Genomic DNA, 115,343 nt, shown 5'->3' with positions numbered 1-115,343 from the left:
AGGTTCACGATTCCGGAAACATCCAAGGCCTCGAATGGGCTGGCGCTACGGGTTTGGCGCTTGCTGCTGCGCTGTCCTTGATGCTCGGCGGCTACCTTCATTTCACTGAGCGTCGCATCGACATCCTCCCCGAAGACTGGGAAGAGGCGGAGGTCGAAGATGGTGCTGGCATGCTCGGCTTCTTCAGCCCCGGCTCAATCTGGCCCTTCGTCATGACCGTCGGTGTTGCGATCATGGGGTACGGCATCGCCTTCATGGCCTACTGGTTGCTTCTTCTGGGCGCCGTCGTCCTCATCTTCGGTGGCATCTCCTTGAACCTGCAGTACGGTCTGCCTAAGGAAAAGCACTAAAAATCTACCCTTAACCGCCCTTCCCCAGCTGCCTTCGGGAAGGGCGGTTTTGTGATTTCTTACCTACTAGAGGTTCCTGTTGCATGCGGCAACAGACAAGAATGTGATCCTCGATTGGGTAGCTGTTAGTGCAGGTCGGGGCCAAACACGGGGGGAGGCAGTGGGGGGTGAATCGAAAGTTTGATTCCTGGGTTTTTGCCTCAACCGCCGAATGTTAAATACGTCACTGTCGGGAACTGATTCTAAAGTGCGCGCCGCAGGCTGTCATCCGCCGCAACATCTATTTACGCACACGGTGTTGCGGCGTCATTGCGCGTTGATCTCCGCCTAACCTGCGTAAACCCAGCCCAGCGCTGTCGTCGTAAAAGAATTAAAAAAGTTCCCGGGCGCCCAAACAAAATTTTTGATCCCGTTTTTCTTGCATTCTGCTGACAATAAGCTGCACGAAGCCTGCGGAACAAAGGGGGCGTTTACATGACGAACACTGGCAAGCCCGTCATACTGGAACACGTGACGAGCGCAGTTGGAAACACAGGATCGGCAGCAACGCGACGTGTTGCGGCACTGAACCGACCGAATATGGTCAGTGTCGGAACCATTGTGTTCCTGTCGCAGGAATTAATGTTCTTCGCTGGTCTTTTCGCGATGTACTTCGTATCTCGTGCAAATGGCCAGGATTCGACGTGGCATGAAGATGCAGCGCATCTCAACGTCCCCTACGCAATGGTGATCACGACCATCTTGGTCGCGTCCTCATTCACCGCGCAGGCGGGCGTCTTTGCCGCAGAAAGGGGCGATGTATTCAAGCTTCGTCGCTGGTACGCACTGTCCGCACTGATGGGAACCATCTTCCTCATCGGCCAGGGCTATGAGTACTTCCACTTGGTTGAACACGGCTTGACGATTCAGAACAGCATTTACGGCTCGGTCTTCTATATCACGACCGGCTTCCACGCTGCTCACGTTCTCGCAGGTGTTCTCGCTTTCGTGGTTGTGCTTCTGCGTGTCGCGAAGTCGAAGTTCACGCCGGCTCAAGCAACGGCAGCGATGGTGGTGTCCTACTACTGGCACTTCGTCGACGTCGTCTGGATCGGCCTGTTCATCACCATTTACTTCATTAAGTAGGCCGTAGGACGCCGGAACATGGCTCCGGCTTACTGCCCTTCACTTTGACCAACACGAGTTAAAAGGGAAACGATGGAAACAACTCCCCAGACCACCGAGACGGTTGCCCCCGCAACCAGCTCGGCTAAAAAGGTCAAGAGCCGCCGCAAGGTGCGCCGCACCTTCGCAGGTGCGCTTGCCTTGACGCTCGGCCTGACCGGTGCGGGACTTCTTGCAAGTGCCCTCACCCCTACAGCACAGGTCGCAACCGCAGATGTTGATGAGCAGGCACTGATCACCCAGGGTAAGGACATCTACGACATGGCATGCATCACCTGCCATGGCGCAAACCTTCAGGGTATTAAAGATCGCGGCCCGTCTCTGATCGGCGTCGGCGAGGGTGCCGTGTACTTCCAGGTCCACTCCGGCCGCATGCCGATGGCCCGCAACGAAGCTCAGGCAACCCGCAAGGTTCCGAAGTTCAACGAAAACCAGATCCTTGCATTGGCTGCTTACGTCAACGCCAACGGTGGCGGCCCCGGCATCGTCCGCAACGACGATGGCAGCATCGCTATGGAATCCCTCCGCGGCGTCCACTACGACGGCAACATTGCCCCCGAGGACATCGCACGCGGTGGCGAGCTATTCCGCTTGAACTGCGCATCCTGCCACAACTTCACCGGTCGTGGCGGCGCACTGTCGGGCGGTAAGTTTGCGCCCAACCTGGATCACGCAAATGAGCAAGAGATCTACCAGGCTATGCTCACCGGCCCGCAGAACATGCCTAAGTTCTCTGATCGTCAGCTCAACGCTGACGAAAAGAAAGACATCATCGCCTTCATCAAGGCTGCCAAAGAGACTCCCAGCCAGGGTGGCTACGGACTCGGCGGCATCGGCCCCGTTACTGAGGGCATGATGATGTGGCTCGTCGGAATTGTAGTCTGCGTGGCTGCAGCTCTGTGGATTGGATCGCGCTCATGAGTAAAGAACAGAAAAAATACACCTCTCAAGAACTGAACGCGATGAGCAACGATGAGCTCGCGCGTCTCGGTACCGAACTCGACGAAGTTACTGTTGCATACCGCAAGCAGCGCTTCCCGATTCCCAACGACCCAGCTGAAAAGCGTGCCGTAAACCTGGTCGGCCTCTGGTTCCTTCTCGGACTCGTCATGGCCGTTGCCTTCTTCGGCATCTACATCTTCTGGCCTTGGCAGTACAAGGGCCTCGGCGAGCAGGGCCTCTGGCTCTACACGTTCTACACCCCGCTCATCGGTATCACGATGGGTCTGTCCATCCTCTTCATGGGCTTCGGTGCCGTCGAATACGTTAAGCGCTTCATCCCGGAAGAGATTTCCGTACAGCGCCGCCACGATGGTCCCTCGGAAGAAGTCGACCAGCGCACCATCGTTGCACTGCTTAACGATGCTTGGGAGACCTCCACTCTGGGCCGCCGCAAGGTCCTGATGGGTCTCATGGGTAGCGGTGCTGTCCTTGGCGGCCTCGCCGTGTTCGGCCCGCTGATGGGTATGATCAAGAACCCTTGGAAGCCCGCCCACCCGCTGAACGTTCAGGGCGACGGTACCCTGTGGACCTCTGGCTGGACCTTGGTCGACGAAGGTGTCAAGGTTTACCTCGGTCGTGACACTGGTGCAATCGCCCAGACCCACGGCGAAGGTTACGAGGAGCACTACACCACCCAGGGAATTTCCCGTCTTGTCCGTCTACGTCCCGAGGATCTAGCAGCCGCTGGTATGGAAACTGTCTTCCCCCTCCCCGAGGGCTTCGTCAACGATGGCGACAACTACGACGCCACCCGCGACGTCTACGAAGAGCAGATGCACTCCATCCATGGCACCCGCAACGCAGTGATGCTTATCCGCCTGCGTTCCGCAGATGCGGATCGTGCGATCCAGCGCGAAGGCCAGGAAGACTTCCACTACGGCGATTACTACGCCTACTCCAAGATCTGTACTCACATCGGTTGCCCCACCTCGCTCTACGAGGCACAGACCAACCGTATCCTCTGCCCCTGCCACCAGTCGCAGTTCGATGCGCTGCAGTACGGCAAGCCGGTCTTCGGACCTGCAGCCCGCGCTCTGCCTCAGCTGCCGATCACCGTGGACGAAGAGGGTTACCTCGTCGCCAAGGGCAACTTTATTGAGCCTGTTGGCCCGGCCTTCTGGGAGCGTAAATCATGAGCAATAATAAACTAGCCCAGATGGGCACCAACATGGATTCCCGCTACACCATGTCTGCGGGCATCCGACGCCAGATCAACAAGGTCTTCCCGACCCACTGGTCGTTCATGCTCGGTGAGATCGCCCTCTACAGCTTCATCGTCTTGTTGCTGTCGGGTATCTACCTCACCCTCTTCTTCGATCCTTCCATCGTGAAGGTCATCTACGACGGTGCGTACGAACCGCTTCGCGGCGTCGAAATGTCGCACGCATACGCCACCGCACTCAACATTTCCTTCGAGGTGCGCGGCGGCCTGTTTATTCGCCAGCTGCACCACTGGGCAGCGCTCATGTTCGCCGTGTCCATCATGGTGCACATGTTCCGCATCTTCTTCACCGGTGCATTCCGTCGCCCGCGTGAAGCCAACTGGATCATCGGTTGCGTGCTGCTTCTTCTGAGCGTCGCCGAAGGCTTCATGGGTTACTCCCTGCCTGACGACCTGCTGTCCGGCGTTGGTCTGCGCATTATGTCAGCCATCGTGCTTTCGCTTCCGATCATCGGTACCTGGCTGCACTGGCTGATCTTCGGTGGGGACTTCCCCTCCGAGCTGATGCTGGACCGTTTCTACATCGCACACGTGCTGCTCATCCCCGGCATCCTGCTGGCACTGATCGCCGCACACCTCGCTCTGGTTTGGTACCAGAAGCACACGCAGTTCCCCGGACCTGGTCGCACCGAGACCAACGTCGTCGGCGTCCGCATCCTGCCGGTCTTCGCCGTGAAGTCCATCGCTTTCGGTCTGATCACCTTCGGTGTGCTCGCCTTCATGGCCGGCGCATTCCAGATCAACGCAATCTGGAACTTGGGCCCCTACAACCCGGCACAGGTGTCCGCAGGCTCCCAGCCTGACATCTACATGCTGTGGACTGACGGTGCTGCTCGTGTTATGCCTGCGTGGGAGCTGTACCCCTTCGGCCACACGATCCCCGCTGTGTTCTGGGTAGCCATCCTGCTCGGTGTGCTCGTTGTTCTGCTGTTCACCTACCCGTTCATCGAGCGGAAGATGACCGGCGACGACGCCCACCACAACCTGCTCCAGCGTCCGCGCGACGTTCCCGTCCGCACCTCGCTCGGCATGATGGCTCTGGTGTTCTACGGAATCCTGACCCTGTCCGGTGGTAACGACCTGTTCGCTATGCACTTCCAGGTTTCGCTGAACGCAATGACCTGGTTCGGTCGTATCGGACTGATCGTTCTGCCCCCGATCGCGTACTTCATCACCTACCGCATCTGCCTTGGTTTGCAGCGGTCCGACCGTGAGGTCTTGGAGCACGGTATCGAAACCGGCGTGATCAACCAGATGCCGAACGGTGCCTTCATCGAGGTTCACCAGCCGCTCACCGACGAGGTTGACGAGCACGGCCACCCGAAGGCCCTCGACTACGCCGGCGCCCCGGTTCCGAAGCAGATGAACCAGCTTGGCTTCGCTGGCCACCCCGGCCGCGGCTCCTACTTCACCCCGGACCCGGAGAACATCGCCGACAAGGCCGCAGAAATCGAGCACGCTAACCACGCTGAAGAGGTTGAGATGTTCGAGAACCTACAATTGGCCAACCGCGCAGCTGACGAAGAAAACGGCAAGCACTAAAGCCACTAGCGTCACTACGCACAACTAGCGCTCACACGAAAGGGCGGGAGTCTTTCAAAGACCCCGCCCTTTCGTCTGTCTATACATAAGGCCCTTATATACAGCGCTACCGCTTAGGTACTCTAGAACCATGATTCTGAGTACCGAACGCCTCAGTTTGATCCCAGTCAACGAATTTCGCGACGTAAATGCACTTACAGACGCCTTGTGGGAGATCCACTCGGATACTCGGACTTACAGCCACCGCCCCGACTTAGTCATGAAACAACGCAGCGAGGCCATCCAGCTGCGTGATCAATGGACGGAGGATTGGCAACAAAAGGGGAGGGGATACTACGCGGTGAGCTACCAGGGGGAGATCGTTGGGTTCGCGGGGGTCCGCCATTACATTCTTGCAGGCGACGCGGTCTTAAATACCTATTATCGTTTTCGTCCAGGGGCCCAGGGGAAGGGGTTAGCGTATGAAGCCGTAAAAGCCGCTTTGGATGCGAGCGCACAACTGGGTAAGGAATGTATCGCGATCATTAGCCCCGACAATCTCCCATCCATCACCTTGGCTCGGCGGCTGGGTTTTCGTCGGAGTCCCGACCGAGATGTATCGCCTGAAGATCAGGTTTATGTGCTGCAAAACCCTCGAAATGTGGCCACCGCAAACCAATTGTGACGAAAGTTACAATATAGCTTTCTTAAAGTTTAACTTGAGGGTCTTTCGGGGTAGGTGTTCAGGGTTATCCCCTAGGTGTCTGCGCAGGTCAGACGTTAAAAAATTTGCGCTATTCATGCCGTTAGTGCGAGTTGTAAACCTTAAGAAACGCTGATAAACCGTTCATCACGGGAGTGTAACGGGACGGTAACGGGGCTGGGTTGGGCGTTTCGTTAGACACGGGCCGTTGCAATTTCGTAACCTAATTGAGACCTTCACGGGCTGGCACCCGCCGGCCCAGGGTTAACCCCCAAGACAGAAACATAAAACATAACCGAAAAACGTGGGGCTCAACCGTTGGGCCTCTTTAAGAAGTTTTCGAGAAGTTGGAGATTCATTCGTGGGAAAGCATAGCCGTCGCAATGACAACGTGGTGCGTCGTACCGCTGTCGCATCCGCCGTCACCCTCGGTGCTGCCGCAGCGTTGACCCAGCCCGCACAGGCCGCAGAGGTCGTTGTTCCTAACACCGACATCCGCTTCGAGGTCGCAGGCCTCGAAAACGTCCCGAACCTCGCCGCCATCCCCGGCGTTGCTCAGTACGTCCCCGGCCTCCAGGGTCAGGCCGCTGCCGCTCCCTACGTTGCGCCCGGCTCCTCCGATCTCGGTTCCGGCCAGTCCATCGTGAATGCCGCAGCCTCCAAGATCGGTGCTCCCTACGTGTGGGGCGCAACCGGCCCCAACGCCTTCGACTGCTCCGGCCTCACCTCCTGGGCATACGCTCAGGTTGGCAAGCACATCCCGCGTACCTCCTACGCGCAGGCTGCGCAGGGTACCCCGGTGTCCCGCGACGCTCTTCGCCCCGGTGACATCGTCGCCTTCTACTCCGGTGCATCCCACGTCGGCATCTACACCGGCCACGGCACCGTTATCCACGCGATCAACGAGGGCACCCCGTTGTCCGAGTCTTCCCTGGACTACATGCCCTTCCACTCCGCAGTGCGCTTCTAAAAGCCTGCATAGTTAAAGATCCTTTCAACCGGGACATTCGCTTTGGCGGACGTCCCGGTTTTCACACTTGTCACAGCCGTTTCATCCCTGCTGGGTTTTTAAAACCCTTGGCGTAAACGGGTCTATAGTTAAACGGTTAAAAAGTTCTTCCGCAGAAAGGCCAGTAGCAACGTGAATACTGGAAACGCCACGCATGACGCCAAGCGCAGGATCCGCCGCTGCGCTGTCGCCACAGTTTCAGTTTTGGCACTGGCCTTCAGCTCAAGCCCCTTCGCTTTGGCGGACCCGGATCCGGTAGACGAGCTCATCTCCAAAATGGAAGAGATCTCCCGAGACGCTGAGGCTAAAACCGAAGAGGTCAAGCAACTCGAAGTCGACCTCGAAGCTAAGGAAAAAGACATCGAGGGGCTCAATGCCAACGTCGACGAGGCTCGCGCTCGCGCCGAACAGTCCCGGGACGCGGTCGTGATGCATCAAGGCGACGTCAACAAGATCGCGCAATCGAAATACCGCGGCGCAACCATCGACCCCATCACTAATGTGATCTCTGCGCAAAACCCCCAGAACGCTATTGACCGCGCCGCTTACATCAGCGCATTGGAGCGTCGAACCGAAAACACCGTTGCGCAGCTCCACGATGCTGCACGCGCAAACGCCGATGCTCTCAATGACGCCGCGTCGGCCGTTGCCGAAGCCGAATACCAGGCCGCAGAACTGCGTAAGCGTCGTGAAGATCTGGAAAAGCATCAAGAAAAGCTCAAGGCCCGCACCGAAGAGATCAAGCAGGCCGTCGATGCGTTGTCGCCCCAGGACCGTCAGCGCTGGGTCGAAAAGAACGGCCCCGCCGACTACACACTGGCTGGGCTAGTTGGGGCGAACCCCCAAGGCATGTCCGCGTTGGAAGCGGGCATGACCAAGATCGGCTCGCCCTACGGGTGGGGCGCTACCGGACCGAACGTATTCGACTGCTCCGGTTTGGTCGTGTGGTCCTACGCCCAGCAGGGTATTTCTGTTCCGCGCACCTCTCAAGCACAAATGTCTGGTGGCATCCCCGTCAGTAGAGACCAGCTGCAACCCGGTGACGTCGTCGGCTTCTACCCGGGTGCAACACACGTCGGTATCTACGCGGGCAACGGCATGATCCTGCATGCCAGCGACTACGGCATCCCCGTGCAGGTTGTTCCCATGGACTCCATGCCGTTCTATGGGGCGCGGCGCTACTAAACCATGCGGCTGCTTGTCGTCACCAACGACTACCCGCCCACCATTGGCGGGATCCAGTCCTACGTTCGTGATTTCCTAGCAACCCTCGATGGCAGTGGGGTAGAGGTCTATGTTCTGGCCTCAACCCAAAACGCCGAAGAAGCTGCAGAATACGATCGGCAGCTAGCAGCAAACATCACCGCTATCCGCTACCCAGTGCGGGTCATGTTGCCGACCTTACGGCTGCGCAAGCGCATGCAGTCGATTATCACCGAGTACGACATCGACACCGTGTGGTTTCCTGCGGCAGCACCTCTGGCTGTCCTCGCGCCCGCGGCACGGGCAGCAGGGGCAAGCAGAGTTGTCGCCTCCACACATGGGCACGAAGTCGGTTGGTCTATGCTGCCAGGCGCACGTCAGGTTCTTAGACGCATCGGCCGCAGCGTCGATACCTTGAGCTACATTTCCAACTACACCCGCGGGCGCCTTGACACCGCGTTCGGCGGCCCCGAATGGTGTGCTTTGCCTTCAGGCGTGGACCTCCACACTTTCCGGCCACTTGATAAACAGGACGTCCTAAGAGTACGCGCGCAGCACGGACTCCCGCCCGACGCTCCATTGGTGACCTGCGTGTCACGTTTGGTGAAACGCAAAGGTCAAGACATCCTCATAGACGTGTGGCCAGAGATTGTGCGAACCCACCCGGATGCTCAGTTGCTCATCATCGGCGAAGGCCCTTACGGATCAAACCTGTCACGACGCCGCGAGGCCAGCAGCGCCAAAAGCAACATCCGGTTGCTGGGCCGGCGGCCTTTTAGCGACATGGTTGAGATACTCGCGGCCTCAACCGTCGCCGCCATGCCATGCAGAACGCGTGGCAAAGGTCTTGATGTTGAAGGCTTGGGTATCGTATACCTCGAAGCACAGGCCTGCGGCATCCCCGCAATCGCAGGTAAATCAGGCGGCGCACCGGAAACAGTGGATCACGAGCGCACCGGATTCGTGGTTGACGGCCGAGACCCACGCGACGTCATTAATAGGCTGAGGCAACTGCTGGACGACCCGGAGCTACGCACACAGTATGGACGTGCGGGCCGCGAAGCAATGGAAGACCAATGGTCATGGGAGCAACGGGCAGTCACCTTTCGCCAATTCCTCCACATGCCCAGCGACCCCAGGAGCAGCACAAAATGAACACAGGCAGCGTCACTATTGGCTTCGACATTGGGGGCACCAACCTGCGCGGCGGGGTGGTAGACGCCCACGGGCACATTATCGATATGCACGCCATCCCGACTCCGCGCACAGCCGAGGGGCTTGAGCAAGGAATCATCAGCATCACCCAAAAGCTACAGCGCGAGCACAATGTGCAAGCCATTGGTGTCGCCGTGGCGGGATTCCTCGATGCAGAATGCAGCACGGTGCGCTTTGCCCCCCATTTGCCGTGGCGCGATCGCAATGTCAAGCAGGTGCTCGAAGCGGCACTCGATATGCCAGTGACCTTGGAACACGACGCCAATTCGGCAGCGTGGGGCGAATACATCTTTGGTGCGGCGCGTGGGGCCCGCATATGGTCGCTGTTCTCGCTCGGCACGGGCATCGGTGGTGCGATCATGATCGACGGCATCCTGTTTCGCGGCGCGTACGGCACCGCGCCAGAATATGGGCACCTGCAAGTGGTGCCCAACGGTAGGCCCTGTGCGTGCGGAAAGACCGGCTGCTTGGAGCGTTATTGTTCCGGCACCGCACTGGTGACCACGGCGATGGAAAATGCCTCCAACTTCGACAGTCCGCTGGCTCAAACATGTATGCGTGCCCCCGGCCAAGTCACCGGGCACACCATTTTTGACGCCGCGGAGGCCGGCGACCCGTTGGGTGTTCACGCTGTCGGCGAGTTTGCGGACTGGTTGGGCCTTGGTTTGGGCATTGTCGGGGATGTCATCGACCCTGAGTTGATCGTGCTCAGTGGTGGTGTGAGTACCCGATCGGAGCTCTACCTTTCCCGGGCGTACGAGCGCTACCTACGCACACCCGTGGGTAGTGCACACCGTCCGCACGCTAGTGTTAAAACGGCAAAATTAGGCGCCGAGGCAGGTATGATCGGGGTCGCACATTTGGCGGCCGACACGAGGGTTCACGAGGGTTAAAGGAACAGGGTTGAAGGAACAGGGTTGAAGGAATAATGACTATGCATAACAAGTGGTACTGGGTTTTCAAGAACGTCCTTTTCGGCCCCGCTCTTCGGGTATACAACCGTCCGTACTCTCGGGGGTTGGACAATATCCCAGACCACGGTGGTGCAATTCTTGCTTCGAATCATCAATCGGTGATGGACTCTTTCTTCCTGCCGTTGTTGTGCAAGCGCCAGATTACTTTCTTGGCTAAGCAGGAATATTTCACGGGGACCGGCCTGGTTGGTAAGGCCCAGCGTTGGTTTTTCACCTCTGTTGGTCAGGTCCCGATTGATCGTTCCAGTGGTGACGCCGCGCGTGCCGCGATGGAATCCGGCAAGCGCGTGGTGCTCAAGGGGGATCTGTTGGGTATTTATCCCGAGGGCACTCGTTCCCCGGATGGTCGTTTGTACCGTGGCAAGACGGGCATGGCCCATATTGCGTTGGACACCGGAGTGCCGATTGTTCCCATTGCGATGATTGGTACCCGGAAGGCTAATCCGATTGGCAGTTGGATTCCCCGCCCGGTTCGCGTTGGTGTGATTGCGGGGGAACCTATCGATCCGCGCGCTTATGTGGAGTCCAAGGGGCTGGATCCGGAGTCCCATGAGGCCGCGCGTGTGCTCACTGATTATGTGATGCAACGTCTGGTGGAACTCACCGGAGGGACTTACGTTGATATGTATGCGGCAGATGTGAAGGAAAGCCTTGCGGCCGGCACGGGTTACCCTGAGGGAGCCAAGCTCTAACTTTATGCCCACCCCCGCACGACAACGTCTTGTTTGGCCGGACGTTGCTAGGGGAGTGGCCATCCTTGGCTTGGTGATTTTGCACGTCAGCATTGACGTGCCTGGAGGCAAGGACACTTTTCTAGCAGCGCTGAATTATTATCTTGGCCCCATTCGTCTTCCTCTGTTTTTTGTCATCAGTGGCTACTTTGGTGCGAAGCTTCTACGGTTTAATCTGCGTGACCTGATCTTCCGCAGGCTGTGGTTTTTCGCTGTGCCGTACGCATTTTTCTCGCTTTTTGAGGCGCGGTTGAAGCGCAACGAGATTTTGATGAAGTATCCGGGCCTGGACCCTAATGATCTGGACACACTACCTCACATGGCTATCGCCGGCGACAGTATGTATTGGTTTTTGTACTGTTTGGTGATCTGCACCTGTATCTTGTGGATCACTCGCAGGCTGCCCGCGTGGTTGGCGATGGTTGCTTCTTTCGCCCCGCTGGGGTTGTTGATGGTGCATGAGCAGTCAACCCCGATCGGGTACAACACCATGTTGTTTGCGCCGGTGTTTGTGGCTGGTGCGCGGATCAAACCAGCAATTACGTGGTTGTCGGAGCATACGTTCCGGTGGACGGCTATTGTTCCGACGGTTGGCTCGGGGGGCCTGGGGTTTTGGATGCTTACCCATGGCGTATGGCATACCGACAGTGGTTTGCCGTACCACGATTGGGCTGTATGGAACTATGCGGCGGATCCTCTGGCTAGCGGTCTCATTGGGCGCTTGTTTAGCCAGTTGTTGATTATCCCTTTGGCCATTGCAGTAGCCCGTATATTGTCGTTGGTTCCGGCGGTGGCGCGACCTTTGCAGTTTGTTGGCAGTCACACTTTGGTGATTTATTTGGGGCACCCGTTGGCGATGACGTTTGTGTTTAACACGCTGTTTTATCGCTATGACATTTATGTGTTGAACCGGGATAATCCTGATAACCCGCTGTTGTGGTCGTGCATTTGTTTTGTTCTGTGCGCGGCGGGCTCGTATTTTGTGTGGCTGTGGTCCAAGGTTCCGGTGCTGGGCTGGGTTGTGGTGCCGCCGCAACTATTGGATGTGGTCGCTGGGTTGCGCGAGCGCCTCGGTGGTCGCGGGAGTGGTGGACGCTTCGACAAGGAAGCGCACGAGCATCAGTACGCCGACGATAGCCAGCGGAGCCCACAGGGTTAGTAGCGCAGGCCAGGCCGCGAAGCCACCGAACAGGGCCATGGGAAGCCCCAGCAGAACTAGGGGGCGTAGTGTTGCGTTGTTACGAAGGAGCACAGCAAGCAGTACGAATGCCACCATTGCGCCGGCACCGATGAGTGTATTGGCGTTATCCATGGGTAGTGCCAGTGCACGGATCCAGTCGCGGGTGAGTTGGGGGTCGATTGCCAACGCAATGATGGTGGCGAAACCAGCTACCATCGCGGCGCGCATTTTCGACGCCCACGTGGGCAGCACGATGATCAACACCGCTGGCCACGCCGCCATCGCAGCCACCACACCGGTAGCGATTCCACCAAAACGACTGGTGCGCAGCAGGTAGATGTCCGATATCGTGGCTGCCAGTACCAGCAGCACGATGTGCCCGTCATTGACTGCGTTGAGGACGGGGATCAGCGTGAGCATCATCGCCGTGATAAAGCCGACGCTTGTGTTAATCACCGGTTCGGAGGAATTAATGACGCCGCGTTGCAGGGCGTAGGCGGCCAGGACCAGGGAAGCAACGCTGACGGCTGTCCACACAACTGTGGCTGCGGTTTCTCCCAGAAGAGCAAGCACACCAAGCATGAAAGTGCCGGCCGGGGTGACGGTGTAGACGTAGTGCACAAAATCGTGCTCAATATATCCGCCGTAGACCGGCAGACCAGCGAACACCCGTTGCGAGGCACCCAGGAATTGCTGGAACCAGGTCTGGTAGGCCACGGTGAAACTATTGTCGGGGCCATCGGATTCGATCAACACCAGAAGCAGCAGGCACACAACCAACAGCCACGTGCACACAGCAAACGCGCGTGAGGCAACGCGCGATGCGACGTCATTGGTGGTGAAGAACAACTCGGGACGGGCGGGCACATCAGCACCACGGCCAAACACCGCAGGGCACGTGCAAGCCGTGATCAGCAAAGCGATCGCGATGAATACGTAGGCGCTGCCGATAACCTGGCTGCTCAAGGGCCAATCGATTTCGCGGTCATTGGCGTGGGGGAGGACGAAAAACGGAACGACGATCATCGTCGAGAAAATGATCACCGCGAAACCGCCCGCAATCCCACGGACACGGCCGCTACCAGGCTGAAAAGCCGACACCACAAGCAGCAACACAAAAGGAATCAACCAGGTCCAGTGGTGCGTCCACGACACGGGTGAACACAATGCCGCGACAAACGAATTGACCAGCAGCGCACCAACAGCATTACCCGCGCGCAGCAAACGCACCATCCCGAAAGACGCCGCGCCAATAGTGACGACAACCGCGACCTTCCACAAGGTCTGCTGCAGGTCCTCATCCCCCGGGAACAAACGCGCAAACAAACCACGGAAAGACTGGTTAGTTGAATAAGCCAACCCGCCAATACGGGACGGATCCCGCAAGGTATTAAACCAGTATTCCTTCGACACATCCGGGCGAATAAGCCACGCCAGCGCCGTAAAACCTACACCAAACACGGCTGTCTGAATTGCCGAACGCCAGTCGCGCTTGAGCAAGAAAAATAGCCCGAACACCGCAGGCGTCAGCTTGATCGCCGCAGCCAAACCGATAAACAAACCCCGAGGAACACGGCTGCGAGGACGCAAAGTATCCGCAATAACCAAGGCCATAAGAAGCACATTGACCTGGGCGAAACCCAAAGTCTCACGCACCGGATCGCACACAATAGCCACAGGAAGCACCATGAGGGCAAGAAGGCGGCGATCAGACAAAGGCAACCGGGTAGCCGCACCCAACACGATAACCATGCACCACCACAAAGCCAACAGTGTCAACCCGTTAAGAATTACCGCGTCGATGTAGACCGGGAGCAACACCAGCGGAGTGAACAGCATCGCCGCCAACGGGGGATAGGTAAACGGCAGCATAATGCCACCAACCTGGAAATCCCGTGTGTAAATGTTTTCCCCAGCCAGCAAAGAGCGTGCGCCCTCGCGGTAGACGTCAATATCGATGTGATACTTCAACAACTGCTCCGACATGTCGGCCGTCAGATTCAACGTGAAGGGCAACATGAACAACAGCACCAAAGCCAAAGAAACAACCATGGCACCGCGGCGATACGACGCTTGGGGAATAAACCTCATGAACATTGAGTCTACTGGGTAGCCGAACATGCCCCTTCAACTACAGTGTTGGTGTGCGCTACTTCTACGACACCGAATTTATCGAAGACGGCAAAACCATCGACCTTGTGTCCATTGGGGTCGTCGCCGAAGACGGACGCGAGTTCTACGCGGTGTCAACGGATTTCGACGCAAGCAGGGCGAACTCCTGGGTGAAAACCCACGTCCTCAACCAGCTGCCCAACCCCAGTGAATCCTGCTGGATGAACAACAACACCATTCGCGAGCGCCTGCTGGAGTTCCTCCTCGCAGCCGACGACGGCAAACACGTCGAACTCTGGGCGTGGGTAGGCGCCTACGACCACGTGCTGCTAGCGCAACTCTGGGGCGACATGCGTGGCCTGCCCAAGGAACTGCCGAGGTACACCCGAGAGCTCAAGCAGCTATGGGAGATGGCAGGCAAACCCGAGCTGCCGCCCATCCCCGACGGCAACCATGACGCACTCATCGATGCCCGACACAATCTGGCGAAGTTCCAAGCTTGCAACAAAGCCATGCCCCTTGACTCCCGTAACCGAGTGAAGTCCAAGTGGGTTTAGCCCCAGCGCACAACCTGCCCTAACAGCAGCAGATTATCTGCCCTGTGGTAAAAAGTAACCTGTGAGTTGGACAGTAGATATCCCCGTTGAAGAGCTTCCCGACCTTCCCCCACTACCCAGTGGTATTCAGGAACGTTTCGAAGATGTCTTGGCACGTGACGCCAAGCAGCAGCCCAGCTGGGACCGCAAGCAGGCAGACACTGTCCGCAAGATTCTAGAGTCGGTTCCGCCGATCGTCGTCGCGCCGGAAATCCTCGAGCTGAAAAAGCAGCTTAAAGAGGTAGCCCTCGGCCGAGCATTCTTGCTGCAAGGCGGCGACTGCGCCGAAACCTTCGAATCAAACACCGAGCCCCATATTCGCGCGAACATCAAAACCCTGCTGCAAATGGCAGTTGTTTTGACCTACGGCGCATCAACCCCGGTGGTCAAGATGGCTCGTATCGCCGGCCAGTACGCCAAGCCGCGTTCCTCTGACCTGGACGAAAACGGTCTGCCGAATTACCGTGGCGACATCGTCAACGGTGTAGAACCCGACGCGGAGTCGCGGCGTCATGATCCGGCACGCATGGTTCGTGCTTACGCGAACTCTTCCGCAGCGATGAACCTCGTCCGGGCGCTGACGGGTTCTGGCACCGCAGACCTCCACCGCCTCAACGAGTGGAACCGCGAGTTCGTCGCAAACTCCCCTGCAGGTGCTCGCTACGAAAGCCTCGCCGAGGAAATCGAAGCAGGCCTGAAGTTCATGGAGGCATGCGGGGTTGCAGACCACAACCTGCGTCGTGCTGATATTTTCTGCTCCCACGAGGCACTCCTGGTCGACTACGAACGTGCAATGCTGCGTCTTGCACAGAACGAAGTCGGCGAAACCGAGCTGTTTAACCTTTCCGCCCACCAGGTGTGGGTGGGGGAGCGCACCCGCGGCATCGATGACTTCCACGTCAACCTAGCCGCGCTGATCTCCAACCCGGTCGGCATCAAGATCGGCCCGACCTGTACACCGGAAGAGGCCGTCGCCTACGCCGACAAGCTCGACCCGAACTTCGAGCCCGGCTGCCTGACGATGGTCGCCCGCATGGGCCACGACAAAGTTCGTGACGTTTTGCCTGCGATCGTTGAAGCTGTGGAGGCTTCCGGCCACAAGGTGATCTGGCAGTCCGATCCCATGCACGGCAATACCCACACGTCCTCGAATGGGTACAAGACCCGTCACTTCGACAAGGTCATCGACGAGGTTCAGGGCTTCTTCGAGGTGCACCGTGCGTTGGGTACCCACCCTGGTGGCATCCACATCGAGTTCACTGGCGAAGACGTCACCGAGTGCTTGGGTGGTGCAGAAGACATCACTGACATTGACCTGCCGGGACGCTACGAGTCGGCGTGTGATCCGCGTCTGAACACGCAGCAGTCGCTGGAGTTGTCCTTCTTAGTAGCGGAGATGCTCCGCAACCGCTAGGGTTTTTCCCTCAAAGCACATCGCCCCACCTGAAATTGAACAGGTGGGGCGATGTGCTTTCTAACGTGCTCTGGCGCTAACCGATGGATTTGATGGTCACCGTGGTCCCGACCTCGACCTTCGAGCCGGCCTTCGGGCTTTGGCTGTAGACGACGGCGCTGCCCTTGCCATCGATATCTACGTTCAACCCCATGTCCAGCAGAGTGCTTTCAGCTTCGCTGACCTTCTTGCCCATGAGCGAGGGCACAATGACTTTGCCACTCATCACTAGGTCAACGGTGTTGAACTCCGGGTCAACCAACTTGCCTGCAGCAGGCGCGGTTTTGACGACCGCCTGACCGTTGCGGCTGGTTGCATCTTCATCTGTGGTGACGGTGCCGACGGTCAAACCAGCATCGCCAAGGATGCGCCGGGCCTCATCGAGGGTCTTATCTTTGAGGTCTGGAACCTCCAGGGCTGTCGACACGTAAAGGTCCACTTCGTCACCGCGCCGCAGCTCCGCATTGGAATCGGGGCTGGTTCGGATGACGTGATCCTTCTTGATTTTCTGGTCGAATTCGGGGATGACCTCGCGAACTTTGAGCCCCGCTTTTTCCAGCGCGTCACGTGCTTTGTCTTGGCTAAGCCCAGCGAGCTTAGGTACTTTCACCGGTGCGGGCCCTTTGCTGAGGTGCACGGTGACGGTGCTGTGTGTGGCGACAACCGCCCCTGGGCTTGGCTGGGTGCTCGAAATCTGCCCGGCGGGTACGGAATCGGAGTATTCCTCTTCCCCAACCCGGAGTCCCAGTGTGCGCTCTGATGCTAGGGTCCGAAAGTCGTCAACGCTGCCGCTGGCGGGGATTCCCGGGACGGCGGGTTGGCCTAGAGATTGACGAATGGCGACGTCGCTTCCTTTCGGGATGCGTTCGCCGCCGGGGGGTTGAGTGCCGATGATCTGCCCGGCGGGTATGTCGTCGCTATATTCCTGGCTGCTTGTGGCGGTAAATCCAGCCTGTTCGATGGTTGTCACGGCTTGGGCTTGGTCCATGCCGATGATCTGCGGGACTTCCCCGTAGCGGCCGGAGCCAAACCACCAACCGCCGAGTGCTACTGCCGCAATTAGCGCGGTGATTAGTCCCGACCACAGTGCGATTTTCCAGCCAGAGCGGTTGGACACGGGTTTGCCGGGAGCATAATCTTGCGGTTCGTACTGTTCGTGGTAGGTGTCGACGGGTGCGTCTTGGTAGTCCTGTTCGTAGTGTGCAGGCGGCGGTGGCGCAACAAGGGGCCCCTCCCAGACTTGCGTGTCGGTGGGGTTGGGCGCGTGGACGGTTTCTGCAGGAACGGCCGGTAGAACCCCGGTGTTGTTGAGCACTCCGGTCAGAAGATCTGTGTTTTCTGCTTGCTCGAATGAGCGATGCGCTGCGGCGTGTTCCGGAATGGGAACGTTGAACGCGGGCAGTTGCAGTTCCTCCGCGACGTCATCAATGGCGGCGAGGAATTCCCCAGCGTCGGAGAATCGATTGCTGACGTCGCGTGCGGTTGCGGTCGCCACGAGCGCATCGATCAGCGTGGGAACACCGGCGATCTGGCCAGAGGGTGCGGGAACGTCCTCGCTGAGGCGGGCGAATGCGCGGTCGGTGGGGTCGCCTTCATCGAAGGGTATTCCGCCGGTGAGAAGTTCGTAGAGGACAATGCCGGCGGAGTAGACGTCGCTGGCGGGGCCGATGTCTGTGCCTTCTACCTGCTCGGGGGAGAGGTAGGAGGCGGTGCCGATGATTTCCGTAGCGGCGTGGTCGGCGGCGCGCACGAGGCCGAAGTCTGCGAGTTTGACGGTGTGGTCGCCGTTGATGAGGATGTTGTCGGGTTTGATGTCGCGGTGCACCATGCCTGCCTCGTGGGCGACTGCCAGTCCGGTAAGGACACTGCGCATGACCGACATGGCGGCATGTGGCGGCATGGGGCCGCGTTCGTCGAGGAGTTCGCGTAGGGTGCCGCCGGTGATGAGTTCCATGACCAGGAAGACGGGCTCGCCGCTGTCTTGTTCACCCATGACGCTGTCGTAGACGTTGACCAGGTTGGGGTGGGATAGTCGTGCCATGGAGCGGGCTTCGCGGCGGAAGCGGCTGCGGAAAACGGGATTGTCTGCATAGTCAGAGTGCATCACTTTGGCGGCGACGTGTCGGCCCAGGCGCAGGTCAACGCACCTGTAGACGGTGGACATTCCTCCGGCGGCAATGGGTGCTTCGATGCGGTAGCGGTCGTCGAGGATGTCACCTGGGTACAGTTGTTCTCGCGTGGACATGCGCTCAAGTATATGCGGCGGGTGGACTGGGTAGGATGTGCGTTGTGACTTCTACACCTGATGTTTCTGTTCTTCCCGTTGATGAGCCCGTGATTACCGTCCCTGATGCAGCTGAGCGGATGGGGGTTGTGGTGACTCGAGTGATGGCGCATTTGGGTGACCGCGACATGATTGCTGTGCGTAAGGATGGGGTTCGTTACCTGCCCGAGCGCTATTTCAATGAGGACGGTCAGCTGAATCGTTTTGTCCCCGGCGTGATCAAGCTTCTCCTAGATGGTTCGTACACAGAGGAGGAAATCCTGGAGTTCTTGTTCACGGAGGATGATTCTTTGCCGGGTCGCCCGATTGATGCGGTGCATGGGCATTTGGCCCGGGAGGTTATGCGGCGGGCGCAGGCGATGGCTTTCTAGTCCCGCTGTAGATTACCTTGACGGCGGCGATCGATAGCGCGATGGCTAGTGCGACCCAGGGGAGGTCGTAGAGCTTGTGGTTGCCGCTGCCGGCGAATTCCCATGCGACAAACAATGACGTCGCGATCATGATGCGTTGCAGTTTTTCTCCGGGTTTCACGACGCCGTAGAGGGAGATGAGGCTGGCGTAGTACCAGGGGAGGGTGACGGCGTTGAAGAGGACCGCCACGGTGTAGGCTGCGGCGGTGCCTCGGATGGCGCCGAGCTCTGTTTTTCTAGCTAGCCACCAGACGATGACGAGTCCGAGAAGCATGGTGATCATGCCGATGGTGCGGGTGGTGGCCAGGATCGTGTTGTAGGGGATGTTTTCGTTGAGGTACTTGCCGTTGGCGGTGATGACGTCGGCGGCGAGCGTGGGCATGGCTAGGGGGTTGATGACTTTTGAGTTGCCGGATAGTTGGCTGACCCATCCCCATGAGGAGCCGGATAGGCGGGTGATGATGGTGATGGTGGCAAGGGTGCTGGCTGTCATCCAGGTGCCGCTGATGAAAAACGCGATGATGGGGTGGATGCCGCGTTTGTTGGACAGCCGGTGGGTTTCGATCCAGACGAGGAAGGGCAGTGCGATGATTGCGGTTGCTTTGAGTGCGATGGCTGCGCCGAGCAGGACGAAGGGTGTGTGCCGTCGCAGAGCAAAGTAGATGGTGAGGCTGACGAGCCCGACCATCACGGATTCGTTGTGCATACCGCCGACTAAGTGGAAGATCATCACGGGGTTGGCCACGCCGATCCACTGCGCCCATGTGGGGTTAGCGCCCAGGTGTTGGGCGATTTTGGGGATGGACCAGGCTATAGCGATGAAGCCTGCGAGGGACACAATTTTGTATAGGATGACGCCGAGGGTGACGTTGTCGCCGCTGATGCTGGTGATCCCTTCGCCCAGCCACAGGTGGAGGGGGCCGTAGGGGGTGGTGGTGTTGCGCCAGTCGTGGCTAACCTCGAGCAACAGTGGCCCGGGGTTAACAGCTGCGCCTTCGGTGTACGGGTCGAAGCCGTCGCGCAGCATGGCCCCTTGCATGAGATACGAGTAGACGTCGCGGCTGAACATGGGGGCGGCGAGAGCTAGGGGTGCTACCCACGCGGTGAGGGTGCGGTTGATCTCGCCGAGGGACACACTGGTGGTACGTATGCGGTAGCCGAGAATGATCCACGCGGTGATCAGCGCAGCAGTGCCGATGAAGAACAATACGTTGGAGAATCCTGCACCGTGGCCGTAGCTGAAAAAGCGCAGGCCGAGTGCGTCGAGGACTCCGCCGCGGTACCGGATGGCTCCACCGCCGAAGCTACCGAGAGTCATACTTATGGCACCGATGAGCCCCAGTGTGCAGGGATTTATGCGATCGCGTAGGCGCGCGAGAGAATCCCAGGGAGTGTCAGTGGCGGAGGTCATGGGGGACTACATCTTCCTCACGAGTGCTTGGTTAGCTAGCGCACGCAGGGTGGTGCGCAGTTCTTCGGGGATGCTTGGGTGCTCGAGAGCGTCCAAACCGTTGCGTGTCAGCTCAGAGATCCGCTGCTCGACTTGTTCCACGGCATCGGTGGAGGCGATCAGGTCGGACAAATGGGCGATGTCTTCCGGCGTGGAGGCGGTGCCGAGCCCTGCACGCAGTTGCGACGCGGCGTCAGGATTGTGTTTGTCTGCCCACGACAGTGCTTTGGCGAACAACACGGTGCGTTTGCCTTCGCGTAGGTCGTCGCCAGCGGGTTTGCCGGTGACAGAAGGATCGCCAAAAACGCCGAGCATGTCGTCGCGTAGCTGGTAAGCGATACCGATATCACGACCGTAGGTCAGCAGTCTGCTGGTGGCTTCCTCAGAAGCACCGGCCAGTGCGGCCCCTAAATGCAGGGGACGTTCGATGGTGTAGGCGGCTGTCTTGTAGCGGTTGACTTTTTCCGATTCCCGTTCGTCTTCCCCCCGGGTGGCTTCGAGGCAGATGTCTAGGAGTTGCCCGGCGATGACCTCTGAGCGCATGTCTTGCCAGGGCTGGTACATACGCGACAGGCCTTCGGCGCTGACACCAGAGTCGCGGAGCATGTCGTCGGCCCAGGCGAGGGCGAGGTCACCTACCAGAATGGCGACGGCTTCGCCGAAGGCACGGCTGGATCCGTGTAGTTGTGTGTCCTGGTGGTTGGTTTCGACGGTTTTGTGGACGGTTGGGTTGCCGCGCCGGGTGTCGGAGGAGTCGATAATGTCGTCGTGGATGAGGGCGCAGGCTTGGATGAGTTCGAGTGCGGTGAAGGCGCGCAGGGCTGCGGCGTCGTCTTCTTTCGCGACGTCAGTGGTGTTTTTGAGGCCACTGTAGGCTGCCCAGGCGAATTGCGGGCGGATGCGTTTGCCGCCGTTGGTGGCGAATTGCGTGAGCAGGTTGATGGAGTCGGCGACGTGGGGTGAGATGCTGCCGAGCTGTTGGTTTTTGGAGTCGAGGTAGGCCCGTAGCTCGTTGTTGATGGCGTCGACTACGGTGGCTGTGTCGTCGCTATGGGTTGTGCGCATGTGTTGTCCTTTAAGTTTGGCCTCGTGGACGTACTCGGCGTGACTGCACGTGTGGTGTGTGGAATCTGTGGGCGCTCACGAAGCAGCAGACCAAGGGGGCTAGTTTTTATAGACAGCTTGGTCGGTGTGGCTCACGTACATCGCTTCTTTCCCTCCTACCATACTTGCTATGTCCGAAAACCTCGCTCAGCAGTCCTCCGGTCCATCCCGAACCCAGCTGCAGCTGCCCATCTTGCAGGCCATTAACTTGCCTGCTCCGGGTAGGGTGCCTTTTTCTGTAGAGTTTATGCCTCCGCGTGATGACGCCGCGGAAAACAGGCTGTGGCGAGCTGCCGAAACCTTCCACGACTTGGGCGCCGCCTTCGTGTCCGTCACTTATGGCGCGGGTGGTTCCACGCGGCAACGCACCGCTCGCATCGCACACAGGCTGACCCAGCAGCCCCTGACGACCTTGGTGCATTTGACGCTCGTGGACCACACCACCGACGAATTAGTGGAGATTCTCAAGGGCTATGCCGAGCAGGGGCTAACGAATCTGCTGGCTTTGCGCGGCGATCCGCCCGGGGATCCGCTGGGGGATTGGCAGGCGTGCGACGGAGGCCTGAGCTACGCCAGTGAGCTCATTGATCTTGTCGGCCAGATACCTGAATGTTCCCGCTTCGAGGTGGGTATTGCTAGTTTCCCAGAGGGGCATTACCGGGCGAAAACCCTGGAGGAGGACACTTTCTACACGCTTGCGAAACTGCGCGCCGGGGCCCAGTACTCGATTACGCAAATGTTTTTTGACGTCGAGCACTACCTGCGCCTGCGTGACCGTTTGGCAGCAGCTGATCCTGAGCATGGATCGAAGCCGGTGATCCCGGGGTTGATGCCCATTACTAGTCTGCGCTCAGTGCGGCGACAAGTGGAGCTGTCCGGAGCGAAGCTTCCGGCAGATTTAGAAGCCCGCCTGGAGCGAGCAGCTGCCGGTGATCCTGACAAGGCGGCGGAAGAGGTCCGCAAGGTCGGCATCGAGGTAAGCACTCAGATGGCGGAAAGGCTTATTTCTGAAGGTGCTCCGGACCTGCACTTCATGACACTTAACTTCGCCCGGGCCACGCAGGAAGTCCTCCACAATTTGGGCATGGCGCCTGCGTGGGGGCCGGATCAGGGTCATGACGCCGTGCGTTAGCAGCTATCCTGTTCTCTACCTGCGAGCGGCAGTTGTGCTCGCAGGATAGCGAAGGTGCGGGGGTCTCCGGGAAAGTGGAAATCCCGGAGTACATCATAAAAACCGAGGCGTCGGTAGAGCCCGAAGGCATTGTTATTTTCCCCCTCGACCTCTGGGGTGGACAGCATGATTGCCTCGGCATGAGTCCGCTGGGATAAACCAACCAGCATTGCGCGCCCAACCCCGTGGCCTTGGTAATCGGGGTGCACGTGGATTTCACTTAACTCGAAATAATGGGATAGCTGAGGGAAGCGCAGTTGGGTGTCCAACCGCTCACCAGATTGCTCCACCAATCCGTAGTGAACCCGCCTGTACCAGTTGTCTGTCGGGGTCCCAAGGTATCCGAACGCTACCCCGATGGTGTGGTGCTCGGAGAATGCCGCGACAGCCAAAAAGCCTGGATGCGTGGTGCAGCGCTGCCAGAAAGCGCGCCGGGATTCCTCGGCGGGCAGTCCCATTGCTTGGCTATAGATGTTGATGAGTGCGTCGCAGTGGGCAGCGAATTCCGAGGGGTGGAGGAAACGCCAGTAGTAATCTGTTCCAATGATCGGGTGGCGTTGGGGTGTGGGCATGGGCGCTCCGTGGGCTGTGGGGGTGTCATGTCCGAGGGTACTAACTTGTAGTGGCTGCCGTGGCAAAAACCGCGGAATAGAACTTGTGTTCTAAGTCGACGATAGACATAGGGGCTGGATAAATCGCTATTTCTCTATTTTACGAGTCGAATGTTCGAATGTTCTAAAATTTTTCCCCATGCACTGTCTGGCGGGTTTTATACATTCACCACATAGTTAAACAACCAGCCAAAAGGGGATAGATACATGAATGCACCACTAACAAACACCAACAGCACTAGCGTAGCGACCAATGGCACGCGCGCAACATCCACAAGGGCAACGTTGGCAGCCGTTGCGCCCAATTCGCGGTGCCGGGGGCAAAGCTCCAGCAGCGTCGCATCTGCGAGTCTGCGGGGAAGCGGGCGTATGAGCGACGCGGAACTCTTCGCGTGGAAGGCCCACACTCTGCTGAACCAAGCAAGCAAAGAACACGCTTTGGGTAACTATGAGATGTCTGTGGAACTGGCTTACCAGGCTGCCTTGCGATGCGTTGGAGCTTTGGTTGCTGCCAGTTCTTTGTCGCGCAAGAAGCGGTTGCCGACTAATGCGTGGGATCAGCTTCGGCTGCTCGGGGAACAACAAGTTCAGCGGGCGGATGAATTCCTGCGTTTTAATGCGCTGCGTAAGCGCGCCACCCTAGGGGTAGGGCCTGAGCTTACGGAAGAGGCCGTGGTAGAGATGCTGGCAGCTGTAGATACCTTCGTGGACGAGGTTGACTGCACTGTGGGGTGGACGATGGCTGCGTAAGCTGTGCGGACGCGGCACCAGGTTGACTCCGGGAACTTGACCCGTCTGTCGGACGTTAAACAGGCGTATAAAAGGGTGTGATGGCCTGTCGAGCTGTCAAGGCTATCCGTCCGTCCCAGAAAAGATTTAGTTCCTGGATTCACTTGGAGGAATCGTGTCGCTTTCCGACCGCGAGCAGCAGGCGCTTCGTGAAATAGAAATGTCGCTGATGGCAGACGATCCCAACTTCGGCCATATCGACGAAGGACCGGCGCTGCCGGGGGTTGCCTTGCGATCGATAGCTCTGTTTGCTCTTGGTTTATGCATGCTCGTTGGCGGAATCGCGTTCGTGAAAACCAGTCAACTTTTCCTCATCTTGAGCGCGTTCGGATTTCTTGTCATGTTTGCCGCAGGGATCTGGTTTGTTCGCGGATCATCATCGACTAATCGGGCAAGCGCGGCCTCCACATCCAAGCGTCGTTCGGGCTCCGCCGTCAAGCCTGCGAAAACCAAGAAGGCCTCCTCGTTGGAGGAAGATTTCTACAAGCGTTTCAACCGCGACTAGCCACGCCCAACTAGAGTTCTCCCACTTTGCTCCACTTGTGGGCGTTAGTGAGCTAAAGAGGCAAACAGCACCATGCTGTTTGCCTCTTTTTTAATGCATTATTCGTGCGAAAACCGGGGGCTCGGTGCTTTACGGGGGTAGCTTCGGGGATTTTCACCCACCGTGTGAAAAATGCCCCACTACGCCCCACCGCGCCCTCTTATCTTGTTAAAAGCGCTGTTCAAAAGGGGTGTGTCTGGAGTATCTCTGGGCTCTGGAGTAGCTTTTTCTTGCTGAAAGTTGCCTGTAAACCTGCAAAATCGATGCTCTGGGGTTGAAAGTGGGGGAAAGTGGGGTATTGTGGGGAGCAGTGGTTGGGACTGGTGTCTTTTCCACCCTGATTGACAACTACATAACCGTCCACAGTGCAGCCCGTGTGTCTGACGTCAGCCGAGAAGAAAGGTGGGTGCGCAATGTTCTTGGGCACCTATACCCCGAAGCTCGACGACAAGGGGCGACTGACCCTTCCGGCTAAGTTTCGTGAGGAACTGGCCGGCGGCCTGATGGTGACAAAAGGCCAGGATCACTCTCTTGCGGTATACCCGCGGGAGGAGTTTGCTGCTCGGGCGAGAAAAGCTGCGGCTATTTCTCGGTCGAACCCGGAAGCGCGTGCGTTCATTCGTAACTTGGCAGCAAGTGCGGATGAGCAGCGGCCTGACGGTCACGGCAGGATCACCATTTCCCCCGGGCATCGCGAGTATGCGGGCCTGAGCAAGGAGTGCGTGGTTATCGGCTCTGTTGATTTCTTGGAAATCTGGGATGCCGAGGCGTGGAAGCAGTACCAAGAGACCACGGAGGATGCTTTCTCTGCTGGCCAGGATGTTGCTTTGGACGGTCTGTTGTAAGTCGTTGATCGGCGTGCGATGGAACTCTGCTCGAGCGTGAGCGGCTGATGTACTTCCCCAACATCAGCAAAGCCGCTCGAGCAGGGCTCCACGTGCACTGGTCGCTCACCGGCCGTCTGACGTGCCACGCAACATCCTCACCTTGAACGCTCGAAAGGGGGCGCGCCGACATGGAAGGCGAATACGGCCACATTCCGGTCTTACGCGATCGCATGGCACAGCTCATAGCCCCTGGCGTTAGCGCTTTAGGAAGCAATGCCGTCATCGTTGACGGAACGTTGGGTGCGGGCGGACACTCCGAGCACTTTTTGGAAACCTTCGAGAAAGCATGCGTGTTGGGGGTTGACCGTGACCCTCACGCTCTGGCGGGGGCCCGTGAACGCCTGTCGCGTTTCGGTGATCGTTTCGTCGCTATCCAAGCTAGGTTCGATGACTTTGCTGATGTAGCGGAGCAATCCGAGGGGCCGATTTTTGATACTTTGCGCGAGTGCGGCGTAGCCGGCGCCTTGTTTGACCTCGGTGTGTCCTCGATGCAGCTTGATCAAGCAGAGCGCGGATTCGCCTACCGGATGGACGCACCGTTGGATATGCGCATGGATCCCAGCCAGCCCAAGACCGCCGCCGACATCTTGAACACCTATTCGCATGGGGAAATCGCGCGGATTCTTAGCACCTATGGTGATGAGCGTTTCGCGGGCAAAATCGCGTCTGCCATTGTGCGGGAGCGTGAAAAGCAGCCTTTCACCACATCCGCGCGGTTGGTGGAGTTGCTCTATGACACGATTCCGGCAGCCACACGCAAGACCGGTGGACACCCTGCTAAGCGCACATTCCAGGCTCTGCGCGTCGAAGTGAACGCAGAGCTCGATTCCCTGGCTGCAGTGATCCCGGTGATTGCCGAGCGTCTAGCGGTGGGTGGGCGTGCAGTGTTCATGAGCTACCAGTCCCTTGAGGACAAGATCGTCAAAAAGGCCCTGGTGGATATGAGCACCTCGAAGACACCACCTGGGTTGCCCATGGACCTGCCTGGTACCGCTCCTCAATTCCGTTTGATTACTCGTGGGGCCGAGAAGGCTTCCGAGGAGGAGATCGCGGAGAACCCGCGGTCAGCACCGGTTCGTGTCCGCGCGGTGGAGCGTATCGCCCTGCCAGATAGCAGTAGTTTTTCCAGTTCTAGCCGAGGAGTTTTGTGATGGCACAGCAGCGCCGAACCACCGTTAGTGAGCGTCGCCAGCAGGGCACCACTGTGCTAGAACGGGGTGCTGTGCGTCGTGCGCACCGTCGCGAGTTGGATGAGGCATTGCTGCAGCGTCGTGCCGATGCTTTGCGGGAGGTTGGCTATACCGAGCCTCATCCTGGTCGGGCGTTGCGGCCGCAGCCGAAGAAGCGTGGCCGTCGCCTTCAGAAAGAGCTGGGCTCTAAGCAGGTTATTGTCGAGCGCGGCCGCCGCGTTGCGCAGGTTAAGACCGATCCGCATTTTGTCCGCTTCGTGGTATTCGTTATTGCGTTGCTCTCGGCTTCGGTGGGCGCGGTTATGTTCCTGTCGGCGCACGCGACGTCACAGACATTTAGTCTCCAGGATCTGAAGTCGCAGGAAACTCAGCTGGATAACGAGCTTGAGTCCTTGCACCGCGACTTGGAGAGCGTGCGTTCCTCTGCAGAGATCGCTCGTCGCGCTTCCGAGATGGGGTTTGTTGTCCCCGATCAGCCGGGTGTGCTGGAGGTTTCCCATGGTGCGGAAGCTCCGGTTGCGGAGGTCTTGGCGTCGGATGCAGCGAAGACTCGCCCGTTGGTTGACGTCAACGGCAATAAGGTTCGCGCCAGCTCGGCAACGTCCAACCCTGCAGAAACTCGCGCTGTGACGGATTCTTTGGATCAGTTGCCGCGTGTCGAACAGGTGCCTGGTGTTGCTCCGTATTCTTCTCCGCGTGCTGACGTCGCGTCGGTTCCGGCTGTAGGCCAGCCCTCGCCGGATGCGGCTGCGCCCGCTCAGCCTGCATCCGAGCAGTCTGCCCCCGCACAACCTGCGCCTGCACAGTCGGTACCGGTTGATGAGGGTGCATCCACTGTTGCGCCTGTCGGCGGAGAGTAAGTGTCGCTATGGCTTCGGTGCATCGGGGCGAGCCGGATCGGGGCCGGCCCGGTCGATCGGTAGTGTCGGATGATGTGAAGTCTTCTGATGTGCGAGTCCGACAGCGTGTAGATGTGGATTTGAGCCGTCGCCGGATGTTTTTGGTCCGGACGTTGGCCGTCGTCTTAGCAGCTGTATTGGTAGGACGCCTGGCCTGGGTCCAGGGAGTGTGGGGTCCTAGCCTTTCTGCCTTGGCGCAGGAACAACGCGAGCGCGTGTATGTCACCCCTGCCAAGCGCGGTCAGATTGTTGACCGCAATGGTGCAGAGTTGGCATTCACCATGCAGGCACGTTCGTTGACGGTCAGCCCGATTCGTCTGAGGGACGAGATTAAGACTCGTCACGAGCAGATGCCGGACCGCTACGATGATGTGCCCACGACGCTCAAGACCATGTCGGAGGAAATCCCGAAGATGGTCAAAAACAGTGGAGCGCCGGGAGCTCATGCGACGCGCGTTGACTCCAAGGAAATTTTGGACGCGTTGAAGTCCGATTCCTACTACACCGTGTTGGTGCGCAACGTTGATCCAGATATTGCCGCGGAGGTCGCAGCTCGATTCCCTGGGGTTGCGGCAGACCGGCAGGATATTCGCCAGTACCCCAATGGTGCGATTGCTGAAAACATTGTGGGCAAGACCTCTATCGATGGTGTCGGCCAGTTTGGTTTGGAGGCCTCCTCCGATGCACAGCTAGCAGGTATTGACGGCCGCCGGGTTGAGGAAGTTTCCACCAACGATCAAGCCATTCCGGGCACGTTGAGGGATCAGAATCCTGCCGTCGATGGCGCGCAGATTGAGCTCACTATCGACCTGGATCTCCAGACCTATGTGCAGCAGCAGGTGCAGCAGGCCAAGGTCAATTCTGGTGCAGAGCAGGCGTCGGCGGTGGTGCTTGATGCGAAAACCGGCGCGGTGTTGGCGATGGCCAACAGTGACACCGTGGATCCGATGGGCGATATTCAACGCCAGCTGGAGCGCGGCAAGAGATTCGATAATTCGGCGATTACCTCGCCTTTTGAGCCGGGTTCTGTAGCGAAGATCATCACGGCGTCGGCTGCGATTGAAAATAAATTGACCACGCCCGACGAGGTGCTGCAGGTTCCCGGTTCTATTGACATGGCGGGTGTGACTGTCCGCGATGCGTGGGAGCACGGGGTTATGCCGTACACGACCACCGGTGTGTTTGGTAAGTCGTCGAATGTCGGCACCTTGATGTTGGCCCAGCGGGTGGGAGAGGACCGCTTCGCTGACATGCTAAATAAGTTTGGCATTGGTCAGCTGACGGGCGTGGAGTTGCCTAGCGAATCTGCTGGTTTGTTGCCGGATCGCGAGCAGTGGTCTGGTGGCACGTTTGCAAACTTGCCGATCGGTCAGGGTATGTCGTTGACCCTGCTGCAGATGGCGGGTGTGTATCAGGCGATCGCTAACGATGGCGAGCGCGTGACGCCGCGCATCATCAAGAAGGTGACCAGAGCGGATGGCACGGTTGATCGTTTGCCGCAGCCGGAACGCACGCGTGTAGTCAGTGAGGATACGGCGCGTACCGTGCGCAACATGTTCCGTTCGGTGGCTCAGAGTGACCCGACGGGCGTGCAGCAGGGTACGGGCCCGCAGGCTGCTGTGGAGGGCTATCAGATTAGTGGTAAGACGGGTACTGCTCAGCAGGTGGATCCGGCGTGCCAGTGCTATTCGAACAGTAAGTATTGGATTACGTTTGCTGGTATTGCCCCGGCGGATGATCCTCGTTATGTGGTGGCTATTATGCTCGATGCGCCTCAGCGTGGTGTGCATGGCGAGGGTGGCCAGTCGGCTGCTCCATTGTTCCATGACATTGCGTCGTGGTTGCTGACTCGTGACAATGTGCCGTTGTCGCGTTCCAATGAACAAAATCTTGTTTTGCAGGCCCAGTAGCGTCGCCGAAGGAGTATCAAAGATGTCTGTTGTGGAGTGTCCGACGCTAGCCCAGTTGGCTGATATTGCTGGTGGGCGTATTGATTCAATTTTTGACGTCGCGGGGGTTACGGTTCAGGCGATTGGGATCAATGCTCAGGAGTTGCCGCAGGGTGGTGTGTTTGCGGCTGTGCCGGGGTCGAATGCGCATGGCGCGCGCTTTGCCGGCCAGGCGGATGCTTCGGCGGTGCTCACTGATGCTCAGGGTTTGTCGATTGTGCGCGATGAACTTGGTTTGAATGTGCCTGTCATTGTTGTTGATCAGGTTCGTGAAGTATTGGGCGCTGTGAGTTCTGCGGTGTATGGCTACCCTTCGCAGTCGCTGCGCATCATCGGTATTACGGGTACGTCGGGTAAGACTACGACGAGTTATCTGATGGAAAAGGCCCTGATGGCTCAGGGTAAGAAGGTGGGGTTGATTGGCACGACGGGTACGCGTATTGATGGTCGTGCTGTGCCGACAAAGTTGACCACGCCGGAGGCTCCTAAATTGCAGGAGTTGTTCGCGTCAATGCGAGATCAGGGGGTGACGGATGTGGTGATGGAGGTGTCCTCGCATGCGATTAGTTTGGGGCGTGTTGCTGGTACGCGTTTTGTTGTGAAGGCTTTTAATAATCTGAGCCAGGATCATTTGGATTTCCATCATTCGATGGAGGAGTACTTTGAGGCGAAGGCCGCGTGGTTTGTGCCGGATGATCAGTGCACTTTTATCGTCAATGTGGATGATCCGTGGGGTCGCATGCTTGCGGATCGCACGGGTGCGTTGACGCTGTCGCTTCATGACGCCGCGGGGGTTGAGGTCTCGCAGCGGGTGACGGCTGGGGACAATAGCCAGTCGTTTGTGTGGCGCCGCGAGGGCGGCGAACCTGTGAAAGTCAGCATTCCATTGCCGGGGGAGTTTAATGTGGCTAATGCTGCGATGGCGTTGGCCTGTGTATCTGTGGTGGATCCGGATGGGGTGGCTGTCGCTGCGGAGGCTTTGGGACAGGTGGCTGTGCCGGGACGCATGCAACGTGTGGATGTCGGCCAAGATTTCTTGGCTGTTGTCGATTACGCCCATAAACCTGCGGCTATTGCGGCGATCCTGAAGGAATTGTCTAGCCAGGTGAAAGGCCGCATTGGGGTGGTTGTTGGCGCGGGCGGGGATCGTGACCAGGCGAAGCGTCCGTTGATGGGGCGTGAGGCCGCGCGTTGCGCAGACTTGGTGGTTGTTACCGATGACAATCCTCGGTCGGAGGATCCGGCGCTGATTCGCGATGCTGTGCTTGAGGGCACGCAGGGGACTAACGCCGAGGTAGTAGAGATTGGTGATCGCGCCCAGGCTATCGCCCAGGCCGTTGCGTGGGCACAGCCGGGTGACGCCATTGTTGTGGCTGGTAAAGGGCATGAAACTGGCCAGATTATTGGTGGAGTGACGCACCATTTCGATGACCGCGAGCAGTTGGAAGCTGCGATTGTGGCGCGGCTGGACGAGGAAGGGCAGCGGTAGTCATGCTGGATTTTAGTGTTGCGGAGATCGCACAGATTGTTGGTGGCCGCTTGAATGAGCAGGCCGAGGCTATCGCGGAGGCGCGGGTGACTGCCCCTGCGGAGTTTGATTCGCGCAAACTACAGCCGGGTTCGTTGTTTATTGCGCTGCCGGGCGAAAACGTTGACGGCCATGATTTCGCGGCGTCAGCAATTGAGGCTGGCGCGGTGTGCGTGCTAGCCGCACATGATGTGGACGCCCCGGCGGTGCTGTGTCCGCCGGCGACGGGCGAAACCACTGGTTTGGGTTTGGAACACCCCGATGCGCAGGCGGTGATTCAGGGGTTGTCGCGGCTGGCGCGTGGCCTGGTGGATCGCTGTGAGCAGCTGACCGTGGTGGGGGTGACGGGCTCGGCAGGTAAGACGTCGACGAAGGACATCATCGCTAGTGTGCTTGAGCAGGCCGGCCCCACTGTGGCCCCACCGGGAAGCTTCAACAATGAGCTCGGTATGCCGTACACGGTGCTGCGCTGCGATGCGCAGACGCAGTTTTTGGTGGCGGAGATGTCCGCGCGCGGCATCGGTCATATCGCAAAGCTGACGCAGATCGCGCCGCCACGGATCTCGGTCGTGCTCAACGTTGGCAGCGCTCACCTGGGTGAGTTTGGTTCGCGGGAAAACATCGCCATCGCCAAGGGCGAGTTGGTGGAAGCCCTGCCGGATGATGGCGTCGCCGTGTTGAATTTTGATGATGACGCCGTGCGCGCCATGGCTGAACGTACAAACGCGCGGTGCGTGTTTTATTCCACGCAGAGCTCGCAGGCTGATGTGTACGCCACCGAGATCGTGTTGGACGAGGTAGCCCGGCCGTCGTTCGTGCTGCATGCCGGCGGGGTAGAAGTACCGGTGCGTCTGCAGGTCTTCGGCGAGCACCAGGTGTCCAACGCTTTGGCCGCTGCTGCTGCGGGCCTGCACGCCGGTTTGACGCTGGAACAGGTTGCGGCCGGGTTGAATGCCCACGTGGCGCGCTCTGGTCGCCGCATGGAGGTCACCACCCGCCCCGATGGCGTGACCATCATCAACGATTCCTACAACTCCAACCCCCACAGTGCTCGGGCGGGGCTCGCCGCGCTGGCCTACACTGCCTCGGCGCGGGAGGACGCGTGCAGTTGGGCCGTGCTGGGACAGATGGGCGAGCTCGGCGACAACGCCGAAGCAGAGCACGCCGACATTGTGGCCACACTGCAGCAATTGCACATCGACCGCCTGGTTGCAGTGGGGGATAACCCCAACATGCGTGCGCTTGTTGACGCCGCGACGGCTGCGGGTATGTGGGTACGCGCAGTGCCCGACGCCCAGGCTGCCGCCCAGACGGTGTCTGCGGACATTGAGCCCCGCGACGTCATACTTGTGAAAGCCTCCCGGTCGGAAGCACTGTGGTCGGTCGCTGAGGTTGTGGCCGCTGGTTGAGCCTCCCCGGTTGCGGGCAGGCACCCGGCTAGACTTCTTACTCGTTCGATCGCACCGTTTTTAAGCAGGAGATTTAATAGTGACTCAGATAATTATCAGTGGGGCATTGAGCTTCCTGGTGGCGATCTTCTTTACCCCGGTGCTGATCCGTCGATTCAGCGCGGAAGGCCTGGGTCAAGAGATCCGCGAGGAGGGCCCCAAGTCGCACCTGCGCAAGCGTGGTACCCCCACCATGGGTGGCATCGCGATTCTGACGGGCATCGTGTTCGCCTATGTGGTCACCAACCTCTACTCGATGATTCGCGGCACCGGTGGATTCACCGCATCCGGGCTGCTGGTGCTCGGGCTCACCGTGGGCCTGGGCGCTCTGGGTTTCGCTGACGACTACATCAAGCTGGTCAAGGCTCGGAACTTGGGTCTGAACAAGAAAGCCAAGCTGATTGGCCAACTGGCTGTGTCTTTGGGCTTCGGCGTGGCGTTGCTGCAGTTCCCCGACGAACACGGCCTGACTCCGGGCTCGGAGAAACTCAGCTTTGTGCGCGATATCGGCACTTTCACTTTGGCCGTTGGGCCGAAGATCATCGGCCTGCTGCTGTTCTTACTGTTTATCTACATTGTGGTTTCGGCGTGGTCGAATGCCGTGAACCTGACTGATGGTTTGGACGGTTTGGCTGCCGGGTCCACCGCGATGGTGCTGGGCACGTATTCGATCGTGACTTTCTGGCAGTTCCGTAACTCTTGTTCGGTTGCTGCTGTGCCTGGCTGCTACTCGGTGCGCGACCCTCTTGATTTGGCTGTACTGACCGCCGCTGGATTGGGCGCTTGCTTGGGCTTTTTGTGGTGGAATGCGGCCCCGGCGAAGATCTTCATGGGAGATACTGGCTCCTTGGCTTTGGGCGGTCTGGTTGCGGGTATTTCGATTGCTTCCCGCACCGAGCTGCTGATGGTTGTCGTGGGTGCACTGTTCGTGATCGAGGCTGCATCCGTCGCGATTCAGGTTGTGGTGTTCCGCACCAAGGGTACGCGATTTTTCCGCATGGCCCCGTTCCATCACCACTTTGAAAACGGTGGCTGGGCGGAGACCACGGTGGTTATTCGTTTCTGGTTGATTACCGCGATGGCCTGCATGATCGGCATCGCGTTGTTCTACACGGATTGGTTGACGGCTGCTGGCGTCTAGGCCGGTTGCTGCGTAAGGAGTTCCGATGTGTGAGTTTTCGGCTGAGTCTCTGGGCCGTGTCGTTGTTGCGGGTGCCGGTGTGTCTGGCGCGGGGTGTGCCCGTCTTCTCGCACGCGTCGGGGCGGATGTTCGGGTGGCCGACGATAATGAGACCGCGCGTTTCCGAGTGCAGGAGGCCACGGGGGTCGAAGCGTGGACAACCGCGCAGCTTCGTGAATCCTTGGATTCGGTTGATCTGGTGGTGACGTCGCCGGGGTGGCGGCCCGATTCGGCTGTTCTGGTGGCGGCTGCTGAGGCCGGCGTTGAGGTCATTGGTGACGTCGAGTTGGCGTGGCGCCTGGATTCCGCCGGTGCGTGCGGTGCGCCCCGCACGTGGTTGGCGATCACCGGCACTAACGGTAAGACCACAACCACGGCGATGGCCGCAGCCATGTTGTCCGAGGGCGGCTTTAAAGCAGAGGCTGTGGGCAACATTGGGGTCTCGGTGGGCGATGCGCTGCTGGCGGAACCCCGCATTGACGTCATTGTTGCGGAATTGTCCAGTTTCCAGCTGCACTGGTCGTCGACGATCCACCCGGCAGCTGGGGTGTTGTTGAACTTGGCTGATGATCACATCGATTGGCACGGAAGCTTCGATGCTTATGCCCTGGCCAAAGCCAAGGTGCTTGATGGCGATGTTGCGATTATTTCCCGTGATGACGCCGCGGTGGTGCGGGTCGCTGGCACCCGCGACGTCATCACTTTTGGCAGCGGTATTCCGCTGGACGGTGAGCTCGGTGTGGAAGATGGAATGCTCGTTGACCGTGCGTTCGGTGGGGGAGTCCTAGCTAGCGCCGAGGGCATTTCCCCGGCAGGACCGGCGGGCGTGTACGACGCGTTGGCTGCGGCGGCATTGGCGCGTTCGCAGGGTGTTGAACCGCAGGCTATCGCCCGTGCTCTGGATACTTTTGAAGTGTCCGGGCACCGTGGCCAGGTGGTTCACGAACATAATGGGGTGGCTTTTGTCGATAACTCCAAGGCCACTAATCCGCACGCCGCGGATGCCGCACTGCGTGGCCGAAGCGGAGTGCATTGGGTTGCTGGTGGGCAGCTCAAGGGCGCGGATGTTGCCGAGCTAGTGCGCGAGCACGCGCCGCATATGGCCGCCGCCTATTTGATGGGGGTCGATCGCGAGGTTTTGCGCCAGGCCCTGCTGGATGCCCGCCCCGATCTGCCCATTGTCGTGACAGACAGCACCGACCCGGTTGAGGCCACGGACGAACTTGTTGCTGCGGCAGTTGCTGCGGCCCAACCCGGGCAATCTGTGGTGCTGGCACCCGCCGCGGCGTCATTAGACATGTTTACAGGTATGGGGCAGCGCGGTGACCTGTTCGCCGACGCCGCAAGGAGGTTTGCGCGATGAGTACTCCCACCCAGAAACGCGAACACGTCCGCCCGGCGAAGGGGCGCGTGTCCGGGTTTGTTACCGACGTGTTGGCGCGGCCCATGACGGACTACTACATGATTTTGGCGACGGTGACTATCCTCGCCTTTTTTGGTTTGATCATGGTGATGAGCTCGTCGATGACATGGTCTGTCATTGATGATGCTTCCCCGTGGGCGATCACCATTCGCCAGGCGGTCATGGTGGTTGCTGGCTTTGTCGCCATGTGGGTGGGGTTGAGGATGAACCCCGCGCACATTCAGCGCTTGGCCCCGCTGTTGCTAGTCATCACCGCTGTGCTGCTTTTTCTGGTGCTCGTCCCGGGTATCGGTACGGGTAAAGAAGAGGTCGGTTCCCAGTCATGGATTGTGCTTGGCCCGTTGCGTCTGCAGCCTTCGGAGGTAGCCAAGGTAGCGATCGCCGTGTGGGGTTCGTTCTATCTGGCTCCCGAGGCCGGCCGTGCTGACAGCCGGGGCTGGAGCAGTAGGTTTGCCACTTTCACCGCTGTTGCCGGTGGGTTTTTGCTGCTGATTGTCCTGCAGGGCGATATCGGCATGGCTATGGCTTACCTGCTGGTGGTGGCCTTGGTGATGTACTTTGCTGGGGTGAACCGCCGGTGGATTTTTGCCGCCGCTGGTGCAGTGGTGCTGGGCATGTTGGGCTTGGCCTCCCAGGGCGGTTTCCGCTCCCACCGTTTCACCGTCTACTTTGATGCTCTGTTTGGCCACTTCGCTGACACACGTGGGCATGCGTTCCAGTCCTACCAGGGCTTTTTGTCCTTGGCGGATGGTTCGCTGTGGGGTGTTGGTTTGGGCCAGTCCCGTGCGAAGTGGTTCTATCTGCCGGAGGCTAAAAACGACTTTATTTTCGCCATCATTGGTGAAGAGTTGGGGCTGTGGGGTGGCACCATGGTGATCGCCCTGTTTGCAGCCCTTGCTTTCTTTGGTTTCCGCACGGCTTTGCGGATCAACAATTCTTTCCTCTCGCTGTTGGCTGCCACGCTGACCGGCGGCGTGGTGGTGCAGGCGTTCATCAATATTGCGTACGTGATTGGTTTGGTGCCGGTGACGGGTATTCAGCTTCCAATGATTTCCGCTGGTGGTACCTCGGCGATCATTACCTTGGGTTCGATGGGCTTGTTGGCTAATTGTGCCCGGCATGAACCAGAGACCGTCTCTGCTATGCAGTCCTTTGGTAAGCCCTCGTTGGATCACTTATTGCGCTTACCTGAGCCGCAGCCGGTGACGGAGGGTTTCTTAACGCCGCCTGCGCGGGCGCCCCGGGTGCGTACAGAGTCGCGGCCGACTGCGCGTACTGTAGCGGAGAGGACGTCGCGTCCATCCAGGCTGCAAGACAGGGATTCGAGGCCGACGAGGAATTCTAGGCCCACGAGGAGAACCAAATGAGTGAAATTCGTGTGATGGTTGCCGGTGGTGGCACTGCCGGCCATATTGAGCCTGCCTTGGCTGTGGCGGATGCTTTGCGTGATCGTGGGGCGTATGTGTGCGCTCTGGGGTCGCCGAAGGGGCTAGAAAAAGACATTGTTCCTGCTCGGGGTTACGATCTTGATTTGATTCCGCCGGTGCCGGTGCCTCGGAAGCTCAACATGGCCTTGTTGCGTCTGCCAAAGGGGGTGTGGCAGGCGGTGAGCCAGGCGAAGAAGATCATGCGCGAGCGGCGCGTGGACGCCGTGATCGGTTTCGGCGGTTATGTGTCGGCGCCCGCGTACCTTGCCGCGCGCCAGTTGGGGCTGCCGTTTTTTGTGCATGAGTCCAATGCGCGTGCTGGCGTGGCTAACAAGTTGGGTGTCCGTTTGGGCGGGGTGGGTTTGAATGCTGTGTCGGGTTCTGGCATGCCGGGTGATGTGGTGGGTATTCCGCTGCGTAAGACGTTGACGGCTGGGGAGGATCCCCGCGTGTTGGCGGGCCGTGCTCGCGCCCGGTGGGGTTTATCTTCGTCGATGAAGACGGTGGTTGTTACCGGCGGTAGCCAGGGTGCTGCCTCGATTAATCGTGCTATTGATGGTGCGGTGGAGGACTTGGTGGCGTTGGGCTTCCAGGTGTTGCACGCTTATGGCAAGAATAATTCTTCGCCGCAGCCGCGTAAGGGTTATTTCCCGGTTGCTTATATTGATGCGATGGCGGAGGCGTTGGCTATCGCGGATATTGCCGTGTGTCGTTCGGGTGCGATGACGGTCGCAGAGGTCACTCAGGCGGGTGTGCCGGCGATCTATGTTCCTTTGCCGCACGGTAATGGTGAGCAGGCGCTGAACGCACGCGGCGTCGTTAATGCTGGTGGTGCCGTCATGATTGATGATGCTGATCTGTCGGCGCAGGCCATTGTTGATGCTGTGTCTGCAATGGCTGACCCGGAGCGCTATGAGGTTGCGCGTGCTGCGGTGGCGTCGTGTTGTAGTGATGACGCCGCGGGGGAGATCGCCGCGCGTGTGCTCGCGAGTGTGAAACGCTAGGTTTTTGTTTTTTCGTCTGGAAGGCGGCTGTTGATGGCTGAAAGTGTTGATCTGTCCCGGGTGCATTTGGTGGGCATTGGTGGTGCCGGGATGTCCGGTGTTGCCCGTATTTTGCTCAGCCGTGGTGCTGTGGTGACGGGGTCGGATGCGAAGGATTCGCGTGTGGTTTTGGCGTTGCGGTCGATGGGGGCGAAGGTTGCCATTGGTCATGACGCCGCGAACTTGTCGTTGGCGGGCCAGCCGCCGACGGTTGTGGTGACGTCTTTTGCTGCGATCCCGAAGGATAACCCTGAGCTTGTTGAAGCGCAGCGTTTGGGTATTCCTGTGATTCGTCGTTCTGATTTGTTGGCGCAGGTGATGGAGGGTTCCACCCAGGTGTTGATTGCCGGCACCCATGGTAAGACGTCGACGACGTCGATGACTGTTGTTGCGATGCAGGCTGCTGGTTTGGATCCGAGTTTCGCTATCGGGGGGCAGTTGAATAAGGCCGGCACGAATGCTCATCATGGCAGTGGCCAGGCGTTTGTGGCGGAGGCTGACGAGTCCGATGCTTCGCTGTTGACCTATGCGCCGGATGTGGCGGTGGTGACCAACATTGAGCCGGATCATTTGGATTTCTTTGGCACGCCTTCGGCCTATTTCAAGGTGTTTGATGATTTTGCCGCACTAGTGTCTGACACGTTGATTGTGTGTTTGGATGACGAGCATGCTGCTGCCTTGGCGAAGCGTTGCCTTGATGCTGGTGTTGGCTGCAAGGTTGTTGGTTATGGCACCGAGCAGGCGTGCGCGCAGCATCCTGAGGTGCCTGCTGCGGCGGTGGTTAGTGGTGTGGAAACCACGGCGTCAGGAACGCGTTTTTCGGTGGCTTTGGACTCCGGCGACGTCGAAGTCGACTTGCAGGTTCCTGGGCTGCATATGGCGCTGAATGCTGCTGCTGCGATTGTTGCGGGTGCATGCGTTGGTGGCGATCCGCAGGCTTTGGCCCGTGGGGTTAGTGATTTTTCTGGTGTGCGCCGCCGCTTTGAGTACAAGGGCGAGGTCGTGCTGCAGCCCGGTACGGAGGCTGTGCAGGTGTTTGACGACTATGCGCACCATCCGACGGAGGTCGCAGCTGTGCTGAAGGCGTCGCGCGAGAAGGTTCAGCAAAAGGGCAGTGGCCGTGTGATTGTTGCTTTTCAGCCGCATTTGTACAGCCGCACGATCGAGTTCCAGCATGAGTTTGCGGAGGCGCTGTCTGCTGCGGACAAGGTGGTGCTGTTGGATATTTTCGGTGCGCGTGAGGAGCCCGTGGAGGGTATTGACGGGCGCATCATCGCGGGCAAGATGACGACGTCCGTGGTCTACCAGCCTGATTTTTCCCAGGTGGCATCAACGGTGGCGGACATTGTGCGCCCGGGTGATATTGTGCTGACCATGGGTGCTGGCACCGTGACGATGGCCTCGGAAGAGATTGTCTTGGCCTTGCAGGAACGGGCGGGTGCCTAAGGTGGCTATATCGCCGGAGTCGCCGAAGTCACCGAAGAGGCTCGGGTTGCCGAGGTTGTCTGCGCGCAGGCTGGCTGTGTGGGGTGGGGCAGCGTTGGCTGTGGTGGTGTTGGCTGCGGCGTTGGTGTTGCTGGTGCCAGTTTTTAAGGTGTCTGCTTTCAAGGTCGAGGGCAATGTCCACACTGATTCTCAGGCTATCGAGCAGGCGACGCTGATTGTGCCCGGGCAGAATTTAGCGCGCATTGATGCCTCCGCAGCTGCTGATCGGGTGGTGGAGTTGCCGTGGGTGCGCCAGGCTAGTGTGGTGCGCCAGTGGCCGTCGACGGTTCGAGTGGAGGTCACCGAGCGTGAGGCGTTGATGTATGCCAAGCGTAGCGATGGTGACCACCTGATCGATAGTCGCGGCGTCGCTTTCATTATTGATTCTCCGCCGGCCGGCTGCGTGGAGGTCACGGGGACCAAGGATGATGACGTCGCGTTGTTCCGTGATGTTGCCACGGTGCTTGAGGCTTTGAGTCTGCCGGTGAGGGAGCAGATTGCTCAGGTTGAGGCGCCGTCGGCGTATGCGCTGTCGTTGGTTACAGCTGATGGCCGGGTTGTCGAGTGGGGTTCTGCGGATAATGCGGAGGATAAGGCGCTTGCTACTGCTGCTGTGTTGACGCAGGAGGGGCAGCAGTGGAATGTCTCTAATCCGGAGCTCGTAACCAAGCGATAAAACCCCAGGTCAATAACCTTAAAGTTAAGGTTTAGGGTAGGACACGCCGAGTATGTCCTACCCTTTTGTGTTTCTTTAATCGAAGATGAGAGGCAACACAAACTGCAACGTACAAAGAAGCGAGCGGGATTTCTAGATGTCAAACCCAAACAACAATTACCTGGCTGTACTCAAGGTTGTCGGCGTCGGTGGCGGCGGCGTCAACGCGGTCAACCGCATGATCGAAGGGGGCTTGAAGGGCGTCGAGTTCATTGCCGTCAACACTGACTCCCAGGCGCTGATGTTCTCTGATGCTGACACCAAGCTCGCTATTGGCCGCGAGGCAACCCGTGGTCTTGGTGCTGGTGCGGATCCGAACGTTGGTCGCGAGAGCGCTGAAGAGTACAAGGAGAAGATCCAGGAGTCCCTGGAGGGCGCCGACATGGTCTTCGTCACCGCAGGTGAGGGTGGTGGCACCGGTACCGGTGCGGCTCCGGTGGTTGCCTCCATCGCTAAGAAGATGGGCGCTTTGACCGTGGGTATTGTCACCCGCCCGTTCTCTTTCGAAGGCAAGCGCCGCTCCCGCATGGCTGACGAAGGTATCGAGGCGCTGCGTGAAGCCTGCGACACGCTGATCATCATCCCCAACGATCGCCTGTTGCAGCTTGGCGAGGAGAACCTCTCGATGGTTGATGCCTTCAAGGCCGCCGATAAGGTGCTCCACAACGGTGTGCAGGGCATTACTGACCTGATCACCACCCCGGGTTTGATCAACGTTGACTTCGCCGATGTGCGCTCCGTGATTAAGGACGCTGGCACAGCGTTGATGGGTATCGGTTCCGCCCGCGGTGAGCGTCGCGCGGTTGAGGCCATCGAGCAGGCTATTAACTCCCCACTGTTGGAGACCACGATGGACGGCGCCAAGGGCGTTCTTCTGTCCTTTGCTGGCGGTTCCGACATTGGCCTTGCAGAGGTCACCGAGGCGGCAAACATTGTCCAGGAGCTGTGCGATGAGGACTGCAACTTCATCTTCGGTTCCATTCTGGACGACAACATGGGCGACGAAGTTCGCGTGACTGTTGTTGCTTCCGGTTTTGATGGCAGCCCGAACCCCTCGGCGAAGGCTTCGCAGTCTGCTCAGCAGGCGCAGGGTGCGCACGCTGTGCTGGGTGAGCCCGCACAGGCGCCTGCAGAAAGCGGCTCTTTGTTTGAGTCCACCGAGGCAGAGTTCCTCAGCCGTGAGGTCAGCGAGCCCTCCGAGCGTCCGGAGGCAGCTGCCGCTTCCCGCTCTGAGCGCCTGGATCGTAGCGATCGTGTTCGGCGCAGCGACCGCAACGACCGTGCGAGCGGGATGTTTACCACTCGCGATGATTACCGCCGTGTTGATGATGACGACGATGAGCTCGACGTCCCATCCTTCATGACCCACCGCCGCCGCTAATATGGATCGCCCCGTCCGCAAGGTGTTCACCTCCCGCCGCGGCGGGGTGTCGGTCGCGCCGTACGATTCTTTCAACCTGGGTGATCACGTCGGTGATGATCCGCAGGCTGTGGCCGCTAACCGTGCGCGTTTGGCGGAGGTCCTTGGACTGCAGCGGTTGGTGTGGATGGAGCAGTTGCACACCAACACGGTGACGGTCGTCGATGGTTCCATGGATAATCCCGTTGCCACCACAGATGCGATTGTGACCACCGAGCGCGGCCTGGGGTTGTGCGTTTTGGTTGCCGATTGCACGCCGGTGTTGCTCAGTGATCATGACGCCGGGGTGGTTGCTGCCGTGCACGCAGGTCGTCTGGGTGCACGTAACGGCATCGTCGCTCGCACGGTGGACACCATGGTGGGGTTGGGCGCCAACCCCGAAAAGATTCACGCGTTGCTTGGGCCTGCGGCATCCGGTGAGCGTTATGAGCTACCTGAGGCCATGGCCCGCGACGTCAATAATCATTTGCCCGGGTCCTATTGCACAACACTGAAAGGTACCCCCGGAGTGGACATCCGGGCGGGCTTGGCGTATCAGCTCTACACCATGGGTGTTAGCAATATTGATATTGACCCGCGGTGCACCATCGAAGACGCGGAATTCTTCTCGCATCGGCGCGAGGGAGTCACGGGTCGACAAGCCGGTGTTATCTGGCTGACAGAGCAGTAAAAAATATTCTGACACGCGTGTCATTACGCAGATAAATGCCACAAAACCCCTAGAGTTGGTGGCAGCACAGACATTTTAAGGAAAGGTTCCTCATGGCAGACCTCGTTTACAAGGCCAAGCAGTTCTTCGGCCTGACCCCGCCCGTTGACGGCAGCGACTACTACCTCGAAGAGGCAGATCTCGAGCCCCATTACCGCGACCGCAACGAGGTCCTTGCACGACGCCGCGAACCCCGCACCGTCACCGTCGATGTGACGTCCTACGATCAGGCTGCAGAGGTTGGCGAGCCTTTCCGTGACGGCGACATTGTTGTCTTTGATGTCAACGCAATGCCCAAGGCGGAAGCTAAGCGCATCGTTGATTTCGCTGCTGGCCTGTGCTTCGCTCTGCGTGGCGACCTAGACAAGGTAGCGCCCCGCGTGTTCGCTATGGTTCCGGAGGGCGTGCACGTTGCGCCTTACGAACTGCAGGACGTGTACGAGGGTCAAGCACGCTACGGCATGTAATTTAAAATGTCCGCCCCGGTCACACACTGTGGCCGGGGTTTTGTGTACTCTCGACCAGGTGAATGTAGCAATAGTCCTCGCGCTTGCCCTGGTACAACTATTCATGCTGCTGCTGTTGGTGCGCATCGTCATCGAGATGGCGGAGTCCTTCTCGCGCCAATTCAGGCCGCCGCGTTGGTTCGTGATGATTGCCGAACCGATTTTTAAAATCACCGATCCGCCGATGCATTTCGTGCGCCGAATCATCCCCCCGATTCGTCTCGGTGGGGTGGGGCTGGACTTGAGCGTGATGGTGATTTTCTTCGTCTGTAGCTTGGTTTTGATGCTTTTGCCGGCCGCAATCCGTTAAATTGATCCTTTTCACGGCGTGGCGCGCGTTATTTCCATAAGAAATGATGCTTTTGACGCTAATCTTTAACGGTAATGCTGGTAAAGATCGCCAGCGACTTGAAAATTAATTCTATGCTTTTAGTATGCTTAGGGGCATAAAAATCGACAAAGGCGGCGGGCCCTCCCGCCTCCTTGAATGTAGCGAAGGGAACCGTTCATGCCGCTTACTCAAGCTGACGTGCACAATGTCGCGTTCAACAAGCCCCCGATTGGCAAGCGTGGCTACAACGAGGATGAGGTTGATCAGTTCCTCGATCTCGTCGAGGATACCCTCGGGGCTCTGTACGACGAGAACGAAGATCTGCGCAAGCAGGTAGCCGCCGGGGGTGGCGCCGCTGCCCCCGCTGTTGATGAGGCAGCTGTTACTCGCCGCGTCGAAGAAAAGCTCCGCGCCGAGTATGACGCGAAGTTCGCCGACTACAAGAAGAGCGTTGATGCCAAGGCTGCTGCAGCACAGCCTGCACCGTCTGCATCTAAGGGTGATGACGCCGCGACCGCGAAGCTCGAAGCTGAGCTGAAGGCCACCAAGCAACAGCTGGAGGCCGCTCGCAAGGATGCCGAGGCCGCTCGTGCCGAGGCCACTGCCGCTAAGAAGGCAGCCCAGGATGCCAAGGCTTCCGCTACTGCTAACGCTTCCCAGCCCGCCAAGCTCGTTGGTGGGGAAGGCGAGCCCGCTACTGCAGAGACCCACATGCAGGCAGCTCGCGTGCTCAGCCTCGCTCAGGAAATGGCCGACCGCCTCACCAGCGATGCTCACAGCGAGTCCCAGGCTCTTAAGGACAAGGCCCGTGCCGAGGCTGAGAAGGCTGTCTCCGAGGCCAATGCTTCCGCTCAGCAGACCCTGGCTAACGCTCAGCGCGAGTCCGAGTCCAAGCTGGCTGACGCCAAGGCCCGTGCCGAGAAGGCTATCGCCGAGGCCGCCGAACGTTCCGAGTCCATGCTGGCTGACGCTAAGCAGCGCTCCGAGGCTATGCTCTCTGACGCCACCTCCAAGTCCGCTGCACAGCTCAAGGCTGCCGAAGACAAGGCAAACGCCCTGCAGGCGGACGCCGAGCGCAAGCACACCGAGATCATGGCTACTGTCAAGAAGCAGCAGTCCGCTCTCGAGGCTCGCATTCAGGAACTGCGCACCTTCGAGCGCGAGTACCGTACCCGCCTGAAGACCTACCTCGAGTCCCAGCTTGAAGAGCTCGCAACTCGCGGTACCGCAGCACCGAACGACGGCAACAACTAAACCGTTAAAAGCTGACAAAAGCACCGGCCCGTGGATTGCTGCCACGGGCCGGTGCTTTTTTGTGTGCTAATATCTTTTGTGCATTGATCCGGCTATCACCGGGGAGCACCCGGAAGAACAGCCACAAGGCTCAGTAGAACCGGGCGGGTGGGACCGACATCTCCTTTAGAAACAAGTGGCTCGTCTTTTTAGGCGGGCAAGCAGGGTGGTACCGCGTGCACAGTCACGTCCCTGCAGCCGAAGAAACAATGTTTTTAAAGGAGTTAACAGTGGCTATTTACCCACGTGTCGATATGACTGGTGGTTCGGCTAAGTTCCCGGACATGGAACAAAACGTTCTGGAGTTTTGGCGCACCGATGGAACCTTCCATGCGTCCATTGACCAGCGTGAAGGCTGCGAAGAATATACCTTCTTCGACGGGCCTCCTTTTGCTAACGGTTTGCCGCACTATGGCCACCTTTTGACTGGCTACGTCAAGGACATCATTCCCCGTTACCAAACCATGCGTGGCAAGAAAGTCGGCCGTGTCTTCGGCTGGGACTGCCACGGCTTGCCCGCTGAGCTCGAGGCTGAAAAGCAGCTCGGGATCAAGGACAAAGGCGAAGTCGAGGCTATGGGCCTTGCCAAGTTCAACGAATACTGTGGCACCTCCGTGTTGCGCTACACCGAGGAATGGAAAGACTACGTCACCCGCCAGGCCCGCTGGGTGGATTTCGACAACGGCTACAAGACCATGGATCTAGACTTCATGGAATCCGTGATGTGGGCGTTCAAACAGCTCTACGAAAAGGGGCTCGTTTACCAAGGGTTCCGCGTCCTTCCTTACTCTTGGGCTGAGCATACTCCGCTGTCGAATCAGGAGACCCGCCTGGATGACTCCTACAAGATGCGCCAGGACCCCACGCTGACTGTCACCCTGCCGTTGACCGGGGCAGTGGCAGGCACCAAGGGCGAAGACACCTGGGCTGCACACCCAGAGCTCCATGACGCTGCGGCGCTCGCCTGGACGACCACCCCGTGGACTCTTCCCTCCAACCTGGCGCTCGCTGTCAATCCCGGCGTTAGCTACGCGCTCGTGAAGGTCGGAAACGACGGGGCAGAGGCCTTCGTCGGCCGCACTTTCCTCATCGCAGAGCCCTTGGTTGGTGCCTACGCCAAGGAATTCGGTAAAGAGCACGAAGTCGTCGCCACCTTCAGCGGTGCAGACCTCGCAGGTCTTACCTACACCCCGGTGTTTGACTACTTCGCGGACCACCCCAACGCCTTCCAGATCCTGGAAGCCGACTACGTCACCACCGAAGATGGCACCGGTATCGTCCACCAGGCACCCGCTTTCGGTGAAGACGATATGAACACCTGCGCAGCCTACGGTATCGAGGTCGTCATCCCCGTGGATATGGATGGCAAATTCACCAACCAGGTTCCGGACTACGAAGGCCAGCTCGTCTTCGACGCCAACAAATCAATCATCGCCGATCTGAAAGCAGCAGGCCGCGTGCTGCGCCACCAGACCATCGAGCACTCCTACCCCCACTCATGGCGCTCCGGTGAACCCCTGATCTACATGGCTCTGCCATCGTGGTTCGTTGCTGTCACCAAAATCCGCGATCGCATGGTGGAACTCAACCAGGAGATCGAATGGATGCCGGCGCACATTCGTGACGGCCAGTTCGGCAAGTGGCTCGAAGGTGCTCGCGACTGGAACATCTCCCGCAACCGCTACTGGGGCTCACCCATCCCGGTGTGGGTCTCTGACGATGACAATTACCCGCGCGTCGACGTCTACGGTTCCCTAGACGAGCTAGAGCGAGACTTCGGTGTTCGCCCAACCTCCCTGCACCGTCCCTACATCGACGAGCTCACCCGCCCTAATCCTGACGACCCGACCGGCAAGTCCACCATGCGCCGTGTGCCCGAGGTCCTCGACTGCTGGTTCGAATCCGGCTCCATGTTCTACGCACAAAAGCACTACCCCTTTGAAAACAAAGAGTGGTGCGAGGCCCACTGGCCTGCGGACTTCATCGTCGAGTACTCCGGCCAAACCCGCGGCTGGTTCTACACCATGCACGTCCTCGCAACCGCACTACTGGACAAGCCCAGCTACAAAAAAGTCGTGGCCCACGGCATCGTCCTAGGCGACGACGGACTGAAGATGAGTAAGTCCAAGGGCAACTACCCAAACGTCAACGAAGTGTTCGACCGTGACGGCTCCGACGCGATGCGCTGGTTCCTCATGAGCTCCCCGATCCTGCGCGGCGGCAACCTCATCGTCACCGAACAAGGCATCCGCGAGGGCGTACGCCAAGCATTACTGCCCATGTGGAACGCCTACAGCTTCCTCACCCTCTACTCAGAGAAAGAAGCACAGTTCGACACCAGCAGCACCAACGTGCTGGACCGCTACATCCTCGCAAAGCTCCACAACCTCGTCGCCAACGTCCAAGACGCCCTCGACGGCACCGACATCGCCCGAGCCTGCGACGAAGTGCGCTGGTTCTGCGACGCCCTCACCAACTGGTACGTGCGCCGCTCCCGCGCCCGCTTCTGGGCAGGCGACAGCGAGCACCCCGAGGCCTTCAACACCCTCTACACCGTGCTGGAAACCCTCTGCCGCGTCGCAGCCCCCTTGCTGCCCATGGCCACCGAAGTCATCTGGCGCGGACTCACCGGCGAGCGCTCCGTGCACCTCACCGACTACCCGAATGCTGCCGACTACCCGGCTGACGACGAACTAGTCCGCACCATGGACGACATCCGCGGCGTCTGCTCCGCAGCATCCTCCGTACGCAAAGCACACAAACTGCGCAACCGCCTACCCCTGCCGAAACTCACCGTCGCACTGGAGCAATCCGACCGACTCGAACCCTTCGCAGACATCATCCGCGACGAAGTCAACGTCAAAGAAGTTTCTTTGACCGATGACGTCGACTCCGTCGGACGCTTCGAAGTTGTCGTCAACGCCCGCGTGGCTGGCCCCCGCCTCGGCGGTGACGTCCAACGCGCCATCAAGGCAGTCAAGGCCGGCAACTACACCCGCGAAGGCGATGTTGTTGTGGCCGACGGCATCGAGCTGCAGGCCGGTGAATACACCGAGCGTCTTGTCGCGGCAGACCCCGAATCCACCGCACAGATCGAAGGCGTCGGCGGGCTGGTCGTCCTGGATATGAACCTCACCGAGGAACTAGAGGCCGAAGGCTGGGCCGCTGACATCGTTCGTGGCCTCCAAGATGCCCGCAAGGCCAGTGGTTTCGATGTGTCCGACCGTATCGAGGTCACTCTCCACGTGCCGGCCGACAAACTCGAATGGGCACAGCGCCACCAAGAGTTCATCGCCGGGGAAGTGCTGGCCACTAGCTTCGATATTCTCGGGGCAGACAGTGGTCTGGCTGGCGAGCACCAGATCATCGATGGTGTGACTGCCACCTGCGTCAAGAAGGCCTAAAGGCCTTTAAAAAAACCGAGAGGGCGGGGTTGGGGTAGCTCCCGCTCTCTTGGCTTCACCGGGCGGCGACTACGAGGCCGCCCGGCTGCAGAATCGTTCGCGGAAACTCCCCAACCCCGCCCTGTGTTTAAGAGATGATAGCTGTCTAGCTCAGGGGGGGGGCTTTTCCGGTGAGTGCGTTGAAGATCGCGCGAATTCCGTCGAGGGTGTCGGCTTGTGCGAGGGTCATCAAGCTGGCGGCGGTCAGTGCTGCGAGGGCGGCGGCTGCGAATCGTTTTATGGGTGTGACACTAGCGACAAATGTCTGCTTCCGCTACCCCCGGGGGTAGCGCCGCCTGATGTAGGGCTGGTTGGCCATGATGGTGCCCCAAGTGGTTGTCGCCGCCAGGGCCTTAGAGCCTGGTGGCAGTTTGTTGAGACTCTGGCGAGAGTCTGGAATGAGAGTGTTGGGCAGAATTTGGCGAGACTCTGGACAGGCTCTCCTGGTCAGGGGCGTTCTTGGACTAGACTTTAGCCCAGAATTGGGCCTCGCGAATGTTGCTTCGATCCAGTGATTGACCTCGTGTGGCCAGCGAGTCTCACTACTATCTGTGATGGGGCAAACCCCAGTTAAGGTTGTAAGTATGTATCGCTGGGTGTTGCACATCGATATGGATGCGTTCTTCGCATCCGTCGAGCAGCTCACCCGCCCCACTCTTCGTGGCCGCCCGGTGCTGGTTGGTGGCATGGGCGGACGCGGCGTCGTCGCTGGTGCGAGCTACGAGGCTCGTGCGTTCGGGGCGCATTCGGCTATGCCCATCAACCAGGCTAAACGACAGGTTGGCCCTGGGGTTGTGGTGGTGAGGCCTCGCCACGCGGTGTATTCGGCAGCGTCGCACAGGGTGTTTTCACTGGTGGCGGAGCACGCCGGGGTGATCCAGCAGATCAGCATCGACGAAGCATTCATTGAACCCCAGCAGTTAGTCGGCGCCACCGAAGAAGACGTCCGCGAATGGGCCGAAGGGCTGCGCGCCAAGGTGCTTGAGGCGACGGGGCTAACGGCATCGATTGGTGCGGGCTCGGGCAAACAGTACGCCAAGATTGCCTCTGGCCTGGCTAAACCCGATGGGGTGATGGTGCTGCCGAGGGACGCCGAGATGGAATTTCTCGCACCCCTACCAGTACGAAAATTGTGGGGTGTGGGGCCGGTAGCTGGGCAGAAGCTGCGGCAGATTGGTGTGGAGACCATCGAAGACTTGGCTGCGCTGACGCAGAAAGAAGCCGAAATGACACTCGGGCGTGCTGTCGGTTTGAGTTTGTGGCAGCGTGCGCGCGGCATCGACCCAGAACCGGTGGAGCCGCGCGGCGTCTCCAAGTCAATCGGTGCGGAATACACCTACCCGAAAGATCTGACGACTTCTTCGGAGGTTGACGCCGCGGTGGACCGGGCCTTTAATGCTGCTTACCGCAGGCTGCTGGAGGATGGCCGCGGCGCCCGGACGGTGAGCGTGAAGCTGAAGTTGGCGGACTTCCAAACCCAAAGCCGCTCGCACAGCATTGACTATGCGACAGACAATGAGCATGTGTTGGAAAAGATGGCCGGCAGTTTGGTGCGTTACCCCAACGAGGTCGGGCCCATTCGCCTGGTAGGGGTGTCCTTTTCTGGCCTGGAGTTCGGCATGCAGGATGCGCTGTTTCCGGAGTTGCAGCCGGTTGCGTTAGCCAAAGATACAGATGTTGATTACGAGGTGGGGGTGCGTGCGGCCGCGACGGTTGCTGAGGACCTGCAGATTGAACGCGACGTCATGAGTGATTGGTGGGCTACCCAGGATGTTGTGCATGAAGAATATGGGCATGGGTGGATCCAAGGTGTGGGTTTTGGGCGGATGACGGTTCGTTTTGAGACGCGGGCGACGCCGCCGGGGCGGACAAAAAGTTTCGCGACGGATGACCCTGCACTGCGGCCGGGGGACCCTTTGGATAGTTTGGCGTGGGGTGACAGGTAGCGTTTCCGGTTCAATCCGAGGGACGACCCCATGCTGGTGCGTTATTCACGATCGAAGAGATCGCCCAGGTCGCTCGGGAAGCCATCTGGCCGCTTGAAAGACACGGGGCCGTTGCTGAAGAGTTGACGGATGTAGGTATCGGGGTCATCGAGTTCATTTAGGTGCTCGATAAACTCCTGGAGATTCAGTGGAGCCAGGGTGCCACCTCAGTGCCGAGTTATTATCGCTGAGGGTGCGGTAGACGAGACCTTGGTTGAAGAGTGTGGCTACGTGTTCGTCAAAGGGGGATCGGGCGCCGTTGGATGGCACCAGCCAGTTAGGGTACTCGATGGATTCGTCGTTGATTTCTTCGAGTAGTTCATCCGGTCAGTAGGTTAAGAAAGACGAGTTGGCGGCTGCCCATAGTCCGGGCAGTTCTGCGGTGGGTATCGCGTCGATTAGTTGTTCGATGTCAGCGTATTCTTTGTGTCGCGCACGACGGGAGATATCGACTAGTTTCTGCTTCGCTTGGAGTATCTTGGGGTCGTCAAACGAGATAGGGCCGGTGAAATTCAGCAGGGTGGTTGGGTCAAAGTCGTCTAGTTCGTGTAACTGAGCCTCTTTTTCTTTTGATGCGCGCAGTAGTGCTTGCTTCGTTTTACGTAGCTCAATGTCGTTGACGCCCTCGCAAGTGCGGCACTTCGCGGTGTGCTTGGCTGCAAATTTTTGTAGCGCTTGACGATTCTTCAGAGTTAGCGGGCCGTCACAGGTTGCACAGTGGGCTCCTTCGACTCGGGCGGTGGAGATGGCGTTTGCTGTCTTGAGTGCTCCGCGCACACCAAGTGCGGCTGGGATGCTGCTGGTTTCCTGTTCTTGGAACAATAGGGGTTCTTTTCGCCCGCCTTCGGCCAGGAATTCCCAGTACATGAAGGCGATGGCGAATGCTTCTGGTGGGCACTGTTGGTCGGCTTCGAGCCGGAAGATGTCGTCCTTGCTGGGTAGGGGAGCGTAGCGCCAGTGATAGTAGCGTTCGCGCAGTTTGCTCATGGGTTGTGCCGTGGAGTACATCCGGGTGGCGCTGTACCCGGATGGTACGTATGGGCTGCGGCAGTCCAGCCATTCGACCGTGTGTGTCCCTGGCGTAACAACTACGCGGAAGTGGTATCCGTCAACCTCGAACTCGTAGGTGTCGCGCCGGCGGAGGCGGTCAAAAAGCTTCATGACGTCGCGTGTAGGTTACAGCTCGGCAGGTGTCAGCGGTTCGATTGAGCTCTGGGGCAGGGGAGGGGGAAATCTTTGGAAGCTGATTCCGCGAGGGCACCCGTTGAGTAGGGAACTTCGTTAGTGGTTAGTGCGGGGTTATCTTTTAAACATGCGCAAACACACGATCGCCACAGTTTTAATTGCAGCAGCCCTGTTGGTCGCCTGCGATGATACGAATGCCAAGGATAAAGTCGGCGGTCAGTCTGCCGAGGTTGAGACCTCGACCGTTACCACCGTGACCACTTCGGTGAGTGAAGCGCCGCAGCCCGTGCCATCAGGGGAGGCCTCTGAGCCTGCAGCAGTTCAGCACGGCTTCATGGCTCCGGCTAAACCTGAGTCAGAGCAAGCCCCTGCACCTGAGCCAGCTCCGGAAGTCGTAGAGCCCCCGGCGTCGCACGCGCCACCGGCCGCTCCGCAGGGTAAGCCGAGCAGTTGTGATGAGGCACGCGCGTGGGGCATTGCTCCGATGACTAGCGACAGTCCGTACTACTCGAAGAAGTTGGACCGCGACGGTGATGGGATCGCCTGCGACCAAACAGGCTAATACTCGCTATTGAGTGTCATCAGTGATCTCGCTGTGTCGCACCTGGCAGCTCGACGTTCAATCGTGCAGCCGCAAAAATACGGTGGAGCAAGTGCTCCAGGGCAACCGTCTTCATGTCGTAAGTTCTGTAGGACGTTACTAGTTCCACGGGCGCCCACCAAGGGTGCTGACGCGTTTTTCGACCGTATCGAGGTTACGTTTCGCCACGTGGAAGCTACTGTGCCATCTACTGGATACTTTTGTGAAACTCCACTACCTCCTCAAACGCCCCAATCTGCGAAACGTTTCCCGCCAAAACCCCCATGCATTTCCCTCTACCACCTGGAACTATGCCATGACCTGCAAGAACAGTAGAAAAATAACGTCTGAACTGGCAGTTCGTAATCTGCCGTCTTAAGGCGTTCCATCCTTGGATTTCGACTGTCTCCGCTTAGGTTCCGCATTCGCCACCGGGTCAAAACCGAGTTGATCCATCAACTTCTTTTGACGTTTCTCAACTCTCTCGCGGTCAGTCTCAAGCGTCTTCTGCCTAACGCTGATCGCTAGACCCTTCCAAAACAACTCTTCTTCCGTAAACGCGCCCGATTCCTGATCCGCTATGAACCGCTGAAAATCGTCATTAAACCGATATATTTCCTCGGCTACCCGCTCCCTCTCTTTTGAAACCTCGGAGATTTCATTGTTCCGGGGAAGTCCATCCCAGAGGTTCTGATATGGCAACTCGTGTACATCTCGCATGTATGTTACCGGCTGGAATCCAAAACACCATTGCTCGGGGATGCGGATGTGTTCATCCTCCCAGCGGAAAATCACCCCGATGAAACCATCCTGAAGACACCCGACGAAACCAGCCCGTTTGTCGTTGTCATCCACGAGTTCGAGATAATTGGAAAATGGCGTAATCCATTCTTCTGGGCGGGACGGGTCAAGCCCCTGAACGTGCTCGTAATCCTTGTAAAGCAAGAGCGAAAACGTGTGAACCATTTCCGGATCGTGCAGGTATAAGCGAAGGTCTTCCGGCACCTCGTAGCCCGCGTCGTACATCTTGCAGCCGAAATGCTTCACGTAATAACGGGCTAGGTCTCCCTGATCGTACGGAGTACCCGCGAAGACCTCATCCCAATGAAAATCACGCCGGTTCCTGTAATACTCCAGGTCATCCAGGATGAAGTCCATGAAGTGGTCATAAGCCTTGTCGAACGGCTGCGAGAATTGGTTATTGCAGTACGAGCAGATGGTTTTACCGAACATGAAGATTCCATGATTCGGGCCGCTCATCTTGTAAATGCGTCCATCACTGCCGATAGTGCCTAACGGTTGTTCTCCGCCCGCCTTCCAAATCTTTTTAATCCGAGAACTCTTAAAGGCGTGCTCTTGAGAGTTGGCGGGACGCTCCTCACAGATCCAACAAATATCTCGATCACGCCGAGGAAAAGCCGGGTTCGCCTTTTTCTTGACCATTAATCGTCCGCTTCTGTCCGCGCCTTCGCCACCGTAGCCAACGGTGCAACAGGATCAGCCGCCACCAACACAGCCGTCGACTTCGCCAAAGCACCCCGAGTAAGTCCCAACCCCTCCAAACGCCCATCCCACGCGGCAGCAGGCTGCGACAAACGACCCACAAAACTCACACGTGAACCCTCACCAGGCGACCACACACCACCCCGGGCAACCGACACCACATCCACCGGCTCCGCCAACAAACGATCCCGCACCCGTGCCGGCACCTCCAAACACTGCGCCACAGTCAACAAACGCTCACGCTCATCAGCATCAAGCACCCCATCCTCCCACGCATCCAACGCCACCTGGGAAAAGAAACGCAAATGCTCTGCCTGAACCCCCGCGGCGTCAAGACCCACTGAACCTGCAACATCGCCAAGCTCCCGAACCTCGGCACGCGACACATAGCCGTCAGCCAAGGCCTTGGCCAACGCCGAACGGTACTTATCCACCCGCGCATCCCCCGAAGCCGGCACACGACTAGCTACACGCGCAACCCAACCACGCTGGGCCCCCTCCGGCAACTGCTCACCACGGGCAAGCCTTGCACCCCGAGCCAAACCCAACTGCCGGACACCCATCATGTCCACCAACGTGTACTCACGACGCAACAGGATCTTCTGCGCCGCCTTATCGGAGGCAAAAAACTGCAACAGCTCCGCCGTATGCCGGGCATCATTCATCGCATGATGCGCACCAGACTGCGCAATCCCCGCCATGCGCAAGCAATCCGACAACTTACCCGTGCACCCAAAACGCTCACGGCCAACAAGCATCGTGCACACCGAATTGTTGAAGAACTCCCCAGCATCCACCCCCACACGCTCAAACTCCGAACGCAACATACGCGCATCAAAACTCACATTATGAGCTACAAAAAACCTGCCATGCAGCAGCGACGCGAATTCATCGGCGATCTCCGCAAACGCCGGCGCATCCTCAAGATCCTCCCGCGTCAACCCATGATGCTCCGTCGAACCCACCCGCTTCGACCACACCAACGTCTGCCACTCACCCTGAACCCGAAACTGCGGATCCAACAGCACCAACCCAATCTCGATCACACGATCCCACTGGGAAAGACCACTGGTCTCCACATCCACTACCGCAAAACCACGATCGTCATAAAGGCCAGGCTGCGACACGATAGGTTCACCTCTCACACTAGTTTTGCGCTAATCATAGAAGGTAAAACACAAAAACCCCCTCTTTCGGTGAAGAGGGGGTAACAAACGAGCTAAGACAAGCTAAAACAAGGTCGCAGGGTGGACGCCACTAGCAATCGCCACCGCCAGCAACACACGAGCCTGCGCCGCCCTAAAATACGTCGACCCCAACGCACCCTTCGCCGCTAACGTCGCACCGCCACCGGCGCCACCATACGAACCAAACACATCACCACGAGGCACACGCGTAGTCACAACCACCGGAATCCCAGCATCCAACGCATCAACAATGCCCAACGCCAACTGACGCCCCACATTGCCAGCACCCATAGCCTCCACCACAATGCCCTGCGCACCCGCAGCCACCGCGGCGTCAATAAGCGTCCGATCAGCCCCCGCAAACGCCGGCACAATATCCACCCGAGTGCCATCCAACGCAACCGGAGCAATCGGATCCGGGCGTGTTGGCTCCTCCGGACCATTAGTCGCAAACGCTAACTCGTCACTGGTATGCCACTTCACGCACCCACGAGCAGGGATCACCGCATGCCCAAACACCACCAAGGTGCCAATCCCACGCGCAGAATCATCCGCGGCAATCACACACGCCTCAAACAAATTCCCCGGACCATCAGCCTCCGGATGATCAAAAGACTTCTGAGCCCCCGTAAAAATCACCGGCCGCAAATCATTATGGAAACAATCCACCGCAACCGCAGTCTCCTCCATCGAATCCGTACCATGAGTGACCACAATGCCCGTCACAGACGGATCTTCGAAAACCCTGTGAATTTCCGCAACAATATCATCAACATCCGCAAACGTCATCGCCGCAGAATCAAGACGGTTCAACTCGCGAACATCAAAGGAAAAATCCTCCCCAAAACGGGCCGCCACCGGCGCAATCAGATCCCGTCCCGATACCGTCGGCAACAGCACGCCCTCCGGGGAAGTCGTGCACGCAATAGTCCCGCCAGTAGTCAACACCACGATTTTCTTCATGCTATCCAGAGTGCCACACCCGAGCGCCTCAGGTAACATAGTCACCCATGAAGACTCGCAAACTAATAGCTATCGCAGCCGCAGCCGCCACCATGCTGAGCGTCGCAGCCTGCTCCAGCGACGGGGACAAAGCCGCTGACACCACCCGCAGCAGCACCACCGCACAGTCCACGACTGCGACCCAACAAGACCTCCCCACCGCCGCAGAACTCAACGAAGTTCTCGCCCGCGTCGTCGACCCGGCCGTACCCAACGAAGAAAAAGCACAGGCCATCCAAGGCGGCGAGCAAGCCCCCGAACTGTTCGACACCATGGTCCGTGCCAAGGAAGAATCCGGCGCAGAATTCCGCGTAGAAGACCCAGTCATGGAAGGCTACAGCCCCAACTCCGCACTGGCACTGGTCACCTTCACCCTGCCGGACCGCCCCGAACAAAACGTCAAGGACGTCGAATTCGTCTACGAAGACGGCACCTGGAAACTATCCACCAAGTGGGCCTGCATGCTGATCACCAACGTTGTGCCCCCAGAGCAGGTCCCTGCCATGTGCACCGACGGCAATGACGCCGCCCCTGCCGCTCCCGCCGAAGGCGAAGCACAACAATAAGCCTTCACAACGACAAATAAACGCCCAGGGTGAATAACCCTGGGCGTTTATTTTTGTCAACTACTTAAGCCCCACGTGCGTTGTCATATCCTGCACTACATTGAACGCATCATCCGCACCACGCTTGCCATACACCACCCGGGTGGAGACATCCACACTCATCCGCGTCGGCACCGGCTGGGCAAAATCAATGCGCATGCTGCCCGAAGACTTGCTGGAAGAATCCAGTACATCCAACTCGTCGCCGACCGACGTCACCGCAGGACGCTGAACCACCGCGACGTCAACATCCATTCCGTCATCGTCCAACGCGGTCACCGTATACGTCGTGGTTTGCAACAACGTTGAATCCCCAGCAACACGCGAATCCACCGACCACGAACCGCCCACACCCACGGCATCCGTCGGTAGAATCACCGGCACAGCCATCAACAACTTCATCGCCTTTTCATCGGCCACACGCTGCTCATCCGACGCATCCTCCGGCGCACGAAACGCCACCGCGGAATAACGCCCAGTGTCATCGACATCCATCCACGTCGCGCGGAAACCATCAGGCATCACAAAACGCAACACCTGACCCTCGCGGCTGACCTTCAGCTCACGCTCACCAGAATCCGGTGCGGGCAGTGAAGGGTCCCCACCAACCTCCTGCGCAAAAGCCGTAGCAGTCACCAATACCCGAGACGTATCCACATCCGCGACGTCAAAACGCACAACCTTCGGATCCTCACCAGACTCCTGCAACGTCACGCGCGGCTGATCAATCGGCGCCCCCACCGCATTATCCAACGCTTGATCCTGCACATCAGCGCCTGAGGAATCACCATCAGCACAACCAACAAGCAGCAAACACGCACACACAGCGGCAGCAATACGCGGGTAACTCATGGGTTTTAGGCTACCGGTGTGTAATGATATGGGGCGTGAATGACACAGGAAACGCTGTGAATAGCACCCGGCCACACACCCGCAGCCTGCTTGCCGCCATCGCAGCAGTCGTCGCAGCTGACCAGCTCAGCAAAGCCGTGGTGCTCGCCACCCTAGAACCGGGCCAACCCCTGTACCTCATCGGCGACTGGTTCCGCTTCTACCTTCTGTTTAACTCCGGGGCGGCGTTTTCCATGGGCGAAAACCTCACGCCTGTGTTCACCGCTATCCAATTGTTTTTCGGCATCGGCATCACCATCGTCATCCTTCGCGGCAAAGTCTCCCGGATTTTTGGCCGCCCCGACGCCATCGTCGGCCTTGGCCTAGCGCTCATCGCCGGCGGCGCGCTGGGCAACGTCATCGATCGCCTCTTCCGCGCACCCGGATTTTTCGTCGGCCACGTCGTGGACTTCATTTCCGTCGGTAGTTTTGCCGTGTTCAACCTCGCTGATTCCGCCATCACCATCGGCGTCGCACTGATCATCCTTCGAAGCATCATGGAGGCAAAATGAGCCAAATCAGAACCCTGCCCATCCCCGAAGGCCTCGACGGAATGCGTGTTGACGCCGCGGTATCGAAACTTTGCGGAATCTCCCGCACCGCCGCAGCCGAGTTGGCGCAGTCCGGACAAATCACCGTCGATGGGGTAGAGGTCGGCAAATCAGATCGACTCTCCGCCGACTGCATGCTTGAAGTCAGTCTTCCCGAGCCCAAAAAAGTCATACCTAAGGTCGAGCCCGTTGAAGGCATGGACATTATTTATTCCGACGAGGACATCATCGTCGTGGATAAACCCGTCGGCGTGGCGGCACATCCCACCGTCGGCTGGGAGGGGCCCACCGTGGTGGGGGGACTCGCCGCTGCGGGTTTTCGGGTGTCAACCTCCGGCCCGCCAGAGCGTCAAGGCATCGTCCAGCGACTCGACGTCGGCACCTCTGGTGTGATGGTTGTTGCCGCATCAGAGCGTGCCTACACCCAGCTCAAGCGAGCCTTCCGCGACCGCACCCCCGAAAAGACCTACCACGCGCTCGTCCAAGGCCACCCCGACCCACTGACCGGAACCATCGAAGCCCCCATCGGGCGGCACCCTTCCGCTGGCTGGCGCTTTGCCGTGACCACCGACGGCAAACACTCCGTCACCCACTACGAAACAATCGAAGCCTTCCGCGAAGCCACCCTGCTAAAAATCCACCTGGAAACCGGCCGCACCCACCAAATCCGCGTCCACTTTTCCGCACTCCACCACCCCTGCTGCGGTGACCCCATGTACGGCTCCGACCCCAAACTCAACGCGCGCCTGGGGCTCGACCGCCAATGGCTACACGCTGTATCCCTCGGATTCGCGCACCCCGGTGACGGCCGATGGGTGACCTTCGAATCCCCCTACCCAGCAGACCTCCAGCACGCCGTGGATGTGTTGCGCGCATGAGCAGCTGGAAACAATGGGTATCCGCAGGCTGCCTTGTCGCCATGCTCGGCGCAGTCGTCGCCGCCAGCTACTCCGACCGCACCGCCAAACCCATGGCCATCAACGGCGACGGCCTAGGCCCCGACACCGGCGAGTCCCTCGATGAGTACGCCAATAGGGTATCCGACAGTTGGAAAGACCTCCCCGATGGCCAACGCACCTTCGCCCTCATCGCATTCACACAACCTCTCGTCGACCGCGATGCCGGCGAACTGCTAGAGCGCCACGGCATCCGCCGCGTCAACGCCATGCTCATCGACGGCCAACCCGCCATCCCACTACCCGAACCCACCGGGGATGACCGACGCCGCGACGTGTTTGAACGCTACCTCAGTGCCGCACGCGCACGCGGAATGGACGCCCGAGCCCTACGCGGCGTCATTGTGTATGAAGACAAAGATCACCTGGAGTCTTTAGCCTCCGACCCGTCCGTCGCGGTTGTCGACAGTGCACCCACTGACGCATCCTGGGGGCGCCTGGGGGTGCGGATGCTCGAATCCACCAAATAAATCACCACCGCCGTCCAAATAATGCAAAAACCAACCCACCGGGCATGACTAATGTGCTCATGCACAACGAACACCGCCCACAACATCTGCATCGACGGCGTCATGTACTGGATCATCCCAATCGCCGACAACGGCACCAGCTTCGCCGCCTTGCCAAACAACAACAACGGCACCGCAGTAACAATCCCGGTACTGACCATCAACGCCGCATGGCCTGGCCCATGGGAAGGAAACGTCGACGGAGTGAGCAAAACATACCCCAACGCCACAGGCAAAAGCACGAAAGTCTCCGCCGTCAGCGACGCAATCGGGCTAAGCAACACCCGCTTTTTCATCAACCCATAGAAACCAAAAGTAAACGCCAGCACCAAGCCCAACACCGGCGGCTGGCCCCCCAGAACCATCAGCAACACCACGGCCCCAGCAGCCAAACCAATGGAGATTTTCTGCAGGAAGCTCAAACGTTCCGAATAAAACACAACACCCAGCGCAACCGCCACTAGCGGGTTAATGAAGTACCCCAAGGCGGCCTCATTGACGTGCCCGGAATTAACCGCCAGGATGTACACGCCCCAGTTCGCGGCGATCAACACAGCAGCCGATGAGATAAGCAACCACTGTGTGCGGTCGGCTTTCCGCAACTCCGACCACTTACGGGTCACTGTGATCAGCCCGGCCAGAAAGACGGCTGTCCAAATGATGCGGTGGGCCAGGATCTCCATCGGGCTTGCTGGCTCCAGCAGGGGAAAGAACGCTGGGAACGCACCCCACAGTAGGTAAGCCAAGATCGCGTACAACATGGCTCGACCATAGCAGGCGGCAGGGGAGTGAGCAGCGTATTAAACAGCGTTCAATTGCGGGCTACAATAAGCCCATGAACGCCGCGACACCCAACCCCCACATCAGCCTCGAAGCAGACGCCGCCACACGCAACACCGACTGAGCCACACAAGGCCTCGCCCGCTTCGAACGCCACTTTTCCACCGGCCAAACCCCCACCGCAGAAGTCGACGGCGCCCAACGCCTACTATTTTCCAGCTCCAACTACCTGGGCCTCGCCGAAGACCCCCTAGTTATTGACGCCGCGTTGGTGTCCCGGTTGCAGTCTCGTGCGCGCACACTGCGTGCACTGCTGCGTGTTCGTGGTGTGCCTGTGGCCGGTTTGGATGAATCGGCAATCATCCCAGTGCACGTCGGAGATGAACGCTTAGCCGTCGAAGCCGCGGCTCAATTACAACAGCGCGGTATCCAAGCCCCGGCTATTCGATACCCCACGGTGCCTCGCGGACAGGCCATCTTGAGGCTTACCGTCATGGCCACACACACCGATGAGCAGCTGAAACAGTGCGCACACGTGATGGGTGAAATCTTTGAAAACCTAGGTTTGACGCAATCCGTAGAATAAGCCGCATGAGTAAGTCCTCCTTCGTGCATCTCCACAACCACACCGAGTACTCCATGCTCGATGGAATGGCGAAGGTGGATCTTCTTGCAGAAGAGGTCAACCGCCAAGGTATGCCCGCAGTTGGCATGACCGACCACGGCAACATGTTCGGCTCTGATGCCTTCTACCGCAAGATGGTCGACGCAGGCATCAAACCCATCATCGGTATCGAGGCCTACCTGGCACCGGAGTCTCGCTTCAACAAACAGCGCGTGCGCTGGGGCGAACCCCACCAAAAATCTGACGACGTCTCCGCATCCGGCGCCTACCTGCACCAAACGATGCTCGCAGAAACCGCCACAGGCTTGCGCAACCTGTTTTATTTGTCCTCCATGGCCTCCTATGAAGGCCAGTTGGGCAAGTGGCCCCGTATGGATGCGGAACTCATTGCCGAAAACGCCACCGGGATCATCGCCACCACAGGCTGCCCCTCCGGCGACGTGCAGACCCGCCTGCGCCTCGGACAATTCGACGAAGCACTCGAAGCTGCCGCAATGTGGCAGGACATCTACGGTAAAGACAATTACTTCCTCGAGCTGATGGACCACGGCTTGGACATCGAAAACCGTGTTCGCAGCGAGCTCCTGGAGATCGGCCGCAAGCTCGACCTGCCGCCACTGGTGACCAACGACTGCCACTACGTGCTCAAAAGCCAAGCCGAGGCCCATGAGGCCATGCTGTGTGTTCAAACGGGTAAAACCCTGGCCGACCCCGACCGCTTTAAATTCGACGGCGACGGCTACTACATCAAATCCGCCGAAGAAATGCGTGCAACCTGGGACAACCTGGTCCCCGGTGCGTGTGACAACACGCTGTTAATTGCAGAACGCGTCCAAGATTACGGCGAAATCTGGGAGCCCCACACCCACGACCGCATGCCGATCGCCGACGTCCCGGACGGGCACACCCCCACCAGTTGGCTTACCCACCAAGTGATGGAAGGGCTGAAAGACCGCTTCGACGGCGGCCAAGTACCCCAAGCATATGTCGACCGGGCGAAGTACGAGATCGAAGTCATCGACATGAAGGGCTACCCGTCCTACTTCCTCATCGTCGCCGACCTGATCAAACACGCACGCTCCATCGGCATCCGCGTCGGCCCCGGCCGTGGTTCTGCGGCAGGCGCACTGGTCGCCTACGCCCTGACCATCACCAACATCGACCCCATCGAACACGACCTGCTGTTCGAGCGCTTCCTCAACCCCGAGCGCCCGTCCGCACCCGATATCGATATCGACTTCGACGATCGCCGCCGCGGAGAAATGATCCGCTACGCCGCCGACAACTGGGGCGAAGACAAAGTCGCGCAGGTCATCACCTTCGGTACGGTGAAAACCAAGCAGGCCATCAAAGACTCCGCCCGCGTGCAGTTCGGCCAACCGGGCTACCAAATCGCCGACCGCATCACCAAAGCACTGCCGCCGGCGATCATGGCCAAAGACATTCCACTGTCGGGCATCATGGACCCAGAGCACCCGCGCTATGGCGAAGCCGGCGAGGTGCGCACACTGATCGAAACCGACCCAGACGTCAAAAAAATCTACGACACCGCCCGAGGGCTTGAAGGCGTTGTCCGCCAAGCCGGCGTGCACGCCTGCGCCGTCATCATGGCGTCTGTTCCACTACTGGACTGTATCCCCATGTGGAAACGCGCCCAGGACGGCGCCCTGATCACCGGCTGGCCCTACCCGGCGTGTGAAGAAATCGGCCTGTTGAAGATGGACTTCCTGGGCCTGCGCAACCTCACCGTCATCGGCGACTGCATCGACAACATTAAAGCCAACCGGGGTTTCGACCTCGACCTGGAAGGCCTGACCACCGACGACGAAGAAGCCTACAAACTCCTCGCCCGCGGCGACACCCTCGGTGTGTTCCAGCTGGACTCCGGCGGCATGCGCGAACTACTCAAACGCATGGAACCCACCGGCTTCGACGACATCGTCGCCGCGCTCGCCCTGTACCGCCCCGGTCCCATGGGCATGGGTGCGCACTGGGCGTACGCCGACCGCAAAAATGGGCGTGAGGAAATCACCCCCATCCACCCAGAGCTGGAAGAACCCCTGCGGGAGATCCTCGCCGACACCTACGGCCTGATCGTCTACCAAGAGCAGATCATGCGTATCTCCCAAAAGGTCGCCAACTACACCGCAGGCCAGGCGGACGGCTTCCGCAAAGCCATGGGTAAAAAGAAACCTGAGGTGTTGGCCAAGGAGTTCATCACCTTCGAAGCAGGCATGAAGTCCAACGGCTTTTCCGACGGGGCGATCAAAGCCCTGTGGGACACCATCGAACCCTTCGCCTCTTACGCGTTTAACAAGTCCCACGCCGCAGGCTACGGTCTGGTGAGTTTCTGGACGGCCTACCTTAAAGCCAATTACACGGCGGAGTACATGGCGGCGCTGCTCACCAGTGTGGCGGACAAGAAAGATAAGTCGGCGATCTACCTGTCGGACTGCCGCCATTTGGGTATTCACGTGCTGTCTCCGGACGTTAACGAATCATCTTTGACGTTCCAATCCGTCGGCGAGGACATTCGTTTCGGTCTTGGTGCTGTGCGCAATGTTGGCGAAGACGTGGTGGCTTCGATCGTCAAGACGCGTGAAGAAAAAGGCCCGTTCAAGGACTTCTCGGATTACCTGGACAAAATCGACACCTTGCCGTGTTCGAAGCGCGTCACAGAGTCGCTAATCAAAGCCGGCGCCTTTGACTCCATGGGGCACACCCGCAAGGGCCTGATGCTCATCCACGAAGACGCTATCGATTCCGTCATCACCACCAAAAAGGCCGCCGACAAGGGACAGTTCGACCTGTTTGCGAGCCTTTCGGGTGATGACGCCGCGTCGTCATCAGTGTTTGCAATTTCCGTCCCGGAGGAAAATTGGGAGCGTAAACACGAGCTGGCGCTGGAACGCGAGATGCTCGGTCTCTACGTGTCCGGCCACCCCTTGGACGGCTTCGACGAGGCCCTTGCCGCACAGACTGATACGCCGCTGACCACGATCCTGGGTGGGGAACTCCGCCATGGTCAAGAAGTCACAATTGGTGGAATCATCAGCGGTGTTGACCGGCGCTTCAGTAAAAAAGACGGATCCCCCTGGACGATCGTGACCCTGGAAGATCACAACGGCGCCAGCGTCGAGCTGCTGGTGTTCAACAAGGTCTACGCACTGGTCGGCTCCATGATCGCCGAAGACAACATTGTGCTGGCCAAGGCACACGTGTCCATCCGCGACGACCGCATGAGCTTGTTCTGTGATGACATGAAGATGCCCGACCTTGGAGTGGCCGGTGGGGGAGTGCCCCTGCGGTTGACGATGCGGACCGACCAGTGCAGCATGAGCAACATCGCCAAACTCAAAGAAGTCCTCGTGGCTAACCCCGGCGACTCCGACGTGTACTTAAACCTTGTCGATGGCGACAACTCGACCATCATGGTGCTCGGCGAGCACTTGCGCGTTGACCGCTCCGGATCCCTCATGGGTGATCTCAAAGCAACCATGGGGCCGGGCATCCTCGGCTAGAAGGCTAAAGGTAATCTTAGTGATCGTTAGAATATCTTCCGATCGCTATTGAAGGATCACCCGTGGCCCAACCCACCATCGAACGCAGGTCAGTCGGATTCGTCCCCCTCGAGGAGCGCCACGGCAGCGCCTGGAACCAATTCACCCTCTGGGTCGGCGCAAACCTCCAGATCACCGCACTGGTCACCGGCGCTCTGGCCTACGTCTTCGGCGGTGACGTGTTCTGGTCACTGATCGGCCTGTTCATCGGACAGATCGCCGGCGGCGTCGTCATGGCATTGCACTCCGCCCAAGGTCAGCGGCTGGGCCTGCCCCAGATGATCTCCTCCCGCGCCCAATTCGGCGTGTATGGCGCGACACTCCCGCTGATCCTCATCATCTTCATGTACCTCGGCTTTTCAGCCTCAGGTACCGTCCTCGCCGGCCAGGCAGTCGCGGAACTCTACGACGGACCGCAGTGGAGCGGCGTCATCATCTTCGGCGCAGTATCGACCGTGTGCGCAGTCTTCGGATACAACGTCATCCACAAACTCGGCCGCTGGGTCAGCCTCGTGAGCACCATCGCCTTCCTCTACCTCATCATCCGACTGTTCATGGTTGCCGATGTGCCCGCGCTGCTATCGATTAAGCACTTCGACCTGCCACAATTCCTCTTCGCCATCGCGCTAGCCGCATCCTGGCAGATCGCCTACGGCCCCTACGTTGCCGACTACTCCCGCTACCTGCCGGCCACCATCAAATCCTCCCACGTCTTTGGCGCGACCCTCGCCGGCACCGTGATTAGCTCCACCGTCTCCATGAGCCTCGGCGTATTTACCGCAGCCTGGGCGGGCGATACCTTCCGCGGACACGAAGTAGAGACCTTCGTCGGGCTGGGTTCCGCAGGCATCGTCAGTGCACTGATCTACCTGTCGATTGCCGTCGGCAAGCTCACCATCAACGTCCTCAACATTTACGGCGGCTTCATGTGCATGACCACCGCCTACTCTGGTTTCCGTGCCCGCGCCGAAGTCACCCCCACGCAGCGACTCATCGCCATCTTCTGCATGGCAGCCGCAAGCATGGGCCTGGCTGTGTGGGGAACCGCCCAATTCCTCAACGCCTTCAGCTCCTTCCTGCTGTTCCTGCTGACCTTCTTCATCCCCTGGTCAGCAATCAACCTTGCCGACTACTACTGGGTATCCAAGGAACGCTACGACGTGCCCGCGCTGTCTGATCCCAACGGCCGCTACGGCAAGTGGAACTGGGCAGCGCTCGTTGCCTTCGTCGTTGGCGTCCTTATCCAAATGCCCTTCGTCGCCACCAGCTTCTACACCGGCCCCCTGGTGTCCGCAATCGGAGACACTGACATCTCTTGGATCGTCGGTCTGGTCGCCACCACCGTTCTCTACATGGCGCTGCGCCCGCTAGATAAGCGGGTCATCCCAGAGCAGACCATCCTGCCCGAAGTTGATCCCATCGAGGCCGCCGCAGTACGCGTCATGAAAGATGCACACCCACCAACGGGAGCCTAACCCCGCGCGGGGGATTGGCTGCACCGCTCTGGCCTTCTACGCCATGAACACCGTCGAAGACAGCTTCACCTACGACCCGACGTTCTTCACCACTGAGGACAAGCCCACCTGGAGCATCGAACTCACAGACGAGTAAACGAACAGCCCGTCACCGCAGCCACCGACTCGACGGTCTCACCTGGGGCTAACTCCACTAGCCTCAGGCCACCATCGATGGCGAAAACACCCAAATCGGTCACCACCATATCCACACACCCCATACCCGTTAGCGGAAGTGAACAACGCTCCACCAACTTCGGCTGGCCATCGGCAGTGCAATGAGTCATCATCACGATGACTCGCTTGGCACCATGCACCAAATCCATGGCCCCACCAATGCCCTTGGCAGCGCGCCCAGGCACAGACCAATTGGCCAAATCCCCACCAGCAGACACCTGCAAACCGCCGAGCACCGCGACGTCAATACGCTGGGAACGAATCATCCCAAACGACACCCGCCGGCCCACACCAGTGAAAGGACTCACCGATGGACTTTCTTAAACTCGACGAGCAACTGACCGAACGCGAAATCCACCTGCGCGACAGCATCCGTCAATTCGGTGAACAACGCATCCTTCCCATCATCAATGACTACTGGGAACGCGCCGAGTTTCCCTACGAACTGCTCGACGGGCTACGCGAACTGGGCATCATCGGAACCTTCATCAAAGGCTACGGATGTCCTGGGCTTAGCCGCCGCGAAGCAGGCATCGTGGCACGCGAAATGGGGCGCATCGACGGCTCCATCAACACCTTCCTCGGAGTCCACTCCAACCTGGCCATGGGCAGCATCTACATGCTCGGAAGCGAAGAACAACGCAGCCGATGGCTACCCGCCATGGCGCGCCTGGAAAAGACCGGCGCCTTCGCCCTTACCGAACCAGACCACGGCTCCGACTCTGTCTCGCTAGAAACCAGTGCGCATCTAGAAGATGGCCATTGGGTGATCAACGGACACAAGCGATGGATCGGCAACGGACACGCCGCCGACGTCGTCGTTCTCTTCGCCCGCGACACCGCCGACGGCCAAGTCAAAGGCTTCATCATCGAAAAAGGCACACCTGGGTACAACGCCACAGTTATCACCGGCAAAGTCGGAAAACGTGCCATACTCCAAGGTGACATCATTCTCGACAACGTACGCATCCCTGAAGCCAACAAACTCGACGATTGCAACTCTTTTAAAGACGTCAACAGAGTCCTCGCAGCCACCCGTGGGGGAGCATCCTGGGAAGCCCTTGGCCACGGCATCGCCTGCTTCAACCTAGCCCGCGACTACGTCATGCAACGCGAACAATTCGGAGCGCCCCTGGCCAGCTACCAACTCATCCAAGAAAAGCTCGCCACCATGCTCGCCGACGTTACCCACATGCAACTACTCTGCCTTCGCATGGCTGAACTTCAAGAAGGCGGGGAATTTACTGGTCCCATGGCAGCTTTGGCAAAGATGACCTGCTGCCGCAAAGGCCTCGCCATCGCCCGCGAAGCCCGAGACATGCTCGGCGGAAACGGCCTGCTGTTGGACAACCACATCGCGCGCCACATGACAGACATGGAAGTCGTATCCACCTACGAAGGCCCCGACTCCGTCCACGCACTACTCGTCGGCCGCGAAATCACAGGAATCTCCGCATTCACCCGAAAGGCACACTCATGACCACCTATATCATCACAGGCCTTCGAACCCCCACCGGCCGATACGGCGGTGCGCTCTCGCACATCCGACCCGACGACCTGGTCGCAGAAGTTATCCGCGGCGTCATCAATGAAACACACATCGACCCGCACACTGTCGACGAAGTGCTCATCGGCAACGCAAACGGCGCCGGTGAAGACAACCGAAACATCGCACCCATGGTCTGGCTCGCAGCAGGCCTGCCCGACACAGTGCCCCCCATGACAATCAACAGGCTCTGCGCATCCGGAATGAGCGCAATCACCACGGGCACCGCACTCATCGAATCCGGATAAGCGCACCGCCGTATCGGGGGTGGGATCGAGCAGTTCGACGCTGTGGAGCTCAACGAAGCCTTCGCAGCGCAATCTCTGGCCTGCATCAAAGAAATGGGCGTCGACCCGCAGGTAGTCAACCAGTGGGGAGGTGCCATTGCTCTGGGGCACCCCCTTGGATCCTCCGGCTGCCGCATCGTCATCACGCTGCTCAACAGGCTTGAAAAAGATCAAGGCACACGAGGCTTGGCGACGATGTGCATCGGCGTCGGGCAGGGCCAATCGCTGGCGATCGAGAGAGTATAAAAACCAGTGAGGCTAGCGGGTCTAGCGGGGCAGGAACTGCATCGCGAACTGCGCAATGAAACCAAGGAGGCCGATCAAGCTAACCAGCCCCGCAAGAATGCCCATGATCCCGCCGCCACTGCTGGAGCCGAAGTCCCCGAAGCTATCGAAGGTAGGGGTGCCCTCTTTGACACCAGTGGGCTTTTCGCCCGGGGTGGGCATACTGTATATCTCGACCGGATAGTTCTATCCCTATGTGGCGGCGGGGCCACCAGTGCTGGGTGGGTGGCCCCGCCTTGCGCGTTGACTGCAGAAGCCGCCCCACAGATGCGATGCGGGTGGTCGTGAGCCCCCGAGTGACCCTCGACGCTGGCAGCAGCTACGCCTTCCACAAGCCATTCCCCTCAATGGTTTGCGGGTGTGTCGTGTGCGCTCCTGTCCGCCATTGACTGGAGTGCTTGGCGACGGTGCGGGTTGGTGCTCCCTCTAGTGTCATGGGCCCCCGAGCAGCTCTTGACTGTGGTGTGCTGACCTAGCTCCCTTGGCGCTCCCCTCAGCGCTTTCGGATGGCGTGGCATTGCCCGTACCGACGCGTGGCGTGGTCGGCGGGCGGGGTGGTGGGAACCATGCATGTCTTACCTGGTGCATCCGACGGTCCTTTCTGTGTGTCTAAGTGGTTAGACTGAATTAAAGCGGTTTCGGTTCCCTTAAGTGGCGATTTTGAACAAAAAATTCTAAAAGTGCTGGTCAATGCGGATTAAAATCTTTTGAAAAAGCTAGATAATAGCAAGTTTGCTACCCCATTTTGGGGGTTGTACTCCCCTTGTTGGACAGCGGTGGTGGCTAACTTAGGCTGACTTGTTCCACGGCTTCATTGCGGTGCTTCGTGGCCGGTGAAGCTAACGGGGTGGCGTCGGGGGTTCGCGGGTGGGGTCGGTTCGCAATGCGCCGGGGCGGGTGAGTAGAATCGACCCGTACTTTTCTAGCGTCTAGCAGCAGGGAATCTCGCACAGATGACTGACAGTAAACCCGTGGGCCCCGTCGGGGTCGCCCTCCTTGGTTACGGCACCGTTGGTGAGGCAGTGTATCGACTGCTCGAAGAGAATCATGAGCACTTCGTCCAGCGAATCGGCGGTGACATTGAGGTTCGCGGCGTCGCAGTCAGTGATGCGTCCAAGCCGCGTGATGGTGTTCCTTCCGAGTTACTTACCGATGACGCCGTGGGGCTCGTCGAACGGGATGACGTCGACATTGTTGTCGAGGTGATCGGCGGCATCGATTACCCCCGAGAGATCGTCCTTAAGGCTCTGCGCGCGGGCAAGTCTGTGGTGACCGCCAACAAGGCCTTGGTTGCTGCGCACTCCGCTGAGCTGGCTGCTGCCGCAGACGAAGCTGGCGTTGATCTTTACTACGAGGCTGCTGTTGCCGCTGCGATCCCAGTTCTTGGCCCCCTCCGCCGTTCTTTGGCTGGCGACCAGGTCAAGTCGGTGATGGGCATTGTCAACGGCACTACCAACTTCATTCTCGATGCGATGGAGTCCACCGGGGCTAGCTACGATGAGATGCTGGCCGAAGCGATGCGCTTGGGCTACGCCGAGGCCGATCCCACTGCGGATGTTGAGGGTCATGACGCCGCGTCGAAGGCGGCGATCCTTGCCTCCCTGGCGTTCCACACTCGAGTGTCTTACGACGATGTTTACTGCGAGGGCATTTCCCACATCACGGCGGAAGACATTGAAGCTGCTAAGACTGCGGGCTACGTCATCAAGTTGTTGGCCATTTGTGAGCGCATCGTCGATGCGGAGGGCGTCGAGAAGGTCTCCGCACGTGTTCACCCCACGCTTGTGCCCAAGGATCATCCTCTTGCCAGTGTTAAGAAGAGCTTTAACGCTATTTTCGTTGATGCAGAAGCAGCAGGTCAGTTGATGTTCTACGGCAATGGTGCCGGTGGTAATCCCACTGCTTCCGCGGTGCTGGGTGACCTGGTGGGTGCCGCCCGCAATAAGGTCCATGGGGGCCGCGCGCCCGGGGAGTCGACCTACGCGAATCTGCCCCTGGCCGATTTCGGTGAGGTCCCGACTCGGTACCACCTCGATATGGAGGTCAATGATCGTGTTGGGGTACTGGCTGATGTGGCTCAGCAGTTCGCACACCGAGGTATCTCGTTGTTGACTGTCCGCCAGGAAGGTAGTGACAACGGTGCCCGCTTGGTTGTCGTCACCCACGCTGCACGTGAGGCTGATCTAGCGGACACCGCTGAGAGTTTGAAGAGCTTGGACGCTGTAAAGTCCGTCAACAACGTCATTCGTTTGGAAGGTTAGAAAAATATGAGTGCTTCACCTGTTCACAGCCGCTGGCCCGGCCTGATTGCGGCTTACCGCGACCGTATGCCTTTCGCGAAGGACTGGACCCCGGTCACCCTGCACGAAGGCAACACCCCGCTGGTGCGCGCTAATCACTTGTCTGAGCTGACTGGTTGCGACGTCTACCTCAAGGTCGAGGGCGCGAACCCCACTGGATCCTTTAAGGACCGCGGTATGACGGTCGCTGTGACGGACGCTGTTGAGTCCGGCAAGAAGGTGCTCATGTGTGCATCGACCGGTAACACGTCTGCGTCTGCTGCGGCGTTCGCCGCGCGCGCCGGTATTAAGAGCTGCGTGCTGATCCCCGAGGGCAAGATCGCCCAAGGCAAGCTGGCGCAGGCTGTTATGCATGGCGCCGAGATCATCCAGGTGCGCGGCAACTTTGATGACTGCCTCGAGCTGGTTCAAAAGACCACGACCGAGTACCCAGAGATCGCTTTGGTTAACTCGGTGAACCCGATGCGCATTGAGGGCCAAAAGACCGCAGCATTCGAGATCGTCGATGCTCTTGGCGACGCCCCGGATATTCACGCCTTGCCCGTGGGTAACGCTGGCAACATCACGGCGTATTGGAAGGGCTACAACGAGTATTTCGCCGACGGCGTTTCTTCCCAGCGCCCCCGCATGCTCGGTGTTCAGGCCGCCGGCGCAGCACCGCTGGTCAACGGTGAACCCGTCCTCAATCCGGAGACTATTGCGACCGCTATCCGCATCGGTAATCCTGCCTCCTGGGCTGGTGCAGTGGCTGCGAAGGAAGAATCCGAGGGTAAATTCCGCGCAGCTGATGACGATCACATCCTCGAGGCTTACCGCATGATCGCCGCGAAGGAAGGCGTGTTTGTTGAGCCCGCGTCTGCCTCTTCTTACGCCGGTGTGCTGGCCGAGTTCCGCGAGGGCACCTTGGACAAGGGCCAGCGCATCGTGTGCACGGTGACCGGCCATGGTTTGAAGGATCCGCAGACTGCCTTGCTGCAGATGCCAGAGCCCACCCCGATCGATGTGGATCCCGCTGCGGTCGTGGATGCGCTCGGTTTGAAGGGATAAGACCATGATCCCTGTTGGCTCTGCTGTTCGGGTAAAGGTTCCTGCCTCGTCTGCTAACTTGGGTCCCGGGTTTGACACCTTGGGCCTAGCGTTGGGGTTGTATGACGTCGTGGAGGTCCATGTCGTCGAATCCGGCCTGGAGATCGAGATCCACGGCGAGGGAGAAGGCGAACTTCCTTTAGATGAACGCCACCTGGTGGTTCGCGCTATCCGCTCAGGATTGGATGCCGCGGGGGTTGAGGTTCCCGGCTTGAAGGTTGTGTGCCACAACGTGATCCCGCAGTCCCGTGGTTTGGGTTCGTCTGCGGCCGCAGCTGTCGCGGGCGTTGCGGCAGCTAACGGCCTTGCTGGGGGTGTTCTGAGCGAGTCTGAGGTTGTGCAGCTTGCTAGTGCTTTTGAAGGCCACCCTGACAACGCTGCGGCTTCTGTACTCGGCGATGCTGTGGTGAGCTGGACGGACATTCCCGTCGATGGTGAAACTGATCCGCAGTATCGGGCGGTGCGCATCCCTGTGCACGATGATATTCACGCCACCGCGTTGGTTCCCGGTTTCAAGGCGTCGACTGAGGCTGTTCGCCAAGTGCTTCCTTCAGATGTCACCCATGTCGATGCCCGCTTTAATGTGTCCCGTGTTGCGGTTATGACAGTCGCGTTGCAGCATCATCCCGAGTTGTTGTGGGAGGGCACACGCGACCGCCTGCATCAGCCGTACCGTGCCGATGTACTGCCTGTGACCGCAGAGTGGGTTAACCGCTTGCGCAACCGGGCTTATGCAGCATTCCTTTCGGGTGCTGGCCCCACCGCGTTGGTGTTGTCCACCGAACCCGTGCCGGAGGAGATTGTGCAAGAGGCCCGCGCGGCTGGACTTCAGGTGATGGAGCTGCCGATCGCGGGCCCCGTAGAGGTCGAATCGCTTTAAGGTCCTACAGCTGGCAGACCGGGCGGATGGCTTCCATCCCTCCGGTCGTGGGGGCTGTCAGGAAGGTGCAAGAGTTGTAGCCGCGGGCGCACCGAAGCTATTCGCCAGGGCCTTTCAATTTGATGACGGTAAAGTCACCTTCCCGCAGGTGGGCGCGCAAATCCTTCTTGTCGAACTTGCCGACGGAGGTCTTGTCGATCGCCTTCACAAAAGTCCAATATTCGGGCAGCATCCAGCGCGGCAGCTTGGGCCTCAGTGCATCGCGCAGGGCTTCGGCAGTGTCTGTCGTTGGCGGGACACCACTGTGCAGCACTGTGACAGCCAAGGGGCGCTCGCCCCACTTATCATCGGGGAAACCAATGACAGCGGCCTCCACAACCTCCGGTGCCTCCATGACAAGGTTTTCGATCTGAACGGAGTAAATCCATTCACCGCCGGAACGAATGACGTCGCGGGCGCGGTCTTCGATGGTTAAGAAACCGTCTTTAGTCACCGACCCAACATCGCCGGTGCGCAACCACCCATCAGCCGTAAACTTCGACGCGGCGTCATTAACATCTTTTCCACGGAAAGTATGTGCGGGGCCGCCATCTTCGCTGGTGGGGGAGTGATAGTAGCTGCCGGTGACCCAGTTGCCTCGCACCTGAATTTCACCTTGATTGCGGTCGGTGCCGGTGACCACCGCACCGTCATTAACCACGCGGTATTCCAAGGATGCAGGGAAACGACCCTGGCTAATCCGGTAATTCCACCGGGTTTCCCCAGACACCCCATAGGGTGGGCGAGCCACGGTAGCAATGGGGGAGGTCTCCGTCATGCCCCACACGTGAATGACATCCACGCCGTAGTGCTCCTCCCACAACTTGATCAGAATCGGCGGGGCGGGGGAACCGCCGACGAAAATCTCGGTCAAGCTCATCCGCTCGGGCGGATTATTCAAATAGTGCACCATCAGAGAAATCCATAAGGTCGGCACACCGTTAGCTACCCGCGGGTGGGTTGCTGCAATCAATTTCGCCAATGACGCCGGCTGCAGGTCACTGCCCGGGAACACAAGCGGCGCCCCAGACATGAACGCCGCCACCGGAACACCCCAGCACAAGACGTGATAAATCGGCACGCAACACAAAAAAGGAACGCCGTGCGACACCGCGAAAGAGTCGGTGGTGCGCAAGCTCAAAGAGTGCAGATACATACTGCGGTGTGAATAGGCCACGCCCTTGGGTGCTCCAGTGGTGCCAGTGGAATAGCACAACGCGGCTGCGGTAGTTTCCTCCAGCTCTGGCCAGGGGTACGTCGTCGGCCGGCCATCGATTAAAACCTCGTAGGAATACACGTCGACCTGCGCTGGCATAACCTGCTTGGCTGCCTCGAAACCTTCCACACCAGTGATGACGACACTGCGCACACCAGGGCAGTGCTCAAGCAAAGGGGCTAGTTGGTGAGCCAAATGAGCATCGGTGATGATCACCCGGTCCTCAGCGTGGTTGATGATGTGGATGATCTGGTCATTCATCAACTGCTTGTTCAGCGGATTAAACACAGCCCCCATGCAGCTCACCGCGAACAATGCCTCAACGTGCTCTGAGCAGTTGGGCAATAACGTGCCGACGCGTTGATCTCCGGTGATGCCGAGCTCGTCACGCAAAGCATGAGCTAGTGCACTGGCGCGGGCTCCGATTTGTGCGAAGGTGGTGTGCTCGGTGCCGCCGGCGCCTTCGCCCACCCACGTGGTTACAGGGGTATCGCCGTGAACCACACGCCCATATTCCAGAATGCGGGACACGTTGAGGGGGCGGTCTTGCATTGTGCTGCGCATGCACTCACTTTAGCGTGTTGATGCGGCGTCTCGTTGGGGTGTGCGCTATTATGGTGGCAGCCTGCGGGCGCGTGGGGTGAAAGGCGTGATCAACGCGCATATAACCCACTGGGCCACACTAGATTGTTGGCCAGGGCTCGTAGAGAATTCACATCGCAGAACACCACCCATTAAAAATCGTTTCCACCGTGGAGTTTGCATCCTCCCTTCGTGGTTTTGTGTGTCTGCCGTATGCGGCGCATTGAGCGCCGCCCCAGGAAAGGACTTTCGTGACCGAAAAGGACACCACTCAAGACTTGTCTGCACTGCGTATCCCCGAGCTGCGCTCGTTGGCACAGTCGATGGGTATCCGTGGTTTGTCGGGCCTGCGCAAGGGGGAGCTGATCGACAAGATTAACGCAGCCGGTGGCAGCGCCGGAGCCACAGGCGCTGCCGCTGAGTCAAAGAACACCAACGAGGACGCGCCGAAGAGCACTAAGGAAGATGCGGAGGCTCGCGAGACCCGAGAGGCGCGCGAGGCCCGCTACGAATCTCGCGCCGCAGCGCGCCGTGCTCGCCGCAACCGGGCGCGCCAGAAGAATAACGACAACGGTGAATCCAACACCGACGAGCAGCGTCAGGAGCACAACGAGCGGTCCGACAATAACGACCGCAATGAGCGCAACAGTGAGCGCAATGACCGTGGTGACCGCAGCGGTGAGCGTGGTGAACGCAACGACCTCAGTGAGCGGAACAACGACCGCAGCGACCGTGGTGACCGCAATGGCGACCGTAACGACCGCTCGGAGCGTGGCAATCGCCGCAACCGTCGCAACCGCCGCGATCGCGACAACCGTGATAATCGCGACAACCGCGACAATAATGTGGCTCCAGAAGATCTTCAGCCGGTCGCTGGCATCTTGGACATCGTGGATTCCAACGTCGCTTTCGTTCGTACCACTGGCTACCACGCTTCCAGCGCGGATGTGTTCGTATCCAACCAGATGATTCGACGCCTCGGCTTGCGCCGTGGTGACGCGATCGTCGGCCAGGTCAAGATGCGTGAGCAGACCAATGTTGGAAACGGCCGCAACCGCCAGAAGTACAACTCGCTTATGCGGGTCGACACCATCAACGGTTTGAGCGTCGACGACGCACGCCAGCGTCCGGATTTCTCCAAGCTGACTCCGCTGTACCCGAATCAGCGTCTGCGTTTGGAAACTGATCCGAAGATCCTGACCACTCGCGTCATCGATCTGATCATGCCGATTGGTAAAGGACAGCGCGCTTTGATCGTCTCCCCGCCGAAGGCCGGTAAGACGACCATCCTGCAGAACATCGCCAACGCGATCGCGACTAACAACCCCGAGTGCTACTTGATGGTTGTCCTCGTCGATGAGCGTCCTGAAGAAGTCACCGACATGCAGCGCAGCGTCAAGGGCGAGGTTATTGCTTCGACCTTCGACCGTCCGCCAAGCGAGCACACCACCGTCGCCGAGCTCGCTATCGAGCGCGCGAAGCGTCTGGTTGAGCAGGGTCAAGACGTCGTTGTTCTTCTCGACTCGATTACCCGTCTGGGTCGTGCGTACAACAACAGCTCTCCGGCATCCGGCCGTATTCTGTCCGGCGGCGTGGATTCCAACGCCTTGTACCCGCCGAAGCGGTTCCTTGGTGCAGCCCGCAACATTGAAAATGGTGGCTCGTTGACCATCATCGCTACTGCGATGGTCGAAACAGGTTCTGCCGGTGACACTGTGATTTTCGAGGAGTTCAAGGGCACCGGTAACGCAGAGCTGAAGCTCGATCGCAAGATCTCCGAACGCCGCGTGTTCCCCGCTGTGGACGTCAATCCTTCCGGCACCCGTAAGGACGAGCTGCTGTTGGGCCCCGATGAGGCACGTTTGATGCACAAGCTGCGCCGCATCCTGTCCGCATTGGACAATCAGCAGGCCATTGATTTGTTGATCAAGCAGCTGAAGAAGACGAAGAATAACGCAGAGTTCATGATGCAGCTTGCATCTTCGGCACCTCTGGCTGCCGCTGAGGACGAGGAGAACTAGGCTATGGCTTCCGCATCTGGGCACCAGGTGTCGGCAGTTGACGACATCCTTGCCGAATATCAAGGGTTGGAAGCGCAACTCGCTGACCCTGAACTACATAATGACGCCGCGGCTGCGCGCCGTGTCGGTAAGCGTTACTCTGAGCTGCAACCGATCATCAAGGTTCATGCTGAATTAGAGCGTGTGCGTGATGACCTGGGTGCTGCGAAGGAGATGGCGCACGAGGACTCTGAATTCGCCGCTGAGGCTGAGCGTTTAGCCGGCGAAGAGGTGGCCCTGGAGGAAAAACTCGCTGACCTTTTGGCACCTCGTGACCCGCACGATGGTGATGACGTCGTCATGGAAATCAAGTCCGGTGCGGGCGGCGAGGAAGCTGCTTTGTTTGCTGGTGAGCTGGCGCGCATGTACCAGCGTTACGCTGAGCGTCACGGTTTTACTACCGAAGTTCTGGGCGTTAACGAGTCCGACCTTGGTGGTGTCAAAGACATGACCATGACCATCCGGTCCAAGCAGCCGTCTCGTGATGGCGCGTGGAGCGTGTTCAAGTTCGAGGGCGGCGTGCACCGAGTGCAGCGCGTGCCTGTTACCGAGTCCCAGGGGCGCATTCAAACCTCGGCCGCCGGCGTGCTGGTATATCCAGAACCTGACGAGGTCGCAGAGGTCGAGATTGACGACAAAGACATCCGCGTCGACGTGTACCGTTCGTCAGGCAAGGGCGGCCAGGGCGTTAACACGACTGACTCAGCAGTCCGCATCACACACCTGCCGACCGGGATTGTCGTGACCTGTCAAAAGGAACGCTCGCAGATTCAGAACAAGGCTCGCGCTATGCAGGTGTTGGCTGCGCGTTTGCAGCAGTTGGCGGAGGAAGAGGCCGACGCCGAAGCAGCAGCTGGGCGCGCCGCCCAGATCCGCACCATGGATCGTTCCGAGCGCATCCGCACCTACAACTGGCCGGAAAACCGTGTCAGTGACCACCGCATTGGTTACAAGGCTAATAACCTTGATTCGGTCCTGAATGGTGACCTGGAAGATCTGTTTACCGCTTTGCAGGCAGCAGATCGAGCAGCTCGCCTCGAGGCCGAATAATCCGTCATTGATTCTGTTTCCTTCGGTGTTTTAAATGGCGACTTTAGCGCAGCTCGTGCGCGATGCCGAGGCCACTCTGGCGGCTGCTGGGGTGGCCTCGCCGCGTTTCGATTCCCAAGTATTGGCGGAGCACTGCTGCGGTGTTCCAGCCCTACAAACGGGCTTCAGTGACTTGGTTCTTTCGAGTGCTCAGCAACAATGTTTTGACGCCGCGTTGCTCCGGCGCGCAGGCAGGGAACCGCTGCAGCACATTGTGGGTTCCGCACCATTTGGGCCGCTGGATCTGGCCGTAGGTCCGGGAGTGTTCGTGCCCCGGCCGGAAACCGAAGTCCTTGCAGATTGGGCGGTTCGTCACCTTGCCAGCAATCGGTCACCACGGCCAGTGGTGGTCGACCTATGCTCCGGCTCCGGTGCACTCGCCGCCTATATAGCCAGCCAGTCGGACCTTCAACCGACGGTCTACGCGGTTGAATTGTCGGCAGAGGCACTCGAATACACACTCAGGAATACGTGTGATTATGGCGTCGAGGTGGTGCAGGCGGACGTCTGCTCACCAATACAACAGCTCGAGCACCTGGCGGGCAGGGTCGATCTGATTGTCGCCAACCCGCCGTATGTCCCTGAAGGCAGTGAGGTCGACGTGGAGACAGGCTGGGACCCGGCGTCAGCAGTCTTTTCAGGACACGACGGAATGACTGTCATTCGAGCAATGCTTCCCCAGGTTATGAAGCTGCTGAGCGCTGGGGGATGGGTCGGCATAGAGCACGATGACACAACGAGCAAATTGGTGTGTCAAGCCTGCGCGGACGCCGGGCTAGTTGATATTGCAGCGCTAGAGGACTTCACAGGCCGGCGGCGCTTCGTGGTCGCCCGAAAGGTAGCATAAGAGACCATGAGCCAGACCTACGATTGCTCCATTAGCGGAGCGCAATCTGATGCAGCTGAACGTGCTAGGGGAATCGACACCGCAGCCAGTGTTGTTGAAGACGGCCGCTTGGTGGTCTTGCCGACAGATACTCTCTACGGCATTGGCTGCGATGCATTCAATCCTGACGCCGTGCGCAAACTGCTTGCAGCGAAAGGACGAGGCCCCGACATGCCGGTTCCTGTGCTCGTAGGCAGCTGGGACACGATCGCTGGACTGGTGCAGTTCTATACTCCGCAGGCCCAAACCCTGGTGCGTGCTTGCTGGCCCGGTGGCTTAAGCATTGTCATGCCTCAAGCCCCTAGTCTGCCGTGGGATCTCGGAAACACATATGGATCTGTGATGCTGCGGATGCCGGCGCACCCCGTGGCTATCGAATTGCTGCAAAAAACTGGACCGATGGCAGTATCCAGCGCCAACATTTCAGGTCAGCCTCCAGCAACGACCTGCCAGGAAGCCAAAGACCAATTAGGTGAATCCGTAGCTGTCTACCTCGATGGCGGTACCTGTGCCCAGCGCACTCCGTCGACGATCATTGACCTCACTGACAGGCAACCGAAAATCCTTCGTGAAGGCGCGGTGCCGACCGAGCGTCTCAGCGAGATCCTAGGCGTGGAGCTGTAAATGGGTGTCGGCGGCGTGGGGGTTCCCCTGCGCGAACTCGGCTTGGTTGCCCTCGTGGCATGCGCGATCACCTTCCTGTGCACGGGTGTGATCCGGGTGTTGGTGGTGCGTTCCGGGCATCTGTCGGAGATCAGGGAACGCGACGTTCACACTGTCCCCAAACCACGCCTGGGTGGTGTGGCCATGTACTCCGGGTTTTTGGCAGCAGTGTTCCTTGCCACACAGCTACCTGCGCTAACAAGGGGATTTAAGCCTTTTACTCCAGAGATGAACGCAGTGCTGTGGGCGGGTTTCGTCATCGTGATAGTCGGGGTGATCGACGACCTCTACGACATTGACGCGTTGACCAAACTCATCGGTCAGCTCTTCGGTGCTGTCTTGATGTCCATCATGGGATTGTCATGGACCCTGCTGTATCTTCCGATAGGGGAGGGCACCACACTTGTGCTGGATCATGTCCAGTCCACAGTATTGACTGCGGTGTTTGCTGTCACCTTGATTAATGCGATCAACTTCGTTGATGGGCTTGATGGACTAGCAGCAGGTTTGGGGATGATCTCCGGTCTTTCCCTACTTTTGTTCTCTCTGACGATCTTGCACGACCAAGGCGGCACCGTCTCCGCCTACCCGCCAGCAATCATCTCGGCGGCCCTGGTGGGCATGTGTGCCGGTTTTCTGCCACACAACTTCGAGCCCTCCCGAATCTTCATGGGAGATAGCGGCTCGATGCTTATCGGCCTGTTGCTAGCCGCGGCGTCAACATCAGTCAGTGGAAAAATCAACATGTCTCTCTACGGCGCGGCCGACATGATCGGCGTGATGTCTCCGGTGGTCGTTGTGATCGCCGCATTCTTCGTGCCATTACTCGATCTGATCATGGCGATTATCCGACGAGTCAAGAGCGGCCAGTCGCCCTTTACTGCCGACAAAATGCACCTGCACCACCGCTTGCTTGGGTTGGGGCACAGCCATCGGCGAGTTGTGCTTGTCATGTATGCGTGGGTGGCAGTCGTGAGCATCGGGGCCGTGACATTCACCGCCGTCCCACCCGTGGTTGCGATAGGGTTGTGCCTCGTCGGGCTGGTTGCTGCGGCTGTGTTCACCCTCCAACCGATCCTGCAACGCCGATCTCGCAAAGGTATAGAATCTTCCCATGCACGCCACTGAACAACCTGAAAGCTCCTTCGACGACTACCAGTGCCCTTTCCGGCAAGCTTTGCGGCTGTCCCTGGCCGGACTGGCTGTGGTGGCGGTCGTGTGCTGTCTGATCTTTGGGCTAAAGACCGGGGGCGCTGGGGTGTGGGGTGCGCTGCTCGGTGTGGGCGTCGGTGGGGTCTTTGCACTGTTGACTGTAGCCAGCATGCTGTTTACCGCAAAGCAAACTCCGGCGGTGCTCGGCGCGATCGTTTTGGGCGGTTGGTTACTTAAGCTAGTGCTCCTCATGATCGTCCTCGCGGTGCTGCGTCACTACGAGTTTTACGACAAATGGGCACTATTCCTGACCGTTTGCCTAGTCGTTGTTGTCTCCCTCGGGGCTGAAGTGTGGGGAGTGCTGAAGACCTCGGTGACCTACGTTCAGGTGGAGCAGCAGTAGAGCCTGTTTAAGGGGGCGCAGGATCGGGGGGTACACCTCTGCACCCCCGAAGCGGTAATTTGGACCTGTTGTGACCGACCTTACAGTGTGTCATTGGTGCAGGTAAATGATACTTTTTCGGGTGTTGGAAATAGTCTCAAACCGCCTAAATATGCGGGGTTGGGGATATGCCCTTAATGGCTGATAATCTACTAGGCGGGTCTTAATCTTCGGCCTCACGACCTGTGTCACAAAACAGAAGCTGAGGATGAAGAATGAGCGCTCCACTGGGCCGTTGCGATGATGTGCGACGGAGTCCGTATCGGCCCATGAAGTTTTTCAGACGTCCATCGCACCGCACAGTGTGGTTACTGTGCGGCCCGAACACGGGAGAGAACGCTGAGCGTTACAACACTGGCCATGAAGGGTGAGTTCCACTCACCCAACCTGGATCATGAATTTTTCCCGGGGTTTATGAAGAACGGTGAACCGCAGAATCTGCTGTTCTCCGACTTCGCCAATGGCTACTTCGCCATCGACCGTCTGATGTTCGTCCGCCTGCTGATGACCTTGCTGCTGGTGGTGTTCTTTGCCATTGCCATGCGCAAGCCAAAGCTGGTGCCCCACGGGCTGCAAAATGTCGCGGAAACTTTCCTCGACTTCTGTCGAGTCCACATTGCTGAAGAGATCCTCGGTAAGAAGGAGGGGCGTCGGTTCTTGCCGGTCATCGCCACCATCTTCTTCGCCGTTCTGGCCAGCAATGCCCCCTCGGTCATCCCCATGCTGAACGTGTCGCCCAACGCGCGTATCGGTATGCCGCTAGTGATGGCAATCGTTGCATACATTGCCTTCATCTACGCGGGCGCTAAGCGCTACGGGTTCTTCAAATTCATGAAGTCCTCCCTAGTCATCCCGAACCTGCCTTGGCCGCTCCACATCTTGGTGGTCCCGATCGAGTTCTTCTCGACGTTTGTCATGCGCCCGGTCACTCTGACCTTGCGTCTGATGGCCAACATGCTCGCCGGCCACATCATCCTTGTCCTGCTGTTCTCTGCCACTAACTTCTTCTTCTGGCAGATGAGCGGCTGGACTGCTGTGTCCGGCCTGACCTTGGCTGCGGCGATCGCCTTCACTCTCTTCGAGCTGCTGGTGATCTTCCTGCAGGCATACATCTTTGCTCTGCTTGCGGCGGTCTACATTGACCTGTCGCTGCACGCCGACGAACACTAGAAGGCCCCACGCCTCTAGCCAGGCACAAACCCCATAACGTAAAAACCAAAACCGCCCGGGAACAATCCCGGGCACTAGAAAGGGAACGGAAACCCAAATGAACGAGATCCTTCTCGCTGCTAATGACGCTGCTGCTGTCGCTGACTACCGCGCTGTTGGCTACGGCCTCGCCACCATCGGCCCCGGCCTCGGCATCGGCATCCTCGTAGGCAAGGCCCTCGAGGGCATGGCACGTCAGCCCGAGATGGCTGGCCAGCTGCGTACCACCATGTTCCTGGGTATCGCATTCGTTGAGGCACTTGCCCTTCTGGGCCTCGTTGCCGGCTTCCTCTTCGCTTAATCGCGAACCGACACGAAAGCATTGATGCACCATGACGAACGTCATTAACTACTTGGCGGAAGGGGCAGCCGAGAACCTGCCTCTCGCGCCAGAAGAAGGGCCCAACAACCTGTTGCTGCCCATGCCGTACGACATCGTCTGGTCCGCTGTTGCGTTTGCCGTCATTATTTTCCTCTTCTGGAAGTTCGTTCTTCCGAAGTACTCCGAGGTTCTGGCAGAGCGCGAAGACACCATCAGCAGCGGTATCCAGAACGCCGCAGAAGCTGAGGCTAAGGCTGCCGCAGCGCGTGAAGAATACAACGCGCAGCTTGCTGAAGCACGCGCCGAGGCTGCACAGATCCGCGAAGAAGCCCGCGACAAGGGCAAGGAAATCATCGCGGAGAAGACAGCTGAAGCTACTGCCGAATACAACCGCATTGTCGCTTCGGGCGAGAAGCAGCTTCAGGCACAGCGCGAGCAGGTTATCACCGAGCTCCGCCGTGACATGGGGCAGACTTCGATCAGCCTCGCGGAACGCCTTCTTGGACAGCAACTGTCCGAGAACGTCACCCGCTCTGGCACGATCGACAGCTTCCTGAACGAACTCGACACCGTCGCACCGGCAGGAAAGTAGGCGAATATGCACGCAGCGAGCCGCGAAGCACTCGACGTTTGCTACAAGGATCTTGATGCACGTTGCGCAAGCCTTGATTCACTCGTCGCAGTTGCAGCACAAACCGGTACGGAGCTCTTTGACGCTGTTGACGTACTCGACAGCGATCGCAGTCTGCGAGTGGCAGTGGCTGATAACTCCAGCCCCGCCGATCGCCGCTCCGGATTGGTTCAGGCAGTTTTCGGTGGCAAGATGTCCCAGTTGACTCTGGACATCCTCGCTCACGCTGCGGCCCAGAATTGGTCCACGCCGCGCGAAATGCGCGCAGGCATTGTTGCAGTAGGTAGGCGCGCACTGCTGGCATCGGCTAAAGCCGGCGGCCAGCTCAACCAGGTTGAAGACGAACTCTTCCGCCTTGGGCGCATCCTTGATGGCCAGCCGCAGCTCACGTCGCTGTTGGCCGATAAGACAGCCTCTGCTCAAGCTAAGCGCTCCTTGCTAGCACAGGTCCTCTACGGCAAAGTCACTGCCGTTACCGAGGCACTAGCGCTGCAGGTTATTGGACGCCCGGAAAGCAATCCGATTGACGACATGTCGGCACTTGCGGCTACCGCAGCCGCTCTTCAGGACAAGAGCATTGCTTTTGTTCGTGCCGCCAGCGATCTCTCGGATGTGCAAAAAGCTGCACTGGCAGACAAATTGGGCCGCATTTACGGTCGTGCGATGTCCGTCCACTCCGAGGTCGATACCAGCCTCCTCGGTGGAGCGGTCATCCGCGTTGGTGATGAAGTGATCGATGGAAGCCTTTCGGGCAAAATCGACAAGCTGCGTAGCAACTTGGTCTAAAACCTAGTCACCGACACGATTCGAAGAACATTTATTACATGCTGGAAGAAACAACCGAGAGCAGGAAGAACATGGCGGAGCTGACGATCTCCTCCGATGAGATCCGTAGCGCGATTGCGAACTACACCTCGAGCTACTCCCCGGAGGCCTCCCGCGAGGAGGTCGGCGTGGTCATTTCGGCAGCTGACGGTATTGCCCAGGTTTCGGGCCTACCGTCGGTCATGGCGAATGAGCTGCTCGAGTTCCCCGGCGGCGTCATCGGCGTCGCGCAGAACCTCGACACCGACAAGATCGGCGTCGTGGTTTTGGGTAACTACGAGACTCTTAAAGAGGGCGACGAAGTAAAGCGGACCGGGGAGGTCCTATCCATTCCGGTTGGGGATGCATTCCTCGGCCGCGTAATCAACCCCCTGGGCCAGCCTATCGACGGCCTGGGAGCTATCGACGCTGAAACTGACCGCGTCCTGGAACTGCAGGCACCCTCCGTGCTGCAGCGCCAGCCCGTGGAAGAGCCGTTGCAGACTGGCATCAAGGCCATCGATGCAATGACTCCGATCGGCCGCGGCCAGCGCCAGCTGATCATTGGTGACCGTAAGACCGGTAAGACCGCAGTCTGCTTGGACACCATCCTTAACCAGAAGGCCAACTGGGAGTCCGGCGACACTACGAAGCAGGTTCGCTGCATCTACGTCGCAATCGGCCAGAAGGGCTCCACCATCGCAGCCGTTCGCAAGACCCTTGAAGAGCACGGCGCTCTGGAGTACACCACCATCGTGGCTGCTCCCGCATCTGATTCCGCCGGCTTCAAGTGGCTCGCACCCTTCGCAGGTGCCGCGCTGGGTCAGCACTGGATGTACCAGGGCAAGCACGTCCTGGTCATCTACGATGATCTGACCAAGCAGGCCGAAGCATACCGTGCGATCTCCTTGCTGCTGCGTCGTCCGCCGGGACGCGAAGCATACCCCGGTGACGTGTTCTACCTGCACTCCCGTCTCCTCGAGCGTGCTGCAAAGCTCTCCGACGACATGGGCGCAGGTTCGATGACCGCACTGCCGATCATCGAAACCAAGGCAAACGACGTGTCTGCCTTCATCCCGACTAACGTCATCTCCATTACCGACGGCCAGGTCTTCCTCGAGTCCGACCTGTTCAACCAGGGCGTCCGCCCGGCTATTAACGTCGGTGTGTCCGTCTCCCGTGTCGGTGGCGCTGCCCAGACCAAGGGTATGAAGAAGGTTTCCGGTAGCTTGCGTCTTGACCTTGCTGCCTTCCGTGACCTCGAAGCTTTCGCTGCATTCGCATCCGACCTCGACCCCGCGTCGAAGGCACAGCTGCAGCGTGGCCAGCGTCTCGTCGAGCTGCTCAAGCAGCCCGAGAACTCCCCGATGGCTGTCGAGGACCAGATGGTCTCCATCTACCTCGCAGGCGAAGGCGAAATGGATACCGTTCCGGTCGAAGACATCCGCCGTTTCGAAAAGGAACTCCACGAGTACCTCCACGCAAACGCAGCTGGTGTCTACGAGCAGATCGCCGGCGGCCAGGCATTCACCCCCGAATCCCAGGCTGAGCTGAAGAGCGCCGCTGACGCGTTCAAGCGAGTCTTCGTAACCTCCGACGGCACCCCCGTTGTGAAGGAACCTGAGGTTGACCCGCTTGCTGAAGGCGAGCTGAAGAAGAACCAGATCACGGTTTCCCGTAAGACGAACAAGAAGTAGGGCTTGGTGACAAGCACTATGACCGTCCAAGGAAAAGAAGGGAGGCGATAATCCATGGCTAATCTTCGAGAACTACGTTCCCGCATCAAATCGGTGAACTCAACCAAGAAGATCACCAAAGCCCAGGAGCTGATCGCCACCTCGCGAATCACTAAGGCCCAGGCCAGGGTGGAAGCTTCGCAGCCGTACGCAGACGAAATTCACAAGGTGATTGAACGTCTCGCATCGGCATCGAACCTCGATCACCCGATGCTGCGCGAACGCCCCAACGGCAAACGTGCAGCAATCCTGGTTGTCTCCAGTGACCGTGGTATGGCTGGTGGCTACAACTACAACGTCTTCAAAAAGACTGCAGAGCTTCGTACCCTCCTTGAAAATGAAGGCTACGAAACCGTTCTGTATGTTGCAGGTAACAAGGGCATTGCCTACTACAAGTTCCGCGGCGAAAACGTCGCTGGCTCGTGGTCTGGCTTCTCACAAGACCCGGACTTCAAGCTCACCCACGACCTACGCCGTCACCTCATTGACGGTTTCGTGGCAGGCTCCGAAGGCACCGCCAAATACCGTGAAGGCCTCAATGTAGAACCGGGCGAATCCATTCAAGGATTCGACCAGCTGCACGTTGTGTACACCGAGTTTGAGTCCATGCTGACCCAAACTGCGCGCGCACATCAGCTCCTCCCCATCGAGCCCGTGATTGAGCTCGATGAGATCAGCCAAGGCGAGGACATGCTGTCGAGCAGCGGCACCCCGACCCCCGACTATGACTTCGAACCCGACGCAGACACCCTGCTTGCGGCATTGCTGCCCAAGTACGTCTCTCGTGGCATCTTCGCGATGCTCCTCGAAGCCGCAGCCAGTGAGTCGGCATCGCGTCGTAACGCGATGAAGTCCGCAACCGACAACGCAACCGCACTGGTCAAGGACCTTTCGCGCGTTGCTAACCAGGCCCGCCAGGCACAGATCACCCAGGAAATCACAGAGATCGTCGGTGGCGCAGGAGCGCTCGCCGAAAGCGGAGAAAGTGACTAGATTATGACTACAGCTCTAAGCGAGCAGAACACACAGCAGGCGGCTACCGCCGGCCGTGTCGTGCGTGTCATCGGTCCGGTCGTCGACGTGGAATTCCCGCGCGGCGAGCTGCCGGCCCTGTTCAACGCACTGACTGTCGAGGTCACCCTCGAAGCAGTCGCCAAGACCATCACCCTCGAGGTTGCACAGCACCTCGGCGACAACCTGGTTCGTGCCGTGTCTATGGCACCCACCGACGGTCTCGTCCGTGGCGCTGAGGTGACCGACTCCGGCAAGCCGATTTCCGTTCCCGTCGGCGACGTCGTCAAGGGCCACGTGTTCAACGCACTTGGTGACTGCCTTGACGAGCCGGGCCTCGGCCGCGACGGCGAGCAGTGGGGCATCCACCGCGAACCGCCCGCTTTCGACCAGCTCGAAGGCAAGACCGAGATCCTCGAAACCGGTATTAAGGTTATCGACCTGCTCACCCCCTACGTTAAGGGTGGCAAGATCGGCCTCTTCGGTGGTGCAGGTGTTGGTAAGACCGTGCTCATCCAGGAGATGATCACCCGTATCGCACGCGAATTCTCCGGTACCTCGGTGTTCGCAGGCGTCGGCGAGCGTACTCGTGAAGGTACCGACCTCTTCCTCGAAATGGAAGAGATGGGCGTCCTCCAAGACACCGCACTCGTCTTCGGCCAGATGGACGAGCCGCCGGGAGTTCGTATGCGCGTGGCCCTGTCCGGTCTGACCATGGCGGAGTACTTCCGCGATGTTCAGCACCAGGATGTGCTGCTGTTCATCGACAACATCTTCCGTTTCACCCAGGCCGGTTCCGAGGTGTCCACCCTGCTGGGCCGTATGCCTTCCGCAGTGGGCTACCAGCCGACCCTGGCTGACGAGATGGGTGTTCTCCAGGAGCGCATTACCTCCACCAAGGGTAAGTCGATTACCTCTCTGCAGGCCGTTTACGTGCCCGCCGATGACTACACCGACCCCGCCCCGGCGACCACCTTCGCGCACCTCGATGCAACCACCGAGCTCGACCGTGCAATCGCCTCCAAGGGTATCTACCCTGCAGTGAACCCGCTGACCTCCACCTCTCGTATCCTCGAGCCCGGTATCGTCGGCGAGCGTCACTACAATGTGGCACAGCGCGTCATCAACATCCTTCAGAAGAACAAGGAACTTCAGGACATCATCGCCATCCTCGGTATGGACGAGCTGTCTGAAGAGGACAAGATCACCGTTCAGCGCGCACGTCGCCTTGAGCGCTTCTTGGGTCAGAACTTCTTCGTCGCAGAGAAGTTCACCGGCATCCCCGGCTCCTACGTTCCGCTGGCGGACACCATTGATGCCTTCGAGCGCATCTGCAACGGCGACTTCGATCACTACCCCGAGCAGGCCTTCAACGGCCTCGGTGGTCTCGACGACGTCGAAGCTGCGTACAAGAAGCTCACCGAGAAGAAGTAAAGGGGCGTAAGAGACATGGCTGAAATCGCCGCTGAATTGGTTGCTGTCGAACGCGTGCTCTGGTCTGGAAAGGCCAGCATCGTGACGGCGCAAACCATCGAGGGTGAGATCGGCGTGCTCCCCGGTCACGAGCCCATGCTCGGCCAACTGGTCGACAACGGTGTCGTGACCATCACCCCCGTGGAAGGCGATAAGCTCATTGCCGCCTGCCACGGTGGCTTCCTCTCCGTCTCCCCGGAGAAGGTCACTATCCTCGCGGACTATGCCGCGTGGGCCACAGAGGTCGATGTTGACTCTGCCGAAGAAGACGCCCAGTCTTCCGACGAAGACGTCAAGACCCGTGGTGAGGCTGAATTGCGAGCAGTACGCCGCATGAAGGAGAGCTAAGAGCACACCGCTCACATACGCTCTTGGATGCCCATCCCCCGAATAAAAAAGGGGGGTGGGCATCTTTTTTCCTTAAAGACGGACCGGCGTTGTATTATCTTTTAAAAGTCATGAGCCAGGGAGTGCCAACGTGCTGTATCTCATCTTCGCAATTGTGAGCATCGTATGTTTCGCCGTGCTGGCCTTGGCCGCGTGGCGTTTTTTTGTACTCCGCCCCCACGGCATCTCCGTAGTAATGCGCACCATGAATGGCCCCTGGCGCCACGGTGTTATCAGCTACTCCGATGAATTAATGAAATTTTACAAACTCCGCTCACTGTCGCCACGAGTCGACATCCAGCTTGTTCGCAATCGAACTGAGCTCCTCGGCCGTAGACAGCGCCGTGAAGATGAATACAGCACCCTCGAAGATGGTCTTCGTATCCTCAACATCAAGTCAAACAACAAAGAATACGAAATTGCCTTCGACCTTCGCGGGGAAACAGCCTTTACCTCGTGGCTAGAATCCGCCCCCACCGCCCGTGCACAGCGGCTGGATGTCCGCACAGCGATGAAACACCTCAACCAGAGTCACTAAGTTAGCTTGCCACACCCGGATCGCGCTATCCTGAACCAATGCGAGTAGTGATAGCCCGGTGCAGTGTTGACTACATTGGACGCCTGGAAGCCCACCTGCCCATGGCGGACCGACTTCTCATGGTTAAGGCGGATGGGTCAGTATCCATTCACGCTGATGATCGTGCCTACAAGCCCCTCAACTGGATGACACCACCGTGCAGCCTGAGTGAGGCCCCCATCCTCGACGAAGAGGACAATCCGACAGGGCAGCAGCTTTGGACTGTCGAGAACAAAAAAGGCGAACAACTGCGCATCACTATCGATGCCATCCACTCAGAACAAAACTTTGATCTCGGCCAGGACCCCGGGCTAATAAAAGATGGGGTCGAAACGCACCTGCAGGAGCTGCTTGCCGAGCACATCGACACTTTGGGTGACGGATACAGCCTCATCCGTCGCGAATATCCCACAGCTATAGGCCCGGTCGATATTTTGTGTAAAGATGCTGACGGCGCGACGGTTGCCGTTGAAATCAAGCGCAGAGGCGGCATAGACGGAGTGGAACAGTTGAGTCGCTACCTAGAGCTACTCAACCGCGATGACTTGTTGAAGCCAGTTAGGGGAGTGTTTGCGGCACAAGAGATTAAGCCCCAAGCCAAAACGCTTGCGAACGATCGAGGTATTCGCTGCGTGACGTTGGACTACCAAGCTCTCCGAGGTATCGAGTCCGATGAACTGCGGCTGTTCTAGCCGTGGGTAGGCGAAACAACAAGTGGGCGCGGCAACCGGCACCCCCTTTGCCTACCGATGGCGCCGCTTATTTTGGCACCCAGGTGCAGGAGGGGCCTAGTTGGGATTGGGGGCAGCCGTACCTTGTGCGATACATGGGTGCTGCCGCCGCCAAAAAGGTCTATATCTGCCCGGGATGCAACCAAACAATTCCCCCCGGAATCCGCCACGTGGTGGCGTGGCCCCAGCAATCTGGCAGGGGAGCGGACGATCGCAGGCACTGGCATAGTGCCTGCTGGGATCGTCGTTAGCCTAGGGTGCTGTTTACTGTGCTGGTTCGGTGAGTTCCAGCAGAACACCGCCGGCGTCCTTGGGGTGGACGAAGTTGATGCGTGCACCACCGGTGCCGATCTTGGGGGTGTCGTAGAGCAACCGGGTGCCTTGAGCCCGCAGGTGCTCGCAGAGGGCGTCCATGTTGTTGGTGCGCAGGCACATCTGCTGCAGGCCGGGGCCCTTCTTGTCAATGAACTTCGCGATGGTGGATGCCTCATTGAGGGGAGCGAGCAGTTGGATCATGCCGCCGCGATCGCTTAGGTCCTTCGGGCCGATCATGGCTTCGACCACGCCTTGTTCTTCATTGGTTTCTTGGTGGTGGTTCACCCAACCCATATTGCTGCGGTACCACTCGATTGCTGCGTCCAGGTCAGGCACTGCGATGCCGACGTGGTCGAGGCAGGTGACGTACTCGTGGGGAATGTCGATGTTTAAGTAGTCGTTACTCATGGCCTATAGCCTACTCCGTCTGATCAGACACAGTCGGGCATTTGGTGTTATTTACTTCATAGTGTGCATAGTGGGGTTGTTCTGGCGGTTGGCTATAGTAGGCAGCTGTTGGTTTTTTCCTCGTGATTGGATGTGTGGACATGACTTCTCCTTTTGGTGGCGGCGCGATCGACCTTGGTGAGGTGAAGGCTCGCGCGGAGGCCCAGGCGGCTGCTGAGGCTTCTGAGGCACGCCGCGCTGCTGGTGGCAGCAGCATTGAGCCTGTGGTGGAGGCGACCAATGCCAATATTCAGGCGGAGGTGTTGGAACGAAGCCAACAGGTCCCGGTTGTGGTTCAGGTTGGTTCCGCGCGCAGCCCTCAGTCCGAGCAGCTGAGGCAGGATTTGTCGATGTTGGCGCAGCAGGCCAACGGTAGTTGGATCTACGCGCACATCGACGCTGAGGCTTACCCCCAGTTGGCTCAGATGTTGGGGGTGCAGGAGGTACCCACGGTAGTGGCTATCGCGGGCGCTCGTCCCTTGGCTGATTTCCAGGGTGGCCAGCCGCTGGAGGCTCTCCAGCAGTGGACGGCGGCGGTCGTCAATGCGTGTGCGGGCAAGTTGTCGGGTTTGGGGGAGCAGGAGGCTGAGCCGGCGGAGGATCCCCGTTTTGAGCCCGCCCTCGACGCCCTCAACGCCGGTGATTTTGATGCCGCCATCGCAGTGTACGAGGACATTTTGGCCAAAGAGCCCAACAATGCAGAAGCTAAGGCTGCGCGTGATAATGCCCGCTTGCTGTCGCGTTTGAAAGCTCACGAGGGTGTTGACGCCGCGTCGGCTATTGCGGACTCTGATGCCTCACCGTCGGACGTGGATAAGGCTTTCGTAGCCGCTGATTTTGAAATAGCTGCGGGTGCTCAACAGCAGGCCTTCGACCGCTTGATTAGTGCGCTGTCGTTGAATGCAGGCGAGGATAAAGCCCGCGTGAAGGAACGTTTGCTGGAGTTGTTCGCATTATTCGAGCCGAGTGATCCGGTCGTGCTCACTGCTCGTCAAAAAATGGCGAGCGCTTTGTTCTAGCGTCCTAGCGTTCCAGCGCCCGCCATAGATTTTAACCCTGCGTTAGCCTTGCAGTTTGTACCACTGTGCACTCATAGCGGGCAGATGCAGGGTGACTGACGCGTCGAATCCGTCCCAAGGGTAGGTCACAGCTTGTGCGTCGCCCAATGGGTTGTCTGCCCCACCGAACACAGCTGCGTCTGTGTTGAGCAGGAGCTTCCAGGTGCCTGCCTCAGGGACGCCGAGCGTGTAGTCAGTGTGGCTTTGACCGCCGAGGTTCAGCACACACATTAGTGTTTCGACGTTGCCATCGGCATCTGGGGCGCTGTGGCGTAGGAACGACAGTACGTTGCGGTCGGCGTCATCGGATTTGTTCCAGCTAAAGCCCTCGGGCACAAAATCCTGAGTGAACAGGGCTGGTGTGCGCTTGTAGATGGTGTTGAGGGCTCGGACCAGTTCCAACGCCCCTGCGTGGTATTCGCCCTCCCAACCATCTTGATCGCCCCAGTCCAGGGACCGTGCCTCGGACCATTCGCCGACCTGCGCGAAGTCCTGACCCTGGAATAGTAGTTGCTTGCCGGGATGCGCCCACATGTATGCCAGTAGTGTTCGCACGCCGGCTGCTTTGTTCCAGGAGTCTCCCGGCATGCGGGTCCACAGGGTGCCTTTGCCGTGGACGACCTCATCGTGGCTGATGGGCAGGACGAACTTTTCGCTATAGGCGTAGACCATGGAGAACGTGATCTTGTTGTGGTGGTATCGCCTGTTGATGGGGTCCTCGGAGAAGTACTCGAGGGTGTCGTTCATCCACCCCATATTCCACTTCATGGAGAACCCTAGGCCACCGGCTTCTGTGGGGGTGGTGACCCCCGGCCACGAGGTGGATTCTTCAGCGATGGTCAGGACGCCGGGGTGCTCGCGGTGGACAGTAGCGTTCATCTCTTGCAGGAACTGGACCGCTTCGAGGTGTTCGCGCCCACCGTATTGGTTGGGTGCCCATTCGCCCTCTTCGCGTGAGTAGTCGAGGTAGAGCATGGACGCGACGGCGTCGACTCGCAGTCCGTCGATGTGGAATTCCTGCGCCCAGTACAGGGCGTTAGCCACGAGGAAGTTGCGCACCTCGGGACGTCCGAAATCGAAAACATAGGTGCCCCAGTCGCGCTGCTCGCCTCGGCGCCAGTCCGGGTGCTCGTAGACAGGGCGGCCGTCGAACCGAGCCAGTGCAAAGTCGTCTTTGGGGAAGTGGGCGGGAACCCAGTCGATAATGACCCCGATGCCGGCTTGGTGCATGGCATCAATGAGGTGACGCAACTGATCCGGGGTTCCCCAACGAGAAGTTGGCGCATAGTAACCAGACACCTGGTAGCCCCAGGAGCCACCGAAGGGGTGCTCAGCGACTGGCATGAATTCGACGTGGGTGTAGCCCATGTCGGAAACATATGTGACGAGCTCGGTGGCGAGGTCCTCGTAGTTTTTGCCCATGTTCCACGAGCCCAGGTGGACCTCGTAGATGCTCATGGGGGAGGAATCATGGTCGACGCGTCCGCGGGAGCTCATCCACTTCTTGTCGCCCCAGGTGTAGGAGGATTCGACAACAATCGATCCGGTCTGTGGCGGGACCTCGGCGCGCTTAGCCAAGGGGTCGGCTTTGTCGATGCGGTAGCCCTCGGGGGTTTGGACCGCAAACTTATAGATCGCCCCGGCATGGACCTCGGGAATGAATAACTCCCACACGCCAGAGGAGCCGAGACTGCGCATGGGGTGCTGGGCGGCATTCCACCCGTTGAAATCACCAACGACAGCGACGCCAATGGCATTGGGTGCCCACACTGCGAAGGCTGTGCCGCGGACTTCGCCCATCGCGGTGGTGTAGGAGGTGGTGTTGGCTCCAAGGACATTCCACAGGCGTTCATGGCGGCCTTCACCGATCAGATGCAGATCCATGGGGCCAAGGGTGGGCAGGAAGGCGTAGGGGTCTGCAAGCGTCGTGCTGTGCTCGCCCCAGTTGATTTGAAAGCGGTAGTCGCAGCGCTCGTGCCCGCTGACGTCAGCGGTGAAATAGCCTTCGCCGGCGTGCTCCATGGCGATGACGGTGCCGTTGAGTAGCTCCACAGAGACACTGGTGGCGCCGATCTGGCGGGTGCGGATGGTGTTGTCATGCCAGCCGTAGACGCCGTGAGGGTCGTGGTAGTGGCAGTGGTTGAGGCGTTCGCGTTCGGGGATCGTGTTCATCACGTAGTCCTTAAGCGTTGTAGGTGTCGACGTGGCGCCAGGCAAGCTGCTCGCGCGCGGCGGAGGGGACAGTGGGGAGGACGAAAATGTGGGCGACATTGCTCCAGGGCTCTAGGCGCACAAAGTTGTGCTCGCCCCAGGTGTAGGTCGCGCCAGTAACCTCGTCGTGGACCTCAAAGTGGTCGCGGCCGTCAAGACCCAACGCGTGGAGGTTAAGATGCACAGCGCTTTCTTGCGCATTGTTGGGATCCAGGTTGACCACCACCAACACAGCATTACCGGTCAAAGTATTGACCTTCGAGTAGGCAATGATGTTGTCGTTATCGACTGCGTGGAAGTGGATGTTGCGCAGCTGCTGCAAAGCAGAATTCGTCGAGCGGATCTGGTTGAGTCGAGTGATGAAAGGCTCGAGCGAATCACCGGAAGCCAACGCGGCGTCATAATCCCGGGGGCGGAGTTCGTACTTCTCGCTGTCGAGATATTCCTCGCTGCCGGGCGCAACCGCTTGATGCTCGTAGAGCTCGTATCCGGAATACATGCCCCACAGCGGAGACATGGTGGATGCCAACACCGCGCGGATAGCAAACATCGCCCGGCCACCGTGCTGCAAGCTTGCATGCAAAATATCGGGGGTATTGACAAACAAATTCGGGCGCGACACATCAGCCATGCGGGAGATCTCTTTGCCGAACTGCTCCAATTCCCACTTGGAGGTCTGCCACGTGAAATAGGTGTAGTTTTGGCTAAAGCCCGCCATCGCCAGGCCGTAGAGCCGCGGGCGTCGGGTAAAGGCCTCGGCCAGGAAGATGACCTCGGGGTGGGTGGCGTGCACAGATTCGATCAGCCAATCCCAGAAATTCGCAGGCTTAGTGTGCGGATTATCCACGCGGAAAGTCTTCACACCGCGTTTGACCCAGAACATCACCACACGGAGGATCTCGGCATAAATACCGTCGGGATCATTATCAAAATTTAGGGGGTAAATGTCCTGGTACTTCTTCGGGGGATTTTCCGCATAAGCGATGGTGCCGTCCGGCAGAACCGTGAACCACTCGGGGTGCTCGGATGCCCAGGGGTGGTCGGGGGCGCACTGCAAAGCAAGATCGAGGGCGATCTCGATGCCAAGCTGATTGGCCTTCTTAATCAGCGCATCAAAGTCCTTCAAGGTGCCCAGATCCGGGTGGATGGCGTCGTGGCCACCGGCAGCGGACCCGATAGCCCACGGGCTGCCGACGTCGTGGGGCTCCGGGGTCAACGTATTGTTGCGGCCCTTGCGGTTAACCTCACCAATGGGGTGGATGGGCGGGAAGTACACGGTGTCAAAACCCATGCGTGCTGCGCGCTCAAGCTCACGTGCTGCCGTCTTGAGGGTCCCGTGAACAGGGTTGCCGTGATCGTCCCACCCACCGGTCGAGCGCGGGAAAAACTCATACCAGCTGCTCACCAACGCCTTAGAACGCTCCACCGCAACCTTGTAGGTTTTCCCCCGGGTCAGCAGATCGCGAACAGGGTGCAGCTCCAATAGCTGGAGGACGTCGCGGCTAAGACCCGGCGCGACACGTGCGCGCAGTTCCTTGTCCTCGCTGCGTAAGCATTCCGCGACGTCAAGAAGTATCGGTCGGTGTGCCTTAGGGGCGCCCTGTGCGGCGCGTTCAAACAGACGGGCGCCAGTTTCGAGATCGTTGGCGAGTTCTGCGGGGGTTTGCCCGGCATCGATTTTGGCGGTGACTGCGTGACGCCATGTCGCCATTGGGTCAGACCATGCGTCGATGCGGAAGGTCCAGGTGCCGATGGCGTCGGGAACGAATACCGCGTTGACTTGGTCGGGGTCGCTGGGGCTGCGCTGCATGGTGATTTTTCTGGTTTTTGCAGCGGAAGGGGAATCTATTGGTCCCTTGACGTTGAGGGTGGCGGACAGTGCGTCGTGACCTTCGCGCCAAATCAGTGCGAAAACGGGGATGACTTCTCCGACTACGGCCTTAGCGGGGATTGTGCCTCCAGCGATGCTTGGTCGAACGTCGTCGATGCCTAGGCGCGCATTCTGTCGTACTGTCACGGGAAAACCAGCTCCTCTAGGAAAGATATCTTCGATCTTTTACCCTAGTCGCCCTGTGTGGCTGACACAGTTTGTTTTGAAATTCCGTCAAGATGGTCAGTGTGACTTCTAACCTGGAACACTCAGCTCAACGCTACGTAGCCACTGGTGACCAAACCAGTATCCCCGCAGTCGATGTGAGCGAGATCGCAACAGATGAGGATTTGTTGATCGATTTTCGCGACGTCATCTTCACCCGCGGGGGTAGAGACCTTTTAGGGCCGGTGACGTGGCAAGTAGAACTTGACGAACGCTGGGTTGTGCTCGGTCCTAACGGAGCAGGTAAAACCACCCTGATTCGCCTTGCTGGCGCGGAGGAATTCCCCTCCAAGGGGGCGGCCTTCATCATGGGCGAGCGCATCGGTAAAACGAATATGCGCGACCTACGAACCATGATCGGAATGAGCTCCGCGGCCATCGCCCACCGCATCCCTGATGAAGAAAAGGTCGGCGACCTCGTGGTCTCCGCTGGATATGCCATCCTGGGGCGTTGGCGTGAAGATTACGACGAGATGGACTTTGAACAAGCCGAAGACATCATGGAAAAGATGGGTGCGCTCCACTTAAAAGAACGCACCTGGGGCACCCTGAGTGAGGGGGAGCGCAAGCGCGTACTGATCGCCCGCGCCCTCATGACCAACCCCGAGCTGCTGTTGCTCGATGAACCCGGCGCGGGCCTAGACCTTGGTGGTCGTGAAGACCTCGTGGGCTACTTGGGCGAGATTGCATTGGATGCCGATGCACCTGCGGTTGTGATGATTACTCACCACGTGGAGGAGATCCCCTATGGGTTCACCCACGCGATGCTGCTGGACGAGGGTGGTGTGGTCGCCCAAGGCCTCATCGATGACGTTTTGACGAGCGAGAACCTGACCAAGGCCTTCCATCAGTCCATTACCTTGGATAAAATTGGGGATCGTTATTTTGCGCGCCGCATCCGGCAGTCGGGTGCGCATCGCGCCTAGCTGCCTGACCCTGCCGGCCTAGGGTTCGTGTGAAAGGAGGTGTGGTCGTTGTCTTCAGAACTTCCGTTTACGCCCGCGTTCACCACCATGGCCACGCCAGACCCTGTACCGGACGGGGCGAACCCGGACCTTTACGTGGAGGACCGCAGGCTGGCGTCCACGGTGCTGTTGCTGCGTGACCGAGTATCTGGCCCGGGCGTTGAGGTCTATGTACACGAGCGGGCGAACACTATGTCGCGTTTTCCGGAGGCAACTGTGTTTCCGGGTGGGGGAGTCGACGCGATGGATTTGGTTCAGCCGCACCCAGAGATGTGGGAGGGGCCGGGGGCTGCGTGGTGGGCCCAGCAGTTGGGCTGCTCTCAGCTGCATGCGCGGGCCTTGGTTCTTAGTGCCGTGCGGGAAGTGTTTGAAGAGTCTGGTTTTTTGTTGGCGGTTGACCGCGATGGGCAGATGATCAGCGACGCCACCAAGTACGCCCAGCAACGCGCAGCTATGGAACGGCACGAGCTTGGGCTGGCAGATTTTTTGCTGTCGGAGGGTTTGCGTATCCGTTCGACGATGTTGCGTCCTTTTGCTCGTTGGCAAGGGCCGCCGCCGTCGACCAGGCAGTTCGATACCTTTTCTTTTGCTGTGGCCTGGCCTCAGGGCCATGATGTTGTTGACCCGAGTGGGGAGGCAACTTCCGCGGGCTGGTTTCGGCCAGAGTTGCTGCTGGATGGATGGGAAGCCGGGCTGGTTCGCCTGGTTGTGCCCACGTGGAATCAGCTGAGGCGGCTGTGCGAATTCGATTCGATGTCGGAGGCGATGGCCCTGTTGGATAATGTGCGGCTGCAGCCCGAGACCGGTTTGCCTGTTCAGGACCCCCGCTATCTGCATTTCCATGCGGTAACGAGCGCGAAGCGGCCGAAGCGTTTTTAGTTGCGGTTATAGTTGTGCAATGAGTTTCAGGCCCGCGACTGTCCGTTGGCTTGCGGACCACCGTGATGACGTCGCCGCGGTAGAACAGCGCCTAAGCCACCGCACTGAAGATTTTGTTCATGACGCCGCGATGGTTGCGCGGGATGTCCAACGCTGGGGTGGCGAGGGGGATTCACGCGCGGTGATGGAGCTTCTCTCGGCACGGAAAGCATTAGCGAAAAAGTGGGGCGAGGGCGCAGTAGCCGAGATGTTGGTGTGTTCCGAGTCTGCGCAGCAGGCAACCCCCATGCCGGTAGCCGAGGTGCGCATGGAACTCATCAAGCAGACTTGCGGCCCCAACACACTGGTGCACGATGTGACGTGTTCCATCGGTACCGAAGGGATAGCGGCCCGCAGGGCAGGGCTGGACTATATCGGGGCGGACATCGACCCGGCTAGGGTCGCCATGGCGCAGCACAACCTCGCGGGCCTCAGCGCGCACCTCTACGTCGGCGACGCACTAACACCAGCCGTACGCCCACCCCAAGGCTGCGGCTACGTCGTCATCGCTGACCCCGCACGCCGAAGCCAAGGCCGCCGCATTCACACCCCCGAAGACTTGATTCCCCCACTACCCGACGTGATAGACACCTACCGGGGTGCAGAACTCGCCATCAAATGCGCCCCAGCCTTGGACTACAGCTTCTGGGAAGGGCTCGTCAGTGTGGTCAGCCTCGACGGACAAGTCCGCGAAACAACTCTCTACACACCCGGCATCGCACAAGGACGCACCCGCCAAGCGGTGGTGATTTCAACGCGCGGACCGCAACCTTCCCGCGACGTTATCGATGACACGTACCCACTACCCGACGCAGAATCCCCCGAACACCCCAACGCACTAAACCCAGAAGAAAGCACAACCCCTGGACGATTCCTCATCGAACCCGACGGGGCCATTGTGCGCGCCGGGCTGGTGGAACATTTCGCCGCCCGCGAGCAACTAGCGTTCATCGACCCTCGCATCGCATTCCTCACCGGAACTCGCATCCCCGAAGGCTACAGTGGCTGCGAAATCATCGAAACAACCACCATGAAAAAACTCCCTGCGGTACTCAAAGGCCTTGATGCAGGTGCTGTCGAGATCCTCGTGCGCGGCGTCAACATCACGCCAGAAAACCTCAGGAAAAAACTCAAACTCAAAGGCACACAGCCCTACGTGATCGCACTCATGCGCATTGGTAAAGGCGCCGCCAGCAGCACACTAGCGATCGTCGCCAACAAAAGGCAGTGGGGTTAACCCACCTAGAACCGGCCCAGTCATGCGGCTACAATAACCGCATGACTTCTCACGTGACGCAGGAACCGATACATGCCGCCGACATCCAAATTGCTCAGGCACGAATTTCCAGCGTCATAGCCCCCACCCCGCTGCAATACTGCCCACGCCTCTCCGAAGAAACTGGGGCAGAGGTCTACCTCAAACGTGAAGACCTTCAAGATGTACGCAGCTACAAAATCCGTGGGGCATACAACAACATCTCCCAACTCTCCGGCGAGGAGCGCGCAGCCGGCATCGCCGCAGCATCCGCAGGAAACCACGCACAAGGCGTTGCCTACGCCTGCAAAAAGCTAAAAATCAAAGGGAGGATCTTCGTCCCCAACCAAACCCCCAAACAAAAACGCGACCGCATCCTGGTCCACGGCGGTGAATGGGTCGAGGTAGTCGTCACCGGTGACACCTTCGACGCCGCCAACGAAGCAGCCCACGCCTACGCCCAAGAAACCGGTGCGACCGTCGTCGAACCCTTCGACGCCCGCAACACCATCATCGGGCAAGGAACAGTCGCCGCAGAAATCCTCGCGCAACTGACCGCCATGGGTAAAAACTGTGATTCGGTCGTCGTGCCGGTTGGCGGGGGTGGCCTGATCAGTGGCGTGGTGTCCTACATGGCCGACATGGCTCCGCACACCGCCGTCATAGGCGTCGAGCCCGCGCACGCAGCCTCCATGCAAGCAGCACTAGACGCAGATGAGCCAGTCACCCTGGAATCCATCGACCCCTTCGTCGACGGTGCCGCAGTCAAAAGGATCGGGGCGAACAACTACGAGGTAGTCGACCGCAACCGATCCCGCATCCACATGATGAGCATCGACGAAGGCGCAGTCTGCACTGAAATGCTCGGCCTGTACCAAAACGAAGGAATCATCGCAGAACCCGCAGGAGCACTGTCCGTAGCGGCACTACCACTGCTGAAACCTCGCCCGAACTCAGTGATCGTGTGTATCATCTCCGGCGGAAACAACGACGTGCTTCGCTACAACGAAATTGTCGAACGCTCCCTGGTGCACCGCGGATTGAAACACTACTTCCTGGTGAACTTCCCCCAGGAGCCCGGCCAGCTGCGCAGCTTCCTGTCGGATATCCTCGGCCCTAACGACGACATCACCCTCTTCGAATACCTCAAGCGCAACAACCGCGAAACCGGTACTGCTCTAGTAGGCCTGCAATTGGGGGCCGCCGCCGGCCTTAAGCCACTCCTCGAGCGCATGAACTCGTCGAGAATTCACTGCCAACAGCTCAAACCCGGCACCCCAGAATATGACTTCCTCACCTAAAGAAAACTTGCAGTCCGCACCGCATCCCCGCCGATGGTGGGGGCTAGCGGTGCTCTGCCTCGTGTTGTCTGTGCTCGCCATCGACGCGACAGTGCTCAACTTCGCCATCCCGGCGATCACCGCAGATATCCAACCCGCAGCACCACAAATGCTGTGGATCGTCGACATCTACACCTTCGCCCTAGCATCCATGCTTGTCGTGATGGGGTCAGTGGGCGACAGATTTGGGCGGCGCAACGTATTGCTGTGGGGCACCGCGTTTTTCGCGGCGTCATCAGCGATGGCAGGGATGTCACACACCCCCGAGCTGCTCATTGCCGCAAGGCTTGTCCAAGGCGTTGCGGCAGCGTGCCTGATGCCCTCGACGCTGTCGCTGATCGGCGTGATGTTCACAAACCCCCTGGAACGTGCCAAGGCAGTATCGATGTGGGTGGCCACCTACTCCGTGGCAGCGGCGTGCGGACCACTGCTGGGAGGCCTACTGCTCAACCATTTCCACTGGGGATCCATCTTTTTCATCAACGTCCCCATCTGCATCGCCCTGATCATCGGTGGAATCGCCTTGCTACCGCGATCCAAGGTCCCCGCCCCCGCACCCATTGACGTCAGGGGAGCGGTGCTGGCAGTGATCGCGCTGTTCAGCCTGGTCTACGTGATCAAGGTGCTCCCGCACGGACCCTTCACCCTCACGCTTGGGATTGTGGCGGCTGTGTGCCTGGCTGCCTCCATCGTGCTTATTCGCCACCTCACCCGCACAACCAACCCGCTGATTGATATCACCCTGCTGCGAAACCCCACGTTCAGCACCGTAGTGACCGTCAACGGACTGTCGATGTTTTTATACCTGGGTGTGCTGTTCTACCTCTCCCAATATCTCCAGGTGGTTGCGGGCTACAGCGTCAGCCAATCCGCCCTGTTGATGTTCCCCGGTCTGGTGATTGTCGTGGTGTCGACCCTCATCACCGGCCGCATCATGAAAAACCATTCGACGAAAAAGCTACTGCTGGTGGCACTCGCCGGTGCCTTTTCCGGTTGTGCGCTGTTGGGCTGGGGCGCGCACCTAGAGCATGGAATCATCCTGGCTTTTGGCTTTGCGCTGTTGAACTTTTCCCTGGGCATTATCGACCCCATCAGCAACGATTACATTCTCGCCTCAGCCCCTCGCGACCGTGCGGGTGCCGCGGCGTCATTAAGCGAAACCGGCTACGAACTCGGTGCAGCATTCGGCACCGCGATCCTCGGCTCCATCCTGATGGCTGTCTACGGCATGAGCCTCAACCGCATGAGGCTGGATTCTTTGCCCCAAGCAGCCCGCGAATCCATCTCTGTTGCCCACGAACTCGGCCTTTCCCCCTCGATCCTTGAGCGTGTTGACGTCGCGTTCTCTCACGGCGTCATAGCATCTTCGGTGGCCGCAGCACTTGCGGCAGCGGTCATGGCCGGATTTGTCTCCCGCTACGTGCGCGAGGATTCCTAATGGAAGACCACTACCGGCGCCCAGCCGACAGGATGGTCACCACCGAAATCAACATTAAGCGGAGCCGTTTTATTACGCTGCTCGGTCGTGCTAGCAGCGAAGACGAGGCACGAGAGTTTATTCGCCAAGCCCGATCGCGCTACCCAGACGCCCGACACCACTGCAGTGCCTTCATCATCCATGTAGACGGCGCCATGCCGATTGAGCGTTCAAGCGATGATGGTGAGCCTTCAGGAACAGCAGGTAATCCCATGCTCGATGTGCTGCGCGGCTCTGGGCTATTAGACGTGGTTGCTGTTGTCGTACGCTACTTCGGCGGGGTGAAGTTGGGTACCGGGGGTTTGGTGCGCGCTTATTCAGATGCTGTTTCCTCGGCTCTGGAGTCGGTGGAGGTCACGCAACGTAGCCGCAGGCTCCGTGGCACCTTGAGCGTCGACCACGCCGACGCAGGCAAGACAGAGGCAGAACTACGTGCACAAGGCTGGGATGTTGTGGGCACCGACTACACATCGAAGGCACACATCCATATCGCCGTGACCCCTGACAGTCGCGACCGCTGCGATGCCAGCGTCGCTAGTATGAGCGCCGGCCGCTACCAAGTGGACTGGTCAGAGCTCGACTGGATCGGCTAGGCCACGGTTGTCCACCTAGTGGCCGCCGTGTTGTGTACACTCGAAACGCAGGACCGTGCACATAAGACAATTTTGAGGAGTATGTATGTTGTCTTCGATCAACAATTTCCCCCAGTTTGCAGATGCGCTGGAGGTGTGGGCGTTGGCAGTAGCAGACTTCTTCCGTGACTTTGGCATCAACTTCCCGCCCGCGTCGTGGGGCATCAACGCTGATGGGACGTTCACCAGCAGCCAGCAGTAGTGCACTTTAGGAGCGCCCGCGGAGACGATCGATCTCGCGGCGTTCCTTTTTTGTCGGCCTACCCGCACCACGATCTCGGCGTGGCTGTGACGCCAGAATTTCTTTCGGGGGCGGCAGAGGGGAATGATCCACGTAGCATTCTCGGGCGATGGGCGCGCCCACACGCTTGCTGATTAATCGACTGACTTCTACGTCGTACAGCCTATGGTCGACCCATACGCGCACTCGATCACCCACCACCACTGGGCTGGAGGGTTTGATTGCCACACCGTTGAGTTTCACATGGCCGGCCTTAACCGCCGCAGCAGCAGCTGTACGTGTTTTGTAGAGTCGGACGGCCCACACCCACGCGTCGATCCTCACCTGTTCTGCCACGGTTTAGCTGTCCTTGCGTAGCTTAGCTAGCCGACCACGTAGCCGATCGGGACGCTGTTGGGCGCGGTTACCGGTTTTCGCGGTCTTTTCGATGTGCTCTTCCCCGTAGGTGCGCAGCAGCAAGTCATCGATCAGCCGGAGCTGGCTGGGGACGAATCGATACTGCATTTTCGTGTGGACGTCGGCGATCGCGGCGTCATCCAAAAGATTACGAAGCTGTGCCAGGGTGGTGATCCCGTGGGCAGAAAGTAGTTCTTCCATCCAGGTGTAGTGGGCGATCTTTGAGGTGGGGAAGCGGTTGCCCACGAGCACCGTCAGCACACCTGGCAGGGTTTCCGCCGTCAGCTCGACATCGGAGCCATGGTCTGGGGCGTCGCCGTGAATCGTCGCAATTTGGTCGAACTGCTGGTCGGCAAGCTCGATTAAGCCCGCTGCCAAGGTGAAAGCCCTGTCGACGCGGGGGTCCAGACAATCGCCGGATTTGTAACGGACATCGTGCTCGAACTCCGCCCAGGCATGTTGCAGCACAGTGCGGATCTGTACCTCAAACAGCATCCCGGCGTATTCTTCCAACCCTTCGATGCCCGAGGGGATCTCGACATAGAGGTGGTGCGAACCATAGCCGAAGCCGCCAGAAATTTTCGTCTGGGCTGCCTTGTCCACGGACTTCACAACCTTGAACGATTGACGCAGTACGTTGATGACCTCTGGGATGGCGGTGGAGTGGTAGGTGGTGATGCGTACTCCGACAAGGTCCCGGATGTCGTTCCACGGATCGCTGTATCGCGGGGTGCCATCGGCGGTGCGGCTAAGTGCTTTCGCTTTAAAAGAACGCCAGGTTTTAACCCTTGATGTCACTCGGTCGTAGGTGACGCCGGAGTCATCAAGCAGGTCTTCGATGGCGTCTTTGAAGTCCTGTGCTGCGGTGGGGTGCTCACGTCGCCAGGCGTGGTAAACCTGGCCGAGGCGAGCGGGAGAAGAAGTCTGAGGCATAACAAGGTGCAAGTATAGGTCAGGCGCCTAGCTGGAAGGGATAGCCGGCTCTATAGAGCAGCGTGGCTCGGGTGGTATCGATGTTCGGATAATTTTGAGCTATGGGTGAAAAGACACGGATGCGTGACTCCGGGCCGACCTCGTAACGGAGGTCCTCGCTGGCTAGAAGTTGCGTGAGTCTTTGGTGCAGCATGGAAAAGAGGTGGGGATGGCACAGCCACGCGGTGGTGTTGTCGGTGGGGCTGTTAATTTCTACGGCTGGTGGTGGGCCGATGTAGTCGAGGGTGAGCGGGCGGTGTTGCACTTGCACTCCGTAGGAGTGGTTACACCTAGCCCGGTCTAGGATGTTGTCGGCTGCGAGGTCCCATGCGCGTGTCGCGTTGAGGCCTAGTTTTCGTAGTGTGCCAACAGCGACGCTGCGTGCGTCAGCGTTGTTGTAGATGATTTCTGCGCTCAGGTGCTCTGAGAGTGCTAGCCGAACTGGGTGGGTGGCGAAGTCCGCATCGGTCAATCGCGGTGGGGTAGTGCCGCGGGCGACCAGCCTAAGGCTCAGTGCGTTAATTTCGCCTGAACGTTGGCGTCCACCGTCGATCCATCGCGGTGGTAGCTCGGCAGTCAGTGCCGCGTAGTCGAGTGCCGTGGGGGGGATCATGGGTGTGCTCATGTCGGGTCCTTTCAGCGACGTCGTTTTTGTCCTCGTATACATGGACGTAATGACGCCGCGTGAGGTTCCGCATCATTTGGTGACCTACCTCGTCAGCACCGAAACACAGGCAAATGTTCGATTATTTCGAACATTGGTCTTTGGTGTTAAATAACCCACTGATGTGGTAGTTTTCCCCTGATTTATCTTGGCATGTTCGATAATGTTCTTGGGTGATCGATTTTTTCTGGTCCCCCCTGTCTGGTGGCTTTCCTACAGTGTGCACCGTGACTTTCTTAAACAACGTGTCCAAGCTCAATCCAAAACTTAGCCTGCTGTCTCATCAGGGCGATCCTTATGGGGATCAGGCCCTTGATCGACTCGACGCTGTTATCTCCCATCCGCGTTCGCTAGCTCGCGCCAGCGCGGCATGGCGCCCGCCTGTTGTAAGCCTTCCCCCCACAGCCGGTGTGCCCGGGCTGAAAGTTGCGTTGCGCAGGTATCGCGTGGGGCCGGAGATGCGTGCTGAATTCCAGCAGCATGGGACTAAGCGAACGCCGGCCTATGTCATTGAGGCACGCTTCAGTAATGCGGAGGGAAAGCAGGTACGCACACGCGACTGCGAATGGTGGATCGGAAGGCTATTGGACTGCCCATTCGAGTTCACCGTGCATCAACTAGTAGGGGAGTCTTCTCCGACATACCGTTGGGTTGTTGATGCCCACTACCGCCCTATGTATTCCGCGGCGGAGCTGTTGCGCAAGAGTCAGCCTGCTGCCTGAACGCGCCTTTGGCCCACCGTGGGAAGCCATCTGTGCACTCCTTGCGGCGGGCTAGATGCCCTTTACCCCATCCTGGGTCGTAGGAATCATCGTTTGAGGAAGACGACGAGGGGGAAGATGGGCTTTGTCGGCGGCTCCGAGGAGTGCGAGTTCGAGCCAGCCGTGCTCCTTCTGGGAGAGGGGAGAGCGACATGCTGCGGCGTTGAAGGACAACGCCCGTGCCATTGCGGTCGGTGAGCACCGGTTGAATACTGCTAGCGCTGGCACCTAGAAGGACGCCCCGACGATGGAACATGTCAGCCACAGTGGTGCCGTTCGTGCTGTCGAGGGGATGTAGAAGGTCTTCTCGGCGGGCGACCTCCACAATAATTGCTGCACAGGCTTCAGCGTCTGCGAGTGCATCGTGGTGATTAACTAGGTCGTAGCCTACGGCGTCGGCTACGAACTTCAAACCATTACGCTGCTGGCCCAACTCGGTCATCGTTGACAGAACATAGGAGCAGCCGAAATTAAACTCTAGGGGCGCAACATCCGCATAGAGGCATGCCTCCCGAAGTGCTGCTGTGTCGAACTGAGCGAAATGGGCTATAACAGCGTCGTTTCCAATGAAAGCGCGAACGTCGTCGATGACCTCTGAAAAAGGCGCGGCATCCGCTACAGCTTCTGAGGTGATGCCGTGTATTCCCACGTTAACTTCGTCGAAAAAGTTTACTTTTTCAGGTGGTGTGCATAGCCAGCTGGAGCTATCGGCGACCACACCGTCGACGATGCGCACCACTCCGATTTGGCAGACCGATCCGTAATTACTATTGGCTGTTTCAACGTCCAGGGCCACAAAGTTGAGTCCCGGGATGGTGGTGCTAGGGCACAGCCGTGTCAAAGCTGCCGCAAAAGCCCGGGCGTCCTGCTCCTGGTTTGGTGAAAAATCCCAGGACAGCTGCTGTTCTCCAGCGGTTAGTGCAACATGCCCACTGTCTCGTGCAGTCGGTAAATCTGACTCAACGCGCAAGGAGTCAGACATATCTGCGTGGAGTTCATTCAACCACTGACGAACATCTGTTGTGGAGGCCTTCTTCAGTGGGCTGCGTGGCTTAAACTCCACTACCGCGCCGTCGAAATGGAGCGAGCCGCCATGGCATTTCACCGTCAGATCATGTGTTTGTGGCATTAGTAGTCCGGGGTCTCCGCGTATTCATCGCCCTCTGCAGGGGGCTGCTGTGGTTCATCGTCGTGCTGTTCGCTGGTGGGGGCGGGATCGCCCGATACCAGTGCCGCAGCGAGGCGCACTCGTGCTTGGTTTTCTTCGAAGGACATGGGGGCCGAGATAGGCGATGCAGAGTCGCCAATACCTGGTTGCTCGAATCCTGTGTAGCGTCCGTAGCCGTTGCTCCCGTTGCGGTCATGTGCAGCGTTGGCCGACGTGCGGCTAGCGGAGCCGCAGGGAGATGCGCCATCACCAGGTGTGACGCGAGTGTCAGCGGTGTCCATGTCGCAGGATTCGCACACATCGGAGGCCTCGGGCACCGGTGGTTCGATCTGCTTGAGGACCAAGGTGGATCTTGCAGGAACTTCGATGGTTCCGCAGGCGTCGATGAATTGCTCTTCGATGGGGTAACCGGTGTCTTCAGTGGTGTCGACAATGAGCTTCCAACGTTGTCCGAAGCGACGGCTTGGAAGGGTAAACATGATGGCTTCGTGGAAAGCGTTGAAGCAGAGGATGAAACTGTCGTCGGTAACTTTCGCGCCGCGCTCATCGGGCTCAACAATTGCCTGGCCGTTGAGGTAGACCATTAAGGACTTGCCGAAGGTGAAATCCCAGTCGGACTGAGTCATTAGCTTGCCAGAGGGCACCAGCCAGGCAATGTCACGCTCTGCAACTGAGCCGTCACCCAAAGGGCCCCCCGCGAGGAACTGCCGACGCCTAAACACCGGATGGTTCGCCCGAATACGCAACAACCTCTTAGTGAACGTCACCAGTGCTTCGTTGTCGTGCGCTTGCTGCCAGTTCATCCAACTGAGTTCGGAGTCCTGGCAGTAAACATTGTTATTGCCCTTTTGGGTGCGTGCCATTTCATCACCATGGGCAATCATCGGTGTGCCCTGAGAGAGCAGCAAGGTGGTGAGGAAGTTCCGGCGTTGGCGTGCACGAAGTGCACGAATCTCTGGGTCCTCGGTGGGGCCTTCTGCACCACAGTTCCATGAGCGGTTGTGCGATTCACCGTCGCGACCGCCCTCCATATTGGCGTCGTTGTGCTTATTGTTGTAGCTCACCAAGTCGTTGAGCGTGAAGCCATCATGGGCGGTGACGAAGTTGATTGAAGCTGTGGGTCGACGACCATTGTTGGCGTAGAGATCCGAAGAGCCTGTGATGCGAGAAGCGAACTCACCCAAAGTGGATGGTTCGCCGCGCCAAAAGTCGCGCACGGTGTCGCGGTACTTACCATTCCACTCAGTCCACAGGGGAGGGAAGTTGCCCACCTGGTAGCCACCCTCGCCGACGTCCCAGGGTTCCGCGATGAGTTTGGCCTGGCTGACGATGGGATCTTGCTGCACCAAATCAAAGAAGGCAGACAAGCGATCGACGTCGTGGAGCTCACGCGCCAAGGTTGAGGCCAGGTCGAAGCGGAAACCATCAACATGCATCTCGGTCACCCAGTAGCGCAGAGAATCCATGATCAGCTGCAGAGAGTGAGGGTGCCGGGCATTGAGGCTGTTGCCTGTGCCGGTGTAGTCCATGTAGTGGCGCTGATCCCCGTCGACCAGGCGGTAGTACGCGGCGTTATCGATACCGCGGAAAGCAATAGTGGGGCCGTAGTGATTGCCTTCGGCGGTGTGGTTGTACACGACGTCAAGGATCACCTCGATCCCAGCTTCGTGGAAGGTGCGCACCATCTGTTTGAACTCACTGACTGCACCGCCGGGTTTGGTGGCCGCTGCATAGTCCTGGTGTGGAGCGAAGAAGCCGAAGGTGTTGTAGCCCCAGTAGTTCCTTAAGCCGAGGTCCCGCAGCCGATCATCCTGGAGGAACTGGTGCACAGGCAGCAGTTCAATGGCGGTGATGCCGAGATCCTTGAGGTAACGAATGATGGCAGGGTGGGCGAGTCCCGCGTAGGTTCCTCGAAGCTCTTCGGGCACCCCGGGATGAGTCATTGTCATGCCCTTGACATGAGCCTCGTAAATGACGGTCTTGTGGAAGGGAGTCTTGGGGGCGCGATCGGAAGCCCAATCGAAGAAAGGACTAATCACCACAGACGTCATGGTGTGACCGAGGGAGTCCTCTGTATTGCGCCCTTCGGGATTATCCGGATCCGAGATGTCGTAGGAGAACAAGGAAGGGTGGCCGTCAAATTCGCCACAGAACGCCTTGGCATACGGATCGACCAAGAGTTTGCTGGGATCACACCGGTGGCCGTTATCCGGATCGTAGGGTCCATGCACGCGCCAGCCGTAGCGCTGTCCGGGTTGCACCCCGGGCAGGTAGCAGTGCCAGGTTTGGGCATCTACCTCGGTGACCTCAACGCGGGTTTCGTGGCCGTCTTCGCTGATGAGGCACAATTCGACTGAAGTTGCGACGTCCGAAAAAAGGGCGAAATTGGTGCCAGCGCCGTCGTAGGTCGAACCGAGGGGATAGGCTTCGCCGGGCCACACTTGATAGACGTCCTTGGCTTCACTCATAAGCTCACAGTCTAGTAGCTGCCCGCCTATTGGTACTCATTCCCCCGGAAAGCGCCGCGACCGGAGCGGGTTATTGGGCTTGCGTCGCCACTATCCCGGCTTTAATGAGCTCAACTCCCTGGTTGAATTGCTCCGTAGCTGCATTATGAACGCTATGCACTTGGCTTTCTGTGGCATCCGGTGCCACTGCTTGTGCCAAAGCCAAGGCCGATTGTTCATGCGCCGTGGCGCCCAGAACGAAATACAGAAGCGTGTTGGCCGCGACGTCATCACCCGTAGCCGACCGCAAGGTAGCGCGCAGCATCGTGGCTAGGGGTTCGTGCGTTAAAGCGGCGGAGACAATTTCTGCCCCATCCCGGTGCTCCAGCAAGGCACTGCGCAACGATGACGCCGCGTTATCCACCGCCAGGCAGCGCGCCTCACGGTTGAGTGGTTGTTCGACAGGGGTGTCGGTGTGAGCACATACCGGAGCGACAATGCGCTCGGCCAGGGCCGCAATCAGCGCCTGCTTGGATTCAAAATGCCAGTACAACGCGCCGGGCCCGACAGACAAGGACTTCCCAAGGCGACGCATCGTCAGATCGGCCAGGCCGTAACTGTCGAGGATGTCCAGGGCCGCATCAATGATCCTGTGGCGTGAGAGCGTGCGAGCAGATGGCATAGAAACCCATCTTAATTTGCTGCTAGTGTGGTGGCACCCCTCATACTTTTGATTCCTAGGAGTTTGTATTCATGAATCGCACTTTTGCGACACGCACCCTGAGTTTGGCTACCGCCCTCTGCATTCCTTTTGGTCTTGTAGCTTGCGGCGGCGATAAGGAAGATGAGGCATCGTCGCAAACCACCTCGACGACGACCACGACGACCTCCACAACCTCCACCAGCACTACTCCTACCTCTACTGAGGTGCCTAAAGAGGAAGAAAAGAAGCCTGAGGAGAAGGCGCCAGCCGAGCAGTCACCGGCAGGACAGCCCCCCGCGCCTGCCCCCACGGACCAGATCAATCCGCTTGCCCCGATCCAGGCTAAACCGGTCAATACCGGCCGTCCGGGAACCCCTGAAGAACGTCAGCAGATCACTGACATGCTGAACAACATTGCGCAGGGGCGTACCCCGCGCGAGGTGCTCGAGCGTACCGCTGATAGCACCTGCCAGTCTCTGATCGACGCTAACGGTGGCCGTGGGGCCTTCTTCCCCAGCGATCCTCAGGTTGCGATGGCGCTTGATGCGCCTCTAGCTGCGCTACCTGATTTCCGCCCGGCCCACGTGTCTGCGGTCGACAATCTGCAGGTTGACGGTGACATCGCGTCTGCGACCGTGACCACCGTGTCCGAAGGCCAAGAGCCGGTGACTGCTGTGATGCGTTTCCACAATGAGGGTGGCTGGAAGATGTGCGGCAACGACATGTAGCCGGTGGCCGGTGATGTCGGGCTGCGCGTCGTGTTGAACGGTGTTTAATTAGCCGTGTATGGTTGTGCTTGCTAACACATGGCGTGAACTATCGCACAGTTTGCGCTCCAGCCAACGGACAACACTTTGGAGAACGTATGAGCACCCCCACCACCGAACAGCCCTTAGCCCACTCATCCGAGGCCGACATCCTCGACATTGCCCGCGAGAAAGTTCTCGGCAGGGGAGTGGGCCTGGATAAGGAAGAGACCCTTCGGGTTCTCCAGCTTCCTGATGACCGACTCGAGGAGCTCCTTGGCCTGGCGCATGAAGTCCGTCTGAAGTGGTGCGGCGAAGAGGTCGAGATGGAAGGCATCATCTCCCTCAAGACTGGCGGTTGCCCAGAGGACTGCCACTTCTGCTCCCAGTCGGGTCTGTTTGAATCTCCCGTGCGTTCCGCATGGTTGGATATCCCCGCTCTTGTTGAGGCAGCAAAGCAGACCGCAAAGTCCGGCGCAACTGAATTCTGTATTGTTGCCGCGGTGAAGGGCCCGGACGAGCGCCTTCTTTCCCAGCTAGAGCAGGCGGTCGCAGCAATTAAGGCCGAGGTAGACATCGAGGTAGCCGCATCCATTGGCATCCTCACCCAGGAGCAGGTCGACCGCCTCGCCGCAGCGGGTGTGCACCGCTACAACCACAACCTGGAGACTGCGCGCTCCTACTTCCCGAACGTGGTCACCACCCACACCTGGGAGTCTCGTCGCGAAACTTTGCGGATGGTGAAGGAAGCCGGCATGGAGGTGTGCTCGGGTGGCATCCTCGGTATGGGGGAGACCTTGGAGCAGCGTGCGGAGTTCGCCTCGGATCTCGCCGCTTTGGATCCCACCGAAGTGCCGATGAACTTCCTCGATCCGCGCCCCGGTACCCCATTCGCGGATTACCCGGTGATGGAGTCCTCGGATGCCTTGCGTGCTATTGGTGCTTTCCGTCTTGCTCTGCCGAAGACCATGCTGCGTTTTGCCGGCGGTCGCGAGCTCACGTTGGGTGATCTGGGTGCCGAAAAGGGCCTGTTGGGTGGTATCAACGCGATTATCGTCGGAAACTACCTGACCACTTTGGGCCGCCCTCAGGAGCAGGATTTGGACATGATGGGCAAGCTGCGCCTTCCCATCAAGGCGCTCAACGCCACGGTGTAGCAGGAGGCACTAGTCGATCATGGAACGTTCCCAGCGGCGCCTCGCCAGTGATGAGCTTCTTGCAGCCATCGTCTCTGGTGATGCGCCGGTATTTCACCCCAATACGGGGCAAGAGATCGCGGAGGGCGTAGAGATTACGCTCTCACCGTCGGCCCGTGCTGGTTTAGAGGCCCCACGGTTCTGCCAGCTCTGTGGCCGAAGGATGGTGGTTCAGATCCGCCCGGATGGTTGGGAAGCGCGCTGCTCTCGCCACGGTGAGGTTGATTCTGCCTACCTGGGTCAGCGTTGACAGACCCCACGGTCTAGAATTGTCCCCATGTCGAGCTTGCTCAATGTTATTGACCTCCGTGGACAGACTCCGACCTTAAGCGCCCTGCGGCGGACCTTGCCGCGCGGTGGTACTGATGTCGATAGTGTCTTAGGCGTTGTTGCCCCCATCGTGACCGAAATCCGCGAGGGGGGCGCTTCCGTAGCGCTGGATTACGGTGAGCGTTTCGATCATGTGCGGCCGAAGTCTGTGCGTGTTCCTCAGGAAATTATTGACGCCGCGGTTGCTGGCCTGTCACAGCACGTGCGGGAGGCTCTAGAAGAATCAATCGCTCGAGTGCGTACGGTTCACGAGGCCCAGCGGCCGAAGGACCACACCACTGAGCTGGCCCCTGGTGCGACCGTGACTGAGAAGTTCATCGCGGTTGAGCGCGTGGGGCTGTATGTGCCCGGCGGTAATGCGGTTTACCCGAGTTCGGTCATTATGAATGTGGTTCCTGCCCAGGCTGCTGGGGTGGAGGGCATGGTTGTTGCTTCTCCTCCGCAGGCTGAGCATGGTGGTTGGCCCCACCCGACTATCCTCGCAGCGTGTGGCATGCTCGGGATTGATGAGGTCTGGGCGGTTGGTGGCGCCCAAGCTATCGCGCTTCTGGCTTATGGTGACGAAGAGTCCTCCGAGGCGTTGGTTCCGGTGGATATGATCACCGGACCGGGCAATATTTTTGTCACTGCGGCCAAGCGCCTGTGCCGTTCGGTTGTGGGGATCGACTCGGAGGCCGGCCCCACGGAGATTGCGATTTTGGCCGATGACACAGCAGACCCGGTGCGGGTGGCCTATGACCTCATCAGTCAGGCGGAGCACGACGTAATGGCTGCTAGCGTGCTGGTCACCGACTCTGAGGAGCTTGCGCGCGCTGTGGATGCGGAAATTTCCGCTCGCTACTCGATTACGCGCAATGCTGATCGTGTGAAGCAGGCTCTCACGGGCCAGCAGTCGGGCATCGTGTTGGTTGACGACATTGATGCAGGTGTGCGCGTTGTCGATGCCTATGCCGCCGAACACCTCGAGATCCACACTCGGGATGCCCGCCAGGTTGCGGAGTCAGTTCGTAATGCGGGTGCCATTTTTGTTGGCGAGTTTTCGCCGGTTCCGTTGGGTGATTACTCCGCCGGATCCAACCATGTGTTGCCAACGTCGGGTACTGCCCGCCATAGTTCCGGTTTGTCGACGCATACGTTCCTCAAAGCAGTGCACCTTATCGACTATGACGAGGCTGCGTTGAAGGAAATTTCTGACGTCGTGGTGGCTTTGGCGGATGCCGAAGACCTTCCGGCTCATGGCGAGGCCATCCGGGCCCGTTTCGAGCAGCTTCCTACAAAGAATTGAGTGAGTCCGTGTCTAGTTCACCTGAGTCGCCTATCAACCAAGTTGCGTTGGCCCAGTCCACGCGTATGGAGGATCTGCCTCTTCGCGACGAGCTGCGTGGGGATAAAGCCTATGGCGCTCCTCAATTGCACGTGGACGTGCGACTGAATACTAACGAAAATCCCTATCCGCCATCGGACGCTTTGGTGGAAGATTTTATCGCCCGGGTTCGCTCGGTCGCGTCCGATCTCAACCGCTACCCCGAGCGTGATGCCGTGGAGTTGCGTACGGAACTCGCACGCTACATTTCCCGGGCAACGGGCGTGGATGTCACTGTGGACAACGTCTGGGCGGCTAATGGGTCTAATGAGGTGCTGCATCAGCTGCTCCAGGCCTTTGGCGGCCCCGGGCGCCGGGCGTTGGGTTTCACCCCTAGTTATTCGATGCACCCCTTGCTTAGTAAGGGCACTCACACGGAATTTGTGTCCTGCCCTCGGGGTGAGGATATGCGCATCGATATGGATGCTGCACTCCAGGCGATTGCGGATTCGCACCCGGACGTCGTTTTTGTTACGACCCCGAACAATCCTACGGGTGATGTGACGTCGCTTGAGGATATTGAACGCATCGTGCAGGCTAGCCCCGGCATCGTCATTGTCGACGAAGCCTATGCCGAGTTCTCCGATGGGCCTTCTGCTGTCACGCTCATCGAGCGCTACCCAGCCAAGCTGGTTGTTTCGCGCACCATGAGTAAAGCGTTTGACTTCGCGGGCGGTCGGCTGGGCTATTTCGTTGCGAGCCCGGCGTTCGTTGAGGCTGTGTTGCTCGTGCGTTTGCCCTACCACCTGTCCTCATTGTCCCAGCTTGCGGCGATTGTTGCGTTGCGTCATAGCGAGGATACTTTGGCTACTGTGGCGACGTTGGCTAAGGAACGCGATCGTGTTTCTGAGGCTTTGACGGCGATGGGGTATTCGCTTGTTCCCAGCGCATCGAATTTTGTCTTTTTCGGATTGTTTGATGACGCCGCGTCGGCGTGGCAGCAGTTTCTTGACCGGGGCGTCCTCATCCGCGACGTCGGCGTGGAAGGATACCTGCGCGCGACAATCGGCCTGCCAGAGGAAAACGACGCCTTCCTACGGGCTGCGCAAGAGATCATCAAAGAAAATAGCTAGCATCTACAGTTTGCTGTGAAAGGCACCATCATGAGCACCCCTCGCGTAGCGCGTATCGAGCGCACTACCAAAGAATCCTCGATTGTTGTCGAGATTAACCTCGACGGTACTGGCGTAACCACCATCGACACAGGCTTGCCGTTTTTCGACCACATGTTGACTGCTTTCGGCCAGCATGGTTCCTTTGACTTAACTGTTCAAGCCAGCGGTGATACCGATGTGGATGCTCACCACACGGTTGAAGACACCGGTATTGTGCTGGGCCAAGCTTTCGCCCAAGCACTGGGGGACAAGAAGGGGATCCGTCGGTTCGCCTCCTGTCAGATTCCGATGGATGAAACTCTGTGTGAAGCCATCGTTGATGTGTCTGGTCGCCCGTACTGTGTGATCAACGGCGAACCCGACTACATGATCACCAGTGTGATCGGCGGGCACTACGCGACGGTCATCAACCATCACTTTTTCGAAACCCTGGCCTTTAACGCGAAGATTGCGCTGCACGTGCGCTGTCATTATGGCCGCGATCCTCACCACATCACCGAAGCCGAGTACAAGGCTGTAGCTCGTGCATTGCGGGCTGCTACCGAAGATGACCCCCGGGTCGAGGGCGTGCCCTCCACTAAAGGCACCCTCTAAAACAGGGGGTGAGGTGGCATTACACATCGTTGATTTGCTAGCCTTGCACGAGCTAAATAACTCATAAAGTCGGCGATCGTCGCGAGCACGATGTGGATGATAGGAGCGATGACGTAAGTGGCACACGAGGCTCTTTCGCGTGATCAACTCGAACAAATTGACAACATGTGGAAGAGCCCGGGGCTAATCGGCACGCTCATCGCTGTGGCCACTGCATTCGGTTCGTGGACAATGCTGTTGCCCACCCTGCCTCTGGCGGTTATCGAAAGTGGGGGATCCAAAACGCTAGCGGGTGCCACCACCGGCATCTTCATGCTTTTTACCGTCATCACTCAGATGTTTACCCCGCGTGCGTTGCGCACCATCGGGTACACACCGGTGATGGTTTTTTCAGCTGCCACCTTGGGTGTTCCTGCCTTGGCCTACATGGTGTCAATCGCGCCTGTTCCCGTGCTGGCGGTGTCTGCCATCCGTGGCATTGGTTTCGGTGCGCTCACGGTCGCCCAGGCTGCACTTATCGCAGAGCTCGTACCGCTGAAGTTCCTTGGCAAAGCTTCCGGCGCATTGGGCCTTGTCATTGGGCTCGTGGAAATGTTTGTGCTGCCTCTAGGGCTTAACCTTGCAAAGCACTTCGGATTCAACCTCGTGTATGGCATCACCGCGGCGATTGCAGTTGTCGGTGCTGTGGTGTGTTCACGACTGCCGCGGCTCAAGGCCGCACCGAAGGCGCAGCGTAAAGAGGGCGATACTCGCCTGGAGGGTGTTCCCGCTGTCGCGACGTGGAAGCTCATCACCGTGCCCGCAATCGCTATGTGCGGCATCGCCATGGGCTTTGGTGCCCTGAACTCTTTCCTTCCGGCGGCGGTGCGCGACCTCGACCCGGCCAAGGGCGCGTTGATCGGTGGCGTCGTGCTGGCCATCGTTGGTGGTGCTCAGATGGTCTCCCGCTACGCGGCGGGTATGTATGCCGATCGTAAGGGCCAGGCTGGGTTGTTGATGATTCCCTCCTTGCTGCTCGGTGTCCTCGGTTTGTTGCTTGTCGCGCTGGTCGTTTTCGCTGATTGGAACGCGTGGCTGATGCTCGTGGCTGCCTTGTCCTTCGGGCTCGGTTTTGGCGCGGCACAAAACGAGGCACTGTTGATGATGTTTGCTCGCCTTCCTCGTGAGCGCGTGTCTGATGCTTCGGCCATGTGGAACATTTCTTTCGACTCGGGCACTGGCCTGGGATCGGTGGTGCTTGGTTTCGTCGCGGCACG

Annotated in this window: 104 protein-coding genes and 3 pseudogenes (2 of these 107 cut by a window edge); 84 read left to right on the top strand and 23 right to left on the bottom strand. The window is 58.9% G+C overall.

Features of this window, described 5'->3' with window-relative positions; all coding sequences use genetic code 11:
* The 12 genes and pseudogenes from ctaF to L1C91_RS02315 form a co-directional block, all read left to right on the top strand.
* Positions 1-350 carry the 3' portion of an aa3-type cytochrome oxidase subunit IV gene (gene ctaF / locus L1C91_RS02370; RefSeq protein WP_234857814.1) on the top strand. It extends 82 nt beyond the left edge of the window, so only the last 350 of its 432 coding nucleotides appear in the window; the start codon falls outside the window, past its left edge; the stop codon is at positions 348-350.
* 510 nt (positions 351-860) lie between these two features.
* The gene (gene ctaE / locus L1C91_RS02365) at positions 861-1,475 is read left to right on the top strand and encodes an aa3-type cytochrome oxidase subunit III (protein ID WP_234857813.1); all 615 of its coding nucleotides are present in this window, start codon (positions 861-863) and stop codon (positions 1,473-1,475) included.
* A 72-nt stretch (positions 1,476-1,547) separates the two neighbouring features.
* Positions 1,548-2,435 (top strand): cytochrome bc1 complex diheme cytochrome c subunit, encoded by an 888-nt coding sequence (gene qcrC, locus L1C91_RS02360; RefSeq protein WP_234857812.1) that lies wholly within the window; start codon positions 1,548-1,550, stop codon positions 2,433-2,435.
* Positions 2,432-3,652: a cytochrome bc1 complex Rieske iron-sulfur subunit gene (gene qcrA / locus L1C91_RS02355; protein ID WP_234857811.1), complete on the top strand. Its 1,221-nt coding sequence runs from the start codon at positions 2,432-2,434 to the stop codon at positions 3,650-3,652. Before qcrC ends, qcrA begins: the two co-directional genes overlap by 4 nt.
* A complete protein-coding gene (qcrB, locus tag L1C91_RS02350) occupies positions 3,649-5,280 on the top strand; it encodes a cytochrome bc1 complex cytochrome b subunit (protein ID WP_234857810.1) in 1,632 nt (543 codons plus the stop codon). The genes qcrA and qcrB overlap by 4 nt, the downstream gene beginning before the upstream one ends.
* Positions 5,281-5,410: 130 nt before the next feature.
* Positions 5,411-5,944 carry a GNAT family N-acetyltransferase gene (locus L1C91_RS02345; RefSeq protein ID WP_234857809.1) on the top strand — a complete coding sequence of 178 codons (534 nt, stop codon included), beginning with the start codon at positions 5,411-5,413 and terminating at the stop codon, positions 5,942-5,944.
* Between the two features lie 379 nt (positions 5,945-6,323).
* A complete protein-coding gene (locus L1C91_RS02340; RefSeq protein WP_234857808.1) occupies positions 6,324-6,932 on the top strand; it encodes a C40 family peptidase in 609 nt (202 codons plus the stop codon).
* Positions 6,933-7,103: 171 nt separating this feature from the next.
* Complete coding sequence (locus tag L1C91_RS02335; protein WP_234857807.1) at positions 7,104-8,156, top strand: C40 family peptidase; 1,053 nt, start codon at positions 7,104-7,106, stop codon at positions 8,154-8,156.
* Between the two features lie 3 nt (positions 8,157-8,159).
* Entirely contained in the window at positions 8,160-9,329 is a 1,170-nt protein-coding gene (locus L1C91_RS02330) for a glycosyltransferase family 4 protein (protein ID WP_234857806.1), read from the top strand.
* Complete coding sequence (locus L1C91_RS02325; RefSeq protein ID WP_234857805.1) at positions 9,326-10,282, top strand: ROK family glucokinase; 957 nt, start codon at positions 9,326-9,328, stop codon at positions 10,280-10,282. The genes L1C91_RS02330 and L1C91_RS02325 overlap by 4 nt, the downstream gene beginning before the upstream one ends.
* Positions 10,283-10,323: 41 nt before the next feature.
* Positions 10,324-11,055, top strand: a complete 732-nt coding sequence (locus L1C91_RS02320; RefSeq protein WP_234857867.1) for a lysophospholipid acyltransferase family protein — start codon at positions 10,324-10,326, stop codon at positions 11,053-11,055.
* 4 nt (positions 11,056-11,059) lie between these two features.
* Positions 11,060-12,070 (top strand): annotated as a pseudogene (locus tag L1C91_RS02315) (acyltransferase family protein); the annotation flags it as partial.
* 60 nt (positions 12,071-12,130) lie between these two features.
* Here L1C91_RS02315 and L1C91_RS02310 read toward each other — a convergent pair.
* Entirely contained in the window at positions 12,131-14,365 is a 2,235-nt protein-coding gene (locus tag L1C91_RS02310) for a glycosyltransferase 87 family protein (protein WP_234857804.1), read from the bottom strand.
* Positions 14,366-14,418: 53 nt separating this feature from the next.
* On the opposite strand from L1C91_RS02310, the gene L1C91_RS02305 reads away from it, so the two are divergent.
* Together L1C91_RS02305 and L1C91_RS02300 are read left to right on the top strand one after the other, a co-directional pair.
* Positions 14,419-14,943 (top strand): polyadenylate-specific 3'-exoribonuclease AS, encoded by a 525-nt coding sequence (locus L1C91_RS02305; RefSeq protein WP_234857803.1) that lies wholly within the window; start codon positions 14,419-14,421, stop codon positions 14,941-14,943.
* Positions 14,944-15,004: 61 nt separating this feature from the next.
* Positions 15,005-16,396, top strand: coding sequence for a class II 3-deoxy-7-phosphoheptulonate synthase (locus tag L1C91_RS02300; protein ID WP_234857802.1), 1,392 nt, complete (start codon positions 15,005-15,007; stop codon positions 16,394-16,396).
* A gap of 76 nt (positions 16,397-16,472) precedes the next feature.
* Here the strand turns inward: L1C91_RS02300 and pknB are convergent, their stop codons facing one another.
* The gene (gene pknB, locus L1C91_RS02295) at positions 16,473-18,680 is read right to left on the bottom strand and encodes a Stk1 family PASTA domain-containing Ser/Thr kinase (RefSeq protein WP_234857801.1); all 2,208 of its coding nucleotides are present in this window, start codon (positions 18,678-18,680) and stop codon (positions 16,473-16,475) included.
* Positions 18,681-18,724: 44 nt separating this feature from the next.
* Here pknB and L1C91_RS02290 point away from each other — a divergent pair, with 44 nt between their 5' ends.
* On the top strand, positions 18,725-19,090 hold the full coding sequence (locus tag L1C91_RS02290; protein WP_234857800.1) for an Rv2175c family DNA-binding protein: 366 nt from the start codon (positions 18,725-18,727) through the stop codon (positions 19,088-19,090).
* On the opposite strand, the gene L1C91_RS02285 is transcribed toward L1C91_RS02290, so the two are convergent.
* Positions 19,059-20,540 carry an alpha-(1->6)-mannopyranosyltransferase A gene (locus L1C91_RS02285; RefSeq protein WP_268836202.1) on the bottom strand — a complete coding sequence of 494 codons (1,482 nt, stop codon included), beginning with the start codon at positions 20,538-20,540 and terminating at the stop codon, positions 19,059-19,061. The genes L1C91_RS02290 and L1C91_RS02285 overlap by 32 nt on opposite strands.
* 6 nt (positions 20,541-20,546) lie before the next feature.
* The gene (locus tag L1C91_RS02280; protein ID WP_234857798.1) at positions 20,547-21,644 is read right to left on the bottom strand and encodes a polyprenyl synthetase family protein; all 1,098 of its coding nucleotides are present in this window, start codon (positions 21,642-21,644) and stop codon (positions 20,547-20,549) included.
* A 169-nt stretch (positions 21,645-21,813) separates the two neighbouring features.
* Here L1C91_RS02280 and L1C91_RS02275 point away from each other — a divergent pair, with 169 nt between their 5' ends.
* Positions 21,814-22,815, top strand: a complete 1,002-nt coding sequence (locus tag L1C91_RS02275) for a methylenetetrahydrofolate reductase (RefSeq protein ID WP_234857797.1) — start codon at positions 21,814-21,816, stop codon at positions 22,813-22,815.
* On the opposite strand, the gene L1C91_RS02270 is transcribed toward L1C91_RS02275, so the two are convergent.
* Positions 22,812-23,426, bottom strand: a complete 615-nt coding sequence (locus tag L1C91_RS02270; RefSeq protein WP_234857796.1) for a GNAT family N-acetyltransferase — start codon at positions 23,424-23,426, stop codon at positions 22,812-22,814. The genes L1C91_RS02275 and L1C91_RS02270 overlap by 4 nt on opposite strands.
* A gap of 408 nt (positions 23,427-23,834) precedes the next feature.
* Between L1C91_RS02270 and L1C91_RS02265 the strand changes: the two genes are divergently transcribed.
* From L1C91_RS02265 to L1C91_RS02165, 21 genes are all read left to right on the top strand, one after another.
* The gene (locus L1C91_RS02265; RefSeq protein WP_234857795.1) at positions 23,835-24,215 is read left to right on the top strand and encodes an SAV_6107 family HEPN domain-containing protein; all 381 of its coding nucleotides are present in this window, start codon (positions 23,835-23,837) and stop codon (positions 24,213-24,215) included.
* Between the two features lie 154 nt (positions 24,216-24,369).
* Positions 24,370-24,759: a DUF3040 domain-containing protein gene (locus L1C91_RS02260; protein ID WP_234857794.1), complete on the top strand. Its 390-nt coding sequence runs from the start codon at positions 24,370-24,372 to the stop codon at positions 24,757-24,759.
* Positions 24,760-25,211: 452 nt separating this feature from the next.
* The gene (mraZ, locus tag L1C91_RS02255; RefSeq protein ID WP_234857793.1) at positions 25,212-25,643 is read left to right on the top strand and encodes a division/cell wall cluster transcriptional repressor MraZ; all 432 of its coding nucleotides are present in this window, start codon (positions 25,212-25,214) and stop codon (positions 25,641-25,643) included.
* Between the two features lie 170 nt (positions 25,644-25,813).
* Entirely contained in the window at positions 25,814-26,836 is a 1,023-nt protein-coding gene (rsmH, locus tag L1C91_RS02250) for a 16S rRNA (cytosine(1402)-N(4))-methyltransferase RsmH (protein WP_234857792.1), read from the top strand.
* The gene (locus tag L1C91_RS02245) at positions 26,836-27,735 is read left to right on the top strand and encodes a hypothetical protein (protein ID WP_234857791.1); all 900 of its coding nucleotides are present in this window, start codon (positions 26,836-26,838) and stop codon (positions 27,733-27,735) included. The genes rsmH and L1C91_RS02245 overlap by 1 nt, the downstream gene beginning before the upstream one ends.
* 134 nt (positions 27,736-27,869) lie before the next feature.
* On the top strand, positions 27,870-29,684 hold the full coding sequence (locus L1C91_RS02240; protein ID WP_234857866.1) for a peptidoglycan D,D-transpeptidase FtsI family protein: 1,815 nt from the start codon (positions 27,870-27,872) through the stop codon (positions 29,682-29,684).
* Between the two features lie 22 nt (positions 29,685-29,706).
* Positions 29,707-31,212 (top strand): UDP-N-acetylmuramoyl-L-alanyl-D-glutamate--2,6-diaminopimelate ligase, encoded by a 1,506-nt coding sequence (locus L1C91_RS02235; protein ID WP_234857790.1) that lies wholly within the window; start codon positions 29,707-29,709, stop codon positions 31,210-31,212.
* A 2-nt stretch (positions 31,213-31,214) separates the two neighbouring features.
* Positions 31,215-32,660, top strand: coding sequence for a UDP-N-acetylmuramoyl-tripeptide--D-alanyl-D-alanine ligase (locus L1C91_RS02230; protein WP_234857789.1), 1,446 nt, complete (start codon positions 31,215-31,217; stop codon positions 32,658-32,660).
* Between the two features lie 79 nt (positions 32,661-32,739).
* On the top strand, positions 32,740-33,840 hold the full coding sequence (gene mraY / locus L1C91_RS02225; protein WP_234857788.1) for a phospho-N-acetylmuramoyl-pentapeptide-transferase: 1,101 nt from the start codon (positions 32,740-32,742) through the stop codon (positions 33,838-33,840).
* 25 nt (positions 33,841-33,865) lie between these two features.
* On the top strand, positions 33,866-35,242 hold the full coding sequence (gene murD, locus L1C91_RS02220) for a UDP-N-acetylmuramoyl-L-alanine--D-glutamate ligase (protein WP_234857787.1): 1,377 nt from the start codon (positions 33,866-33,868) through the stop codon (positions 35,240-35,242).
* Positions 35,239-36,669: an FtsW/RodA/SpoVE family cell cycle protein gene (locus tag L1C91_RS02215; protein WP_234857786.1), complete on the top strand. Its 1,431-nt coding sequence runs from the start codon at positions 35,239-35,241 to the stop codon at positions 36,667-36,669. Before murD ends, L1C91_RS02215 begins: the two co-directional genes overlap by 4 nt.
* On the top strand, positions 36,666-37,733 hold the full coding sequence (locus tag L1C91_RS02210) for a UDP-N-acetylglucosamine--N-acetylmuramyl-(pentapeptide) pyrophosphoryl-undecaprenol N-acetylglucosamine transferase (RefSeq protein ID WP_234857785.1): 1,068 nt from the start codon (positions 36,666-36,668) through the stop codon (positions 37,731-37,733). The genes L1C91_RS02215 and L1C91_RS02210 overlap by 4 nt, the downstream gene beginning before the upstream one ends.
* Before the next feature lie 33 nt (positions 37,734-37,766).
* Entirely contained in the window at positions 37,767-39,218 is a 1,452-nt protein-coding gene (murC, locus tag L1C91_RS02205) for a UDP-N-acetylmuramate--L-alanine ligase (RefSeq protein WP_234857784.1), read from the top strand.
* A 46-nt stretch (positions 39,219-39,264) separates the two neighbouring features.
* Positions 39,265-39,933, top strand: a complete 669-nt coding sequence (locus L1C91_RS02200; protein WP_234857783.1) for a cell division protein FtsQ/DivIB — start codon at positions 39,265-39,267, stop codon at positions 39,931-39,933.
* Positions 39,934-40,069: 136 nt separating this feature from the next.
* Entirely contained in the window at positions 40,070-41,353 is a 1,284-nt protein-coding gene (gene ftsZ, locus L1C91_RS02195; protein WP_234857782.1) for a cell division protein FtsZ, read from the top strand.
* A 1-nt stretch (position 41,354) separates the two neighbouring features.
* Positions 41,355-42,062 carry a peptidoglycan editing factor PgeF gene (gene pgeF / locus L1C91_RS02190; protein WP_234857781.1) on the top strand — a complete coding sequence of 236 codons (708 nt, stop codon included), beginning with the start codon at positions 41,355-41,357 and terminating at the stop codon, positions 42,060-42,062.
* 92 nt (positions 42,063-42,154) lie between these two features.
* Complete coding sequence (locus L1C91_RS02185) at positions 42,155-42,568, top strand: cell division protein SepF (protein ID WP_234857780.1); 414 nt, start codon at positions 42,155-42,157, stop codon at positions 42,566-42,568.
* Positions 42,569-42,626: 58 nt separating this feature from the next.
* The gene (locus tag L1C91_RS02180; RefSeq protein ID WP_234857779.1) at positions 42,627-42,917 is read left to right on the top strand and encodes a YggT family protein; all 291 of its coding nucleotides are present in this window, start codon (positions 42,627-42,629) and stop codon (positions 42,915-42,917) included.
* Positions 42,918-43,115: 198 nt separating this feature from the next.
* Positions 43,116-44,192, top strand: coding sequence for a DivIVA domain-containing protein (locus L1C91_RS02175; RefSeq protein WP_234857778.1), 1,077 nt, complete (start codon positions 43,116-43,118; stop codon positions 44,190-44,192).
* A 248-nt stretch (positions 44,193-44,440) separates the two neighbouring features.
* Positions 44,441-47,635: an isoleucine--tRNA ligase gene (gene ileS / locus L1C91_RS02170; RefSeq protein ID WP_234857865.1), complete on the top strand. Its 3,195-nt coding sequence runs from the start codon at positions 44,441-44,443 to the stop codon at positions 47,633-47,635.
* A gap of 623 nt (positions 47,636-48,258) precedes the next feature.
* Complete coding sequence (locus L1C91_RS02165; protein ID WP_234857777.1) at positions 48,259-49,620, top strand: DNA polymerase IV; 1,362 nt, start codon at positions 48,259-48,261, stop codon at positions 49,618-49,620.
* 366 nt (positions 49,621-49,986) lie between these two features.
* Here the strand turns inward: L1C91_RS02165 and L1C91_RS02160 are convergent, their stop codons facing one another.
* Positions 49,987-50,820 (bottom strand): hypothetical protein, encoded by an 834-nt coding sequence (locus L1C91_RS02160; RefSeq protein WP_234857776.1) that lies wholly within the window; start codon positions 50,818-50,820, stop codon positions 49,987-49,989.
* Between the two features lie 151 nt (positions 50,821-50,971).
* Here L1C91_RS02160 and L1C91_RS02155 point away from each other — a divergent pair, with 151 nt between their 5' ends.
* Entirely contained in the window at positions 50,972-51,406 is a 435-nt protein-coding gene (locus tag L1C91_RS02155) for an excalibur calcium-binding domain-containing protein (RefSeq protein WP_234857775.1), read from the top strand.
* 393 nt (positions 51,407-51,799) lie between these two features.
* On the opposite strand, the gene L1C91_RS02150 is transcribed toward L1C91_RS02155, so the two are convergent.
* The 3 genes from L1C91_RS02150 to L1C91_RS02140 all read right to left on the bottom strand — a co-directional run bounded on the left by L1C91_RS02150 (position 51,800) and on the right by L1C91_RS02140 (position 55,116).
* Positions 51,800-52,867 carry a hypothetical protein gene (locus L1C91_RS02150; RefSeq protein ID WP_234857774.1) on the bottom strand — a complete coding sequence of 356 codons (1,068 nt, stop codon included), beginning with the start codon at positions 52,865-52,867 and terminating at the stop codon, positions 51,800-51,802.
* Positions 52,867-54,054 (bottom strand): 3'-5' exonuclease, encoded by a 1,188-nt coding sequence (locus L1C91_RS02145; RefSeq protein ID WP_234857773.1) that lies wholly within the window; start codon positions 54,052-54,054, stop codon positions 52,867-52,869. Before L1C91_RS02145 ends, L1C91_RS02150 begins: the two co-directional genes overlap by 1 nt.
* Before the next feature lie 102 nt (positions 54,055-54,156).
* Entirely contained in the window at positions 54,157-55,116 is a 960-nt protein-coding gene (locus L1C91_RS02140) for an asparaginase (RefSeq protein ID WP_234857864.1), read from the bottom strand.
* Positions 55,117-55,124: 8 nt separating this feature from the next.
* Between L1C91_RS02140 and L1C91_RS02135 the strand changes: the two genes are divergently transcribed.
* On the top strand, positions 55,125-55,682 hold the full coding sequence (locus tag L1C91_RS02135) for a hypothetical protein (protein WP_234857772.1): 558 nt from the start codon (positions 55,125-55,127) through the stop codon (positions 55,680-55,682).
* A 60-nt stretch (positions 55,683-55,742) separates the two neighbouring features.
* Here the strand turns inward: L1C91_RS02135 and L1C91_RS02130 are convergent, their stop codons facing one another.
* The gene (locus L1C91_RS02130; RefSeq protein ID WP_234857771.1) at positions 55,743-56,573 is read right to left on the bottom strand and encodes a hypothetical protein; all 831 of its coding nucleotides are present in this window, start codon (positions 56,571-56,573) and stop codon (positions 55,743-55,745) included.
* A gap of 86 nt (positions 56,574-56,659) precedes the next feature.
* Between L1C91_RS02130 and lspA the strand changes: the two genes are divergently transcribed.
* Genes lspA through L1C91_RS02115 form a run of 3 tightly spaced genes read left to right on the top strand, consistent with a single transcriptional unit; the run spans position 56,660 to position 58,589 of the window.
* Positions 56,660-57,124, top strand: a complete 465-nt coding sequence (gene lspA / locus L1C91_RS02125) for a signal peptidase II (protein ID WP_234857863.1) — start codon at positions 56,660-56,662, stop codon at positions 57,122-57,124.
* Positions 57,121-58,041 carry an RluA family pseudouridine synthase gene (locus L1C91_RS02120; RefSeq protein ID WP_234857770.1) on the top strand — a complete coding sequence of 307 codons (921 nt, stop codon included), beginning with the start codon at positions 57,121-57,123 and terminating at the stop codon, positions 58,039-58,041. Before lspA ends, L1C91_RS02120 begins: the two co-directional genes overlap by 4 nt.
* Entirely contained in the window at positions 58,038-58,589 is a 552-nt protein-coding gene (locus L1C91_RS02115) for a hypothetical protein (protein WP_234857769.1), read from the top strand. The genes L1C91_RS02120 and L1C91_RS02115 overlap by 4 nt, the downstream gene beginning before the upstream one ends.
* Here the strand turns inward: L1C91_RS02115 and rarD are convergent.
* The gene (rarD, locus tag L1C91_RS02110) at positions 58,481-59,389 is read right to left on the bottom strand and encodes an EamA family transporter RarD (protein WP_234857768.1); all 909 of its coding nucleotides are present in this window, start codon (positions 59,387-59,389) and stop codon (positions 58,481-58,483) included. The genes L1C91_RS02115 and rarD overlap by 109 nt on opposite strands.
* Positions 59,390-59,679: 290 nt before the next feature.
* Between rarD and L1C91_RS02105 the strand changes: the two genes are divergently transcribed.
* The 4 genes from L1C91_RS02105 to L1C91_RS02090 are packed head-to-tail and all read left to right on the top strand — an operon-like array spanning position 59,680 to position 65,204.
* The gene (locus L1C91_RS02105; RefSeq protein ID WP_328219568.1) at positions 59,680-59,994 is read left to right on the top strand and encodes an aminotransferase class I/II-fold pyridoxal phosphate-dependent enzyme; all 315 of its coding nucleotides are present in this window, start codon (positions 59,680-59,682) and stop codon (positions 59,992-59,994) included.
* A gap of 5 nt (positions 59,995-59,999) precedes the next feature.
* The gene (dnaE, locus tag L1C91_RS02100; RefSeq protein WP_234857766.1) at positions 60,000-63,554 is read left to right on the top strand and encodes a DNA polymerase III subunit alpha; all 3,555 of its coding nucleotides are present in this window, start codon (positions 60,000-60,002) and stop codon (positions 63,552-63,554) included.
* Between the two features lie 41 nt (positions 63,555-63,595).
* The gene (locus L1C91_RS02095; RefSeq protein ID WP_419178694.1) at positions 63,596-65,068 is read left to right on the top strand and encodes a purine-cytosine permease family protein; all 1,473 of its coding nucleotides are present in this window, start codon (positions 63,596-63,598) and stop codon (positions 65,066-65,068) included.
* Complete coding sequence (locus L1C91_RS02090) at positions 65,043-65,204, top strand: hypothetical protein (RefSeq protein ID WP_234857764.1); 162 nt, start codon at positions 65,043-65,045, stop codon at positions 65,202-65,204. Before L1C91_RS02095 ends, L1C91_RS02090 begins: the two co-directional genes overlap by 26 nt.
* Here the strand turns inward: L1C91_RS02090 and L1C91_RS02085 are convergent.
* A pseudogene (locus L1C91_RS02085) lies at positions 65,191-65,559 on the bottom strand (CoA-transferase); the annotation flags it as partial. The gene L1C91_RS02090 and the pseudogene L1C91_RS02085 overlap by 14 nt on opposite strands.
* Positions 65,560-65,594: 35 nt before the next feature.
* Between L1C91_RS02085 and L1C91_RS02080 the strand changes: the two are divergent.
* Positions 65,595-66,764 carry an acyl-CoA dehydrogenase family protein gene (locus L1C91_RS02080; RefSeq protein ID WP_234857763.1) on the top strand — a complete coding sequence of 390 codons (1,170 nt, stop codon included), beginning with the start codon at positions 65,595-65,597 and terminating at the stop codon, positions 66,762-66,764.
* Positions 66,761-67,363, top strand: a pseudogene (locus tag L1C91_RS02075) (hypothetical protein). Before L1C91_RS02080 ends, L1C91_RS02075 begins: the two are co-directional and overlap by 4 nt.
* 21 nt (positions 67,364-67,384) lie before the next feature.
* On the opposite strand, the gene L1C91_RS02070 reads toward L1C91_RS02075, so the two are convergent.
* Positions 67,385-67,564, bottom strand: coding sequence for a hypothetical protein (locus L1C91_RS02070; protein WP_234857762.1), 180 nt, complete (start codon positions 67,562-67,564; stop codon positions 67,385-67,387).
* A 791-nt stretch (positions 67,565-68,355) separates the two neighbouring features.
* Between L1C91_RS02070 and L1C91_RS02065 the strand changes: the two genes are divergently transcribed.
* The 3 genes from L1C91_RS02065 to thrB are packed head-to-tail and all read left to right on the top strand — an operon-like array spanning position 68,356 to position 71,668.
* Positions 68,356-69,663 carry a homoserine dehydrogenase gene (locus L1C91_RS02065; protein ID WP_234857761.1) on the top strand — a complete coding sequence of 436 codons (1,308 nt, stop codon included), beginning with the start codon at positions 68,356-68,358 and terminating at the stop codon, positions 69,661-69,663.
* A gap of 6 nt (positions 69,664-69,669) precedes the next feature.
* Positions 69,670-70,749: a threonine synthase gene (thrC, locus tag L1C91_RS02060; RefSeq protein ID WP_234857760.1), complete on the top strand. Its 1,080-nt coding sequence runs from the start codon at positions 69,670-69,672 to the stop codon at positions 70,747-70,749.
* A gap of 4 nt (positions 70,750-70,753) precedes the next feature.
* Positions 70,754-71,668, top strand: coding sequence for a homoserine kinase (thrB, locus tag L1C91_RS02055; protein ID WP_234857759.1), 915 nt, complete (start codon positions 70,754-70,756; stop codon positions 71,666-71,668).
* 97 nt (positions 71,669-71,765) lie between these two features.
* On the opposite strand, the gene L1C91_RS02050 is transcribed toward thrB, so the two are convergent.
* Positions 71,766-73,487, bottom strand: a complete 1,722-nt coding sequence (locus L1C91_RS02050) for a long-chain fatty-acid--CoA ligase (protein ID WP_234857758.1) — start codon at positions 73,485-73,487, stop codon at positions 71,766-71,768.
* Between the two features lie 269 nt (positions 73,488-73,756).
* On the opposite strand from L1C91_RS02050, the gene rho reads away from it, so the two are divergent.
* From rho to L1C91_RS01965, 17 genes are all read left to right on the top strand, one after another.
* Positions 73,757-75,526: a transcription termination factor Rho gene (gene rho / locus L1C91_RS02045; protein ID WP_328219567.1), complete on the top strand. Its 1,770-nt coding sequence runs from the start codon at positions 73,757-73,759 to the stop codon at positions 75,524-75,526.
* 3 nt (positions 75,527-75,529) lie between these two features.
* On the top strand, positions 75,530-76,615 hold the full coding sequence (gene prfA / locus L1C91_RS02040) for a peptide chain release factor 1 (protein WP_234652000.1): 1,086 nt from the start codon (positions 75,530-75,532) through the stop codon (positions 76,613-76,615).
* Between the two features lie 34 nt (positions 76,616-76,649).
* A complete protein-coding gene (locus tag L1C91_RS02035) occupies positions 76,650-77,501 on the top strand; it encodes a N5-glutamine methyltransferase family protein (protein WP_234857757.1) in 852 nt (283 codons plus the stop codon).
* Between the two features lie 6 nt (positions 77,502-77,507).
* The gene (locus tag L1C91_RS02030) at positions 77,508-78,164 is read left to right on the top strand and encodes an L-threonylcarbamoyladenylate synthase (protein WP_234857756.1); all 657 of its coding nucleotides are present in this window, start codon (positions 77,508-77,510) and stop codon (positions 78,162-78,164) included.
* Positions 78,165-79,331: an MraY family glycosyltransferase gene (locus tag L1C91_RS02025; protein ID WP_234857755.1), complete on the top strand. Its 1,167-nt coding sequence runs from the start codon at positions 78,165-78,167 to the stop codon at positions 79,329-79,331.
* Positions 79,318-79,758, top strand: coding sequence for a hypothetical protein (locus L1C91_RS02020; RefSeq protein ID WP_234857754.1), 441 nt, complete (start codon positions 79,318-79,320; stop codon positions 79,756-79,758). Before L1C91_RS02025 ends, L1C91_RS02020 begins: the two co-directional genes overlap by 14 nt.
* 399 nt (positions 79,759-80,157) lie before the next feature.
* Complete coding sequence (atpB, locus tag L1C91_RS02015; protein WP_234857753.1) at positions 80,158-80,967, top strand: F0F1 ATP synthase subunit A; 810 nt, start codon at positions 80,158-80,160, stop codon at positions 80,965-80,967.
* Between the two features lie 97 nt (positions 80,968-81,064).
* On the top strand, positions 81,065-81,307 hold the full coding sequence (locus L1C91_RS02010; RefSeq protein WP_020976566.1) for an ATP synthase F0 subunit C: 243 nt from the start codon (positions 81,065-81,067) through the stop codon (positions 81,305-81,307).
* 31 nt (positions 81,308-81,338) lie between these two features.
* Positions 81,339-81,920, top strand: a complete 582-nt coding sequence (locus L1C91_RS02005) for a F0F1 ATP synthase subunit B (protein WP_234857752.1) — start codon at positions 81,339-81,341, stop codon at positions 81,918-81,920.
* Between the two features lie 6 nt (positions 81,921-81,926).
* The gene (locus L1C91_RS02000; RefSeq protein WP_234857751.1) at positions 81,927-82,745 is read left to right on the top strand and encodes a F0F1 ATP synthase subunit delta; all 819 of its coding nucleotides are present in this window, start codon (positions 81,927-81,929) and stop codon (positions 82,743-82,745) included.
* A 71-nt stretch (positions 82,746-82,816) separates the two neighbouring features.
* Complete coding sequence (atpA, locus tag L1C91_RS01995) at positions 82,817-84,460, top strand: F0F1 ATP synthase subunit alpha (protein WP_234857861.1); 1,644 nt, start codon at positions 82,817-82,819, stop codon at positions 84,458-84,460.
* Positions 84,461-84,514: 54 nt separating this feature from the next.
* Positions 84,515-85,492 (top strand): F0F1 ATP synthase subunit gamma, encoded by a 978-nt coding sequence (locus L1C91_RS01990; RefSeq protein WP_234857750.1) that lies wholly within the window; start codon positions 84,515-84,517, stop codon positions 85,490-85,492.
* 3 nt (positions 85,493-85,495) lie between these two features.
* The gene (atpD, locus tag L1C91_RS01985; protein ID WP_234857749.1) at positions 85,496-86,944 is read left to right on the top strand and encodes a F0F1 ATP synthase subunit beta; all 1,449 of its coding nucleotides are present in this window, start codon (positions 85,496-85,498) and stop codon (positions 86,942-86,944) included.
* A gap of 15 nt (positions 86,945-86,959) precedes the next feature.
* Complete coding sequence (locus L1C91_RS01980; protein WP_234857748.1) at positions 86,960-87,331, top strand: F0F1 ATP synthase subunit epsilon; 372 nt, start codon at positions 86,960-86,962, stop codon at positions 87,329-87,331.
* A gap of 154 nt (positions 87,332-87,485) precedes the next feature.
* Entirely contained in the window at positions 87,486-87,908 is a 423-nt protein-coding gene (locus L1C91_RS01975; RefSeq protein WP_234857747.1) for a DUF2550 domain-containing protein, read from the top strand.
* A 38-nt stretch (positions 87,909-87,946) separates the two neighbouring features.
* Complete coding sequence (nucS, locus tag L1C91_RS01970; protein WP_234857746.1) at positions 87,947-88,639, top strand: endonuclease NucS; 693 nt, start codon at positions 87,947-87,949, stop codon at positions 88,637-88,639.
* Between the two features lie 2 nt (positions 88,640-88,641).
* Positions 88,642-88,929: a hypothetical protein gene (locus L1C91_RS01965; RefSeq protein WP_234857745.1), complete on the top strand. Its 288-nt coding sequence runs from the start codon at positions 88,642-88,644 to the stop codon at positions 88,927-88,929.
* A 13-nt stretch (positions 88,930-88,942) separates the two neighbouring features.
* Here L1C91_RS01965 and mce read toward each other — a convergent pair whose 3' ends face one another.
* Positions 88,943-89,401, bottom strand: coding sequence for a methylmalonyl-CoA epimerase (gene mce, locus L1C91_RS01960; protein ID WP_234652008.1), 459 nt, complete (start codon positions 89,399-89,401; stop codon positions 88,943-88,945).
* A 140-nt stretch (positions 89,402-89,541) separates the two neighbouring features.
* Here mce and L1C91_RS01955 point away from each other — a divergent pair, with 140 nt between their 5' ends.
* A complete protein-coding gene (locus L1C91_RS01955) occupies positions 89,542-90,459 on the top strand; it encodes a tetratricopeptide repeat protein (protein ID WP_234857744.1) in 918 nt (305 codons plus the stop codon).
* 42 nt (positions 90,460-90,501) lie between these two features.
* Here the strand turns inward: L1C91_RS01955 and glgB are convergent, their stop codons facing one another.
* Entirely contained in the window at positions 90,502-92,670 is a 2,169-nt protein-coding gene (glgB, locus tag L1C91_RS01950) for a 1,4-alpha-glucan branching protein GlgB (protein WP_234857743.1), read from the bottom strand.
* Between the two features lie 10 nt (positions 92,671-92,680).
* Complete coding sequence (locus L1C91_RS01945) at positions 92,681-94,726, bottom strand: alpha-1,4-glucan--maltose-1-phosphate maltosyltransferase (protein ID WP_234857742.1); 2,046 nt, start codon at positions 94,724-94,726, stop codon at positions 92,681-92,683.
* Between the two features lie 92 nt (positions 94,727-94,818).
* On the opposite strand from L1C91_RS01945, the gene L1C91_RS01940 reads away from it, so the two are divergent.
* The 7 genes from L1C91_RS01940 to L1C91_RS01910 all read left to right on the top strand — a co-directional run bounded on the left by L1C91_RS01940 (position 94,819) and on the right by L1C91_RS01910 (position 101,593).
* Positions 94,819-95,730, top strand: a complete 912-nt coding sequence (locus L1C91_RS01940; RefSeq protein ID WP_234857741.1) for an ABC transporter ATP-binding protein — start codon at positions 94,819-94,821, stop codon at positions 95,728-95,730.
* Positions 95,731-95,778: 48 nt separating this feature from the next.
* On the top strand, positions 95,779-96,648 hold the full coding sequence (locus L1C91_RS01935) for an NUDIX hydrolase (protein WP_234857740.1): 870 nt from the start codon (positions 95,779-95,781) through the stop codon (positions 96,646-96,648).
* Positions 96,649-96,667: 19 nt separating this feature from the next.
* Positions 96,668-97,924 carry a class I SAM-dependent methyltransferase gene (locus L1C91_RS01930; protein WP_234857739.1) on the top strand — a complete coding sequence of 419 codons (1,257 nt, stop codon included), beginning with the start codon at positions 96,668-96,670 and terminating at the stop codon, positions 97,922-97,924.
* 41 nt (positions 97,925-97,965) lie between these two features.
* On the top strand, positions 97,966-99,243 hold the full coding sequence (ilvA, locus tag L1C91_RS01925) for a threonine ammonia-lyase IlvA (RefSeq protein WP_234857738.1): 1,278 nt from the start codon (positions 97,966-97,968) through the stop codon (positions 99,241-99,243).
* Positions 99,227-100,720, top strand: a complete 1,494-nt coding sequence (locus tag L1C91_RS01920) for an MFS transporter (RefSeq protein ID WP_234857737.1) — start codon at positions 99,227-99,229, stop codon at positions 100,718-100,720. Before ilvA ends, L1C91_RS01920 begins: the two co-directional genes overlap by 17 nt.
* Positions 100,720-101,352, top strand: coding sequence for a YigZ family protein (locus L1C91_RS01915; RefSeq protein ID WP_234857736.1), 633 nt, complete (start codon positions 100,720-100,722; stop codon positions 101,350-101,352). The genes L1C91_RS01920 and L1C91_RS01915 overlap by 1 nt, the downstream gene beginning before the upstream one ends.
* 85 nt (positions 101,353-101,437) lie before the next feature.
* The gene (locus L1C91_RS01910; RefSeq protein WP_020976547.1) at positions 101,438-101,593 is read left to right on the top strand and encodes a hypothetical protein; all 156 of its coding nucleotides are present in this window, start codon (positions 101,438-101,440) and stop codon (positions 101,591-101,593) included.
* A 6-nt stretch (positions 101,594-101,599) separates the two neighbouring features.
* Here the strand turns inward: L1C91_RS01910 and L1C91_RS01905 are convergent, their stop codons facing one another.
* From L1C91_RS01905 to L1C91_RS01895, 3 genes are read right to left on the bottom strand one after another with little or no spacing between them, the layout of a single operon-like run.
* The gene (locus tag L1C91_RS01905) at positions 101,600-101,968 is read right to left on the bottom strand and encodes an RNA-binding S4 domain-containing protein (protein ID WP_234857735.1); all 369 of its coding nucleotides are present in this window, start codon (positions 101,966-101,968) and stop codon (positions 101,600-101,602) included.
* 3 nt (positions 101,969-101,971) lie between these two features.
* Entirely contained in the window at positions 101,972-102,961 is a 990-nt protein-coding gene (locus L1C91_RS01900; RefSeq protein WP_234857734.1) for a GTP pyrophosphokinase, read from the bottom strand.
* A 19-nt stretch (positions 102,962-102,980) separates the two neighbouring features.
* Positions 102,981-103,625 carry a hypothetical protein gene (locus L1C91_RS01895; protein ID WP_234857733.1) on the bottom strand — a complete coding sequence of 215 codons (645 nt, stop codon included), beginning with the start codon at positions 103,623-103,625 and terminating at the stop codon, positions 102,981-102,983.
* A 266-nt stretch (positions 103,626-103,891) separates the two neighbouring features.
* Between L1C91_RS01895 and L1C91_RS01890 the strand changes: the two genes are divergently transcribed.
* Positions 103,892-104,386 (top strand): hypothetical protein, encoded by a 495-nt coding sequence (locus L1C91_RS01890; RefSeq protein ID WP_234857732.1) that lies wholly within the window; start codon positions 103,892-103,894, stop codon positions 104,384-104,386.
* On the opposite strand, the gene L1C91_RS01885 is transcribed toward L1C91_RS01890, so the two are convergent.
* The 3 genes from L1C91_RS01885 to L1C91_RS01875 form a co-directional block, all read right to left on the bottom strand.
* Complete coding sequence (locus L1C91_RS01885) at positions 104,337-105,554, bottom strand: exonuclease domain-containing protein (RefSeq protein WP_234857731.1); 1,218 nt, start codon at positions 105,552-105,554, stop codon at positions 104,337-104,339. The genes L1C91_RS01890 and L1C91_RS01885 overlap by 50 nt on opposite strands.
* Positions 105,554-108,061, bottom strand: a complete 2,508-nt coding sequence (glgX, locus tag L1C91_RS01880) for a glycogen debranching protein GlgX (protein ID WP_234857730.1) — start codon at positions 108,059-108,061, stop codon at positions 105,554-105,556. Before glgX ends, L1C91_RS01885 begins: the two co-directional genes overlap by 1 nt.
* 70 nt (positions 108,062-108,131) lie before the next feature.
* A complete protein-coding gene (locus L1C91_RS01875) occupies positions 108,132-108,722 on the bottom strand; it encodes a TetR family transcriptional regulator (protein ID WP_234857729.1) in 591 nt (196 codons plus the stop codon).
* 71 nt (positions 108,723-108,793) lie between these two features.
* Between L1C91_RS01875 and L1C91_RS01870 the strand changes: the two genes are divergently transcribed.
* The 7 genes from L1C91_RS01870 to L1C91_RS01840 form a co-directional block, all read left to right on the top strand.
* Entirely contained in the window at positions 108,794-109,471 is a 678-nt protein-coding gene (locus L1C91_RS01870) for a hypothetical protein (RefSeq protein ID WP_234857728.1), read from the top strand.
* 137 nt (positions 109,472-109,608) lie between these two features.
* Complete coding sequence (bioB, locus tag L1C91_RS01865) at positions 109,609-110,646, top strand: biotin synthase BioB (RefSeq protein ID WP_046204075.1); 1,038 nt, start codon at positions 109,609-109,611, stop codon at positions 110,644-110,646.
* 19 nt (positions 110,647-110,665) lie between these two features.
* Complete coding sequence (gene bsaP, locus L1C91_RS01860; RefSeq protein ID WP_020976537.1) at positions 110,666-110,935, top strand: biotin synthase auxiliary protein BsaP; 270 nt, start codon at positions 110,666-110,668, stop codon at positions 110,933-110,935.
* A 36-nt stretch (positions 110,936-110,971) separates the two neighbouring features.
* On the top strand, positions 110,972-112,300 hold the full coding sequence (gene hisD / locus L1C91_RS01855) for a histidinol dehydrogenase (RefSeq protein WP_234857860.1): 1,329 nt from the start codon (positions 110,972-110,974) through the stop codon (positions 112,298-112,300).
* 32 nt (positions 112,301-112,332) lie between these two features.
* On the top strand, positions 112,333-113,451 hold the full coding sequence (locus L1C91_RS01850; RefSeq protein WP_328219572.1) for a histidinol-phosphate transaminase: 1,119 nt from the start codon (positions 112,333-112,335) through the stop codon (positions 113,449-113,451).
* 30 nt (positions 113,452-113,481) lie between these two features.
* Entirely contained in the window at positions 113,482-114,087 is a 606-nt protein-coding gene (gene hisB, locus L1C91_RS01845) for an imidazoleglycerol-phosphate dehydratase HisB (protein WP_041747047.1), read from the top strand.
* 117 nt (positions 114,088-114,204) lie between these two features.
* On the top strand, positions 114,205-115,343 hold the 5' portion of the coding sequence (locus L1C91_RS01840) for an MFS transporter (protein WP_234857727.1). It continues 310 nt past the right edge of the window; the window shows 1,139 of its 1,449 coding nt (coding positions 1-1,139); its start codon is at positions 114,205-114,207; its stop codon lies off the right edge, out of view.

The sequence above is a fragment of the Corynebacterium argentoratense genome (genome assembly GCF_021491455.1).
In the GTDB taxonomy this organism is placed as follows: domain Bacteria; phylum Actinomycetota; class Actinomycetes; order Mycobacteriales; family Mycobacteriaceae; genus Corynebacterium; species Corynebacterium argentoratense_A.
The sequence above is the reverse complement of the archived record's forward strand: the minus strand, read 5'-3'. Positions and strand labels throughout refer to the sequence as shown.

Excerpts from the sequence above, each read along its gene's own strand:
- mraZ (WP_234857793.1), top strand. The coding sequence starts at position 25,212 with ATGTTCTTGGGCACCTATACCCCGAAGCTCGACGACAAGGGGCGACTG.
- L1C91_RS01920 (WP_234857737.1), top strand. The coding sequence starts at position 99,227 with ATGACTTCCTCACCTAAAGAAAACTTGCAGTCCGCACCGCATCCCCGC.
- prfA (WP_234652000.1), top strand. The coding sequence starts at position 75,530 with ATGGCTTCCGCATCTGGGCACCAGGTGTCGGCAGTTGACGACATCCTT.
- L1C91_RS01990 (WP_234857750.1), top strand. The coding sequence starts at position 84,515 with ATGGCTAATCTTCGAGAACTACGTTCCCGCATCAAATCGGTGAACTCA.
- L1C91_RS02090 (WP_234857764.1), top strand. The coding sequence starts at position 65,043 with ATGCACACCCACCAACGGGAGCCTAACCCCGCGCGGGGGATTGGCTGC.
- L1C91_RS02065 (WP_234857761.1), top strand. The coding sequence starts at position 68,356 with ATGACTGACAGTAAACCCGTGGGCCCCGTCGGGGTCGCCCTCCTTGGT.
- ftsZ (WP_234857782.1), top strand. The coding sequence starts at position 40,070 with ATGTCAAACCCAAACAACAATTACCTGGCTGTACTCAAGGTTGTCGGC.
- pknB (WP_234857801.1), bottom strand. The coding sequence starts at position 18,680 with ATGTCCACGCGAGAACAACTGTACCCAGGTGACATCCTCGACGACCGC.
- L1C91_RS01875 (WP_234857729.1), bottom strand. The coding sequence starts at position 108,722 with ATGCCATCTGCTCGCACGCTCTCACGCCACAGGATCATTGATGCGGCC.
- L1C91_RS02230 (WP_234857789.1), top strand. The coding sequence starts at position 31,215 with ATGCTGGATTTTAGTGTTGCGGAGATCGCACAGATTGTTGGTGGCCGC.
- atpA (WP_234857861.1), top strand. The coding sequence starts at position 82,817 with ATGGCGGAGCTGACGATCTCCTCCGATGAGATCCGTAGCGCGATTGCG.
- L1C91_RS02310 (WP_234857804.1), bottom strand. The coding sequence starts at position 14,365 with ATGAGGTTTATTCCCCAAGCGTCGTATCGCCGCGGTGCCATGGTTGTT.
- L1C91_RS01910 (WP_020976547.1), top strand. The coding sequence starts at position 101,438 with ATGTTGTCTTCGATCAACAATTTCCCCCAGTTTGCAGATGCGCTGGAG.
- L1C91_RS01870 (WP_234857728.1), top strand. The coding sequence starts at position 108,794 with ATGAATCGCACTTTTGCGACACGCACCCTGAGTTTGGCTACCGCCCTC.
- L1C91_RS01940 (WP_234857741.1), top strand. The coding sequence starts at position 94,819 with ATGGTCAGTGTGACTTCTAACCTGGAACACTCAGCTCAACGCTACGTA.
- L1C91_RS02140 (WP_234857864.1), bottom strand. The coding sequence starts at position 55,116 with ATGTTACCTGAGGCGCTCGGGTGTGGCACTCTGGATAGCATGAAGAAA.
- L1C91_RS02010 (WP_020976566.1), top strand. The coding sequence starts at position 81,065 with ATGAACGAGATCCTTCTCGCTGCTAATGACGCTGCTGCTGTCGCTGAC.
- L1C91_RS02080 (WP_234857763.1), top strand. The coding sequence starts at position 65,595 with ATGGACTTTCTTAAACTCGACGAGCAACTGACCGAACGCGAAATCCAC.
- mce (WP_234652008.1), bottom strand. The coding sequence starts at position 89,401 with ATGAGTAACGACTACTTAAACATCGACATTCCCCACGAGTACGTCACC.
- thrC (WP_234857760.1), top strand. The coding sequence starts at position 69,670 with ATGAGTGCTTCACCTGTTCACAGCCGCTGGCCCGGCCTGATTGCGGCT.
- atpB (WP_234857753.1), top strand. The coding sequence starts at position 80,158 with ATGAAGGGTGAGTTCCACTCACCCAACCTGGATCATGAATTTTTCCCG.
- L1C91_RS02070 (WP_234857762.1), bottom strand. The coding sequence starts at position 67,564 with ATGCCCACCCCGGGCGAAAAGCCCACTGGTGTCAAAGAGGGCACCCCT.
- L1C91_RS02280 (WP_234857798.1), bottom strand. The coding sequence starts at position 21,644 with ATGCGCACAACCCATAGCGACGACACAGCCACCGTAGTCGACGCCATC.
- glgB (WP_234857743.1), bottom strand. The coding sequence starts at position 92,670 with ATGAACACGATCCCCGAACGCGAACGCCTCAACCACTGCCACTACCAC.
- L1C91_RS02120 (WP_234857770.1), top strand. The coding sequence starts at position 57,121 with ATGAGCCAAATCAGAACCCTGCCCATCCCCGAAGGCCTCGACGGAATG.
- L1C91_RS02285 (WP_268836202.1), bottom strand. The coding sequence starts at position 20,540 with ATGACCTCCGCCACTGACACTCCCTGGGATTCTCTCGCGCGCCTACGC.
- L1C91_RS02115 (WP_234857769.1), top strand. The coding sequence starts at position 58,038 with ATGAGCAGCTGGAAACAATGGGTATCCGCAGGCTGCCTTGTCGCCATG.
- L1C91_RS02155 (WP_234857775.1), top strand. The coding sequence starts at position 50,972 with ATGCGCAAACACACGATCGCCACAGTTTTAATTGCAGCAGCCCTGTTG.
- L1C91_RS02210 (WP_234857785.1), top strand. The coding sequence starts at position 36,666 with ATGAGTGAAATTCGTGTGATGGTTGCCGGTGGTGGCACTGCCGGCCAT.
- L1C91_RS01895 (WP_234857733.1), bottom strand. The coding sequence starts at position 103,625 with ATGAGCACACCCATGATCCCCCCCACGGCACTCGACTACGCGGCACTG.
- L1C91_RS02025 (WP_234857755.1), top strand. The coding sequence starts at position 78,165 with ATGGGTGTCGGCGGCGTGGGGGTTCCCCTGCGCGAACTCGGCTTGGTT.
- L1C91_RS02275 (WP_234857797.1), top strand. The coding sequence starts at position 21,814 with ATGTCCGAAAACCTCGCTCAGCAGTCCTCCGGTCCATCCCGAACCCAG.
- bsaP (WP_020976537.1), top strand. The coding sequence starts at position 110,666 with ATGGAACGTTCCCAGCGGCGCCTCGCCAGTGATGAGCTTCTTGCAGCC.
- qcrA (WP_234857811.1), top strand. The coding sequence starts at position 2,432 with ATGAGTAAAGAACAGAAAAAATACACCTCTCAAGAACTGAACGCGATG.
- atpD (WP_234857749.1), top strand. The coding sequence starts at position 85,496 with ATGACTACAGCTCTAAGCGAGCAGAACACACAGCAGGCGGCTACCGCC.
- L1C91_RS02165 (WP_234857777.1), top strand. The coding sequence starts at position 48,259 with ATGTATCGCTGGGTGTTGCACATCGATATGGATGCGTTCTTCGCATCC.
- L1C91_RS02245 (WP_234857791.1), top strand. The coding sequence starts at position 26,836 with ATGGCACAGCAGCGCCGAACCACCGTTAGTGAGCGTCGCCAGCAGGGC.
- rsmH (WP_234857792.1), top strand. The coding sequence starts at position 25,814 with ATGGAAGGCGAATACGGCCACATTCCGGTCTTACGCGATCGCATGGCA.
- ilvA (WP_234857738.1), top strand. The coding sequence starts at position 97,966 with ATGACTTCTCACGTGACGCAGGAACCGATACATGCCGCCGACATCCAA.
- L1C91_RS02130 (WP_234857771.1), bottom strand. The coding sequence starts at position 56,573 with ATGAGTTACCCGCGTATTGCTGCCGCTGTGTGTGCGTGTTTGCTGCTT.
- L1C91_RS02005 (WP_234857752.1), top strand. The coding sequence starts at position 81,339 with ATGACGAACGTCATTAACTACTTGGCGGAAGGGGCAGCCGAGAACCTG.
- bioB (WP_046204075.1), top strand. The coding sequence starts at position 109,609 with ATGAGCACCCCCACCACCGAACAGCCCTTAGCCCACTCATCCGAGGCC.
- rarD (WP_234857768.1), bottom strand. The coding sequence starts at position 59,389 with ATGTTGTACGCGATCTTGGCTTACCTACTGTGGGGTGCGTTCCCAGCG.
- L1C91_RS01980 (WP_234857748.1), top strand. The coding sequence starts at position 86,960 with ATGGCTGAAATCGCCGCTGAATTGGTTGCTGTCGAACGCGTGCTCTGG.
- pgeF (WP_234857781.1), top strand. The coding sequence starts at position 41,355 with ATGGATCGCCCCGTCCGCAAGGTGTTCACCTCCCGCCGCGGCGGGGTG.
- hisB (WP_041747047.1), top strand. The coding sequence starts at position 113,482 with ATGAGCACCCCTCGCGTAGCGCGTATCGAGCGCACTACCAAAGAATCC.
- L1C91_RS02270 (WP_234857796.1), bottom strand. The coding sequence starts at position 23,426 with ATGCCCACACCCCAACGCCACCCGATCATTGGAACAGATTACTACTGG.
- L1C91_RS02265 (WP_234857795.1), top strand. The coding sequence starts at position 23,835 with ATGAGCGACGCGGAACTCTTCGCGTGGAAGGCCCACACTCTGCTGAAC.
- L1C91_RS02235 (WP_234857790.1), top strand. The coding sequence starts at position 29,707 with ATGTCTGTTGTGGAGTGTCCGACGCTAGCCCAGTTGGCTGATATTGCT.
- nucS (WP_234857746.1), top strand. The coding sequence starts at position 87,947 with ATGCGAGTAGTGATAGCCCGGTGCAGTGTTGACTACATTGGACGCCTG.
- L1C91_RS01885 (WP_234857731.1), bottom strand. The coding sequence starts at position 105,554 with ATGCCACAAACACATGATCTGACGGTGAAATGCCATGGCGGCTCGCTC.
- L1C91_RS02000 (WP_234857751.1), top strand. The coding sequence starts at position 81,927 with ATGCACGCAGCGAGCCGCGAAGCACTCGACGTTTGCTACAAGGATCTT.
- L1C91_RS02345 (WP_234857809.1), top strand. The coding sequence starts at position 5,411 with ATGATTCTGAGTACCGAACGCCTCAGTTTGATCCCAGTCAACGAATTT.
- L1C91_RS01930 (WP_234857739.1), top strand. The coding sequence starts at position 96,668 with ATGAGTTTCAGGCCCGCGACTGTCCGTTGGCTTGCGGACCACCGTGAT.
- qcrB (WP_234857810.1), top strand. The coding sequence starts at position 3,649 with ATGAGCAATAATAAACTAGCCCAGATGGGCACCAACATGGATTCCCGC.
- ileS (WP_234857865.1), top strand. The coding sequence starts at position 44,441 with ATGTTTTTAAAGGAGTTAACAGTGGCTATTTACCCACGTGTCGATATG.
- L1C91_RS02135 (WP_234857772.1), top strand. The coding sequence starts at position 55,125 with ATGAAGACTCGCAAACTAATAGCTATCGCAGCCGCAGCCGCCACCATG.
- L1C91_RS01955 (WP_234857744.1), top strand. The coding sequence starts at position 89,542 with ATGACTTCTCCTTTTGGTGGCGGCGCGATCGACCTTGGTGAGGTGAAG.
- L1C91_RS01915 (WP_234857736.1), top strand. The coding sequence starts at position 100,720 with ATGGAAGACCACTACCGGCGCCCAGCCGACAGGATGGTCACCACCGAA.
- dnaE (WP_234857766.1), top strand. The coding sequence starts at position 60,000 with ATGAGTAAGTCCTCCTTCGTGCATCTCCACAACCACACCGAGTACTCC.
- thrB (WP_234857759.1), top strand. The coding sequence starts at position 70,754 with ATGATCCCTGTTGGCTCTGCTGTTCGGGTAAAGGTTCCTGCCTCGTCT.
- L1C91_RS02150 (WP_234857774.1), bottom strand. The coding sequence starts at position 52,867 with ATGGTCAAGAAAAAGGCGAACCCGGCTTTTCCTCGGCGTGATCGAGAT.
- qcrC (WP_234857812.1), top strand. The coding sequence starts at position 1,548 with ATGGAAACAACTCCCCAGACCACCGAGACGGTTGCCCCCGCAACCAGC.
- L1C91_RS02020 (WP_234857754.1), top strand. The coding sequence starts at position 79,318 with ATGCACGCCACTGAACAACCTGAAAGCTCCTTCGACGACTACCAGTGC.
- L1C91_RS02030 (WP_234857756.1), top strand. The coding sequence starts at position 77,508 with ATGAGCCAGACCTACGATTGCTCCATTAGCGGAGCGCAATCTGATGCA.
- L1C91_RS02185 (WP_234857780.1), top strand. The coding sequence starts at position 42,155 with ATGGCAGACCTCGTTTACAAGGCCAAGCAGTTCTTCGGCCTGACCCCG.
- L1C91_RS02320 (WP_234857867.1), top strand. The coding sequence starts at position 10,324 with ATGCATAACAAGTGGTACTGGGTTTTCAAGAACGTCCTTTTCGGCCCC.
- L1C91_RS02035 (WP_234857757.1), top strand. The coding sequence starts at position 76,650 with ATGGCGACTTTAGCGCAGCTCGTGCGCGATGCCGAGGCCACTCTGGCG.
- glgX (WP_234857730.1), bottom strand. The coding sequence starts at position 108,061 with ATGAGTGAAGCCAAGGACGTCTATCAAGTGTGGCCCGGCGAAGCCTAT.
- murD (WP_234857787.1), top strand. The coding sequence starts at position 33,866 with ATGTGTGAGTTTTCGGCTGAGTCTCTGGGCCGTGTCGTTGTTGCGGGT.
- L1C91_RS01900 (WP_234857734.1), bottom strand. The coding sequence starts at position 102,961 with ATGCCTCAGACTTCTTCTCCCGCTCGCCTCGGCCAGGTTTACCACGCC.
- L1C91_RS02330 (WP_234857806.1), top strand. The coding sequence starts at position 8,160 with ATGCGGCTGCTTGTCGTCACCAACGACTACCCGCCCACCATTGGCGGG.
- murC (WP_234857784.1), top strand. The coding sequence starts at position 37,767 with ATGGCTGAAAGTGTTGATCTGTCCCGGGTGCATTTGGTGGGCATTGGT.
- L1C91_RS02050 (WP_234857758.1), bottom strand. The coding sequence starts at position 73,487 with ATGCGCAGCACAATGCAAGACCGCCCCCTCAACGTGTCCCGCATTCTG.
- L1C91_RS02240 (WP_234857866.1), top strand. The coding sequence starts at position 27,870 with ATGTTTTTGGTCCGGACGTTGGCCGTCGTCTTAGCAGCTGTATTGGTA.
- L1C91_RS02175 (WP_234857778.1), top strand. The coding sequence starts at position 43,116 with ATGCCGCTTACTCAAGCTGACGTGCACAATGTCGCGTTCAACAAGCCC.
- L1C91_RS02160 (WP_234857776.1), bottom strand. The coding sequence starts at position 50,820 with ATGAAGCTTTTTGACCGCCTCCGCCGGCGCGACACCTACGAGTTCGAG.
- L1C91_RS02215 (WP_234857786.1), top strand. The coding sequence starts at position 35,239 with ATGAGTACTCCCACCCAGAAACGCGAACACGTCCGCCCGGCGAAGGGG.
- L1C91_RS02325 (WP_234857805.1), top strand. The coding sequence starts at position 9,326 with ATGAACACAGGCAGCGTCACTATTGGCTTCGACATTGGGGGCACCAAC.